The organism is Paraburkholderia sp. AV2, assembly GCF_054968425.1.
In genome coordinates, this window is the sequence record NZ_JBANLK010000001.1 from 87,922 (window position 1) to 199,824 (window position 111,903).

The 111,903-nt window shown below is 66.0% G+C and carries 116 protein-coding genes (1 of these 116 only partly in view); 72 read left to right on the forward strand and 44 right to left on the reverse strand.

What is annotated here, in order from left to right:
• Positions 1-118 precede the first annotated feature (118 nt).
• The 4 genes from V8683_RS00430 to V8683_RS00445 all read right to left on the reverse strand — a co-directional run bounded on the left by V8683_RS00430 (position 119) and on the right by V8683_RS00445 (position 2,477).
• Positions 119-400, reverse strand: a complete 282-nt coding sequence (locus V8683_RS00430) for a c-type cytochrome (RefSeq protein WP_411190457.1) — start codon at positions 398-400, stop codon at positions 119-121.
• Between the two features lie 74 nt (positions 401-474).
• On the reverse strand, positions 475-1,266 hold the full coding sequence (locus tag V8683_RS00435) for a BON domain-containing protein (RefSeq protein WP_411187596.1): 792 nt from the start codon (positions 1,264-1,266) through the stop codon (positions 475-477).
• A 25-nt stretch (positions 1,267-1,291) separates the two neighbouring features.
• Positions 1,292-1,879 carry a phosphoheptose isomerase gene (locus V8683_RS00440; RefSeq protein ID WP_027793288.1) on the reverse strand — a complete coding sequence of 196 codons (588 nt, stop codon included), beginning with the start codon at positions 1,877-1,879 and terminating at the stop codon, positions 1,292-1,294.
• Positions 1,880-1,976: 97 nt separating this feature from the next.
• On the reverse strand, positions 1,977-2,477 hold the full coding sequence (locus tag V8683_RS00445) for a YraN family protein (RefSeq protein WP_411190458.1): 501 nt from the start codon (positions 2,475-2,477) through the stop codon (positions 1,977-1,979).
• A 37-nt stretch (positions 2,478-2,514) separates the two neighbouring features.
• Between V8683_RS00445 and rsmI the strand changes: the two genes are divergently transcribed.
• Positions 2,515-3,408, forward strand: a complete 894-nt coding sequence (rsmI, locus tag V8683_RS00450) for a 16S rRNA (cytidine(1402)-2'-O)-methyltransferase (protein ID WP_411187599.1) — start codon at positions 2,515-2,517, stop codon at positions 3,406-3,408.
• Positions 3,409-3,462: 54 nt separating this feature from the next.
• Here rsmI and V8683_RS00455 read toward each other — a convergent pair whose 3' ends face one another.
• Positions 3,463-4,065 (reverse strand): septal ring lytic transglycosylase RlpA family protein, encoded by a 603-nt coding sequence (locus V8683_RS00455; RefSeq protein WP_411187601.1) that lies wholly within the window; start codon positions 4,063-4,065, stop codon positions 3,463-3,465.
• Positions 4,066-4,793: 728 nt separating this feature from the next.
• Between V8683_RS00455 and V8683_RS00460 the strand changes: the two genes are divergently transcribed.
• The 3 genes from V8683_RS00460 to V8683_RS00470 all read left to right on the forward strand — a co-directional run bounded on the left by V8683_RS00460 (position 4,794) and on the right by V8683_RS00470 (position 6,621).
• Complete coding sequence (locus V8683_RS00460; RefSeq protein WP_411187603.1) at positions 4,794-5,438, forward strand: MBL fold metallo-hydrolase; 645 nt, start codon at positions 4,794-4,796, stop codon at positions 5,436-5,438.
• Positions 5,438-6,058, forward strand: a complete 621-nt coding sequence (locus V8683_RS00465) for a 3'-5' exonuclease family protein (RefSeq protein ID WP_411190459.1) — start codon at positions 5,438-5,440, stop codon at positions 6,056-6,058. The genes V8683_RS00460 and V8683_RS00465 overlap by 1 nt, the downstream gene beginning before the upstream one ends.
• A 104-nt stretch (positions 6,059-6,162) precedes the next feature.
• A complete protein-coding gene (locus tag V8683_RS00470) occupies positions 6,163-6,621 on the forward strand; it encodes an Lrp/AsnC family transcriptional regulator (protein ID WP_027793282.1) in 459 nt (152 codons plus the stop codon).
• A gap of 39 nt (positions 6,622-6,660) precedes the next feature.
• Here the strand turns inward: V8683_RS00470 and V8683_RS00475 are convergent, their stop codons facing one another.
• The 3 genes from V8683_RS00475 to V8683_RS00485 all read right to left on the reverse strand — a co-directional run bounded on the left by V8683_RS00475 (position 6,661) and on the right by V8683_RS00485 (position 9,711).
• Positions 6,661-7,854 (reverse strand): cation diffusion facilitator family transporter, encoded by a 1,194-nt coding sequence (locus tag V8683_RS00475; protein WP_411187605.1) that lies wholly within the window; start codon positions 7,852-7,854, stop codon positions 6,661-6,663.
• Positions 7,855-8,328: 474 nt separating this feature from the next.
• Positions 8,329-8,634: an H-NS histone family protein gene (locus V8683_RS00480; protein ID WP_411187607.1), complete on the reverse strand. Its 306-nt coding sequence runs from the start codon at positions 8,632-8,634 to the stop codon at positions 8,329-8,331.
• Between the two features lie 408 nt (positions 8,635-9,042).
• Positions 9,043-9,711 (reverse strand): HugZ family pyridoxamine 5'-phosphate oxidase, encoded by a 669-nt coding sequence (locus V8683_RS00485; protein WP_411187609.1) that lies wholly within the window; start codon positions 9,709-9,711, stop codon positions 9,043-9,045.
• A 306-nt stretch (positions 9,712-10,017) separates the two neighbouring features.
• Here V8683_RS00485 and V8683_RS00490 point away from each other — a divergent pair, with 306 nt between their 5' ends.
• Positions 10,018-11,211, forward strand: coding sequence for an MFS transporter (locus V8683_RS00490; RefSeq protein WP_411190460.1), 1,194 nt, complete (start codon positions 10,018-10,020; stop codon positions 11,209-11,211).
• Between the two features lie 135 nt (positions 11,212-11,346).
• Here V8683_RS00490 and V8683_RS00495 read toward each other — a convergent pair whose 3' ends face one another.
• Positions 11,347-12,492: a branched-chain amino acid ABC transporter substrate-binding protein gene (locus V8683_RS00495; RefSeq protein WP_411187611.1), complete on the reverse strand. Its 1,146-nt coding sequence runs from the start codon at positions 12,490-12,492 to the stop codon at positions 11,347-11,349.
• 596 nt (positions 12,493-13,088) lie between these two features.
• Here V8683_RS00495 and V8683_RS00500 point away from each other — a divergent pair.
• Together V8683_RS00500 and V8683_RS00505 are read left to right on the forward strand one after the other, a co-directional pair.
• Positions 13,089-13,787, forward strand: a complete 699-nt coding sequence (locus tag V8683_RS00500) for a dienelactone hydrolase family protein (protein ID WP_411187613.1) — start codon at positions 13,089-13,091, stop codon at positions 13,785-13,787.
• Between the two features lie 139 nt (positions 13,788-13,926).
• Complete coding sequence (locus tag V8683_RS00505) at positions 13,927-15,441, forward strand: amidase (protein WP_411187615.1); 1,515 nt, start codon at positions 13,927-13,929, stop codon at positions 15,439-15,441.
• Positions 15,442-15,520: 79 nt separating this feature from the next.
• Here V8683_RS00505 and V8683_RS00510 read toward each other — a convergent pair whose 3' ends face one another.
• A complete protein-coding gene (locus V8683_RS00510; RefSeq protein ID WP_411187617.1) occupies positions 15,521-15,832 on the reverse strand; it encodes a high-potential iron-sulfur protein in 312 nt (103 codons plus the stop codon).
• 143 nt (positions 15,833-15,975) lie between these two features.
• Positions 15,976-17,082 (reverse strand): NAD(P)/FAD-dependent oxidoreductase, encoded by a 1,107-nt coding sequence (locus V8683_RS00515; protein WP_411187619.1) that lies wholly within the window; start codon positions 17,080-17,082, stop codon positions 15,976-15,978.
• A 342-nt stretch (positions 17,083-17,424) separates the two neighbouring features.
• Here V8683_RS00515 and V8683_RS00520 point away from each other — a divergent pair, with 342 nt between their 5' ends.
• The 14 genes from V8683_RS00520 to V8683_RS00585 all read left to right on the forward strand — a co-directional run bounded on the left by V8683_RS00520 (position 17,425) and on the right by V8683_RS00585 (position 32,460).
• Positions 17,425-17,928: a hypothetical protein gene (locus tag V8683_RS00520; RefSeq protein ID WP_411190461.1), complete on the forward strand. Its 504-nt coding sequence runs from the start codon at positions 17,425-17,427 to the stop codon at positions 17,926-17,928.
• A gap of 67 nt (positions 17,929-17,995) precedes the next feature.
• On the forward strand, positions 17,996-18,793 hold the full coding sequence (locus V8683_RS00525) for an endonuclease/exonuclease/phosphatase family protein (protein WP_411187621.1): 798 nt from the start codon (positions 17,996-17,998) through the stop codon (positions 18,791-18,793).
• Between the two features lie 111 nt (positions 18,794-18,904).
• Positions 18,905-19,549 (forward strand): LysE family translocator, encoded by a 645-nt coding sequence (locus V8683_RS00530; protein WP_411187623.1) that lies wholly within the window; start codon positions 18,905-18,907, stop codon positions 19,547-19,549.
• Positions 19,550-19,941: 392 nt separating this feature from the next.
• Complete coding sequence (locus tag V8683_RS00535; protein WP_411187625.1) at positions 19,942-20,712, forward strand: ferredoxin--NADP reductase; 771 nt, start codon at positions 19,942-19,944, stop codon at positions 20,710-20,712.
• Positions 20,713-21,140: 428 nt separating this feature from the next.
• Complete coding sequence (locus V8683_RS00540) at positions 21,141-22,055, forward strand: sensor histidine kinase (RefSeq protein ID WP_411187627.1); 915 nt, start codon at positions 21,141-21,143, stop codon at positions 22,053-22,055.
• On the forward strand, positions 22,052-22,708 hold the full coding sequence (gene rqpR, locus V8683_RS00545; RefSeq protein ID WP_411187629.1) for a response regulator transcription factor RqpR: 657 nt from the start codon (positions 22,052-22,054) through the stop codon (positions 22,706-22,708). Before V8683_RS00540 ends, rqpR begins: the two co-directional genes overlap by 4 nt.
• Before the next feature lie 369 nt (positions 22,709-23,077).
• Positions 23,078-24,487 (forward strand): amino acid permease, encoded by a 1,410-nt coding sequence (locus V8683_RS00550; protein ID WP_411187631.1) that lies wholly within the window; start codon positions 23,078-23,080, stop codon positions 24,485-24,487.
• A 459-nt stretch (positions 24,488-24,946) separates the two neighbouring features.
• The gene (locus V8683_RS00555) at positions 24,947-25,441 is read left to right on the forward strand and encodes a (2Fe-2S)-binding protein (protein ID WP_411187633.1); all 495 of its coding nucleotides are present in this window, start codon (positions 24,947-24,949) and stop codon (positions 25,439-25,441) included.
• A 12-nt stretch (positions 25,442-25,453) separates the two neighbouring features.
• Positions 25,454-27,853: a xanthine dehydrogenase family protein molybdopterin-binding subunit gene (locus V8683_RS00560; protein ID WP_411187635.1), complete on the forward strand. Its 2,400-nt coding sequence runs from the start codon at positions 25,454-25,456 to the stop codon at positions 27,851-27,853.
• A gap of 13 nt (positions 27,854-27,866) precedes the next feature.
• Positions 27,867-28,679, forward strand: coding sequence for an FAD binding domain-containing protein (locus V8683_RS00565; RefSeq protein WP_411187637.1), 813 nt, complete (start codon positions 27,867-27,869; stop codon positions 28,677-28,679).
• A gap of 77 nt (positions 28,680-28,756) precedes the next feature.
• Positions 28,757-29,644: an AAA family ATPase gene (locus V8683_RS00570; RefSeq protein ID WP_411187639.1), complete on the forward strand. Its 888-nt coding sequence runs from the start codon at positions 28,757-28,759 to the stop codon at positions 29,642-29,644.
• Between the two features lie 4 nt (positions 29,645-29,648).
• On the forward strand, positions 29,649-30,875 hold the full coding sequence (locus V8683_RS00575) for a vWA domain-containing protein (protein WP_411187641.1): 1,227 nt from the start codon (positions 29,649-29,651) through the stop codon (positions 30,873-30,875).
• The gene (locus tag V8683_RS00580) at positions 30,866-31,465 is read left to right on the forward strand and encodes a CoxG family protein (RefSeq protein ID WP_411187643.1); all 600 of its coding nucleotides are present in this window, start codon (positions 30,866-30,868) and stop codon (positions 31,463-31,465) included. Before V8683_RS00575 ends, V8683_RS00580 begins: the two co-directional genes overlap by 10 nt.
• Complete coding sequence (locus V8683_RS00585; RefSeq protein ID WP_411187645.1) at positions 31,438-32,460, forward strand: XdhC family protein; 1,023 nt, start codon at positions 31,438-31,440, stop codon at positions 32,458-32,460. The genes V8683_RS00580 and V8683_RS00585 overlap by 28 nt, the downstream gene beginning before the upstream one ends.
• A 100-nt stretch (positions 32,461-32,560) precedes the next feature.
• On the opposite strand, the gene V8683_RS00590 is transcribed toward V8683_RS00585, so the two are convergent.
• Positions 32,561-32,689: an MFS transporter small subunit gene (locus V8683_RS00590; RefSeq protein ID WP_411187647.1), complete on the reverse strand. Its 129-nt coding sequence runs from the start codon at positions 32,687-32,689 to the stop codon at positions 32,561-32,563.
• A 13-nt stretch (positions 32,690-32,702) separates the two neighbouring features.
• Entirely contained in the window at positions 32,703-34,097 is a 1,395-nt protein-coding gene (locus tag V8683_RS00595) for an L-lactate MFS transporter (RefSeq protein ID WP_411187649.1), read from the reverse strand.
• Positions 34,098-34,490: 393 nt separating this feature from the next.
• Here V8683_RS00595 and V8683_RS00600 point away from each other — a divergent pair, with 393 nt between their 5' ends.
• Positions 34,491-36,419: a DUF3857 domain-containing transglutaminase family protein gene (locus V8683_RS00600; protein ID WP_411187651.1), complete on the forward strand. Its 1,929-nt coding sequence runs from the start codon at positions 34,491-34,493 to the stop codon at positions 36,417-36,419.
• Positions 36,420-36,455: 36 nt separating this feature from the next.
• Here V8683_RS00600 and V8683_RS00605 read toward each other — a convergent pair whose 3' ends face one another.
• Together V8683_RS00605 and V8683_RS00610 are read right to left on the reverse strand one after the other, a co-directional pair.
• On the reverse strand, positions 36,456-37,508 hold the full coding sequence (locus V8683_RS00605; RefSeq protein WP_411187653.1) for a serine/threonine protein kinase: 1,053 nt from the start codon (positions 37,506-37,508) through the stop codon (positions 36,456-36,458).
• A gap of 106 nt (positions 37,509-37,614) precedes the next feature.
• A complete protein-coding gene (locus V8683_RS00610; protein WP_411190462.1) occupies positions 37,615-37,827 on the reverse strand; it encodes a hypothetical protein in 213 nt (70 codons plus the stop codon).
• Positions 37,828-38,217: 390 nt separating this feature from the next.
• Between V8683_RS00610 and V8683_RS00615 the strand changes: the two genes are divergently transcribed.
• Together V8683_RS00615 and V8683_RS00620 are read left to right on the forward strand one after the other, a co-directional pair.
• The gene (locus V8683_RS00615) at positions 38,218-39,468 is read left to right on the forward strand and encodes an MFS transporter (protein WP_411187655.1); all 1,251 of its coding nucleotides are present in this window, start codon (positions 38,218-38,220) and stop codon (positions 39,466-39,468) included.
• 228 nt (positions 39,469-39,696) lie between these two features.
• The gene (locus tag V8683_RS00620; RefSeq protein ID WP_027793253.1) at positions 39,697-39,882 is read left to right on the forward strand and encodes a hypothetical protein; all 186 of its coding nucleotides are present in this window, start codon (positions 39,697-39,699) and stop codon (positions 39,880-39,882) included.
• A gap of 46 nt (positions 39,883-39,928) precedes the next feature.
• Here the strand turns inward: V8683_RS00620 and V8683_RS00625 are convergent, their stop codons facing one another.
• Positions 39,929-40,915 carry a fatty acid desaturase family protein gene (locus tag V8683_RS00625; protein ID WP_411187657.1) on the reverse strand — a complete coding sequence of 329 codons (987 nt, stop codon included), beginning with the start codon at positions 40,913-40,915 and terminating at the stop codon, positions 39,929-39,931.
• Between the two features lie 142 nt (positions 40,916-41,057).
• Positions 41,058-42,101 carry an L-glyceraldehyde 3-phosphate reductase gene (mgrA, locus tag V8683_RS00630; RefSeq protein ID WP_411187659.1) on the reverse strand — a complete coding sequence of 348 codons (1,044 nt, stop codon included), beginning with the start codon at positions 42,099-42,101 and terminating at the stop codon, positions 41,058-41,060.
• A gap of 295 nt (positions 42,102-42,396) precedes the next feature.
• Between mgrA and V8683_RS00635 the strand changes: the two genes are divergently transcribed.
• Positions 42,397-42,603, forward strand: a complete 207-nt coding sequence (locus tag V8683_RS00635; RefSeq protein ID WP_027793251.1) for a DUF3185 family protein — start codon at positions 42,397-42,399, stop codon at positions 42,601-42,603.
• Positions 42,604-42,659: 56 nt separating this feature from the next.
• On the opposite strand, the gene V8683_RS00640 is transcribed toward V8683_RS00635, so the two are convergent.
• Positions 42,660-43,421 (reverse strand): phytanoyl-CoA dioxygenase family protein, encoded by a 762-nt coding sequence (locus tag V8683_RS00640; RefSeq protein ID WP_411187661.1) that lies wholly within the window; start codon positions 43,419-43,421, stop codon positions 42,660-42,662.
• Between the two features lie 456 nt (positions 43,422-43,877).
• On the opposite strand from V8683_RS00640, the gene V8683_RS00645 reads away from it, so the two are divergent.
• Positions 43,878-44,249, forward strand: a complete 372-nt coding sequence (locus tag V8683_RS00645; protein WP_411187663.1) for a hypothetical protein — start codon at positions 43,878-43,880, stop codon at positions 44,247-44,249.
• A 98-nt stretch (positions 44,250-44,347) separates the two neighbouring features.
• On the opposite strand, the gene metK is transcribed toward V8683_RS00645, so the two are convergent.
• On the reverse strand, positions 44,348-45,535 hold the full coding sequence (metK, locus tag V8683_RS00650; RefSeq protein ID WP_027793248.1) for a methionine adenosyltransferase: 1,188 nt from the start codon (positions 45,533-45,535) through the stop codon (positions 44,348-44,350).
• Between the two features lie 319 nt (positions 45,536-45,854).
• On the opposite strand from metK, the gene V8683_RS00655 reads away from it, so the two are divergent.
• The 9 genes from V8683_RS00655 (at position 45,855) to hslU (ending at position 55,383) form a co-directional block, all read left to right on the forward strand.
• On the forward strand, positions 45,855-46,742 hold the full coding sequence (locus tag V8683_RS00655; RefSeq protein ID WP_411187665.1) for a lipid A biosynthesis lauroyl acyltransferase: 888 nt from the start codon (positions 45,855-45,857) through the stop codon (positions 46,740-46,742).
• A gap of 71 nt (positions 46,743-46,813) precedes the next feature.
• Positions 46,814-47,680, forward strand: a complete 867-nt coding sequence (gene dapF / locus V8683_RS00660) for a diaminopimelate epimerase (RefSeq protein ID WP_411187667.1) — start codon at positions 46,814-46,816, stop codon at positions 47,678-47,680.
• 90 nt (positions 47,681-47,770) lie between these two features.
• Complete coding sequence (locus V8683_RS00665; RefSeq protein ID WP_411187669.1) at positions 47,771-48,454, forward strand: DUF484 family protein; 684 nt, start codon at positions 47,771-47,773, stop codon at positions 48,452-48,454.
• A 46-nt stretch (positions 48,455-48,500) separates the two neighbouring features.
• Positions 48,501-49,448, forward strand: a complete 948-nt coding sequence (gene xerC, locus V8683_RS00670; protein ID WP_411187671.1) for a tyrosine recombinase XerC — start codon at positions 48,501-48,503, stop codon at positions 49,446-49,448.
• A 72-nt stretch (positions 49,449-49,520) separates the two neighbouring features.
• The gene (locus V8683_RS00675) at positions 49,521-50,741 is read left to right on the forward strand and encodes a class I SAM-dependent rRNA methyltransferase (RefSeq protein ID WP_411187673.1); all 1,221 of its coding nucleotides are present in this window, start codon (positions 49,521-49,523) and stop codon (positions 50,739-50,741) included.
• A gap of 237 nt (positions 50,742-50,978) precedes the next feature.
• Positions 50,979-52,076, forward strand: a complete 1,098-nt coding sequence (locus V8683_RS00680) for a CobW family GTP-binding protein (protein ID WP_411190463.1) — start codon at positions 50,979-50,981, stop codon at positions 52,074-52,076.
• Positions 52,077-52,762: 686 nt separating this feature from the next.
• Positions 52,763-53,182, forward strand: coding sequence for an RNA polymerase-binding protein DksA (dksA, locus tag V8683_RS00685; protein WP_027793241.1), 420 nt, complete (start codon positions 52,763-52,765; stop codon positions 53,180-53,182).
• Between the two features lie 288 nt (positions 53,183-53,470).
• Positions 53,471-54,007, forward strand: a complete 537-nt coding sequence (hslV, locus tag V8683_RS00690; RefSeq protein ID WP_027793240.1) for an ATP-dependent protease subunit HslV — start codon at positions 53,471-53,473, stop codon at positions 54,005-54,007.
• A 26-nt stretch (positions 54,008-54,033) separates the two neighbouring features.
• A complete protein-coding gene (gene hslU / locus V8683_RS00695; RefSeq protein ID WP_411187676.1) occupies positions 54,034-55,383 on the forward strand; it encodes an ATP-dependent protease ATPase subunit HslU in 1,350 nt (449 codons plus the stop codon).
• 117 nt (positions 55,384-55,500) lie between these two features.
• On the opposite strand, the gene V8683_RS00700 is transcribed toward hslU, so the two are convergent.
• From V8683_RS00700 to V8683_RS00710, 3 genes are all read right to left on the reverse strand, one after another.
• Positions 55,501-56,043 (reverse strand): response regulator transcription factor, encoded by a 543-nt coding sequence (locus V8683_RS00700; RefSeq protein ID WP_027793238.1) that lies wholly within the window; start codon positions 56,041-56,043, stop codon positions 55,501-55,503.
• Positions 56,040-57,476 carry an ATP-binding protein gene (locus V8683_RS00705; RefSeq protein WP_411187678.1) on the reverse strand — a complete coding sequence of 479 codons (1,437 nt, stop codon included), beginning with the start codon at positions 57,474-57,476 and terminating at the stop codon, positions 56,040-56,042. The genes V8683_RS00700 and V8683_RS00705 overlap by 4 nt, the downstream gene beginning before the upstream one ends.
• Positions 57,477-57,735: 259 nt before the next feature.
• Positions 57,736-57,963 (reverse strand): cysteine-rich CWC family protein, encoded by a 228-nt coding sequence (locus tag V8683_RS00710; protein WP_411187680.1) that lies wholly within the window; start codon positions 57,961-57,963, stop codon positions 57,736-57,738.
• Between the two features lie 278 nt (positions 57,964-58,241).
• Between V8683_RS00710 and argB the strand changes: the two genes are divergently transcribed.
• From argB to V8683_RS00745, 7 genes are all read left to right on the forward strand, one after another.
• Positions 58,242-59,141 (forward strand): acetylglutamate kinase, encoded by a 900-nt coding sequence (argB, locus tag V8683_RS00715; protein ID WP_091993999.1) that lies wholly within the window; start codon positions 58,242-58,244, stop codon positions 59,139-59,141.
• 54 nt (positions 59,142-59,195) lie between these two features.
• Positions 59,196-59,945 (forward strand): pyrimidine 5'-nucleotidase, encoded by a 750-nt coding sequence (locus V8683_RS00720; RefSeq protein ID WP_411187682.1) that lies wholly within the window; start codon positions 59,196-59,198, stop codon positions 59,943-59,945.
• Positions 59,946-59,999: 54 nt separating this feature from the next.
• Positions 60,000-60,671, forward strand: coding sequence for a nucleoid occlusion factor SlmA (slmA, locus tag V8683_RS00725; RefSeq protein ID WP_411187684.1), 672 nt, complete (start codon positions 60,000-60,002; stop codon positions 60,669-60,671).
• A 400-nt stretch (positions 60,672-61,071) separates the two neighbouring features.
• Positions 61,072-62,217 carry a homoserine O-succinyltransferase MetX gene (metX, locus tag V8683_RS00730; protein ID WP_411187686.1) on the forward strand — a complete coding sequence of 382 codons (1,146 nt, stop codon included), beginning with the start codon at positions 61,072-61,074 and terminating at the stop codon, positions 62,215-62,217.
• Positions 62,214-62,822, forward strand: coding sequence for a methionine biosynthesis protein MetW (metW, locus tag V8683_RS00735; RefSeq protein ID WP_411187688.1), 609 nt, complete (start codon positions 62,214-62,216; stop codon positions 62,820-62,822). Before metX ends, metW begins: the two co-directional genes overlap by 4 nt.
• Before the next feature lie 80 nt (positions 62,823-62,902).
• Positions 62,903-64,309, forward strand: a complete 1,407-nt coding sequence (locus V8683_RS00740) for an AmpG family muropeptide MFS transporter (protein ID WP_411187690.1) — start codon at positions 62,903-62,905, stop codon at positions 64,307-64,309.
• Positions 64,306-65,421, forward strand: a complete 1,116-nt coding sequence (locus V8683_RS00745) for a M48 family metallopeptidase (RefSeq protein WP_411187692.1) — start codon at positions 64,306-64,308, stop codon at positions 65,419-65,421. Before V8683_RS00740 ends, V8683_RS00745 begins: the two co-directional genes overlap by 4 nt.
• A 45-nt stretch (positions 65,422-65,466) precedes the next feature.
• Here V8683_RS00745 and V8683_RS00750 read toward each other — a convergent pair whose 3' ends face one another.
• The 5 genes from V8683_RS00750 to gatC form a co-directional block, all read right to left on the reverse strand.
• Positions 65,467-66,249 carry an exodeoxyribonuclease III gene (locus tag V8683_RS00750; protein ID WP_411187694.1) on the reverse strand — a complete coding sequence of 261 codons (783 nt, stop codon included), beginning with the start codon at positions 66,247-66,249 and terminating at the stop codon, positions 65,467-65,469.
• Positions 66,250-66,306: 57 nt separating this feature from the next.
• Positions 66,307-67,140, reverse strand: a complete 834-nt coding sequence (locus V8683_RS00755) for a polyphosphate kinase 2 family protein (protein WP_411187696.1) — start codon at positions 67,138-67,140, stop codon at positions 66,307-66,309.
• A 144-nt stretch (positions 67,141-67,284) separates the two neighbouring features.
• The gene (gatB, locus tag V8683_RS00760) at positions 67,285-68,775 is read right to left on the reverse strand and encodes an Asp-tRNA(Asn)/Glu-tRNA(Gln) amidotransferase subunit GatB (RefSeq protein ID WP_411187698.1); all 1,491 of its coding nucleotides are present in this window, start codon (positions 68,773-68,775) and stop codon (positions 67,285-67,287) included.
• Positions 68,776-68,777: 2 nt separating this feature from the next.
• Positions 68,778-70,268 (reverse strand): Asp-tRNA(Asn)/Glu-tRNA(Gln) amidotransferase subunit GatA, encoded by a 1,491-nt coding sequence (gatA, locus tag V8683_RS00765; protein ID WP_411187700.1) that lies wholly within the window; start codon positions 70,266-70,268, stop codon positions 68,778-68,780.
• A 164-nt stretch (positions 70,269-70,432) separates the two neighbouring features.
• Entirely contained in the window at positions 70,433-70,732 is a 300-nt protein-coding gene (gene gatC / locus V8683_RS00770; RefSeq protein ID WP_027793224.1) for an Asp-tRNA(Asn)/Glu-tRNA(Gln) amidotransferase subunit GatC, read from the reverse strand.
• Positions 70,733-71,178: 446 nt separating this feature from the next.
• On the opposite strand from gatC, the gene V8683_RS00775 reads away from it, so the two are divergent.
• The 5 genes from V8683_RS00775 (at position 71,179) to rodA (ending at position 77,520) form a co-directional block, all read left to right on the forward strand.
• On the forward strand, positions 71,179-72,222 hold the full coding sequence (locus V8683_RS00775; RefSeq protein ID WP_004189550.1) for a rod shape-determining protein: 1,044 nt from the start codon (positions 71,179-71,181) through the stop codon (positions 72,220-72,222).
• A gap of 132 nt (positions 72,223-72,354) precedes the next feature.
• Positions 72,355-73,410: a rod shape-determining protein MreC gene (gene mreC / locus V8683_RS00780; protein ID WP_411187702.1), complete on the forward strand. Its 1,056-nt coding sequence runs from the start codon at positions 72,355-72,357 to the stop codon at positions 73,408-73,410.
• The gene (mreD, locus tag V8683_RS00785) at positions 73,410-73,922 is read left to right on the forward strand and encodes a rod shape-determining protein MreD (RefSeq protein ID WP_411187704.1); all 513 of its coding nucleotides are present in this window, start codon (positions 73,410-73,412) and stop codon (positions 73,920-73,922) included. Before mreC ends, mreD begins: the two co-directional genes overlap by 1 nt.
• 84 nt (positions 73,923-74,006) lie before the next feature.
• Positions 74,007-76,343 carry a penicillin-binding protein 2 gene (gene mrdA / locus V8683_RS00790; protein WP_411187706.1) on the forward strand — a complete coding sequence of 779 codons (2,337 nt, stop codon included), beginning with the start codon at positions 74,007-74,009 and terminating at the stop codon, positions 76,341-76,343.
• A gap of 10 nt (positions 76,344-76,353) precedes the next feature.
• The gene (gene rodA / locus V8683_RS00795) at positions 76,354-77,520 is read left to right on the forward strand and encodes a rod shape-determining protein RodA (RefSeq protein WP_411187708.1); all 1,167 of its coding nucleotides are present in this window, start codon (positions 76,354-76,356) and stop codon (positions 77,518-77,520) included.
• 61 nt (positions 77,521-77,581) lie between these two features.
• Here rodA and V8683_RS00800 read toward each other — a convergent pair whose 3' ends face one another.
• The 5 genes from V8683_RS00800 to queC form a co-directional block, all read right to left on the reverse strand.
• Positions 77,582-78,331, reverse strand: coding sequence for a tetratricopeptide repeat protein (locus V8683_RS00800; RefSeq protein WP_411190464.1), 750 nt, complete (start codon positions 78,329-78,331; stop codon positions 77,582-77,584).
• Positions 78,332-78,342: 11 nt separating this feature from the next.
• Complete coding sequence (locus V8683_RS00805) at positions 78,343-79,125, reverse strand: HpcH/HpaI aldolase family protein (protein WP_411187710.1); 783 nt, start codon at positions 79,123-79,125, stop codon at positions 78,343-78,345.
• A gap of 265 nt (positions 79,126-79,390) precedes the next feature.
• On the reverse strand, positions 79,391-79,834 hold the full coding sequence (gene queD / locus V8683_RS00810; protein ID WP_027793218.1) for a 6-carboxytetrahydropterin synthase QueD: 444 nt from the start codon (positions 79,832-79,834) through the stop codon (positions 79,391-79,393).
• A gap of 33 nt (positions 79,835-79,867) precedes the next feature.
• The gene (gene queE / locus V8683_RS00815; protein WP_411187712.1) at positions 79,868-80,500 is read right to left on the reverse strand and encodes a 7-carboxy-7-deazaguanine synthase; all 633 of its coding nucleotides are present in this window, start codon (positions 80,498-80,500) and stop codon (positions 79,868-79,870) included.
• Positions 80,501-80,635: 135 nt separating this feature from the next.
• On the reverse strand, positions 80,636-81,370 hold the full coding sequence (gene queC, locus V8683_RS00820; RefSeq protein WP_411187714.1) for a 7-cyano-7-deazaguanine synthase QueC: 735 nt from the start codon (positions 81,368-81,370) through the stop codon (positions 80,636-80,638).
• 515 nt (positions 81,371-81,885) lie between these two features.
• On the opposite strand from queC, the gene V8683_RS00825 reads away from it, so the two are divergent.
• From V8683_RS00825 to V8683_RS00875, 11 genes are all read left to right on the forward strand, one after another.
• Entirely contained in the window at positions 81,886-83,391 is a 1,506-nt protein-coding gene (locus tag V8683_RS00825; RefSeq protein ID WP_411187716.1) for a tyrosine-type recombinase/integrase, read from the forward strand.
• A 380-nt stretch (positions 83,392-83,771) separates the two neighbouring features.
• Positions 83,772-84,428, forward strand: coding sequence for a hypothetical protein (locus V8683_RS00830; protein ID WP_411187718.1), 657 nt, complete (start codon positions 83,772-83,774; stop codon positions 84,426-84,428).
• Between the two features lie 54 nt (positions 84,429-84,482).
• Positions 84,483-85,115: a hypothetical protein gene (locus tag V8683_RS00835; protein WP_411187720.1), complete on the forward strand. Its 633-nt coding sequence runs from the start codon at positions 84,483-84,485 to the stop codon at positions 85,113-85,115.
• Between the two features lie 872 nt (positions 85,116-85,987).
• Entirely contained in the window at positions 85,988-86,191 is a 204-nt protein-coding gene (locus V8683_RS00840; RefSeq protein ID WP_411187722.1) for a hypothetical protein, read from the forward strand.
• 123 nt (positions 86,192-86,314) lie between these two features.
• Positions 86,315-88,348: a DUF5906 domain-containing protein gene (locus V8683_RS00845; protein WP_411187724.1), complete on the forward strand. Its 2,034-nt coding sequence runs from the start codon at positions 86,315-86,317 to the stop codon at positions 88,346-88,348.
• An 89-nt stretch (positions 88,349-88,437) separates the two neighbouring features.
• Entirely contained in the window at positions 88,438-88,788 is a 351-nt protein-coding gene (locus tag V8683_RS00850) for a hypothetical protein (RefSeq protein WP_411187726.1), read from the forward strand.
• Positions 88,789-88,919: 131 nt separating this feature from the next.
• Positions 88,920-89,603 (forward strand): hypothetical protein, encoded by a 684-nt coding sequence (locus V8683_RS00855; protein ID WP_411187728.1) that lies wholly within the window; start codon positions 88,920-88,922, stop codon positions 89,601-89,603.
• A gap of 96 nt (positions 89,604-89,699) precedes the next feature.
• Entirely contained in the window at positions 89,700-90,017 is a 318-nt protein-coding gene (locus tag V8683_RS00860) for a hypothetical protein (protein WP_150562026.1), read from the forward strand.
• Positions 90,018-90,559: 542 nt separating this feature from the next.
• Positions 90,560-91,150: an antirestriction protein ArdA gene (locus V8683_RS00865; protein ID WP_411187730.1), complete on the forward strand. Its 591-nt coding sequence runs from the start codon at positions 90,560-90,562 to the stop codon at positions 91,148-91,150.
• 88 nt (positions 91,151-91,238) lie between these two features.
• Positions 91,239-91,433: a type II toxin-antitoxin system RelB family antitoxin gene (relB, locus tag V8683_RS00870; RefSeq protein ID WP_411187732.1), complete on the forward strand. Its 195-nt coding sequence runs from the start codon at positions 91,239-91,241 to the stop codon at positions 91,431-91,433.
• On the forward strand, positions 91,420-91,695 hold the full coding sequence (locus tag V8683_RS00875; RefSeq protein WP_411187734.1) for a type II toxin-antitoxin system RelE/ParE family toxin: 276 nt from the start codon (positions 91,420-91,422) through the stop codon (positions 91,693-91,695). Before relB ends, V8683_RS00875 begins: the two co-directional genes overlap by 14 nt.
• A gap of 101 nt (positions 91,696-91,796) precedes the next feature.
• Here V8683_RS00875 and V8683_RS00880 read toward each other — a convergent pair whose 3' ends face one another.
• Positions 91,797-92,153: a hypothetical protein gene (locus tag V8683_RS00880; RefSeq protein WP_411187736.1), complete on the reverse strand. Its 357-nt coding sequence runs from the start codon at positions 92,151-92,153 to the stop codon at positions 91,797-91,799.
• A 24-nt stretch (positions 92,154-92,177) separates the two neighbouring features.
• Positions 92,178-92,777 carry a ParA family protein gene (locus V8683_RS00885; RefSeq protein WP_411187738.1) on the reverse strand — a complete coding sequence of 200 codons (600 nt, stop codon included), beginning with the start codon at positions 92,775-92,777 and terminating at the stop codon, positions 92,178-92,180.
• 642 nt (positions 92,778-93,419) lie between these two features.
• Here V8683_RS00885 and V8683_RS00890 point away from each other — a divergent pair.
• The 12 genes from V8683_RS00890 to V8683_RS00945 all read left to right on the forward strand — a co-directional run bounded on the left by V8683_RS00890 (position 93,420) and on the right by V8683_RS00945 (position 103,801).
• A complete protein-coding gene (locus V8683_RS00890) occupies positions 93,420-93,839 on the forward strand; it encodes a hypothetical protein (RefSeq protein ID WP_321951571.1) in 420 nt (139 codons plus the stop codon).
• A 191-nt stretch (positions 93,840-94,030) separates the two neighbouring features.
• Complete coding sequence (locus tag V8683_RS00895) at positions 94,031-96,604, forward strand: DotA/TraY family protein (protein ID WP_411187740.1); 2,574 nt, start codon at positions 94,031-94,033, stop codon at positions 96,602-96,604.
• 325 nt (positions 96,605-96,929) lie between these two features.
• Positions 96,930-97,289, forward strand: a complete 360-nt coding sequence (locus V8683_RS00900) for a hypothetical protein (protein ID WP_321951574.1) — start codon at positions 96,930-96,932, stop codon at positions 97,287-97,289.
• An 8-nt stretch (positions 97,290-97,297) separates the two neighbouring features.
• Positions 97,298-97,555, forward strand: coding sequence for a hypothetical protein (locus V8683_RS00905; protein ID WP_321951576.1), 258 nt, complete (start codon positions 97,298-97,300; stop codon positions 97,553-97,555).
• 8 nt (positions 97,556-97,563) lie between these two features.
• Positions 97,564-97,941: a hypothetical protein gene (locus tag V8683_RS00910; protein ID WP_411187742.1), complete on the forward strand. Its 378-nt coding sequence runs from the start codon at positions 97,564-97,566 to the stop codon at positions 97,939-97,941.
• Positions 97,938-98,288 (forward strand): hypothetical protein, encoded by a 351-nt coding sequence (locus V8683_RS00915; RefSeq protein ID WP_411187744.1) that lies wholly within the window; start codon positions 97,938-97,940, stop codon positions 98,286-98,288. The genes V8683_RS00910 and V8683_RS00915 overlap by 4 nt, the downstream gene beginning before the upstream one ends.
• Positions 98,285-99,319, forward strand: a complete 1,035-nt coding sequence (locus V8683_RS00920) for a glycoside hydrolase family 3 N-terminal domain-containing protein (RefSeq protein ID WP_411187746.1) — start codon at positions 98,285-98,287, stop codon at positions 99,317-99,319. Before V8683_RS00915 ends, V8683_RS00920 begins: the two co-directional genes overlap by 4 nt.
• A 13-nt stretch (positions 99,320-99,332) precedes the next feature.
• Positions 99,333-100,622: a hypothetical protein gene (locus tag V8683_RS00925; RefSeq protein WP_411187748.1), complete on the forward strand. Its 1,290-nt coding sequence runs from the start codon at positions 99,333-99,335 to the stop codon at positions 100,620-100,622.
• Complete coding sequence (locus V8683_RS00930) at positions 100,558-102,273, forward strand: integrase repeat-containing protein (RefSeq protein ID WP_150562045.1); 1,716 nt, start codon at positions 100,558-100,560, stop codon at positions 102,271-102,273. The genes V8683_RS00925 and V8683_RS00930 overlap by 65 nt, the downstream gene beginning before the upstream one ends.
• A 333-nt stretch (positions 102,274-102,606) precedes the next feature.
• Positions 102,607-102,825 carry a hypothetical protein gene (locus V8683_RS00935; RefSeq protein ID WP_060715251.1) on the forward strand — a complete coding sequence of 73 codons (219 nt, stop codon included), beginning with the start codon at positions 102,607-102,609 and terminating at the stop codon, positions 102,823-102,825.
• A 95-nt stretch (positions 102,826-102,920) separates the two neighbouring features.
• Entirely contained in the window at positions 102,921-103,331 is a 411-nt protein-coding gene (locus V8683_RS00940) for a hypothetical protein (RefSeq protein WP_150562046.1), read from the forward strand.
• Positions 103,332-103,423: 92 nt separating this feature from the next.
• Positions 103,424-103,801 (forward strand): helix-turn-helix domain-containing protein, encoded by a 378-nt coding sequence (locus V8683_RS00945; protein WP_150562047.1) that lies wholly within the window; start codon positions 103,424-103,426, stop codon positions 103,799-103,801.
• 21 nt (positions 103,802-103,822) lie between these two features.
• Here the strand turns inward: V8683_RS00945 and V8683_RS00950 are convergent, their stop codons facing one another.
• A complete protein-coding gene (locus V8683_RS00950; RefSeq protein WP_060715248.1) occupies positions 103,823-106,615 on the reverse strand; it encodes a class I SAM-dependent DNA methyltransferase in 2,793 nt (930 codons plus the stop codon).
• Positions 106,616-106,824: 209 nt separating this feature from the next.
• Here V8683_RS00950 and V8683_RS00955 point away from each other — a divergent pair, with 209 nt between their 5' ends.
• The gene (locus V8683_RS00955; RefSeq protein WP_060715247.1) at positions 106,825-107,259 is read left to right on the forward strand and encodes a hypothetical protein; all 435 of its coding nucleotides are present in this window, start codon (positions 106,825-106,827) and stop codon (positions 107,257-107,259) included.
• Between the two features lie 164 nt (positions 107,260-107,423).
• On the opposite strand, the gene V8683_RS00960 is transcribed toward V8683_RS00955, so the two are convergent.
• Entirely contained in the window at positions 107,424-107,726 is a 303-nt protein-coding gene (locus V8683_RS00960; protein ID WP_411187752.1) for a hypothetical protein, read from the reverse strand.
• A 72-nt stretch (positions 107,727-107,798) separates the two neighbouring features.
• The gene (locus V8683_RS00965; protein ID WP_411187754.1) at positions 107,799-108,983 is read right to left on the reverse strand and encodes a hypothetical protein; all 1,185 of its coding nucleotides are present in this window, start codon (positions 108,981-108,983) and stop codon (positions 107,799-107,801) included.
• A gap of 113 nt (positions 108,984-109,096) precedes the next feature.
• Here V8683_RS00965 and V8683_RS00970 point away from each other — a divergent pair, with 113 nt between their 5' ends.
• On the forward strand, positions 109,097-109,339 hold the full coding sequence (locus V8683_RS00970) for a helix-turn-helix domain-containing protein (protein WP_411187756.1): 243 nt from the start codon (positions 109,097-109,099) through the stop codon (positions 109,337-109,339).
• Here the strand turns inward: V8683_RS00970 and V8683_RS00975 are convergent.
• From V8683_RS00975 to V8683_RS01005, 7 genes are all read right to left on the reverse strand, one after another.
• Positions 109,336-110,013 (reverse strand): hypothetical protein, encoded by a 678-nt coding sequence (locus V8683_RS00975; protein WP_411187758.1) that lies wholly within the window; start codon positions 110,011-110,013, stop codon positions 109,336-109,338. The genes V8683_RS00970 and V8683_RS00975 overlap by 4 nt on opposite strands.
• Complete coding sequence (locus V8683_RS00980) at positions 110,010-110,663, reverse strand: ankyrin repeat domain-containing protein (RefSeq protein WP_411187760.1); 654 nt, start codon at positions 110,661-110,663, stop codon at positions 110,010-110,012. The genes V8683_RS00975 and V8683_RS00980 overlap by 4 nt, the downstream gene beginning before the upstream one ends.
• Positions 110,664-110,728: 65 nt before the next feature.
• Positions 110,729-110,863, reverse strand: coding sequence for a hypothetical protein (locus V8683_RS00985; RefSeq protein ID WP_257724553.1), 135 nt, complete (start codon positions 110,861-110,863; stop codon positions 110,729-110,731).
• Positions 110,860-111,189 carry a hypothetical protein gene (locus V8683_RS00990; protein ID WP_411187762.1) on the reverse strand — a complete coding sequence of 110 codons (330 nt, stop codon included), beginning with the start codon at positions 111,187-111,189 and terminating at the stop codon, positions 110,860-110,862. Before V8683_RS00990 ends, V8683_RS00985 begins: the two co-directional genes overlap by 4 nt.
• A complete protein-coding gene (locus tag V8683_RS00995) occupies positions 111,174-111,395 on the reverse strand; it encodes a hypothetical protein (RefSeq protein ID WP_411187764.1) in 222 nt (73 codons plus the stop codon). Before V8683_RS00995 ends, V8683_RS00990 begins: the two co-directional genes overlap by 16 nt.
• Entirely contained in the window at positions 111,392-111,784 is a 393-nt protein-coding gene (locus V8683_RS01000) for a hypothetical protein (RefSeq protein ID WP_411187766.1), read from the reverse strand. Before V8683_RS01000 ends, V8683_RS00995 begins: the two co-directional genes overlap by 4 nt.
• Position 111,785: 1 nt before the next feature.
• A protein-coding gene (locus V8683_RS01005; protein ID WP_017422962.1) for a hypothetical protein crosses the window boundary here: on the reverse strand, positions 111,786-111,903 show its final stretch. 149 nt of this gene lie beyond the right edge of the window; 118 of the gene's 267 nt are visible here — the last part of the coding sequence; its start codon lies beyond the right edge, outside the window — the gene reads right to left on this strand; the stop codon is at positions 111,786-111,788.

A 111,903-nucleotide genomic window follows, 5' to 3' on the forward strand; every position in this document is an offset into this window, starting at 1 on the left:
GCAACGAAGCAACGAAGCAACGAAGCAACGAAGCAACGAAGCAACGAAGCAACGAAGCAACGATTCTAGCACAGCCAAAATCGTCGTTGGCAAGCACAAAACCTGCCCACCCTCAATATCAATTGGAAGAAGGCGCTCCAGCCAGCACCCAACCCACGACAGTATGAATATCGACGGCACTCATCCCAGGATGAGAAGGCATAGGAATCGCCCCCCAAACCCCGGCGCCACCATCCCGCACCTTCTTCTCCAGCTTGCCTTGGGCGGCAGGATCCCCCTTATACCGTGCAGCGATCTGCTGAAACGAAGGCCCAACAAGCTTGCGATCCACGGCGTGGCAGCCCATACAAGCGTTGTTACGAGCCACAGCCAGCCCATCCGGAGTCGCCCAAGCCCGCATCGGCGCCACCGCAATCACGCCAGCAAGCGCCAACCCCGCAACCAGCAAAACTCGCCGACCGCTCAAAAATCTCATCACAAAGCCTTCCCATTCCCCGGCTCAGCGGGCGACGAGCTGGTAACCGGCGCCGGCGCTTGCTGCTCGATAGGCCGCGAACTCACCGTAGCATCGGGCACGGCGCCCACCATCGGTGCCTCCACGGGATGCGCGGCCGGCGGCGGCGCACTCGCGGCCGCGACAGCGGAAGCTCCCGAACCCTGCCCCGGCTGGATGTACTGATAAACCTTCACAACCTGCTGCACGCCCATGACCTTGCTGGTCGCATCGGCAGCCACGTCCCCTTCCTGCCGCGTCACGAGCCCCAGCAGATAAACCGTGCCGCGCTCGCTCACCACCTTGAAGTCGTTTGCGGAAATATCCTTGTATGCGATCAGTTCGGCCTTCACGCGCCCTTCCAGATACGAGTCGTTAGCCCGCGAGGAGAACGAGCTCGCCGGCTGCACCGCCAGTTCGTTCACCACCGAATCGACATTCGTAATCCCCCGCGCGATGTCCCCGGCCTTCTGCTTCGAGGCGTCGTCCGGTACTTCGCCGGTCAGCAGCACGCGCTGGTTGAACACGGCCACGTTGATATGCGAAGAGTCCGGCAGCTTGTTCGAGATATCCGAAAGCGCCTTCACCTGGATCTCGCGGTCTTCCGTTTGCGAGCCCACCGTGCGCCGGTCGGTCGCCACGAGCGCCGTGCCGCCCGCCGCGCCCGCAATCGCGAGGAAGCAGCCTTGCAGGCTCGCCGAGAGTGCAGCCGCCAATCCGATCGTCAGGGTCGTTCGGGCCAGGGCGCTACTGATGCCGTATCTGCTCTTCAACGTCACTCTCCTTCGTCCTTCGGTGTCAGTCGTCGCCCAGCAGCATCGCGTCGATGCCATCGCACAGGCAGTGAATCGTTAACAGGTGCACTTCCTGGATGCGCGCGGTCCGCTCGGACGGCACGCACAAATGGATGTCGGTATCGGCCAGCGTTTCGTTCACCTTGCCGCCGCCGTTGCCCGTCAGCGCGATCACGATCATTTCGCGTTCGTGCGCTTCTTCGATCGCCGCGAGCACGTTCGCCGAGTTGCCCGAGGTCGTGATCGCGAGCAGCACGTCTCCGGGCTGGCCCAGCGCGCGCACCTGCTTCGCGAAGACCTGGTCGTACGCGTAGTCGTTGGCGACAGCGGTGAGTACCGAGGCGTCGGTGGTGAGCGCGAGGGCCGGCAGGCCCGGGCGCTCGCGTTCGAAGCGGCCGATCAGTTCGGCCGCGAAGTGCTGGGCGTCGGCGGCAGATCCGCCGTTGCCGCACGCCAGTATCTTGTTGCCGTTCGCCAGCGCGGCGAACATCGTGTCGACGGTGGCCGCAATCGGCACCGCGAGGGCTTCCATAGCAGCGAGCTTGAGCGCTGCGCTGTCGCGGAAGTGTTGTTGAATACGTTCGACGGACATCGACTCTCTAATCTGTACTGCGGGTATCGCGAGAAAACCGCTGTTCTGTCAGCGGATGCCCGCAAGTTTAGCGCACTCGCGCGCGTTCTCCGCGCATTCAACTGCCATCGGCGCGGAAGGCGTCGCGTATCCACGTCAGACGTCCGCGTTCGAATGCGATCACGTCGAAGCGGCACGGCGGCGTGGCGCCCCCAGGCTTTTGCGCATTCGCGCGCGTCGCCAGGAAGTAACGCGCGGCGCGCAATACGCGCTGCTGTTTGTGCCACCCCACGCTCGCCGCCGCGCCGCCGTAGTCGTTCCGCGTGCGTGCGCGCACTTCGACGAAAACGAGCGTGCCGTCACGATCGCGCATCACGAGGTCCAGTTCGCCGCCGCGGCAATGCACGTTGCGCGCGACAGGCACGAGCCGTTGGCTGCGCAGAAAGTCGAGCGCGCGTGCTTCGAAACGCGCGCCCGTCGCGCGCGATTGGGCGTTCGACTCGCGACACCCGGAAAAGTTGTCGACGTCCTGAACATTCGCAGCACCAGTGGCACGAGAACGAGCAGGAGAATGCCTCTGCCCTTCCCCCGCCAACGCCCGTTTCCCCGCGTGGCACAATGTCGGCCTCCTCTCTTTCGCTCGCGCGTTCCGTGTCATGACGTCTCCTTCGTCCCTTTCCGAACTCGCACAGGCCCAGCAATATCCGGCCGCCACGCTGTACGTCGTGGCGACGCCAATCGGCAATCTCGCCGACATCACCTTGCGCGCGCTGCACGTGCTCGGCCTCGTCGATCGCATCGCGGCCGAGGACACGCGCAACACGGGCCAGTTGCTCACGCGCTACGGCATGTCGAAGCCGCTCATCGCCGTGCACGAGCACAACGAGCGCGAGGCGGCCGAGCGCGTGATCGATTTTCTGCGCGCGGGCGAGCGCGTGGCCTGCGTTTCGGACGCGGGCACGCCCGGCATTTCCGACCCCGGCGCGAAGCTGGTCGACGCCGTGCGCGAGGCCGGTTTCCAGGTCGTGCCGCTGCCCGGCGCGAGCGCGCTCGCGACCGCGTTGAGCGCGGCCGGCGACTGGGTGTCGACGTTCACGTTCCTCGGTTTCCTGCCGCCGAAGCCGAAGCAGCGCGCCTCCGCGCTGCAGCCGCTCGCCGCGCATGCGCACGCGATGGTGTTCTACGAAGCGCCGCATCGCATCGTCGAAACCGTGCAGGCGCTGGCCGATGCGTTCGGTCCCGCGCGGCGCGTGCTGATCGCCCGCGAATTGACGAAGCTACACGAATCGCTCTATCGCGGCACCCTGGCCGAAGCGCCAGCGTGGCTCGCCGAGGATGCGAACCATCAGCGCGGCGAGTTCGTGCTGGTCGTGGAAGGTGCGAATGCGAGCGAGTCGTCGGAAGAGGATCACGATGCGCTGCTGCGCATGCTGCTGCAGGAAGTGCCCGTGAAGAGCGCGGCGAAAATCGCGGCCACGCTCACCGGCGCGTCGCGCAATGCGCTCTATGCGCGTGCGCTCGAGTTGAAGGAAGAAGGAGAGGGAGACTGAAATGCAGAAGGGCCGCGCATAGCGGCCCTTCCAGGTTCGACGGCAACGCCAGGATCAGCGGTCGCCGTTCGAGATCGCGGCGAGCTGTTCGGCCTGCTCGGCCTTCGCCTCCTCGCGCGGAAGTCCTTCAATGGTCACGCGAGCCGTGCCGGCGTGCTGCACGCCAAGCATCTTCGCAGCAGCATACGAGAGGTCGATCACGCGGCCACGCGCGTACGGTCCGCGGTCGTTGATCTTCACGATGACCGACTTGTGCGTCTCGGGCACGCTCACGCGCACGTAGGAGCCGAGCGGCAGCGTGCGGTGCGCCGCGGTCAGGGATCCCATGTCGAAGCGCTCGCCGCTTGCGGTGCGGCGGCCGTGGAAGGCGCGACCATACCACGAGGCGCGGCCGATCTGGTGGAACCAGGAGACGTCCGGACCATCGCCGATCGGATCGGCGTCGGCGAGCGTCTTGTCGTTGGCGGCGCTCGATGCGGGCAGCGCGGCCAGTGCGGAACCGTAGCCCTGAGGCGCGGCGAAGGCCATGTGCGCGTCCTTGGTGCTGAGCGCGGACCCGTCCGCCTGGTTCTGCGCGCCGGGCGGCATGGCGCAACCGGCCAGCACGGACACGGCGGCAAGACTCCCGAGTCTTCGTCGAGTCAGTCTGAGTTTCATAAGCTAGTCGTCACATGTCGAAGCCCCAGCGTCGTCGTTGCGCGCAACTGTAAGCTTCGGCGGCTACGGGTACGAACCAACCCCTCTCGCGAAAAAACGAGCTCGAGCCGGCACCCGGATGCGACCCCTCATGGGTCACTAACCGCTGGTTATCTTTCACGTCTGGCGCAACCTGTCCCCGGCAGCCTGACCAGACCCCACATGCCGCCATCGAACATGGACTACACGTTCAGGCGCGCCGGTAACACACGGCGCACAGGAACGGCGGCGTAGGCCCCACCCAGCGTCACGGCAGCAAGGCCGTTGCAGGCGCGTAGCGCCTGGCTGGGCAAGACGTGCGGTGCCGAACGGATCGGCACCTGATTTGCCGTCGCTTCAGTCCGCAAAAGGGGCGGTCGTCAGACGACAGCACTGCTTGACGGTGATGCATCGAGACCCTTTTCTGAGCGGGTCGCACCACCTGGTGAAAGCACGTAAAAAACGTGCGCGTTGGGCCGCATTATACCCAAAAGTAATTCCTGTCACGCACGTAACCCCCGAATTTTTATGAACTTTATACGCCGGTGTAACAAATGCGGCGGCCAAAGCCTTGTCAGACAAGGCTTGCCGCCGGATCGCAAACCGCATTCCAGCGGTCGCCGGCGGTCCTCGCTGTGCGCCGGTACAATCGGGTCTCCGATCGCGGTCTGCCGGCCAGGCCGTTCGTTCTCCGCCATCCGCCCAAGCGCATGAAGATCACGCTGATACCCGTCACCCCATTCCAGCAAAACTGTTCGCTTCTTGTCGACGAGGCGACGCAGCGCGCCGCCGTTGTCGATCCTGGCGGCGATCTGGAGCGCATCGAGGCCGAGATCGAGCGCCAGGGCGTGCAGCTCGAAAAGGTGCTGCTCACGCACGGTCACGTGGACCACTGCGCGGGCGCGAAGGCGCTGGCCGCGAAGTTCGGCGTACCGATCGAGGGGCCGCACGAGGACGAGCGCTTCTGGATCGACATGCTGCCGCAGCAAAGCGTGCGCTTCGGCTTCGGTCACGCGGAAGCCTTCGAGCCCGACCGCTGGCTCAATAACGGCGAGACAGTGCGCGTCGGCAACGAAGAGCTGGAGGTCTATCACTGCCCCGGCCACACGCCGGGCCACGTGGTGTTCTTCAGCCGGCCGCATCGCGTCGCGATTGTCGGCGACGTGCTGTTCGCGGGTTCGATCGGCCGCACCGATTTTCCGCGCGGCAATCACGCGGACCTCATCCGCTCGATCCGCGAAAAGCTCTGGCCGCTCGGCGACGATGTCACGTTCGTGCCGGGTCACGGCCCCGCGTCGACGTTCGGCGAAGAGCGCCGCTCCAATCCCTATGTAGCAGACAGCATTCCCGGATGATGAATACCCCCGCCATTGAGGAAATCTACGTCAGCACGGACGTCGAGGCCGACGGGCCGATTCCGGGCCCGCACTCGATGCTCAGTTTTGCATCGGCGGCCTATACCGCCGACAAGCGCCTCGTCGCCACCTTTTCGGCGAATCTCATGACGCTCGAGGGCGCCGCGCCGCATCCCGTGCAGGCCGCCTGGTGGGAGACGCAGCCCGAAGCGTGGGCGGCCTGCCGCAAGGATCTGCAGGATCCAGCCGAGGCGCTCGTGACTTACGTCGACTGGGTCGAGGCGCTGCCCGGCAAGCCGGTGTTCGTCGCCATGCCCGCGGGCTTCGATTTCACCTTCATGTTCTGGTACATGATGCGTTTCGCGGGGCGCTGCCCGTTCTCGTGGTCGGCGCTCGACATCAAGACGCTCGCGTTCGCGATGACGGGCCTGCCGTACCGCAAGTGCATCAAGCCGCGCTTCCCGAAGCACTGGTTCGACGACCACCCTCACACCCATGTCGCACTCGACGACGCCATCGAGCAGGGCGCCCTCTTCTGCAACATGCTGGCCGACTTGCGCGCCCAGCAGGCCGCGAGCGCGCTTGATGGGGACGCGTCAGGGCAAAATGCCGCCAGTTAGAGAACAAATCAGGCGATCTTCCTCATCAGGCGTACTTCGCATTGCGTTTCGTTTTCCTGCCCTCTAACATTCGGGAATAGCAAGACGCAAAAACGGAGGCGCAGTTGACACTCGATACGTTCTCTCAGAAGATCCTGCGCCTGCTACAGCTGGATGCGCGCCGGTCGGTGCAGGAAATCTCGGACCAGGTGGGCCTGTCCAGCACGCCGTGCTGGCGCCGCATCAAGGACATGGAACAGTCGGGCGTGATCCAGCGCTATACGGCGCTGCTCGATCGGGAAAAACTCGGTCTGCACGTCTGCGCGCTCGCGCATATCCATCTCACGCGGCACACCGAAGGCGGCGTCGAGCAATTCGAGCGCGAAATCGCCACTTGCCCCGAAGTCACCGAGTGCTACAGCACCACCGGCGAGTCGGACTACATCCTCAAGATCGTGGCGCCGGACATCAAAGCCTACGATAACTTCCTGCACGAGCGCATCTTCCGCATTCCGGCGGTGGCGCAGGTGCGCACGAGCGTCGTGCTCCGCGAAATCAAGTTCGATACGCAGTTGCCGCTCTGAGGCCCGGGGCGGCCGCCGCGCCGCCGTCAGCCTCAGCCGTCAACCGGCTGCCCGCGGCGTGCCGGCGGGCTCGCCGCGTACCGCGGCAATGGCGTCCGCGCCCACCACGTGCACCACGTCGAGCCGGCTCGCGCCGATACGCCGCTTGATCGTCTCCAGATCCATTTCCGCGAGCCGCGCGATGTCGTCGCTGGCCGCGAGTGCAACCTGCACGGCCAGCCCCGTGCTGAGGTAGTGCAGCGTCACGGCCTCCACATGCACGCCGTGCCCGGCGAACGCCTCGCGCAGGGCATCCGCCAGGGCTTCGCGCGGCAGCAGGCTCGCCACCGACCGCACGTGCATGTCGTCTTCGGGATCGACGTGGATCAACGCGTCGAGCACGCGCGCATCGGTGAGGACGCGCGCACGCGCCGACTCCGCGATGTAGTGCCCCTCGGAGACCGAAATGAAGGGCTCGACGAGGATGTGCGCATCCACCAGCGCGAGGTCGCCGGTCTTGCGGGTGCGCATTTCGTGCACGTCGCGCACGCCCGGCGTGGAAAGCAGGAGCGCGCGCAGGTCGGCGGTCGCGGCTTCGTCGAGCGCTCGGTCGGAGAGGTCTTGCAGCGCGTCCCAGCCGAACACCCAGCCCATGCGCGCCACCATGAAGCCCACGATGGCTGCCGCGATCGGATCGAGCAGCCGCCAGCCCGCCAGGCTACCGATAATGCCGATCGCCACCACGAGCGACGATGCCGCGTCCGAGCGCGCATGCCATGCGTTGGCGATGAGCATCTGCGAGCGCACGCGCTGCGCCTCGCCCAGCATGTAGCGAAAGAGCCCTTCCTTGGAGACGAGCACGAGCAGGGCCACGCCCAGCGCGCTCAGGTGAATGGGCGCAATGGCGCCGAGATCGGCGATGCGCGTTCCCGCGCGCCACAGCATGCCCATGCCGACCGTGATCAGCAGCGCGCCGAGAAAGAGCGACGCGACCGTCTCATAGCGGCTGTGGCCATAGTTGTGATCGGCGTCCGGCTTGGCGCCGCTATGCCGGTTGGCCAGCAAGACCACGAAATCGGAGACGAGATCGGCCAGCGAATGAACACCGTCGGCAACGAGAGCCTGCGAATGCGCAATCACGCCAATCGCGATCTGCAGAACCACGAGCACCGAGTTGACGGCGACACTCACGAGCGTCGTCTTGCGCGCGACTTCGTGTTTTTCCGATGCGAGCGTATCGGTTGTGGAAACCATGAGTTGGAGCTAAAGGGTGAATCAGGATTGGCCGCGATTGTAATCGCGTCAAGCCACCTTTTTCGTGACAACCCTAAAAACCTCTTTTAAATCATATACCTACAAGAACACGACGTATTCGCATTCAACCATGCTCTACATGCGGGATCGGGATAGCAAAAAGCCGCGCGTCGGAACGACAGCGCGGCTCTCTCTTTTTACAATCGGACGGCCAGGTAAGCCCGAGCGCACCTCTGATTCATCGGGATACCCAATGGGGCAGCGGTTCGCTCGTTCCTGCTCGGGCCCAATATGTCTGTCAATACAGCCAGGCGACCATGAAACCGGCTGTGAAGTCCGCTATGAAGCCGGCTATGAATCCGGTCGTAAAGCGCAACGTTAAAGCCGATTGTCAAGCTGATTGCTAACCGATGGCTAAAACGATTGTTCAGCGCGCTGTATAAGCTGCTATACAGCGCACCAGTAAGCAATGCTTTACTTCTGGATCAGAAACTTTTCGCGATCCTTGCCGGCAATCCAGCGCGGCGGCTTGCCGCGGCCCGACCACGTGCTGCCGCTGTCCGGATCCCGATATTTAGGCGCGACGCTTGCGCGCGAACGCGCAGCCTTGGCGCCCTTGCCGCTCGCGCGGCCGCCGCCGAGTTCGGCCAGGGTAATTCCGTAATCAGCCATTTTCTGCTTGATTTCTTCGAGGACCTCGGCATATTCACGTGCCTTCGCCTCTTCAATCTGCTTCTCCAGCTTTTCGCGCTGGGCGAGTAGTTCCTTGTAGGAAGACATGGGTATCCTTGTGGTTTAGACAATTACGGCTACCAGTCTCGCGCCGGTATGCCGACTGACAGATGCTTGCCCCGGAAAGTGGAGGCGAGATTAACACAGAAACCAATCCCGGTAAAAGCGCGTGACAATAAAAATAATAAAAACCTGTTTCAGTATCTTTCCATCGTCGCGACACGCGGAAGGCTTTCATCTGATGCAAATCCGTATTTTTACTAAATACCCTATTCGCCAGATTAATCCCGATACGGCAACGATCAGTTGATGAGAATTAAATGGTTGGAAACATTCTAACATTTCATCAGATGAGAGTTTTGAGCTTATATCGCCCTCGCTCATGCGATATAACTGGACGGCGTCCCAGCACCGCCTCATACCCATAAAGGCAGTTTTCCGATATCTCGAAAAAAATCAGACAGAATGCCGCTCGACGCAATCGGCTAGCACCGCATGCAAGGTTTGCAGATCGGATTGAGGCTCGTCAAAGACGAAGCGCGTGCGCGCGCCATCGACGCCAAGGTCGGCGCCATAGCGATCCACGCCCGCCAGCTCGAGCCCCGCGCGCCGCGCCGGGTGCCGTTCGAACGCTTCGATCAGCGCGGCCTCGTCCGCGGGCGAGAGCGGGTCGAGCTCGTCGAGATCCGCGCCGTCGAGCCAGCCCATCGCGCCAAAGCCGCCGATGTAGCGCAACCGCTCGATGTGCAGCGCCCAGAAAGTGAAGTCGCCGAGCGCGAGGTAGCGCTCCGCGTCCGGGTGGTAGCGCAGATAGCGGCGCGCAACCGCCTCCGCCTGATCCGGGTCCACGGAGGCGTACTGGCCCAGCAGCGTGGCGCGCGGCCCGTTCAGCATGTCGCCGTCCGGCGCGTGGGCGACCAGGAAACCCGCGCGCGGATCACCCAGCAGGTTGCGCGTGTGCTCGGCCAGCCGGCTGATGAGGATCACCGGCCGATGGAACGCATCGGGCGCGAACGGCACGATGCTCGGATACGGAAAGCCGTGCGGCTCGCGGGCATGGGTGGCGAGCGTACCGGTGGACACCTGGTGCAGCAGATGAAGCGGGGCGTGGGCGGGGATCTTCAAGGGGCGTCCTCGGGCAAGGCGGCTTCGTTCGCGTGATCGCTGTGCGCCCACGGCGTCTTGTCGAGAACGAGAAGGCGCGAAAAAACGCGCAAAAAAAGAAAGCGCGTGGAAATGCGGGACGCGTACAGATATTAGAGCACCGCGCGAGTCAGGGTTCGGCAAGACATGCGCGTGTTCGCTAGAATCATCGCTTGCTTTCAGGCAGCTTCCGTTTAGCGTCTTCTTTATGGCGCTGTTACAGCGTCTCTTTTTTCTTCCGGAACCGCCGTGTCCGACCGCACCACCGATCCCGCCCTCGGCGCGCCCATGCCGGCGCACTCGCCTGCCGCCGTGCATGCCGCCCTGCCCGAAGCAACGCGCCGGCGCGCACGCGTCGCCACCATGGCGCTCTTCTTCGTCGCGGGAATGATGTATGCCTCGTGGGGCGTGCACGTTCCCACGGTGCGCGACCGCTTTCACCTGAGCCCCGCTCTGCTCTCGTGCGCGCTCTTTGCCGTCGCGGGCGGCTCGATCGCCGCGATGACGACGATCGGCGGCTGGATCGCGCGCGTCGGCACGCGCCGCGCCTGTCTCGCCGGCGGCCTCACGATGTCGGTCTGCGGCGCCCTGATTCTCGTCGTGCCGTGGTTCTGGATGCTGCTCGCGGTGCTGGCCCTGTTCGGCGTCGGCATGGCCACGCTCGACGTCGCCATGAATGCGGAGGCCAGCGCCGTCGAGGAATCGCTCGGCCGGCCGATCATGTCGTCGCTGCACGGCATGTTCAGCCTCGGCGGCATGGCGGGCGCGGCGATCGGCGGCGCGCTGCTCGCGCGCGGCATGGCGCCCGCGCTGCATCTCGTCCTTGCCTCCGCCCTCGCGGCGCTCGTGCTGCTCGTCTCGTGCCCGGCCGTGCTGCCCCACGTGCCGCACCCCACCCACGGCGAACACGCGAGGACCGGCAACCGCTGGCGCACGCCCGCCCTGTGGGCGCTGGGCGGCATCGCCCTGATCGCGCTGATCGCCGAAGGCGCGATGTACGACTGGGCCACCGTATACATGCGCGATGTCGTGGTCGCCACGCCCGCGCTCGCGAGCGCGGCCTACGCGGCGTTCTCGGGCGGCATGGCCGCGGCGCGCTTCGCCGGCGACGCCGTGCGCGCACGCTTCGGCGCGCCGCAACTGGTGATGGCGAGCGCATCGCTCGCCTGCGCCGGGATGATCGGAGCGCTCGTGCTGCCGTTCACGGTCACTGCCCTCGTCGGCTTCACCCTCATGGGCCTCGGTCTCGCGAACATGATGCCCGTGCTGTTCGCCGCCGCCGCGCGCGTGAAGGGCATCCATGCGGCCGAGGGACTCGCGCACGTCGCGGGCATCGCCTACTTCGGGCTGCTGTTCGGGCCGGTGGTGATCGGCGGCATCACGCAGGTGACGAATCTCACCGTAGGGCTTGCCGTCGTCGCGCTGTGCGCGGCGCTGGTCGCCTTCGCCGCGCCGCGCGTACTGAAGCGCCTCGGGATCTGATCCGCGTCTGTGCCGCCGACGCCGTACGCCAAACCACACGCAAAACCGTTCGCAAAACAAAAGGCACGTGGCCCCGAAGGTCCACGTGCCTTTTCGATTACCGCTGCATGACTGCGCTGCGGCGCAGCCGCGCGATTACATCTTGACGACGTCGAGCAGCGTCTTCTTGCCGCCCTTGTAGTCGTACAGCGAGATCACGCCGTGCTGGAGGTCGCCCTTCGAGTCGAAGGTCGTCTCGCCGATCACGCCCTTGTAGTCGGTGCTCGGCATTTCGGCCAGGATCTTCGCCGGGTCGGTCGAGTTCGCGCGCTTCATCGCGTCGACGATGATGTACACGGCGTCATACGTGAACGGCGCGTAGATCTGGATCGGCTGGCCGAAACGCTTCTCGTACTTGGCTTCGAACTCCTTGCCTTGCGGCATCTTTTCGAGCGCCATGCCCGCTTCCGAACACACGATGTTGTCGGTCGCGTCGCCGGCGAGGTCGGAGAGCTTGTCGGTACAGACGCCGTCACCCGCGAGGATCTTCGCGCGCAGGCCGAGCTGCTTCGCCTGCTTCGCGAACGGGCCGCCGGTGGCATCCATGCCGCCGTACATGATCGCGTCGGGGTTCTCGCCCTTGATCTTCGTGAGAATGGCGCGGAAGTCCACGGCCTTGTCGTTGGTCGCGTCATGCGACAGGACGCTCATGCCCAGCGACTTCGCGGTCTTCTCGAACTCGTTCGCGAGACCCTGGCCGTAGGCCGTCGAGTCGTCGACGATCGCCACGCTCTTCAGCTTCATCGTCTTCGCCGCGTAGTTCGCGAGTGCCGGACCCTGCTGGGCGTCGGTCGCGACGACGCGGTAGGTCGTCTTGAAGCCTTGCTGCGTGTAGGCCGGGTTCGTGGCCGACGGCGAGATCTGCACGATGCCCGCGTCGCTATAAATCTTCGAGGCCGGGATCGACGTACCGGAGTTCAGGTGGCCCACAACGGCGACGACCTTGTCGTCGACGAGCTTCTGCGCGACCTGGGTGGCGGTACGCGGGTCGGCCGCGTCGTCCTGTGCGTCGAGCACGAGCGTGACCTTCTGGCCGCCGATCACGAGACCCTTCGCGTTGATTTCCTCGACGGCGAGACGCGCGCCGTTCTCGTTATCCTTGCCGAGGTGGGCAATGCCGCCCGTCAGCGGAGCGACGTGACCGATCTTGACCGTTTCGTCTGCGAACGATGCCGTGGCAAACGCTCCGAACATCATGACGGCAGCGCTGATCGGCAACAGCTTTTGAAGCTTGATATTCATGTAAGTCTCCAGTTTCGAACCCAAAAGCAACGTAATCGCCCTGGTGCTCCCGCGCCCCGAACGTGTCGCTCCCCTGAGCGGACGACCACGCAGGATGCATCCTTGAATGCACCTGGCCAGCATGCCGTCGGGCCCGCTCATGGCGAGCCGTACCGTCATACTTGCGCGCAAGTGTAGGCGATCAAATTAATTTCGGGGACATTTTTCAGATATTGGTGCGAGTACCAATAGGCTTTCTACAGGGATGCTTCGAGACCCTGAATAATTGAGTTCAAACCTTACACCGCAAGGGTGAGAGAAGATTTTTGCAATACTCTGGAAAGCTCTTCGGAAGCGTCGACGGGCTATTTTTGAGAATGATGGCGAAGCCGCCGAAGGGTGTTCGAAAGCGTCAACGTTTGCGCTCGCTGTCCATGTGCAAACCGCGTGCGGAGCGGGTCGATTCAATTAAGCATGCTATTAAACGTATGCGAACATATTGAATGGGAGAACCCGGCGCAGGAACGAGGCGCGCTGCAGGCTCAGGCAAGGGTGTGGCAAACTGGCCCCCCGAATTTCGCGGCAACGCGACCGACCAGGATCAGAAGGAGAGTAACGTGAGCGTTTCGACTCGTTGGATCGACATTCCCGCCGGCAACGACAGCTTCGGCGGCTATCTCGCGCGACCGAAGGGTGGCAAGGGCCCCGGCATCGTGATCATCCAGGAAATCTTTGGCGTCAACGACCATATCCGCGACGTGGTCGAGCAGTACGCGCTCGACGGCTACGTCGCCATCGCGCCGGATATCTTCTGGCGCACCCAGCCGCGCGTCGAACTCGACTACGTCGGCGCCGACCGCGACAAGGGCATCGAACTGCTGCAAAAGACCGACGTGAAGCTCGCCGTGCAGGACATCGCCGCAACGGCCGCGGCGTTGCGCGCCCTGCCCGAGTGCACGGGCAAGGTGGCGACGGTCGGCTACTGCTTCGGCGGCCGCCTGGCCTATCTCGCGGCGGCCGAAGGCTCGGTGGATGCAGCGGTCGCCTATTACGGCGGCGGCATCCAGAACGCGCTCGACCTCGCCGGCAAGGTGAAGGCGCCGATCCAGTTCCATTACGCCGAAAACGATCACGGCATTCCGCTCGACGCCGTGGGCCAGGTGCAAGCGGCCTTCGCGGGCCGCGACAACGCCGAATTCCATCTGTACCCGAACGCCGATCATGGCTTCAACTGCTCGGTGCGCGCGTCGTACAACCAGCACGCCTCCGGGCTTGCCCACGGACGCACGCTGACGTTCCTCGCCGAGCGTCTGTAAGCTGGCCTCTGCACCTTTGCCGGCCGCGCTGCCCGCTATCGCGGCGCGCTGCCGGCGTCACGGGCACGCGCCGCGGCCCGTCGCACGCCGCCCGCTGTCACCGCCGCGTCTCGTTTTTTCGAAAGCAGGAGACCCAGCCTTGCAGTCCGACTATCTGGAATACGACGCCATCGGCCTCGCCGAGCTCGTGAAGCGCAAGGAAGTGAGCGCACGCGAACTGCTCGATACCGCCATCGCGCGCGCGGAAGCCGTCAACCCCGCGATCAACGCGATCGTGCTCAAGGACTACGAGGCCGCGCGCCTGCGCACGCGCGCCATCGAGGCGAACGGCAACGGCGCCGATACGCTCGCCGACGGGCCGCTCGCAGGCGTGCCGTTTCTCGTAAAGGATCTCGGCGCGACCGTGGCCGGGCTGCGCCTGACCTACGGCAGCCGCCACTACCGGCACTACGTGCCTGCCGAAGACAGCCCGGTCGTCACGCGCATTCGCGCGGCGGGCCTCAACATTTTCGGCAAAACGAGCGCCTCGGAACTGGGCCAGATGCCCTACACCGAACCGGAACTGTTCGGTCCGTGCCGCAATCCGTGGAATCTCGACCACACGCCGGGCGGATCGAGCGGCGGCGCGGCAGCCTCGGTGGCCGCCGGCGTCGTGCCGCTCGCGCATGCCTCGGACGGCGGCGGCTCGATCCGCATTCCGGCTTCGTGCTGCGGCCTCTTCGGGTTGAAGCCGTCGCGCTCGCGCCAGGTGCCCACGAACGTAGCGCCGGCGCCGGGCGCGCTCGGCGTCGATCTGGCCGTTTCGCGCAGCGTGCGTGACAGCGCGCTGATGCTCGATCTCCTGGCGGGCGACCCCGAGCTCGCTCCCGGCGCGCCGGGCACGTTCCTCGCGGCCGCCCGCGAGCAGAACGGCTTCGCGAAGCCGCTGAACGTTGCGCTCATCACCGATCCGATGTTCGCCTTCGAGCTCTCGCCCGAAGTGCGCGCCGCCGTGGACGACGCCGCGACGCTCGTCGCTTCGCTCGGACATCGCGTGGAACCGGTGACGCTGCCGGTCGACTTCGCCGCTGCGCGCGAAGCGTTTCTGATGCTGTGGTCGGTCGTGGCGGAGCAGATGGTCCTCAAGGCCGACCAGATCACGGGCACGCGGCCGCGCCGCCAGGACTTCGAGATTGCGACGTGGGCGATGGCGCACATCGGCAGCAAGCTCGGCGAGCGCGAGCTGCCGGGCGCACTCGACGTGCAGCAGCGCATTACGACGCAGCTCGCCGACCTGATGACGCGCTACGACGTGATCCTCTGCGCGACGCTCGCCGCCGCGCCGGTGAAGATCGGCGAGCTGAAGCCGTCGCAAGCCGAGCGCCTGCAGATGCGCGCGGTCACGGCCATGCCCATGGAAGCGTTGATGAGAAAACTGCTGACGGAGGCGTCGAACAAGGCGTTCGCGTGGGCGGGAGGCACCGAGCTCTTCAACATGACGGGCCAGCCCGCGATGACGGTGCCGCTCTCGTGGAGCGCGCGCGGCTTGCCGATTGGCGTGCAGTTCGCGGCGCGCGAGGGCAATGATGCGCTGCTGGTGCGCCTTGCGGCGCAGCTCGAAGCGGCGCGTCCGTGGTTCGGGCGGCGCCCGCCGCTCCTTCAGGCGCGCAGCTAGCGCGCCGCGCGCTCAGTGACGCGTAGTGCCGCGCGCTGATGAAGCGCGGCACACAGTACCGCGGTACGATCGCGGCCGGTCAGGCCTTCTTGTTATAGGCGCTGCACCAGCCCTTGCCCGCCACCTCTTTGCCGCCGAACATCGGGCACGGCGCCCAGGCGTCGGCCGCCTTGCCCTGGTAGAACGTGCAGTTGCTGCAGTCCTGACCGGCGGCGTATTTCGCGAACTTCGCCTTGTCGACCTTGCTGGCGTCGGCCTTGTAGCCGAGCGCCTGGGCCGTGGGATCGGATTCGCTGGCCTTCGGGGCATCGGCGAATGCCTGGCGCGACAGCGCGACGGTGGCGGCAACACCCATGCTCGTGATCAGAAAGCTGCGGCGGGACGATTTCATAAGACTCACTCCACTCCAGTATGTAGGGCTAAACGCCGTTCTGACGACAGCGTCGCGCAAGCATAGCAACGAAGCACCGCGGAATTTCGTTGCAATTCCGGAGATAAGAGAGCCGTATCAATCGGGGATAAGAATCACTCCGCTCAAGCGGCTCCGGCCAGTTCGCACACGCGCTGGGCTATGGCGAGCGAAGCCGTCAGCCCCGGCGACTCGATGCCGAACAGGTTGACGAGACCGCGCACGCCGTGAGCGGCGGCGCCCTGGATCATGAAATCGGCGGCGGGCTCGCCGGGACCGGAGAGCTTGGGCCGGATGCCTGCGTAGGCCGGCTGCAGCGCGTCGTCGGGCAAGGCCGGCCAGTAGCTGCGGATCTGCGAGTAGAACGCATCGGCGCGATGCGGATCGACGTCGTAGTCGATCGAGTCGATCCATTCGACGTCCGGGCCGAAGCGCGCCTGGCCGCCCAGATCGAGTGTTAGATGGACGCCGAGCCCGGCCTCGTTCGGCATCGGATAGATGAGCCGCGAGAACGGCACGCGCCCCGACACGCTGAAGTAATTGCCGCGCGCGAGGTAAAGCGGCGGGACGTGGCGCGCGTCGAGCCCGCGAATGCGCCGCGCGAGCTTGTTGGCCGCGAGCCCCGCGCTGTTGACGACGCAAGCCGCGCGCAGCACCGTCGGCGCCTCGCCGCCCACCTTCACGACGAAGCCGTTCGCGGTCGCATCGATGGCCTCGACGGGCGACTTCAGCGCGATGACTGCGCCGTCGCGCTCGGCGTCGCCCTGCAGCGCGAGCATCAACTGGTGACTGTCCACGATGCCGGTCTGCGGCGAGTACACGGCCGCCACGCATTCGAGCGCCGGTTCGAGCGCCAGCGCCTCGGACCCGCTGATGCGCGTGAGGTCGAACACGCCGTTTTCCTTGCCGCGCGCGAGGATCGCCTCGAGTTGCGGAATCTGGTTGGGCGCCGTGGCGACCAGCAGCTTGCCGCAGCGCGCATGCGTGACGTTGCGCGAGGCGCAGTAGTCGTAAAGCATCTCGCGTCCGCGCACGCAGAGCGTGGCCTTGAGCGAGCCGCGCGGGTAGTAGAGCCCCGCGTGGATGACTTCGCTGTTGCGCGAACTCGTGCTGGTGCCGATGGCGTCGGCGGCTTCGAGCACGATGACCTCGCGTCCGCGCGCCGCGAGCGAGCGCGCAATCGCGAGCCCGACCACGCCCGCGCCGATGACTACACAGTCGATCTGATCCATGTCTGGGCGTCTGCCTCTGCGCCGACAGCCGGGATTCGGCCCGCGACGCAATCCTCTCGGTAGGGTTGATGGCGTGCGAAGCACACCGTCGCTTCAAGGAAATTGTACGCCCTGTGGCGACGCAGCAAAGATGGGACATGCGGCAAACGCGCGGCGCCGCACCGTGCGACGCCAACCGACCCTTAATTCGGCGCCGCCGAATGCTGTAAGCCCCGTCCCCACCCCGATAAACTGCAAGGGCTCGTTTTTTGCGAACCCGGTATAGGATCGGTGGTCAGACTGATCCAGTCTGTCCGTCGCGCTTCCGATGCGGCGGACGTGTAGGGAGTCATCGATATGACGTTGTGGAACCGCTGCCTCGCCGCCGCATTGCTGGCCGCCGCCTTCGGCACGGCCGCCGTGGGCGCACGGGCGCAGGACACCGGGCAACAGGCCGTCAAGTGGACGCTGCAGGTGATGCGCGACGGTCAGCAGATCGACGAATTCGACGGTACGACCACCGTAGGTCAGGCACACACCGATACGCACCATCACGCCGTCACGCACGACATCGGCTGCAAGGACCAGCCGGCCGGCAGCATCGACCTCGAGCGCACCGTGACCGTCTCGCCGCTGCGGGCGAATGCGAGCGACGCGATCCTGTCGATCGATGCGGAGGAAACCCTCGAATCCGACGACCGGCCCCAAACGGCCGAAGGCTGCAAGCTGCCGCCGCAGCCGCGCCAGGTCAACGCCAGCCATCCGGGGCTCGACGTTCCGGCGGGCCAAACGGTGACCTGGCAGATCGTGGACAAGGATCCATCGCTCGCCTACCGGATCAGCGCGAGCCTCGCGCCGCAGCCGTGAGCGGCGCGGCACCCAATAACTCGAAGAAGCACGACGAACCACCGCGAATAACCGCGAACGACCGCTGATGCGAAACCCCGAAGAACCGCTCATCGACACCGCCCACCGCAAGGACTTCGTCGCCGTGAGCTGGAACCTGCACAAGGGCCGCTCGCCGCTGGGCTTCCAGGCCTGGCAGGCCATGCGCCGCTGGGTGCAATCCACCCATGCCGACGCCTATTTCCTGCAGGAAGCCATGGCGCGACGCCTGCCGCAACCGGTGCTGACATCCACATTCGGCGCGCCGCTCGGCGATCCGCTCGAAGACGTCTGGCACTGCCAGGCCACCGAGATCGCGGACTCGCTCGAACTGCAGATCGCGCTCGGCACCAATGTGTTCAAGCCCTCGTGGCGTCACGGCAACGCCATCCTCTCGCCGCACCCGCTCGACCTGGGCGGGCGCTGGGACATCTCGGCGCACCGGTTCGAGCGCCGCGGCCTGCTGGTGGCGCGCGCGAGCGTGGCCGGAACCTCGGTCACGCTGCTGTGCGCGCACCTCGCGCTCACGCGCAGCGCACGGCTGCGCCAGATGAACTGGATCGCGCACTGGATCGCCAGGGAAGCGCCGCACGGCCCCCTCGTGCTCGCAGGTGACTTCAACGACTGGCGCAACGACTCCGTACCGCTCTTCGCGGAGCACGGCATGCAGGAGGTGGCGACGTTGCTGGGCGAGCCCGCGCGCACGTTCCCGGCGTTCTCGCCTGCGCTCGCGCTCGACAAGATGTTCGTGCGCGGCCTGCAGCCGGTCGAACTGATCCCGCCCGCGCAGGAAACCGCCTGGCTCTCCGATCACCTGCCCTACATGGCGCGGCTGCGGCTCGAATAGGCCGTCGGCGTCTCGCGCGAGAATCTCGAAGCGGCGCGCAGCAACGCGTTAAGATGGCGGGCCGCGCGCCGCGCATGGTGTTGCGCTCCTTCGAGTCGCTCAGGTCTCCTCATGCATTACGTCACCCTACTGCTCCAGATCGCCGCCGTTTATTCGCTCGCGCTCGTGAGTCCCGGCCCGAACTTTTTCATGGTCACCCAGCTTTCGCTCGCGGGACGGCGCGCGCTGGGCGTGACCTCGGCGTTCGGTGTGGGCGTCGGTTCCACCGCGTGGGCGGCGCTCGCCATGCTCGGTTTCGCCACCGTGCTCCAGCGCATCGACTGGGTCTACACCGGCGTGCGCGTCGCCGGTGCGCTCTACCTCGTCTGGTTCGGCATCAAGCTCGTGCGCTCGGGCGCGCGCCGCGACCTGGTGGCCGTGGCGCCGACGGCCGTCGAACCGCTGCCGCCCGCCGGACGCCACGAGTATTTCCGCACCTGGCGCGCCGGGCTTTTCACGTGCCTCACCAATCCGAAGAGCTGTGTCTTCTGGACCAGCATGTTCGCGGCGATGCTGCCCGCGCATCCGCCGCTGGGGTTCTACGGCGCCGTGCTGGCGACGGTGGCGGCCATGTCGTTCGGCTGGCACTGCGGCATCGCCTTCCTGTTCGCCGACGACCGCACCCAGCGCGGCTATCGCCGCGTGCGCCGCCCGATCGACGCGTTCTGCGGCGTGGCGCTGGTCGGCCTCGGCCTGAAGCTGGCCGCCGACCGCTAAGCGGGCTGGCGAAACCTGTAACGGCCCCGCCACCAGGGTCTATGCTGCGGTCCGCCAAGGCTTCCGGTATCATCTCGCAAATATTCGCGCGCGCGCCCGATTGAACCATCCGTCGACCGGACGAGCGCTGCAAGCGGCACACCGCCCGCTCTCGCGGGTTTGAGGCCTGATACCACCGGCCCATGCGCCGCCGTCATGGCCAATGCCAGCCTTGCCCGTTACGTCTGCCGTGCGGGCGCCAGCGTCCCGCCGCGCGCGGCTTTGCCGCTACAGCGCGAGGCGCGAGCCACTCCTCCCATTGGCGCCCCCCGCCCTCGCGGCGCGGTCGCGGTAAAATGGCGGACTGCGCCTCGTTTTGGTCTGGCGGCCTTTGTTTCGCACCATCAGGAACCATGAGCAAAAACACCGAAGAAACCGTTTTGAGCGTCCATCACTGGACCGACACGCTTTTCAGCTTCACCTGCACGCGCGACCCGGCCCTGCGTTTCGACAACGGCCAGTTCACGATGGTGGGCCTCGAAGTGGACGGCAAGCCGCTGATGCGCGCCTACTCGCTCGCCAGCGCCAACTACGAAGAGCACCTCGAATTCCTGAGCATCAAGGTGCCCGACGGCCCGCTCACGTCGCGCCTGCAGCACCTGAAAGTCGGCGACAAGGTTCTGATCGGCAAGAAACCCGTCGGCACGCTCGTGGCCGACAACCTGCTGCCCGGCAAGGTGCTGTGGCTGCTCTCGACCGGCACGGGTCTGGCGCCGTTCATGTCGATCATCAAGGATCCGGACATCTACGACCGCTACGACAAGATCGTCCTCACGCACACCTGCCGGTTCATCGACGAGCTCGCGTATAAGGAGTTCATCTCCGAAGAACTGCGCGAGCACGAGTACCTGGGCGAGATCGTCCGCGAAAAGCTGGTCTACTTCCCGACCGTCACGCGCGAAACCTTCGAGAACCGCGGCCGCATCACCGAGCTGATCGAAACGGGCAAGCTGTTCGAAGACCTCGACCTGCCGGCGTTCACGCCCGAGCGCGACCGCATCATGCTGTGCGGCAGCACGCACATGCTGCGCGACACCGTCGAGCTGCTCGAAAAGGCCGGCCTCACGGAAGGCAGCAACAACAAGCCGGGCCACTACGTCGTGGAAAAGGCCTTCGTCGGCTGATCCGCCGGCCCGTCCGGGCTTGACTCGAATGCCACGAAAGCCGGAGCCTCGCGCTCCGGCTTTTTTTCGCCCGTGCTGGCTGCCATGCGCTGCCGCCATGCGACGCGCCGACGGTTACATATTTCACAAAAATCAGGTAGCTTTTCTGTCAGCATTTTTCTGACAAATGCGGCCCGTGCGGGATCCCTGCGCCACCTCAAGCAGGCTCTAGATTTTTTGCGCCAAGCCTTGTCCAGCCTGAATTTTTTCTTTTTTTAAGATATTATCGCGGCGCAGCATTGGCCGTTTGCACGTCCCGATCAGGGACACAGCCAGGTTGTTACTGGATGTAAATTTCGTTACGCTGCGCCGTGCCGTTATCCGTCGCACCGGGACCCAGACTCCCGGGCATCCATGGCGCGGCAAACCGGTTCCAGAACGGGGGATGAATGGACACGTCGAATTTCGCGGCAGTGATCGCGCGTGCGCCTGATGCGTTGGCGTCAGGCGGCGATCCGTCGCCCGGCGGTCTGTCGCGCCCGTACGCGGCTCCCATGCCGCACCGGCCACGCCCCGCCGATGCAGCGCTTGCCGGCCTGAGCGAGATCGTCGGCCGGCAGGAGCAACTCGCGGCAGCCCGCACGATCCGCATCGAAGCCGACGAGGCCGCCCGCGAGCGTCTCGCCCGCGAGCTGCACGACAGCGTCGGCGCCGAGCTCGCCGCCACCCATTTCGCGCTCGCGAACGTCCACACCTGGCTGCCCGCCAATGCGCCGCCGCAGTGCGCCGAAGCGCTCGCGCTCGTCGCGCGTTCGCTCGAAACCGCCGGCGAGGCGCTGCGCCACGCGCTCGACGGGCTCGCCGCCCCGCAACTCGATGCCGGCCTCGTGCCGACGCTCGCCGAGTGGACGCGCGGCTTCGGCAAGCGCACGAACCTCGCCACGAGCTTCGTCTGCGCGGCCGACGTGCGGCTCGCGCGCCTGCCGGCCGAAGCGGCGCTCGCCGTGTTCCGCGTGGCCCAGGAGGCGCTCGCCAACGTCGCGCGGCATGCCCGCGCGACCCACGCCGACGTGCGCATCGACTGCAGCATGCGCGACCTGACACTCACCGTGAGCGACGACGGCATCGGCCTGCCGCGCAGCTCGACCGGCGTGCGGCGCGCCGGCAGCCGCCGCAGCCAGTACGGCCTGGCCGGCATGCGCGAGCGCTGCGCCGCCTTCGGCGGAACGCTGCGCACGAGCGCCCGCCATACCGGCGACGGCCAGCCCGGGACCGTCGTGCGCGCACGATTCGCCTGGGGCGCGCTCCTTGCGGCCCCAGCCTCCGATTTCGCTCCACCCCTCGTGAAAGGCGCTCTCTCATGAGCCATCGCATCCTGCTGGTCGACGACCACGCCGTCGTGCGCCAGGGCGTACGCCAGTTGCTGGTCGACCGGGGCATCGCAAGCGAAGTGATCGAGGCGCAGACCGGCGCCGAAGCCCTCGCCGCCATCGCGAAACACGCCTGCGATGTGGTGCTGCTCGACATCTCGCTGCCGGACATGAACGGCGTCGAGGTGCTCAAGCGCGCGAAACGCAAGGCGCCGCGCGTGCCGGTGCTGATGTTCTCGATGTACCGCGAGGACCAGTACGCCGTGCGCGCGCTGAAGGCCGGCGCCTCGGGCTACCTCTCGAAGACGGTGGACGCGGCGCAGATGATCGCCGCGATCCAGCAGGTAGCGAGCGGCCGCAAGTACGTGAGCCCGGCGATGGCTGAGGCGCTGGCCGATTACGTGCTCGTGGACGGCGAGCAGATGCCGCACGAAAAGCTCTCCGACCGCGAGTACCAGACGCTGTGCATGCTCGCCTCGGGCAAGCGGCTCACCGACATCGCGCGCACCCTCTCGCTTTCGGTGAAGACGGTGAGCGTGTACCGCACGCGCCTGCTCGAAAAGATGAACCTCACCAACAACGCCGAACTCACGTTCTACGTGATGAGCAACCGGCTCGTCGATCTCGCGCCGGCGGTAGGCGCGTAAGCCTCTCGCAAGGCGGACGGGCACCCTGCGGCGCTGGGGTGGCGTCTGGGTGGCGCCGGGTTGCACCTCGCGGGCACGGCAATGGCACTTAAGCGGCCTTCTCGCCATAAGCCCTTGATCTGGAAATGAGTTTTTCCGATTCCGCACGCTCGGGCAAGGATTGCGCGCGCTCGTCTTCGTTTGCGGCAGATTCGCCCGCGGCCCACGGGTTCTTCAGCCCAATTTCGCTGCTTTTTACCCCGCTTTTACCCCTTTCCTGCCCCAATCCGCCCGGTCTCGCTGTCCATATCCGCTAAAATTTCCGGTTTCACGATTTTCGGCGCGCCGGCCCCCACAGAGGCTGCGCCCAAACCAGGAGTTCCCCGCCAAATGTCCCTCTTTCGCAAGAAGAACGTCGAGCACATGCTGCAGGCGAGCGCCCAGGGCGCCGGCCTGAAGAAAGCACTCGGCGCACTGGACCTCACCTTCCTCGGCATCGGCGCGATCATCGGCACCGGCATTTTCGTCCTGACCGGCACGGGTGCCGTGCAGGCCGGCCCCGCCCTGATGGTGGCGTTCCTCATCGCCGCCGTGGCCTGCTGCTTCGCCGCCCTCGCCTATGCCGAGTTCGCCTCGACCATTCCCGTCGCCGGCTCGATCTACACGTATTCGTACGCGACGCTCGGCGAACTGGCCGCCTGGGTGATCGGCTGGGACCTCATGCTCGAGTACGGCCTCGCCACCTCGGCCGTCTCGGTGGGCTGGTCGGGCTATCTGCAATCGCTGCTCGCGGGCTTCGGGCTCAACCTGCCCGCCGCGCTTACCGCCGCGCCCGGCGCGGTGCCGGGCGTGCATACGCTCTTCAACCTGCCCGCGTTCCTCGTGATGATGGTGATCACGGCGCTCCTCTCCATCGGCGTGCGCGAATCCACCCGCATCAACAACATCATGGTCGCCATCAAGGTGACGGTCGTGCTGCTCGTGATCGCCGTCGGGGCGTTCCACGTCACGCCCGCCAACTGGCATCCGTTCATGCCCAACGGCTGGAACGGCGTGTTCGGCGCCGCCGCCGTGATGTTCTTCGCCTTCATCGGCTTCGATTCGGTCTCGTCCGCCGCCGAGGAAGTGAAGAATCCCAAGCGCGATCTGCCCGTCGGCATCATCGCCTCGCTCGCCGTGTGCGCCGTGCTCTACGTGGCCGTCGCCGCCGTCGTGACGGGCATCGTGCCGTCCGCGCAGTTCGCCAACATCGGGCACCCGGTCTCGTACGCGCTGCAGGTGGCCGGCGAAAAGTGGGTGGCCGGCTTCATCGACCTCGGCGCCGTGCTCGGCATGCTCACCGTGATCCTCGTGATGAGCTACGGCCAGACCCGCATCATCTTCGCGATGTCGCGCGACGGCCTCCTGCCCGCGGCGCTCTCGCGCGTGCATCCGCGCTACGCGACGCCCTTCCTCACCACCTGGCTCGTCGGCATCTTCTTCGGGCTGATCGGCGCGCTCGTGCCGCTCAACGTGCTTGCCGAGCTCATCAACATCGGCACGCTCGCGGCGTTCTCGATGGTCTCGATCGCCGTGCTGATCCTGCGCAAGACGCATCCGGACCTGCCGCGCGCGTTCCGCTGCCCGGGCGTGCCCGTGGTGCCCATCCTGGCCGTGGCCTCGTGCCTGTTCCTGATGATCAACCTGCAGCCGCTCACGTGGATCGCCTTCGTGGTCTGGCTCGTGATCGGCATGGTGATCTACTTCGGCTATTCGCGCCGTCATTCGCGGCTCGCGCACGAGACGCACGACTCACGCTGAGGCAGGCGGGGCAGCGCACGCTTCCCCGCTTCGCCGTTCGTCGCTCGCCGCTCGCCGTTCGCCGTTCGCCGTTCGCTGCCCGCCGCATTTCGCGGCGGCGCATCAAACGCACGAACAGGCTCGAACGGCCTGTCCCGTCCGGGACAGGCCGTTTTTCGTGCTCGCCCGGCGGTAAAAGCCCGCGCAGCGCAAACCGGCAATTTGTGCTTTACTGTCCGGGCGTCATCCCTTGGCATCACTGAAGAGCAACGCACCAGCCGGACCCTCGCCCCCACTCCTTCCGGGCCGCCCACTCCATACGGGTAGCCGCGCGCAGCACGCGCAACGGACGGCAGACAAGCAGACGGCATTTCGGGGCAACATGGTGTACGCGGGCCCAGGCCGGTCTCTATCCCATCGCTTTGCATGGGGCCGCACGAGGCGCTGAAGCGCCAGGTGCGGCCGACAAGGAGACAATCAATGGCGATCAGTATCCGCCTCACGGTCAACGGCGCACCCGTGACCGCCGAAATCGAACCCCACACGCTTCTGGTCCAGTTCCTGCGCGAGCAGCTACGTCTCACCGGCACGCACGTCGGCTGCGACACGGCGCAGTGCGGCGCCTGCACCGTCCATCTGAACGGCCGCGCGATCAAGTCGTGCAACCAGCTCGCCGTGCAATGCGACGGCATGGACGTCACCACCATCGAAGGCCTGGCGAAGAACGGCGAGCTGCATCCGATGCAGGCCGCGTTCCGCGAGTGCCATGGCCTGCAGTGCGGCTTCTGCACGCCGGGCATGGTGATGAGCGCAACGGCGCTCGCCATCGAGAACCCGGACCTCACCGAAGCCGACGTGCGCGCGGGCCTCGACGGCAATCTGTGCCGCTGTACGGGCTATCACAACATCGTGAAGGCGGTGCTCGCGGGCGCGGAAGGCATGCGCGCCGGCACGTCCGCCGCCGCTACGGTGTAAGGGGAGGCCGTCATGAACGCACCCGAACCGAACCGCCTGATCGGCGCCCCCGTCAAGCGCAAGGAAGACCAGCGCTTCCTCACCGGCGCCGGCCAGTACACCGACGACGTCGTCCTGCCCGCGCAAAGTTATGCCGTGTTCGTGCGCTCGCCGCATGCGCACGCACGCATCAAGCGCATCGACACGAGTGCCGCCAAGGCCGCGCCCGGCGTGGTGGCCGTCTTCACCGGCGCGGACCTCGCCGCCGAGAACGTGGGCGGCCTGCCGTGCGGCTGGCTGATCCACAGCATCGACGGCACGCCCATGCACGAGCCGCCGCATCCCGTGATCGCGCACGAGAAGGCGCGCCACGTGGGCGACCAGGTGGCGCTCGTGATCGCCGAATCGGTGAAGGCGGCAAAGGATGCCGCCGAGCTGGTCGAAGTCGACTACGAGGAGCTGCCCGCCGTCGTCGACACGGCCCACGCCGCCGACGCCGGCCAGGCCCTCGTGCACGACGGCGTGCCGAACAACACCTGCTACACGTGGGGCCACGGCGACAAGGCCGCCACCGACGCGGCGTTCGCCAGGGCGGCGCACGTCACGACGCTCGACATCGTGAATAACCGCCTCGTGCCGAACGCCATCGAGCCGCGCGCCGTGAACGCGAACTACTCGCTGCACGACGACAGCTACACCGTTTATGTGGCCAACCAGAACCCGCATGTCGAGCGGCTGCTCATGGCCGCGTTCGTGCTCGGGCTACCGGAAACTAAGCTGCGCATCGTGGCGCCGGACGTGGGCGGCGGCTTCGGCTCGAAGATCTTCCTCTACGCCGAGGACGTCGCGCTCACGTGGGCCGCGAAGAAGATCCGCCGTCCGGTGAAGTGGACGGCCGAGCGCAGCGAGTCGTTCGTCTCCGACGCCCACGGCCGCGACCACGTGACGAAGGCCGAGCTCGCGATGGACAAGGACGGCAAGTTCCTCGCCATGCGCGTGCACACGACCGCGAACATGGGCGCGTATCTCTCCACGTTCGCCTCCAGCGTGCCGACCATCCTCTACGCGACGCTGCTCGCGGGCCAATACACCACGCCCGCGATCTACGCCGAGGTGAAGGCCGTGTTCACGAACACCGTGCCCGTGGATGCGTATCGCGGCGCGGGCCGCCCCGAGGCGACCTACGTGGTCGAACGCCTTGTGGAAACGGCCGCGCGCGAAATGAAGCTCGATCCGGCCGAGATCCGCCGCCGCAACTTCATCACGTCGTTCCCGTACGCGACGCCCGTCGGCCTCACCTACGACACCGGCGACTACGAGGCCTGCCTCGGTCGCGCGCTCGAACTCGCCGACGTCAAGGGCTTTGCCGCCCGGCGCGACGCCTCGAAGCAGAACGGCAAGCTGCGCGGCCTTGGCTACTCGTGCTACATCGAGGCGTGCGGCCTTGCCCCGTCGAACGTCGCGGGCGCGCTAGGCGCGCGCGCCGGCCTCTTCGAAGCGGGCGAAGTGCGCGTGAATCCGACCGGCTCCGTTACCGTGTTCACAGGCTCGCACAGCCATGGCCAGGGCCACGAGACGACCTTCGCGCAGGTCGTGTCCGACCGGTTAGGCGTACCGATCGAGCAGATCGAGATCGTGCACGGCGACACGGCCCGCATTCCGTTCGGCATGGGCACGTATGGCTCGCGCTCGATCGCGGTGGGCGGCTCGGCCCTCATGAAAGCGCTCGACAAAATCGAGTCGAAGGCAAAGAAGATCGCCGCGCACATGCTCGAAGCCGGCGTGGAGGACATCGAGTTCGCGAACGGCGTCTTCCGCGTGGCGGGCACCGACCGCACGAAGGCCTTCGCGGAAATCGCGCTCTCGGCCTACGTGCCGCACAACTACCCGCTGGAAACGCTCGAACCGGGCCTCGACGAAAGCGCGTTCTACGACCCGACCAACTTCACCTATCCCTCGGGCGCGTACATCTGCGAGGTGGAAGTCGATCCCGAAACGGGCGTGACGAGCATCGAGCACTTCACCGCCGTGGACGACTTCGGCAACGTCATCAATCCGATGATCGTCGAAGGCCAGGTGCATGGCGGCCTGGGCCAGGGGATCGGCCAGGCGATGCTGGAGCAGTGCATCTACGACAACGAGACCGGCCAGTTGCTCTCGGGCTCGTATATGGACTACGCGATGCCCCATGCGTCCGACGTGCCCTCGTTCACCGTCGAAACCGCGAAGGGCACGCCGTGCACGCATAACCCGCTCGGCGTGAAAGGCTGCGGCGAGGCGGGCGCGATCGGCTCGCCGCCCGCCGTCATCAATGCGATCCTCGACGCGCTCGGTCCCCTCGGCGTGAAAGACCTGCAGATGCCGGCCACGCCGCATCGCGTGTGGTCGGCGATCCAGGCCGCCGGGGGTTCCGGCGCGGCTTCACAACCTTGAGCGGAGGCGCACCATGTATTCATTCGACTACCAGCGCGCGGACGACGCGCAAGGCGCCGTGAAGACGATCGCCGCCGACTCGGACGCCAAATACCTGGCCGGCGGCCAGAGCCTGCTCGCGGCGATGAAGCTGCGGCTCGCGCAGCCCTCCACGCTCGTGGACGTCACACGCATTCCCGACCTGAAGGCGCTCTTCGTGGACGGCAAGGTCGTGAAGGTGGGCGCAGCGGTGTGCCATGCGGACGTCGCCGAAAGCGCGCAGGTCCAGAACGCGCTGCCCGCGCTCGCGCAGCTCGCGGGCGGCATCGGCGATCGCCAGGTGCGTGCGCTCGGCACGATAGGCGGCTCGCTCGCGAACAACGACCCCGCAGCCGACTATCCGGCCGCCGTGCTCGCGCTGAACGCGACTGTCGTCACCGACCGCCGCCGCATCGCCGCCGACGACTTCTTCCTCGGCATGTACGAGACGGCGCTGGAACCCGACGAGCTGATCGTGGCCGTGGAGTTTCCCGTTCCCGAGCGGGCGGCCTACGAGAAGTTCAAGAACCCGGCCTCGCATTTCGCGCTGACCGGCGTGTTCGTCGCGCAGTTCGCCAATGGCGCGGCAGGCGGACCCGTGCGCGTGGCCGTCACGGGCGCGGCGCCTTCGGTGTTCCGTGCGGACGCGCTCGAACAGGCGCTCGCGGCGAACTTCACGCCCGCCGCCGCGCGCGCCGTGACCGTGGCCGCCGACGACCTGAACACGGACCTCCACGCCAGCGCCGCCTATCGCGCGCACCTGATTCCGGTGCTCGCGGGGCGCGCGGTGACCGAGGCCATCGGCTAGGTCCGCCATCGGGGCACGCTCGCGCGCGCAGCCTGCTGCCCGCGGGAGCGTGCCCGCTTACGCTTTTCAGGCACGCCATGCAACCGGCCTCGATCGACGACACCCAGGCGCAACTCCAGACGCGCGGCTATTTCGCGAGCCGCGAGCTGGCGACCGCCCTCTTTCTCGCGCTGCGCATGCAGCGTCCGCTGTTCCTCGAGGGCGAGCCCGGCGTGGGCAAAACGGAGCTCGCCAAGTCCGCCGCCGCGATGCTCGGCACGACGCTGCTGCGGCTGCAGTGCTACGAAGGGCTCGACACCGCGAGCGCGCTCTACGAATGGGACTATCCGCGCCAGATCATGGCGCTGCGTCTTGCGGAAGCGGCCGGCGAAAAGCCGCGCAACGACACGCTCTACCGCGACGAATTCCTGCTCAAGCGGCCGCTGCTGCAGGCGTTGCAGCCCGACCCGCAGAACCCTGCGGCGCGGCGCGTGCTGCTGATCGACGAAATCGACCGCGCGGACGAACCGTTCGAAGCCTTCCTGCTGGAGCTTCTTTCGGACTTCCAGGTATCGATCCCCGAGTACGGTACGGTGCGCGCCCACGAACCGCCGCTCGTTGTCATCACCTCGAACCGCACGCGAGAAGTGCACGACGCGCTCAAGCGCCGCTGCCTCTATCAATGGCTCGGCTATCCGGACCGCGAGCGCGAGCTGGCGATCGTGGCGGCGCGCGCGCCCGAAACCTCCGAAGCGCTGCAGCGCCGCGCGGTGGCCTTCGTGCACCGGCTGCGCACGATGGATCTCTTCAAGGCCCCGGGCATTGCGGAAACCATCGACTGGTGCCGCGCGCTGGAGGCACTCGCGGTGACCGAACTCGATCCCCAGTCGGTGCAGGACACGCTGGGCGTCCTGCTCAAGTATCAGGACGACCTCGCACAACTGGACCCGCAGCGCATCGCCGAGGCGCTCGCGGTGGCGGAATAGATCGATGGACACCACGCCTCCCATGCTCGCGCGCAACGTCGTGCACTTCGTGCGCGTGCTGCGCGGCGCGGGCTTGCCGATGTCGCCCGCCCAGGCTGCCGACGCGCTCGAAGCGCTGAGCCTGATCGATCTCGCGCGCCGCGACGACGTGCGGGCCGCGCTGGCCGCCTTGCTCACGGCGGCGCCCGACGAGCGCGAGATCTTCGACGCCGCCTTCGAGCTGTTCTGGCGCGACCCCGACTGGGAGAGCAAGCTGCGCGCCCTGCTGCTGCCGAAGGTGCAGGGCGGCCTGCCGCCGCCGCGCCGCAACAACCGTCTCGCGGAGGCGCTCGCGGCCCGCGCCGCCGCGCCGCGCGGCGCGCCCCCCGCGCGCGACGAGCACAAAGAACACGAATTGCGCGCCCACGCGAGCTTCAGCGCCGAGGAACGCCTGCGCCATCGGGACTTCGAAACGCTCACCGCCGACGAATGGAGCACGCTGCGCCACCTGATCCGCGCGCGCCGCCTGCCGCTCGCGACCGAGCGCACGCGGCGGCTCAAGGCCGCCTCGCACGGCACGCACGCCGATCTGCGCGCGAGCGCGCGCCACGCCGTGCGCGCGGGCGGCGACTGGACCGTGTGGAAATACCGCGCCCCCGTCGAGCGCAAGCCGCCGCTCGTGCTGATGCTCGATATCAGCGGATCGATGAGTGCATATTCGCGCGCGGTGCTTTACTTCTGTCACGCGTTACTGCATTCTCGCGAGCGCCTTCAGGTCTTCCTGTTCGGCACGCGCCTCACGCACGCCACGCGCGCCCTGCGCGAACGCGACCCCGACATCGCGCTCGCGCAGCTCGCCACGCAGGTGGCGGACTGGTCGGGCGGCACGCGCATTGGCGCGACGCTCGGCGAGTTCAATCGCCGCTGGGCGCGCCGTATGCTCGGCGGAAGAGCCACCGTGCTGATCGTCACCGACGGACTCGATCACGAAGCAAGCGAGACGCTCGCCGCCGAAATGGCGCGCCTGCATCGCTTCGCGCATCGCGTGGTGTGGCTCAATCCGCTCCTGCGCTACTGCGACTTCGCGCCGAAGGCGCGCGGCGTGCAGGCGATGCTGCCGCACGTGGACGCCCACTACCCGGTCCACAACCTCGATTGCCTCGAAGCGTTCGGGCGCAGTCTGAGCGAAGCGCCGTTCGCCGCGCGCATGCCGCAGCGAACGTCACCAGAAGGAGGAACACGATGGAGCTGACCGAAAGCCACTCGCTGCCGGTACCGCAGCAGCGAGCGTGGGAAGCGCTCAACGACACGGCGATACTCAAGGCCTGCATTCCGGGCTGCGAGAGCATCGAGCCCGAAGGCGAATCCGCCTACGCCGTCGCGCTGACCGCCGTCGTGGGCCCGGTGAAGGCGCGCTTCAAAGGGCGCATGGAACTGACCGATATCGACGCGCCGAGAAGCTACACGATCCAGTTCGAAGGCCAGGGCGGCGCAGCGGGCTTCGGCAAGGGCAGCGCGCAGGTGAAACTCGAGCCGGAAGGCGAGAACGCCACGACGCTCACCTACACCGCGAACGCGCAAGTGGGCGGCAAGCTCGCGCAGATCGGTTCGCGGCTCGTGGACGGCGCCGCGCGCAAGATTGCGGCAGAATTTTTCAAACGCTTCGGCGAGCAGTTGGGCGGCGGTCCGGCCGCCGCCGAGGAAAGTGAAGAACCCGAAGCGGTTCAAGCAAGAAACGAAGCAGGAAGCGAAGTGGACAGTGAAAACGCCGCCGAAGACGCATCGGACGACGACGGAAAAAAGAGGAAACGATCATGGACAGCGTGGATCTCGAGGTCCTGAAGTCCAGCGTACGCTGGCTGGAAGAAGGGCACCGCGCCCTGCTGGTGACGGTGGTGAAGACGTGGGGCTCGTCGCCGCGTCCCGAGGGCGCGATGCTCGTGGTGCGCGACGACGGGCTCGTGGTGGGCTCGGTCTCGGGCGGCTGCATCGAGGACGACCTGATCGACCGCGTACGCCGCGAAGGCATCGGCATCGACAAACCCGAAGCCGTGAAATACGGCATCACGGCCGAAGAAGCACATCGTTTCGGACTGCCATGCGGCGGCACGATCCAGCTCGTGCTGGAGCCGCTTGGCGAGGCAAGCGGCATCGGCGCGCTGCTCGCAGCCGTGGAGCGCGGCGAACTCGTAGCGCGCACGCTCGCCATGGCGAGCGGCGAGGCCTCGCTCGGCCCCGCCAGCGCGACGGACGGCGTCTATTTCGACGACGCGCAACTGCTTACCATCCACGGGCCTCGCTACCGCATGCTCGTCATCGGCGCGGGGCAGCTCTCGCGCTACCTGTGCCAGATTGCCGTCGGGCTCGACTATCAGGTGACGGTGTGCGATCCGCGCGAGGAGTACACCGACACCTGGGATGTGCCGGGCACGGCGCTCGTGCGCACCATGCCCGACGACACGGTTCTGGAGATGAAGCTGGACGAACGCTGCGCCGTGATCGCGCTCACGCACGATCCGAAGCTCGACGACCTCGCGCTGATGGAAGCGCTCAAGACACCCGCGTTCTACGTCGGCGCGCTAGGTTCGCGGCGCAACAATGCGGCACGGCGCGAGCGGCTCAAGGAGTTCGATCTGAGCGAGGCGGAGCTTGCGCGGCTGCACGGGCCGGTCGGCATTTACATCGGCAGCCGCACGCCGCCCGAAATCGCCGTGTCGATTCTCGCCGAGGTGACTGCGGCAAAGAACGGTGTCTCGCTGCCCACCATCCTCCAGGTTGAAGGCGCGAAAGCCGCGCGCGAGATCGCGGCCGGCGCCGGGTCGGCCTGTCACGTTTGAGCGTGTTTGAGCGCGCTTGAACGGTTCCAGCGGGCCCCGACTCTCGTCGGCGGCCCGCGTCGCCGCCTGACTGACGCGGCGGCGAATTGCCGTCTCCGGCCTAGCCGAACAGCTTCATCGCCTGGGTGAGCGTACTGGTCACGCCCCATGCGAGCGGCACCAGCACATAAAACCAGAAGATAGCCATCAGCAGCTTGTTCGAGGATTTCGTGGCAACGGTCGTGCTCATTGTTCGAGACTCCTTAGTTTCCGGCCGCGAGTTGCGACTCGCTCATGTGATGCTTCTCGTGCACGCGCGTGACGAGCAGATTGCAGACGAAACCGACCACCAGCAGCACCGCCATGATGTGTACGGTCATCGTGTAGGCGTCGGCCTTCGCGACGCCATGCGCCACCTGGTAGGCGCGCACGTAGTTGACGAGGACCGGCCCCGCGACGCCGGCCGCGGCCCATGCGGTCAGCAGGCGCCCATGGATGCCGCCGACGAACGCCGTGCCGAACATGTCCGCGAGATAGGCAGGCACGGTCGAAAAGCCGCCGCCGTACATCGAAAGGATCACGCAGTACGCAAGCACGAACAGCACGATGTTGCCGCTCTGCGCGAACTGCGGCACCGCGTAATAGAGCACCGCGCCCAGCACGAAGAATATGTAATAGGTGGTCTTGCGCCCCACCCAGTCCGAAGCCGAGGCCCACACGAAGCGCCCGCCCATGTTGAAGAGCGAGAGCAGGCCCACGAAGCCCGCCGCTGCGGCCGCGCTCACGGTTCCCTTGAAGCTCTCCTGGATCATCACCGAAGCCTGCCCCAGGATGCCGATGCCGGCCGTCACGTTGAGAAACAGCACGAGCCAGATCAGGTAGAACTGCGGCGTCTTGAGCGCGCGGTCGATATGGACGTGCGCACGCGAAACGAGCCTGGCCGTGGTCGCGGGCGGCGTCCAGCCTTCGGGCTTCCAGCCGGGCGGCGGCACGCGGATCGCGAGCGAGCCGATCGACATCGAGATGAAGTACGCCACGCCGAGCACGACGAAGGTCTGCGCAACGCCCATGCTCGTGTCGCTTGCGAAATGCTTCATCAGCATGACGGAGAGCGGCGCCGCGATCATCGCGCCGCCGCCGAAACCCATGATCGCGAGGCCCGTGGCCATGCCGCGGCGATCCGGAAACCAGCGGATCAGCGTCGAAACGGGCGAGACGTAGCCGAGCCCGAGCCCGATGCCGCCGATCACGCCATAGCCCAGATACAGCATCCAGATTTCGTGCAGCCACACGCCGAGCGCCGAAACGAGAAAGCCGCCGCCGAAGCAGCAGGCCGCCGTGAACATCGTGCGGCGCGGGCCGACGCGTTCGAGCCACTTGCCGCCGAACGCCGCCGACAGCCCGAGGCACACGATGGCGAGCGAGAAGATCCAGCCGAGCGTGGTGAGCGACCAGTCGTCGGGCGCCGACTGCGTGATGCCGATCACTTTCGTGAGCGGCGCATTGAATACCGAGAAGGCGTACGCCTCGCCGATGCACAGATGCACGGCAAGCGCGGCGGGCGGCACCATCCAGCGCGAAAAGCCCGGCGGCGCGATCGTGGCCTCCTTCGAAAAGAAAGGTGGGGCACCGCGCGTCGAATCCGCAACGCTGCTCATGTTGGTCTCCTGTTCTGGGGCATCTGGGTACATGCGTGTGGGTACATCAAGCTGCGCACCCCACCAGGCTGGATGTACGGTGCGCTTAAATGTCGCAGAGCGACTGCCCGGAACCTTAGTCCCCACCGCCGGCGTTGGCAATATGAGACATCTATGCATATGGGATGCCCCCAGGTCCCCGAGTCCCCGCTCGGGCCCGGCAACCAGGCCGCGAGCGCCTGTCCGCACCATTACATGATCGAAAGGAGTCCCCATTGGATGCGCCCGGAACACGACCTCCGGCATTGTGCGGGGCTCCCGCTTGACAAGCGCATCGCGTGACTTTTAAGTGGGAACGTTGCGTTCGACAGCCGTGCCCCCCACACACCCGTTGCCAACCGCACGAGCACTTCCATGCGCCTCGCTCACCTGATCGCGCTATGCCTCGCCCTTGCCGGCGCGACCGCGCACGCGACCCATGCGGCCAATGCGGCGCTGCCCGACGACGCCTCGCAGGCGCCCTATACCAACGAGTCGGAGACGCAGACCTACACCGTCAACAAGGACGGTTCGTTCATCAAGCTCGACAAGCTCACGCTGCGCGTGAACACGGAAGCGGGCGTCGAGCGCGCCGGCCAGTACTACATCTGGTTCAACCGCGAGATGGCCGACGTCGAGGTGCTGGACGCCTGGACCGAGGATGCCCAAGGGGGCCGCCACGACGTGCAGCCCGGCCAGATCCGCGATGTCCAGGAAGTGCGTTCGTTCGACGCGCCGATGTTCCAGGACGTGGAGGACAAGGTCATCGTGTTCCCGGCCGTCGAGCCCGGCGCCCGCGTGCACCTCACCTATCGCAAGACGCAGCGCACGCCGGTCGTGGCAGGCTGGTTCAGCGACTTCACGCCGCCCGACCTCGCGCCCACACACGACTTCCGCGTGATCTACGACATGCCCGCCTCGGAGCCGCTCTACGCCGACGCACGCGGCTTCACGGCGCTGCCGCCGCGAACCTCGGGCGACCGCACGCGCTACGAATTCCGCTACGACAAGGCGAATTTCGGGCGCCTCGAATATGGTTCGGTTTCCTACGTTAGCTATGGCGACCGGCTCATGGTCTCGACCTTTCCCGACTATGCGGCGTTTGCGGCGGTATATCGCGAGTCGGCGGCGGACCCGAGCGCGCGCGATCCGTCGCTCGTCGCATTTGCGAAGCACCTCACCGAACACGATGCGACACCGCGGGCGAAGGCGCAGACGCTCTACGACTGGGTGCGCCGCAATATCCGCTACGTGGCGATCAATATCGGACGCGGCGAGATCGTGCCGCACCGCGCCACGGACATCCTCGCCAACCGCTACGGCGACTGCAAGGACCATGTGGCGCTCTACGGCGCGCTGCTGGCGGCGGTGGACGTGAAGAGCGAGCCCGCATTGGTCAATAGCGGCACGGTCTACACGCTGCCCGACGTACCGGGCTTCGGCGTGATCAATCACGTCATCACGTGGCTGCCCGACCTGCAGTTGTTCGCCGATTCCACCGCGAACAACATCGAGTTCGGCTTCTTGCCCTCCACCGACATGGACCGCGTGGCGGTGCTCGCGGGCGACGGCACGCGCGTACGCACGCCCGCCACGGCTTCGACGACGCGCGAGAGCGACCTCGACATCACCGTCGCGCCCGACGGCTCCGCGCACTTCGTGTTCCGCCTGCAGGCGAACGGCTGGGCCGCCGAGCAGACGCGCAGCGTGCTGCGCCTGCAAACCCCCGCCCAGCGCGAAGAATCGCTGCAGTGGGAGTTGCACAACGCGAACCTGCGCGGCACAGCAACGATCGCGACAAGCCCGCTCGAAGCGACGAGCGGTCCTCTCGTGCTCATGCTCACGGGCCAGTTGGACGGCTTCGTCGACCCGGAGATGACCACGCCCGTCCCGGCGCTCACGAGCTTCGTGGGCGGACTCGATGCGAACCTGCGCTACTGGCTGGACGAGCCGCGCCGCACGCAGCCGTTCGTATGCCGCAACTTCGTGGCCACCGAGCGCGCGCGCATCGCGCTGCCAGCGAGCATGCGCGTGCTGGACGTGCCCACGCCGCAGCACGCCGGGGATGCCTATGTCGAATTCAGTTCGGAGTACACACTCGATCCGGCAACGAACGTGCTGCGCGTCACGCGCACGGGGCGCACGCATTTTGCGAGCGACGTCTGCACGCCCGACGAATTTGCGCAAATGCGCCCGGCGTTCGAAACGATGTCGCGCGACCTGCGCGCGCAGTGGATCATCAAGCCGGTAACGAACGCCGCCGCCGCGAGCGGGCAGCCGGTGCACGCGGCGAGCGCGCAATGAGAGGACCTGTGACGCGACAAGCGGCCGGCAGGAACCTCACACCGGCCAGAGCGGCCCTTCCTGCATCGCGCCGATCTGTTCGCGCAACTCGAGAATGCGCTCTTCCCAGTAGCGTTGTGTGTTGAACCACGGGAAGGCGGCGGGGAACGCCGGGTCGTGCCAGCGCCGCGCAAGCCATGCCGAGTAATGAAGGAGCCGCAGCGTGCGCAGCGCCTCGACCAGGTGCAGTTCGCGAGGCTCGAATTCCGCGAAGTCCTCATAGCCCGCGAGCAGGTCCGCGAGCGCGCGCGACGCACCCGCGCGATCGCCCGGCAGCAGCAGCCACAAATCCTGGATAGCGGGACCCATCCGGCTGTCGTCGAAATCGACGAAGTGCGGCCCGGCATCGGTCCACAGCACATTGCTCGGGTGGCAATCGCCGTGCAGACGCAGCGAGCGCACGTCGCCCGCGCGCTCGAACGCGGCCTCGACGCCCTCCAGCGCGAGATTCGCGGCCGCCTCCCAGGCGCCGCGCACGTCGGCGGGCACGAAGCCGTGCCCGATCAGATAGTCGCGCGGTTCGTAACCGAAGGCCTGGATGTCGAGCGTGGGCCGCGCACGGTACGGCGTGAGCGCGCCCACCGCATGAATGCGGCCGATGAAGCGGCCGAGCCATTCGAGCGTCTCGCTGCGGTCCAGATCGGGCGCGCGGCCGCCACGCCGCTCGAACAGGGCGAAACGAAAGCCCTCGAAGCCGTGCAGCGTGCGGTCCTCGAACGTGAGCGCGGGCACGGCCGGAATCTCGCGCGCAGCGAGTTCGGCAACGAAGGCATGCTCTTCGAGGATCGCCTCGTCCGACCAGCGCTCGGGACGATAGAACTTCGCGACGAGCGGCGACTCGTCCTCCACGCCCACCTGGTAGACGCGGTTCTCGTAGCTGTTGAGCGCGAGCATGCGGCCGTCCGTGCGGCGGCCGGCGGGCATCAGCACGCTATCGACGGCGTCGAGTACGCACTCGGGCGTGAGGCGCGCGTAGGGTGCGGACGGGGAAGCCGACGACGCGGGCGTGTCGTCGGGGAAAGGAGGCTGGGAAGAGGGATCGTGAGTCATACCCGCAATTGTGCCTTCTGCGGGCCGACTGGGCGAGTGACGCGATCGGCGATCGGACTGCTACCGGGCGCGTCGCGCGCCCGGCGCCTGCTTCAGCTTGCCAGTTTCAATGCACGAGTGATCCGGCCGGCAGAACGTGCTCGCCCGTGTCGATCAGGTCTTCCAGAAAAAAGGGTTCGGTGTTGAGCTGCTTCGATGCGCCGGGCTCGCCGATGTACCAGGTGACCATGGCCATATTGCCGAGAATACGCATCACGATGCCACGAGCGCCATGCGGGACGGCGATGTGGACAGTGCGGACGATAGAACCGATTTGCATGATGTTTCCCCGTTCTCCATGCCGGCTTTCCTGCGTGAAACGCCGGTCAATTTGCTGAACCAGGTCTGCGGGCACCAACGGTTGTGCTCACATCCATACCAACACCGGCGGCTTGCCATTTCGCGCGCGCCACGCGCAGCAAGCCGGACCGGTTAACGCATTGTTGCCTGTTTGGGCCTGCGCGCAAAGCGAAAAATTAGGGGGGAGAATCATCTGCCCCATGTTTGCGCCTGCGCGCCCGGGTCGCCAGATCGGCCTCTTTTCTTACAAGAGACGAACAATAGCAGACGATCAAGTCAGCTCTTCGAACCACCCGCGCTGCGGCCCCGGCGCCGCGATTCGCACAACTGGCGTATCGTTGCGCCTTCGTTATCTTTCGGAGACCTTGCCGTGACCGTTTCACCGGGCGCCGATCGCAATTTCGCGGCCCCCTCGCCGTCGACCGCACCGTATCTCGAACGAGGCTCGCGTGCCTACTGGCGCGCCTGTCTCGCGCTGCTGTTCGCGGGCTACGCGACATTCTCCCTGCTCTACTGCGTGCAGCCGCTCCTGCCCGCGTTCTCGCAGGCATTTGGTGTGAGCCCCGCCCAGAGCAGCCTCTCGCTTTCGCTCAGCACCGCCGCGCTCGCAGGCGCGATCTTTATCGCCGGCTTCGTTTCCGAAGGCTGGAGCCGGCGCGCCATGATGACCGCTTCGCTCAGCGCGTCGGCGCTGCTCACACTCGCGGCCGCGTTCGTGCCGCACTGGCACGAACTGCTGGTGCTGCGCACGCTCGAAGGCCTCGCGCTGGGCGGCGTGCCCGCGGTCGCCATGGCCTGGCTTGCCGAAGAGATGCATCCCGATGGCCTCGGCCTCGCCATGGGCCTCTATGTCGGCGGCACCGCCATTGGCGGCATGTCCGGGCGCGTCATCACGGGTGTCATCACCGATCTGTTCGGCTGGCGCGTGGCCGTGGGCGCGATCGGTGCGCTCGGCATCGCCTCGATGCTCGCGTTTCGCGCGCTGCTGCCCCCGTCACGCCACTTCGTGCCGAAAAAGGGACTCGGCTTAGCGCATCACCGCGCCGCGCTCCTCCAGCAGTTCGCGCGGCCCGGTCTGCCCGTGCTGTTCGCCATGGGCTTCGTGCTGATGGGCGGCTTCGTCACGCTCTACAACTATATCGGCTACCGGCTCATCGCCGCGCCCTACCACCTGAGCCAGTCCGCCATCAGCGCGATCTTCATCGTCTATCTGACCGGCGTGGTCGCCTCGCCCTGGTCGGGCCGCATGGCCGACACCTTCGGCCGCGGGCGTGTCCTGATCGCGAGTCTCGCGATCATGCTCGCGGGCGTCGTGCTCACGCTCTTTACGCCGCTCGCGCTGATCGCCAGCGGCATCGGCTGCCTCACGATCGGCTTCTTCGCCGGGCACGCCGTGGCCAGCAGTTGGGTCGGCCGGCTCGCGCGCGAGGCCAAGGGCCAGGCCGCGGCACTGTATTTGCTCGCCTATTACCTCGGGTCCAGCATCATGGGCTCGATTGGCGGGCACTTCTGGACGACGGGCGGCTGGCCGGGCGTCGCAGGGCTGGTTGCCGTGCTGCTGGTCGTGGGCCTGTGGGGCGCGCGGACGCTGCGCCGGCGCGAACTGGCCGGCACGGCCTGACGCCCGGCGTCGCCGCCAATCGAAAGGCATTCGTAACATGAGCGAACCGCGGCCTCATGAGGAGCGGTACGGTGAGAGCCACCGCAAAGCCCCGCCGGACGGCCGGCACGTCTTGCCGCGGCAGGCGAGACGGCGCACGCCGTAGCGGCCTCGTTTCCAACCCTCTCCTATACTCGATGAAGGCTGGTCGCCTCATCGGCGAACACAAGCCTCGGAAAGGAGACGAACATGGAAGGTTATTTCACGATCGGCGACTTCGTGATGATCATCCCGATGGCCCTCGCCGGCGCCCTCTTTCTTGGCGCGCTGCCTTGCTCCACCGAATTCCGGCACAACACGCTGCGCGTGATCGGCGCGCTGCTTGGCGCGCTCGTAGCCGTTGCCCTCGTCGAAACCCTGCCCGCGCTGATGTAGCGATACGGCGGAAGGCGTCGCTTGCGGCGCCGCCAGCCAGCGAGATTCAGTGCACGCGGTTTCCCGGCTGCAGTCCGCGCAACTGCCGCAGCGCCGCGCGGAAATACGCGGGGCGCACACCCGGATCCTCGGCACCCTCGCGCGCGAGCGCCGGCAGCGCCGTCCACGGCATCGTCGGATGCAAATGATGCTGGCGATGCAAATGATGGTTCATCAGCATCGCGCCGACCCCGCGCGGCACGCGAAAGTCGCGCGCACGCCCCGGTTCGTCGAGCGCGACGCCATAGTGCGGCAGGTTGTCGGCCATCGAAAGCCACAAACCGCGCAGCCACATCGTCACCACCAGAACGGGCCAAGCCTTGCCGTACAGCGCAAACGCAAGCGCATAGAGCGCGCATGAGCACAGCCAGTCGCGGCGCGCCTGGCTGCGCTTTCGCGCGTCGCCGGCATGGTTGGCAAAAAGCCGCTGAACCTGCGCGCCCTCGAAGCCATGCGCGCCCACCCCGCGCGCGATCAGTTCGCGCGCGCGCCGCGCCGGCAGGAATGCCACGAGCGGCACGATCAGTTCACCCAGGTAAAGTCCGCCGAACAGACGCACGTAATAGGCAAGCCGCTTGCGCCAGCGTGGTTCGGTGGCATCGTCCACGTCGGGACGGTCGAACGGCTCGCGCGTGAAACGATGATGCATCAGGTGTCCGAAGCGAACCGCATCGAACGGCATGGCGAGGCCGATCGCGAGAAGCCGCGCGAGGGCCTCGTTCGCGCGCCGATCGCGCAGCAACTGGCCGTGTATGCCCTCGTGAATCAAGCCCCAGTGGACCGGCGTGGCGAGCACGACCGGCACGAGCGTCGCGAGCAGCGCCAGCGACAGCCCGCCCGATGCGCGCACAACGAGCGGCAGCCCCGCCAGTTGCCAGGCGAGCGCGAGTCCCGCGAAAGCCAGCATCGCGGCGTTTGCGCGAATATCGGGCGGCTGCATCGCGGCCCGCGCAGGGGCGCAAGCGGCGGTTCGGTCGGCGGTCGTGGGCTCCATCGGCTCTACTCGCAGCAAGGACTGCGGCGACGTTAGCAGCGGAGCATGACAGCGAGAAGAATCGCGCCGTCCGTAATGATCTGTAATGCAGAAAAAGAAACGCCTCGCGTGCGCGAGGCGTCCAGAACCGATACGACGCGAATCAGATGTGCTGATCCGTGGACGGCTTTTCCCAAAGATTGACGCCGCCTTCCATGGCGTAGCGGTCGATCTCCGCGAGTTCCTCCGGCGAGAAATCGAGATTCTTCAGCGCGGCCACGTTCTCGCGCACCTGTTCCGCACGACTTGCGCCGATCAGCGCCGAAGTCACGCGGCCGCCGCGCAGCGTCCACGCGATGGCCATCTGCGCGAGGCTCTGGCCGCGGCGTTGGGCAATCTCGTCGAGCTTCTTCACATGCCCGATGTTCCCCGCGCTCAGGTGCTCGCCCTTGAGCGAGCCGCCGCCCGGACGGTTCACGCGCGCGTCGGCCGGCACGCCGTTCAGATACTTGTTGGTGAGCAGGCCCTGGGCGAGCGGCGTGAACGCGATGCTGCCCGCGCCGACTTCTTCGAGCGTATCGAGCAGGCCGTGCTCGATCCAGCGGTTGAGCATGTTGTACGACGGCTGATGGATCAGCAGCGGTACCTTGTATTCGGCCAGCAGCTTCGCCATCTCGCGCGTTTTCGCGGGCGAATACGACGAGATGCCGACGTAGAGCGCCTTGCCCTGCTGCACGGCCGTGGCGAGCGCGCCGGCCGTCTCTTCGAGCGGCGTTTCCACGTCGAAACGGTGCGAGTAGAAGATGTCGACGTAGTCGAGCCCCATGCGCTGCAAGCTCTGGTCGAGGCTAGCCAGCACGTACTTGCGCGAGCCGCCGCCCTGGCCGTAGGGACCGGGCCACATGTCCCAGCCGGCCTTCGACGAGATCAGCAGTTCGTCGCGGTAGGGGCGGAAGTCATCCTTGAAGATGCGGCCGAAGTTGGTCTCGGCGCTGCCGTACGGCGGGCCGTAGTTGTTGGCGAGATCGAAGTGCGTGATGCCCAGATCGAACGCGGTACGCAGGATCTCGCGCTGCGTCGAAATCGGCGTGGTGTCGCCGAAGTTGTGCCACAGGCCGAGCGACAGCGCCGGCAGCTTGAGTCCCGACTTGCCGCAAAAACGGTATTGCATCTCCGAATAGCGCTCAGAAGCAGCTTCGTAGGCCATTGATTGAATCCTTGACGAAAACGGGGAAAGTGGGCGGCCGGCAGCGTGAAGGCGGCCGCCCCGCGCGCGCAGGTGCGGCGCCGGGGCTCCGCTGCGCGCAAGACGCGACGGAGGCTGCCATGTTAGCCAATCCGCGCGCGCTCTGCAGAAGCCCAGTATGCGGGATACGGCGCGGGACGCCACGCAGAATGCGGAGCGAGAAAACAGCGCGGACGATCCGCGGCAGCGGGCCCCCATGGACGCCGCCGCGCCGCTCGCCTACACTGCGGCGTCCGTCCCACCGAAGAGGTTTTCCATGGTCAAGGCGCTTTCGTTCGCGCTGATCGCCTGCGGCGTCGTGCTGCTGTATTTCGGCGGCCAGTCGTTCCATTCGTTCGCGAACGACATGTCGCGGCTTTTCACCGGCGCCCCCACCGACCGCACGATCTGGCTGATCGCAGGCGGCGTGGTGGCGACCATCGCCGGCCTCACGGGACTCGCGACTTCGGGGCGGCGGCGCTAGCGTCCGCTTATACCCGCTTATGGCCGCTTGCGCCCCCCCTTCGGCCGGCGCTCCGCTCAGAACGGGACTTCGGGCAACGACGCCGAACGCGTGCCGGGCAGCGGCACGTTGCTCGCGCCGTGGTAGGTGAACACGAGCGAGAACTTCACCTGATCGGTCTGGTTCTGCCCCGCCGAGTGCAGCGTATTGCAGTGGAAGAAGACCACGTCGCCGGTCTGCAGCGTCGGCGACACCGCGCGGTCGATCCATGCCCGATTCTCGGGCAGGTCCGCGCGGAAGAATTTGGAGGCGTCGAAGCGCTCCGAGGTAAACGCCTCCTGGTGCGAGCCGGGCACGAACCAGAGGCCGCCGTTTTCCACCGTCTCCGGCCCTAGTGCCAGCCAGACGGAAACGAGATCGTCGCGCTCGAACGACCAGTAGCGCACGTCACGATGCCAGCCGGTAAGGCTCCCGTAGGCGGGATGCTTGGACATCATGCAGTTGTGATGCGCGCGCGACAGCACCGGCGTTTCCCCGAAATAGACCTCCATCCAGCCGGCGATCTCGGGCGACGTCGCCCATTCGCGAAAACGCGGGTGGCGCGAGTACGCGTCGAGCAGGCGCCGCACCGTATGGCCGCCCGGCGCTTCCTTCGAGGCGGGTGCGCCGGGATAGCGCAGATCGGCTTCGAATTCGAGGGGGGCGGCAGCCTCCCGCAATTGCGTCTCGCCGATGCGCTTCAGTTCCTCGCACCGCTCGGGCGAGACGAGCCCCGGCACCACCACGAAGCCGTGCTCGCGCAGCGCCTGTACCTGTTCCTTCTTTGACTGGACTGACATGGGACTTCCGTTATTCGATGTCTTTGTGTCTTTGGCGTCGGGCCGCGCGAACCACGCGCGCCGATTATCCGATTGTAAAGCGACTGAGCGTTCGGGAAAGCGCACGGCGTTGGGGCACGCGCACCGTCATGACGTCAAAGGGCGGGATCGCAGGCGCCAAACGCGCGCGAAGGCGGGGGTTTCACCGACTTCAGCAGGTCACGAAACGCGTGTAGCCTGCGCGGATGTCGTTTGATTTTGTTGATCCGAATTCGCAAGGACGGGCGGCCCGCAACCGCTGCGAGGCCCGCCAGAGAACGCAAGCCCTGTCCGCTGCCTCCCTCGCCCTACCGTGCACGTGCCGCGGGGCGTCCACCGTTTCCTGCGCCGTTTCCCGATACCGTCGCGACAGGCACGTTTGCTGCTGCAAACAAAGCGCCACGCACGGCGCTACGCGCCTCCGATTCCGTTAAGACCATGCATACCCTTTTCGATAGCCGTCGTCTCACCCATGCCGCACTGAAGGCGGCACGTCCTACGCGCCGCCATGTGATGCGCGCGCTGCGGCACCATGCCGCGCGCACGCGCGCGCTCGCCTCGCAAGTGCGCGAAGCGAAGCCCGTCGACGGCATGCGCACCTGGTTCCATTCTTTCTTTTCGGTGTTGCGCATGCGTTCGGGCAAGCGGCATTTCTCGCTGCGCACGCTGCTGTATCGGCCGAATACGCCGCTGCAGGCATTCAGCGCCGTCGGCACCTCGGCAAGCGCCAACCGCGCTCCGAGCGGCGCGCGCCGGCCGCGCCGCACGTCGGCCAGCAGCACGGGATGGTTCGCGTTCGCCATGCGCTAACGTCGGCAACCGGCCACAAAAAACCCCGCACGGGCTCGCCGCCCTGCGGGGTTTTCTTCGGGGGCGGCAAACCGTCCCCTTACAACGCTCGACGCGTCTTAAGCCAGCGCGCCCACCGGCTCGGTGCCGGCCGCTTCGGCCAGCACAAGCGCCTTGTCGGTCGCTTCCCACGAGAATTCCGGCTCTTCGCGGCCGAAGTGGCCGTAAGCCGCGGTCTTCTCGTAGACCGGGCGCAGCAGGTCGAGCATCTGGATGATGCCCTTCGGACGCAGGTCGAAGTGCTCGCGCACGAGCTTCGTGATGGTGGCGTCCGAAACCTTGCCGGTGCCGAACGTGTTGACCATCACCGAGGTCGGCTGCGCCACGCCGATCGCGTACGACACCTGGATCAGGCAGCGCGACGCGAGGCCCGCGGCCACGATGTTCTTCGCGACGTAACGGCCCGCATAGGCGGCCGAACGGTCCACCTTCGACGGATCCTTGCCCGAGAACGCGCCGCCGCCGTGCGGGGCTGCGCCGCCGTACGTGTCGACGATGATCTTGCGGCCCGTGAGGCCGCAATCGCCTTGCGGGCCACCGATCACGAAACGGCCGGTCGGGTTCACGAGGAACTTGATGTCGCCCTTGATCAGGTCGGCCGGCAGCACGGGCTTGATGACCTCTTCGATCACGGCTTCGCGCAGCGTGGGCAGGTCGATGTCCGGCGAATGCTGCGTCGAGAGCACGACCGTGTCGATCGCGAACGGCTTGCCGTCGACATAGCGGATCGTGACCTGCGACTTCGCGTCCGGGCGCAGCCAGGGCAGGCGGCCGTCGCGGCGCAGGTTCGACTGGCGCTCGACGAGGCGGTGCGACAGGTGGATCGGCAGCGGCATCAGTTCGGGCGTTTCATCGCACGCATAGCCGAACATCAGACCCTGGTCGCCGGCGCCCTGGTCGAGGTTGTTGTCGTGCGCGCGGTCCACGCCCTGGGCGATGTCCGGCGACTGCTTGTCGTAAGCGACGAGCACCGCGCAGCCGCGGTAGTCGATGCCGTAGTCGGTGTTGTCGTAGCCGATGCGCTTGATCGTGTCGCGCGCCACCTGGATGTAGTCGACGTTCGCGGTCGTGGTGATTTCACCGGCGAGCACGACGAGACCCGTGTTGCACAGCGTTTCGGCAGCAACACGCGAATACTTGTCCTGGGTGAGGATGGCGTCGAGGATCGCGTCCGAGATCTGGTCGGCGACCTTGTCCGGATGGCCCTCGGAGACGGATTCGGAGGTGAAGAAATAATCGTTTGCCACGCTTGTGACTCCTGTAGCTGGTGACGGTTGAGTTTCACGTAGCCAACTTCGGGAGGTCTGAAGCGGCGACGCTTTAGCGGATTTCCTGCCCGGCTTGCACCTGATCGTGTGTTTATCCTGAATGGATCGGCACGATCTGCTGCCAGCCGGCTTCGCCCCGCAAGTTGTCTATTAACTCGGCGAAGCCCTTATTATAGCGACTTCCTTAATTTGTCGCAGAGTGCCGCCGCGTGCAGTCCACCGCATTCGCCCCCGTTTCCGTTCCTGCTGGCCTCGCTGCCGCTGTCCACGCATCGGCGCCCGACGTGGGAGCTGCCGCATGATAGGCAAGCTCGGCTCCCATTTCGCCATCGGCCTGCTCAAGCTGTTCGCGATCCTGCCCTATGGTTTCGTCGCGCGTCTCGGCGACGGGCTCGGCTGGCTGCTTTACCAGATTCCCAGCCGCCGCAAGCGCGTGGTCCACACCAATCTCAAGCTCTGCTTTCCCGAGTGGAGCGACGAGAAGCGCGAAGAGGTGGCAGGCCAGCACTTTCGCCATGCGATCCGCAGCTACATGGAGCGCAGCGTGCAGTGGTTCGGCTCCGCGAAGAAGCTCGAAAAGCTCGTCGAGCTCGACAGCGAGATCGACCTCACCGATCCCGACCTCCCGCCCACGCTGTTCCTCGGCCTGCACTTCGTCGGCATCGAGGCGGGTTCGATGTTCCTGAATTACTCGCTGCACCGGCCCTGCGGCTCGCTCTATCAGCCGTTCTCCAACTCCGAGTTCGAGGCAGCCGCCAAGGCCGGGCGCAGCCGCTTCGGTGCGGAGATGGTGAGCCGCGCGGACAGCGCGCGCGTCGTGCTGCGCTGGCTGCGCGACCGCAAGCCCGTGATGCTCGGCGCGGACATGGACTACGGCGCGCGCAATTCGACGTTCGTGCCGTTCTTCGGCGTGCCGACCTGCACGCTGACCGCCGTGGGGCGGCTCGCGAAGGTGGGACGTGCGCAGGTGGTGCCGTTCATCGGCGAGGTGCTGCCGAACTACAAGGGCTACCGGCTCAAGGTGTTCAAGCCGTGGGACAACTATCCCACCGGCAACGACGAGGAGGATGCGCGCCGGATGAACGCGTTCCTCGAAGAGCAGATTCCGCGCATTCCCGAGCAGTACTACTGGGTGCACAAGCGATTCAAGACGCGGCCGCCGGGTGAGCCGAGCGTGTATGGTTAAGGCTGCGCACCGGGAAGTCTTCGCCACGGCCAACGCGTGGCGTATGCGCGTACCTCACTTACAATAGCGGCATGAAGCTCAAGTTCACCAAAATGCACGGCGCCGGCAACGACTTCGTCGTGCTCGACGGTTACAGCCAGCCGCTCGCGCTCACGCCCGAGCGGGTGCGCGCGCTCGCCGACCGCCATTTCGGCGTCGGCGCCGACCAGTTGCTGCTTGTCGAAAAGCCCACCATCGAGGGCGTCGATTTTCGCTATCGCATCTTCAATTGCGACGGCGGCGAGGTCGAGCACTGCGGCAATGGCGCGCGCTGCTTCGTGAAGTTCGTCCGCGATCGCAAGCTCACCGAAGCGAAACGCGTGCGCGTCCAGGTCCAGAACGGCACGATCTCGCTCGCGATGCAGGACAACGGCGAGGTCGTCGTGGACATGGGCAGCCCGGTGTTCGAGCCGGCGCGCGTGCCGTTCGACGCAAGCGGCCTGGAAGGTCGCCGCGAGGGCAACGACACGCTCTGGCCGCTCGAAGTGAACGGGCAAACCCGCTGGATTTCGGTCGTCTCGATGGGCAACCCGCATGCCGTGCAGGTGGTGGACGATGTGGAAGCCTTCCCGGTGCTCGTCGACGGCCCTGTGGTCGAGGCGCACCCGCGCTTTCCCCACAAGGTCAATGCCGGCTTCATGCAGATCGTCTCGCGCCATGAGGTGCGGCTGCGCGTCTACGAGCGCGGCGCGGGCGAAACGCTCGCCTGCGGCACGGGCGCCTGCGCGGCCGTGGCCGCCGGCATCCGCCGCGGACTGCTCGACTCGCCGGTGCTCGTGCATACGCACGGCGGCGCGCTGACCATCGCCTGGGACGGCGCACGCGACGAATCCGCCGCGCTCACGATGGCCGGGCCGGCCGCAACCGTATTCGAAGGTGAAATCGAGCTTGCCGACTGAATTGCCGACCGGGGCCGGCGTCCGGTTCACCCGCTTTACCGCTGTCATGCCGGCGCCTTGCGCGCCGTCCGTCCACAACGCGCCACCAACATGAACGATCGCGAAGTCGCCGACTACCTGATTGCCAATCCCGAGTTCTTCGTTGAGCATGCCGAACTGCTTGCCGCCATCAAGCTCGGCAACCCGCACGGCAAGGCCGCCGTGTCGCTGCAGGAGCGGCAGATGGAAATGCTGCGCGAGAAGAACAAGCATCTGGAGCGCCGCCTTTCGGAGCTGCTGCGCTACGGCCACGAGAACGACAGCATTGCAACGAAGTTCGCCCGCTGGACCCAGCGCGTGATCGCCGAGCGCGATCCGTACGCGCTGCCGCGCACGATCACCCAGAACCTGCTCGACGTGTTCGACGTGCCGCAGGCGACGCTGCGTCTCTGGGACGTGGCCGAGGCCTATACGCAAGCCGATTTCGCACGCCACACCGGCGAGGAAGTGCGGCTCTTCGCCAACAGCCTTGCCGTGCCCTACTGCGGCGCGAACTCGGGTTTCGAAGCGGCGCAATGGCTCGACGCGACCGATGGCGCGTCGGAATCGGTCGCGCTGATCGCGCTGCGCGCACCCGCGGCGGACGGCGGCAGCGAGCCCGAAGGCAGCGCGTTCGGCCTGCTGGTGATGGGCTCGCCCGATGCGCGCCGCTTTCACGACGGCATGGCGACGGACTTTCTCACGCAGATCGGCGGTCTCGCGAGCGCGGCGCTCACGCGCCTGCTGCCGCACTGAGCCTGAACGCAACCGAAGCACAACCGAAGCGAAAGACGCCGCCACCGTGAACCCGACCGATCCGATCGCCGACTACCTCGCGAGCCTCGAGCACGAGCGGCGGCTGTCGGCTCACACGCTGCGCGGCTATACGCACGAGCTCGACGAGCTCAAGAAGGTCGCGAACGGCCGGCCGCTCGAACAGGTGAGCGCGGCCGACGTGCGCGGCGCCGCGGCGCGCGCGCACGCCGGCGGGCTTTCGGCGCGTTCGATCGCGCATCGGCTTTCGGCATGGCGCGCGTTCTACCGCTGGCTCGCGGGCCGCATCGAACTCGAAGCGAACCCGGTGGCCGCCGTGCGCGCGCCCAAACGCGCGAAGACGCTGCCGAAGGCGCTTTCGGTGGACGATGCGCAGCGCCTGATGGAGACGCCCGCGCCCGCCGGCAAGACCGATGCCGGCAGCGACAGCGCCGAGTCGCTGCGCGACCGCGCGATGCTCGAACTGTTCTACTCGTCGGGGCTGCGGCTCGCCGAGCTCGTGGGGCTCGACGTGCGCTACGTGCGGCGCGACGACTACGAATCGGCGGGCTGGCTCAAGCGCGACGCCGCCGAAGTCGAAGTCCATGGCAAGGGCAACCGGCACCGCATGGTGCCGGTCGGCCGCAAGGCGCTCGACGCGCTCGACGCATGGCTCGCCGTACGCGACGCGCTCGTGAAGCACGACGACGCCCCGCTCTTTCTCTCCGTGCGCGGCAACCGCATGGCGCCCGGCGTGGTGCGCGAACGCGTGAAACGCGCGGCAATCGCGGCGGGCATTCCGGCGAACGTCCACCCGCACGTGCTGCGGCACTCGTTCGCCACCCACCTGCTGCAGTCGAGCGGCGACCTGCGCGCGGTGCAGGAGCTGCTCGGCCATGCGAGCATCGCGGCCACCCAGGTCTATACGTCGCTCGATTTCCAGCATCTCGCGAAGGTCTACGACACCGCGCATCCCCGCGCGAAGAAACGCGACTGACGCAAATTGGCGAGCTTGAACGGCGGCCCTCAACGGTCGCCGTGCGCCGCGCTTTTCCGTACCGAACTCACCATGAATATCGTCACGCTCAAACCGTCGAAAGAAAAATCCCTGCTGCGCCGCCATCCGTGGGTCTATGCGAACGCGATCGACCGCGTGGAGGGCAAGCCCGCCCTCGGGGCGACCGTCATCGTGCGCTCGCACGACGGCCGCTTCCTCGCGCGCGCCGCATACAGCCCGCACTCGCAGATCCGCGCGCGCGTCTGGAGCTTCGACGAAAACGAACCCATCGACCACGCGTTCTTCAAGCGCCGCGTGCAGCGCGCCGTCGCGCACCGCGAGGCCATGGTGAGCAATACCGGCGCCGTGCGCCTGATCTTCGGCGAGGCCGACGGCCTGCCGGGGCTGATCGTCGATCACTATGTCGAGGATCGCGCGGATGGCGCGAACGGCACCCCGGGCCGTGGCCAGCTCGTCTGCCAGTTCATGGCGGCAGGCGTGGAGGCATGGAAGGAGGCGATCGTCGGCGCGCTCGCGGCGGCCACCGGCTGCCCGAACGTCTACGAACGCTCGGACGTGTCGATCCGCGAGAAGGAAGGGCTCGAACAGATCACGGGCCGGCTCGCGGGCGACGAGCCGCCCGAAACCATCGTCACGAGCGAAAACGGCGTGCGCTATCACGTCGACGTGCGCAACGGTCACAAGACCGGCTTCTACGTCGATCAGCGCGATAACCGCGCGCTCGTGCAAACCTTCGCGCACGAACGCGAGGTGCTGAACTGCTTCTGCTACACGGGCGGCTTCTCGCTCGCGGCGCTCAAGGGCGGCGCGACGCGCGTGGTGTCGATCGACTCGTCGGGCGAGGCGCTCGCGACGGCGCAAAAGAACGTCGAGGAGAACGGTTTCGATGCGGCCCGCGCGGCCTGGCTCGACGCCGACGCCTTCAAGACGCTGCGCCGGTTGCACGAAGAAGGCGAGCGTTTCGATCTGGTGGTGCTCGATCCGCCCAAGTTCGCCGCCTCGCGCGAGCACGTGGACCGCGCCGCGCGCGCGTACAAGGACATCAACCTGACGGGCCTGAAGCTGCTGCGCCCGGGCGGCCTGCTCTTCACATACTCGTGCTCGGGCGCGATCGACGCGGAGCTGTTCCAGAAGATCGTCGCAGGCGCGGCCGCCGACGCGAAGGTCGATGCGCGCATCCTGAAGCGCCTGGGTGCCGGCGTCGATCACCCGTTGCTGACCGCCTTCCCGGAAGGCGAGTACCTGAAGGGTCTGCTGCTGCAAATCGTCTGAGCGGCCCGATGGGCGAAGGGGCATGGCCCCTGCCGGGGCTCGCCGATCCCGCCCCATATCGGGCAAAAACGACCCCGCCGGGGCGCTTCCAGCGTCCTGCCCTCAGATATGTTTCAATAGCTAGTTATGTTGTAACACTGGACGACGGCCGCCGCGCCCGCCTTTCGGGCGCGCCTTGCGGCCGGCGCCGATTTCCGATCGCACTGCACCACAGAACAGGCACCCAGCATGGCAACCATGATCCCCGTCACCATCCTGACCGGCTTCCTCGGCAGCGGCAAGACCACGCTGCTCAAGCGCATCCTGAACGAACAGCACGGCATGAAGATCGCCGTGATCGAAAACGAGTTCGGCGAAGAGAACATCGACAACGAAATCCTCGTGCAGGACAGCAACGAGCAGATCATCCAGATGAGCAACGGCTGCATCTGCTGCACGATCCGCGGCGACCTCGCGCGCGTGCTCGGCGACCTTGCGCAGCAAAAGCGCGACGGCAAGCTCGATTTCGACCGCGTCGTGATCGAGACCACCGGCCTCGCGAACCCGGGCCCGGTCGCGCAGACGTTCTTCATGGATAACGAGATCGCCGACGAATTCCTGCTCGACGCGATCATCACGCTCGTGGATGCGAAGCACGGCAACCACCAGCTCGACGAGCACGAAGTGGTGCAGCGCCAGGTCGGTTTCGCCGACCGCCTGTTCATCACGAAGGCCGACCTCGTGGACGAAAAGGAACTCGCGGATCTGCGCCATCGCGTGCTGCATATGAATCCGAAGGCGCAGGTTCGTCAGGTGAATTTCGGCGAAGCGGACATCAAGGAAGTGTTCGACCTGCGCGGCTTCAACCTGAACGCGAAGCTCGAGATCGACCCGGACTTCCTCGCGGAAGACGAGCACGATCATGCGCACACGCACGCCCACGCGCACGACGATCACGGCCATACGCACGATCACGACCACGCGGACTGCGACCACGATCACGGCCAATGCAACCACGAAGGCCACGACCACGGCCATCATCACCACGCGCATCACGACGACAAGATCAAGTCGTTCGTGTATCGCAGCGACCGCCCGTTCGATCCGAACCGGCTCGAAGACTTCCTCGGCGGCATCCTGCAGATCTATGGCGAGCGCCTGCTGCGCTACAAGGGCGTGCTGTACATGAAGGGCGTGGATCGCAAGGTGGTGTTCCAGGGCGTCCACCAGATGATGGGCAGCGACCTTGCCGCCAAGTGGCTGCCGGTCGAGAAGAAGAACAGCAAGATGGTGTTCATCGGCATCGAACTGCCGCAGGATCTCATCACCGACGGCCTCGACGCCTGCCTCGTCTGACCCTTCGCCCAGGCCTACGGCTGGCCCGCGCGCCGAGGCGCGCCCGGCCATGCCCGGCTTCCCGCCCCGCCGGCCCTACCCCGCCCGCCCCCGCCGTCTGCTACCCCACGCAATAACGTACCCGACCATCGCTTTTTCACTGACGGCGCGTTATATTTTCCGGATATCGACTGAAGCGCGCCGGTAGGGAAAAGGAAGGGATTTCCCGCTTGCGGTGCGAGTTTGCGATTCAGTTACAATACGGCCCCACTGGAATGCAGGCAGCGGCCGCCCGTTAAGCCAAACCGGCGTAAAACCGGACAAGCGAAAACGCGGACGGACAAAAGCGCGGGCAGGCAAGAGCGTACAGGCTGTGCCGACAGTGCGGAAAGTACGACGAGTACGAGCAAATGGGCAACCCACCGGAAAATCCGGTCCGGATGGTCTGGCCCCACCGGCAGAACGCGGTAGCGTGCCGCGGCGCAGCGGGCAGCCGGTATGAAACATGCCTCAGGAGCATCTGAAGACCGGTTTCCAGAGGAGTTCGGCCCCGCAGCGGCGCTTTGGGCGTCACGACAGCGCATCGTCCGTGCCCACCAGCGTTTGAGCATAAAAAGAACGGCGCGTAATACAAGGCCATTGCGGGTAACACAAAAGTGCAGGCAATATGTGCAAGTTTTGCCTCACTCATTGAAGAAGCAAGCCAGATGACGACGAAACGACTCTTGACTGAAGCCGAAATCCTGAAGATGAGCGACAAGGATTACATGAATGAGGATCAGCTCGCCTTCTTCAAGAACCGGCTCGAACAACTGCAGGCGGAAATCCTCCGCAATGCGGGCCAGACCACCGAGAACCTGCGCGAAACCGTGATCGTGCCGGACCCGGCCGACCGCGCGACCATCGAGGAAGAGCATGCGCTCGAACTGCGCACGCGCGACCGCGAGCGCAAGCTGCTGAAGAAGGTGCAGCAGTCGCTGGCGCGCATCGACTCGGGCGAGTACGGCTGGTGCGAGGAAACCGGAGAGCCGATCGGCATTCCGCGTCTGCTCGCGCGGCCCACGGCCACGCTGTCGCTCGAGGCGCAGGAGCGCCGCGAACTGCGCCAGAAGCTGTTCGGCGACTGATCGGCCCGCCGGCGCGGATAGCGCGCCGCGCACTACCGCCTTCCACGTGAAAGCGCACGGAGTCCCGTGCGCTTTTTTGTTTTCACGGGCCGGAGCGTTTTTTTGCGCCCGCTTTTCCGGGATGCCGGCCCTTGAAGTGCCCCTACCCGCCCTAAACTTGAATCGATAATGCGTCAGAGCCACGCGCCGTACCGCGTGTGCCGCGCGCTCCGTATTCCGGACGCGGCGCCCCGACCGCCGCTGCGCCCGTCCGCCCACACCCGGCATCAACGGTAAAAAGGAACCCACATGGAGCAATTTCACGGCACGACGATCGTTTCCGTGCGACGCGGCGACAAGGTCGCGCTCGGCGGCGACGGCCAGGTCACGCTCGGCAACATCGTCATGAAGGGTGGCGCGAAGAAGGTCCGGCGCATCTACGGCGGCAAGGTCATGGTCGGTTTCGCCGGCGGCACGGCCGACGCGTTCTCGCTGCTCGACCGCTTCGAAGCCAAGCTCGAAAAGCACCAGGGCAACCTCACGCGCGCCGCCGTCGAACTCGCGAAGGACTGGCGCACCGACCGCATGCTGCGCCGCCTCGAAGCGATGCTGATCGCCGCCGATGCGCAAACCACCCTCGTCATTACCGGCAACGGCGACGTGCTCGACCCCGAAGGCGGCATCTGCGCAATCGGCTCGGGCGGTTCGTACGCACAGGCCGCGGCACGCGCGCTCGTCGACAATACCGAGCTCTCGCCGCGCGAGATCGTCGAGAAGTCGCTCGAAATCGCGGGCGACATGTGCATCTACACGAACCACAACCGCGTGATCGAAACCATCGAGTAACCCCGGACAGACGCCAAGGAATCAGGATGAGCACCATGACCCCCGCCGAGATCGTCTCGGAACTCGACAAGCACATCATTGGCCAGGCGAAAGCGAAAAAGGCCGTGGCCGTCGCGCTGCGCAACCGCTGGCGCCGCCAGCAGGTGGCCGAGCCGCTGCGCCAGGAAATCACGCCGAAGAACATCCTCATGATCGGGCCGACGGGCGTCGGCAAGACCGAGATCGCGCGCCGCCTCGCGAAGCTCGCGGACGCGCCCTTCATCAAGATCGAGGCGACCAAGTTCACCGAAGTGGGCTACGTGGGCCGCGACGTCGATAGCATCGTGCGCGACCTGATCGAGATTTCGGTCAAGCAGACGCGCGAGTCGGAAATGCGCAAGGTGCGCAGCAAGGCCACCGACCAGGCCGAAGACCGCATTCTCGACATCCTGCTGCCGACCGCGCGCCCGGTGGGCTTCGGTTCGTCGTCTTCGGAATCCGGCCACAGCGATAGCGAGAATGCCACGCGCCAAACCTTCCGCAAGCGCCTGCGCGAAGGCCAGCTCGACGACAAGGAGATCGAGCTCGACGTCGAGCTGCCGCAGGTCGGCATGGACATCATGGGGCCCCCGGGCATGGAGGACATGACCGAGCAGATCCGCTCGATGTTCGCCAACCTGGGCGGCGGCAAGAAGGCGCGCCGCAAGGTGAAGGTCAAGGAAGCGCTCAAGCTCCTCACCGACGAAGAAGCCGGCAAGATGCTCAACGACGAAGAGGTCAAGCAGAAGGCCGTGCAGAACGTCGAGCAGAACGGCATCGTGTTCCTCGACGAGATCGACAAGATCGCCTCGCGCAACAACGAAGGCAGCGGCGGCGAAGTCTCGCGCCAGGGTGTGCAGCGCGACCTGCTGCCGCTCGTGGAAGGCACGACCATCAACACGAAGTATGGGATGCTCAAGACCGACCACATCCTCTTCATCGCGAGCGGTGCATTCCATCTGGCCAAGCCGAGCGACCTGATCCCCGAACTGCAGGGGCGTTTCCCGATCCGCGTGGAACTGGACTCGCTCTCTGTGAAGGACTTCGAAGCGATTCTCGTCGCTACTGACGCGAGCCTCGTCAAGCAGTACCAGGCGTTGCTCGCCACCGAAGACGTGCAGATTGAGTTCGCTGAGGACGGCATCCGGCGCCTGGCCGAAATCGCATTCGCCGTGAACGAGAAGACCGAAAACATCGGCGCGCGCCGTCTCTACACGGTGATTGAAAAGCTGCTGGAGGACGTGTCGTTCTCGGCCGGCAATCATGCGGGCGAGAGCGTGACGGTGGATGCCGCTTACGTGGACCGCGCTCTGGGCGAAGTCGCACAGGACGAAGATCTGTCGCGCTACGTGCTGTAAGTGCGTTAGGTACTTTTCGGCTCCGGACATGCGCAGCACCGCTGCGCTGCATGCAAAAGGCCCCGCATCGCGCGGGGCCCTTCTTTCATGCGGGCGCCGCTTCGCGCCGGTCGGCGCTTACTGGCGCACCGGACGCTTCGCCAGCTTGCGCTGCAGCGTGCGCCGGTGCATGTTGAGCGCGCGCGCCGTAGCCGAGATATTGCCGTTGTGCTCGGCCAGCACACGCTGGATGTGCTCCCATTCGAGCCGCGCGACGGAGAGCGGCGCCGGGTGTTCGATAGCCTCCTCCGCCTGCAGCGTACTGGAATCGCTTTGCAGTGCCGAGAGAATCATCTCGACGTTCGCGGGCTTCGCGAGGTAGTTGTCGGCGCCGTCCTTCACGGCCTGAACCGCCGTCGCAATGCTCGCGTAACCGGTCAGGATCAACATGCGCGCGTCGGGTTGCAACTGGCGCAGCGGCGCAACGAGAGAAAGGCCCGAGTCGCCACCCAGATGCAGATCCACCGTGATCTGCGCGAACTTCTGCTGGTTCGCGAAGCGGATCGCCTCGTCGGCGTTGTGCGCCTGCTGCACCTGATAACCGCGTCGCGTCAGGCCGCGCGTGAGGATGTCGGAGAACACCTCGTCGTCGTCGATCACCAGAAAATTCATGTCGCTCATGCCTGCTTCTCCGTGTTGTTAGGCGGCGCCGAGCCGGGCCGGCCGGCGCCTGCTGAACCGATGTCCGGGGCTGCCGTGTCGGCGTTGCGCGCGGCATCCCCCGCGGCGCTCTTGCCAACCTTCACCGGCACGCGCAGCACCGCGCGCGTACCGCGCGGCTTGTCTGGGCGGCCCACTGCCCCGCCTGCTCCTGTGCCGGCACTCCCGCCGTCGGATGCGGCCGGCCCCGCGCCCGCCGCGACGTCTGTCAGTTCGATCGTGCCACCGAGCCGCGTGGCGGACGAAAACGCCAGATAAAGGCCGACGCCGTGGCCGCCCTGGGTGCTCTCCACGGGCACCGTGCCGAGCGCATTGCGCAGCGAAGCCGGAATGCCCGGCCCGGCGTCGCAGACCTCGAAATCGACGTAGCCCGCGCGCGGCGCCGGACAAGCTCGCAGCGTGACATGATCTCGACTGGCGCGCGCGGCATTGTCGAGCAGAATAGTCAGGATCTGGCCGACCGCGACGCTGTCGTCGAGGCTCAGATCGGTGGGCGGTTCGCCGATCTGTTCGAACGTGACGTGGGGATGACGCAGCCGCCACTGCTCGACGAACGGACCGATCCATTCGGCCAGCGCCTGGCGGCTGACCTGCGACGACGCGCGGCTGCGCAGCCGCGCAAGCGCCGACGTGCACAGCGAGATCTGCTTGTCGAGCAGGTCGAAGTCGCTCGTATAGGGGATGAGCGCCTTGTCGCTGCGGGCCATGTCGCGCAGCTCCTCGGTGAGCATCGCGATGGTCGAGAGCGGCGTGCCGATCTCGTGCGCCACGGTCGCCGCCTGCACGCCCAGCGCAACGGCGCGCTCGTCGCGCAACAGGCGTTGCTGCGCGGCGCCGAGCGCGGCATCGCGCTGACGCAGCGCGCGCGACATGCGCGCCACGAACCACACGATCAACCCGACGCTCACCATGAAGTTCACCCACATGCCCGCACGGTAGTAGACGAACAGGTTGGCGGGGTTGTCCATGTCGAGCGCCACGTTGTCGAAGCCGAGCAGCACGTAGCACGCCACCGCGAAGGTGGCGAGCCAGCCCGTGAGATACCAGGGCAACACGGCCGCGGCGATCGCGAGCGAGGGCAGATAGAGCGAGACGAACGGATTGGTCGTGCCGCCCGAGAGAAACAGCAGCGCGGAGAGCGCGGCGAGATCCACCCAGATCTGGCCGAACAGTTCGAGATTCGACTCGGGACGATCCTGCGCAACGCGCATCCAGGTGACGCCGTTGAACGCCACTTCCATGGCGACCACGAACAGCATGGCCGGCAGCGGCAGATGCACGCCCAGAAAGAACTGCACGAATGCAATCGTGCAAAGCTGGCCGAAAATGGCGAGGCTGCGCAGCCAGAACAGATGGCGAAGATTGACGCGCGCGCTGACGGTGATGCGATGCATAGAGTCAGTTTACCGGTTCATACGAATCCGATTCATTATCCCGAAATAATCTGATGCACTGAGACTCGCCGGCCGCAATGCCGACGCTGTCGAACCTTACCGCCGAGCACGAACGATCGCGCCCGATTTCCCGCATCTTCACCAATAATCCCGCCAAATCTTTGACGCACATCAACTTTGATGGCGACGAAATCAACCCTCTGCCTGGGGAGGCTGTCGGAGGCTGTCGCCAGCGATCCAGCCGCTTCGACGGCGCGGATCAACCCGGTCTACTCACTTCGGGCACCGCGGCGGCGGCCGCCGCCGTGGCGAGACATTCGGGACACAGGCAGCGCCCGCGCGGATCCAGCTCGCTCGCAGGCAGCGCCGGAAGCATACGGCACCAGCAGTCGAACGGTTCGGTATGCCGGCCGCAATCGAACAGACGGCCGCAACGTGGACAGCGGACGTGTTTCACGTCTGCGGCAGGGGTGGCGGAAGCGGTCATGGCGGCGCGCTCCTCATGATGCCGGCCTTGGCGGTAAGGAAATAATGCCACAGCCCGCCCATGGGGTTCGGGCCACCGGTTGCCCCGCGGACCGGACAAAAAATCAGGCCGCGGATTCGCTCATGACAAGCGTATGACGCGGCCGCCGAACCCGCGTCCCGCCGTGTTGCGCGCTTGCCCGCAACCCCTGCCGAAATCCCTGTTGCGCCGCGCCAGTCCTGTACAATTCGGCCTGTTTCAACCGTTTTCGCCCCGACTCTTCGTCCATTCCCGCCGCCATGTCCGAGCCCATCGACCTCTCGCAGATCGCCCCCACCCTGAAAGCCGAAATTCTGGCTGAAGCGCTGCCCTATATCCGCCAGTATCACGGCAAGACCGTGGTCATCAAATACGGCGGCAATGCCATGACCGAGGAACGGCTCAAGCAGGGCTTCGCGCGCGACGTGATCCTGCTCAAGCTCGTGGGCATCAACCCGGTCATCGTGCACGGCGGCGGCCCGCAGATCGACACGGCGCTCAAGAAGATCGGCAAGCAGGGCACCTTCATCCAGGGCATGCGCGTGACCGACGAGGAAACGATGGAAGTCGTCGAGTGGGTGCTCGGCGGCGAGGTGCAGCAGGACATCGTCACGCTCATCAACCACTTCGGCGGGCATGCCGTGGGCCTCACGGGCAAGGACGGCGGCCTCATCCACGCGCGCAAGCTGATGATGCCGGACCGCGACAACCCGGGCCAGTACGTCGACATCGGCCAGGTGGGCGAAGTCGAGGCGATCAACCCGGCCGTGGTGAAGGCGCTCCAGGACGACGCGTTCATTCCGGTGATCTCGCCGATCGGCTTCGGCGAAGACGGTCTCTCGTACAACATCAACGCCGACCTCGTGGCGGGCAAGCTCGCGGTGGTGCTCAACGCCGAGAAGCTCGTGATGATGACCAATATCCCGGGCGTGATGGACAAGGAAGGCAATCTGCTCACGGACCTTTCGGCCCGCGAGATCGACGCGCTCTTCGAAGACGGCACGATCTCGGGCGGCATGCTGCCGAAGATCTCGTCGGCGCTCGACGCCGCCAAGAGCGGCGTGCGCTCGGTGCACATCATCGACGGCCGCATCGAGCATTCGGTGCTGCTCGAAATCCTGACCGAGCAGCCGTTCGGCACGATGATCCGCTCGCACTGAGCGGACGTCATACACGGCGGCCGGTACGCCCGGCCGCCGCGCTCCCCTCCAGCCATGACCGTCTCCCGCCCGCGCCCACGCCGGCCGCAGCGCGCCAAACGCGGCGCCCCCGTCTGGCTCTTCGACCTCGACAACACGCTGCACGGCGCCTCGCGCGCGATCTTCCCGGCTATCAACGCGGCGATGACGCAGTACATCATCGACACGCTCGGCGTGAGCCGCGACGCCGCGAACCACCTGCGCACGAGCTACACGCAGCGCTACGGCGCCGCGCTCCTCGGCCTCACGCGTCATCATCCGGTCGATCCGCACGACTTCCTGAAGGTCGTCCACACGTTCGACGACCTGCGCTCGATGGTCTACGCCGAGCGCGGCCTCGCGCGCACGCTGCGCGCGCTGCCGGGCCGCAAGTTCGTGCTGACCAACGCCCCCGAGGCCTACGCGCGCGCGGTGCTCGCGGAACTGGGCATCGAGCGCCTGTTCGAACGCGTGATCGCCATCGAGCACATGCGCACGCGCCACCGCTGGCGCGCCAAGCCCGACCGCGCCATGCTGCGCGAGACGCTGCGCCGCGCGGGCGCGACGCTGGCCGACGCCATCCTGATCGAAGATACGCACGGCCATCTGAAGCGCTACCGGGCGCTCGGCATCCGGACGGTGTGGATCACCGGCCATCTGCCCACGCGTGCGCCGGCGCTGCGCGTGTCGGGCCGCGGCCGACCCCACTATGTCGATCACCGCATTCGTTCGTTAAAATCGCTGCAAACGGGCCTGCAGTCAGGAAGACTGCGGCAGACGGGGTGACGACGCAAGCGCCGGAACGCAGCACGTCCGGGGCGAAAGACGAGGGCGACATTCATGCAGCCAACCGAAACGCGTGACGCAGTCGTAACAACCGACCCACCCGGCGTGGTTCGCCGCGCCGCCCGCCCGAAACCGGGCGAACGCCGCGTCCACATTCTCCAGACGCTCGCCTCGATGCTCGAGACGCCGCGCGGCGAAAAGATCACCACGGCTTCGCTGGCCGCGCGAATCGGCGTTTCGGAGGCCGCGCTCTATCGCCACTTCGCGAGCAAGGCCCAGATGTACGAAGGTCTGATCGATTTCATCGAGCAGACGCTCTTCGCGCTCATCAACCAGATCGTCGCGAAGGAGCCGAGCGGCGTGCTCCAGGCTCGCGCCATTGCGCTCATGCTCATCAACTTCTCCACCAAGAACGCCGGCATGACGCGCGTGCTGACCTGCGAGGCCCTCGTGGGCGAGCACGAACGGCTCGCCGAGCGCGTGAACCAGATGCTCGACCGCATCGAGGCGTCGCTGCGCCAGTGCCTGCGCGTGAGCGTCGCCGAGGCCGAGCAGGGTGAAAGCACCGCCGGCGCAGCGGCCCTGCCGAAAGGGTACGATCCGGCTGTACGCGCGAATCTGGTCGTCCGCTATGTGATCGGCTGCTGGCACCGCTACGCGCAGAGCGGCTTCACGCGCTCTCCGAGCGAGCACGCCGACGAACAGATTCGCGTCATTCTTCAGTAACACGCGCCAGGCACAGCCCGGGCCGCCGCTGTTTCGCGGGCCGCGGCCCGGGCCGGTCCCGCGCTTCGTCACCAGGAGAAGAACCGCATGAACCGTCCGCTGCCCACCGCTCCCCTGCCGCGTCTCTCCGGCCTCTCCGCCATTTGGGCTGGCTCATCGCGCGCGGCCGCGCGCCAAGGCGTCGGCCAGCCCCTCGCCGGGCGCGTTTTCCGCTATACTTTGCGTTCGTTTTGAAACACCGTCGCGCCGATTTGCTGACTCGATTGCGGGCGCGCGAACCTCTGAGCCAACGCTCGCGGGTTCATTACAAATGCGGCTAAAGAGGTCGTCAGCCGCGCCAATCCTTCGCACTCCGCGCCCCGCCGACACCGTTTAGCCGCCCGAAGACAAGGCGGAACGAATGGAATCGATCGGCGTCGTCGCTCCACAAACACTGCATTTCGACGAGCCCCTGCAACTGCAGAACGGCATGGCCTTGGCCGGTTACGACCTCGTGGTCGAAACCTACGGCACGCTCAATGCCGCGCGCAGCAACGCGGTGCTCGTCTGTCACGCGCTCAACGCGTCGCATCACGTCGCGGGCGTCCATGCGGACGACCCCAAAAACGTGGGCTGGTGGGACAACATGGTCGGGCCGGGCAAGCCGCTCGACACCAACCGCTTCTTCGTGATCGGCGTGAACAACCTGGGCTCGTGCTTCGGCTCGACCGGCCCGATGAGCGTCGACCCGGCCACCGGCCAGCCGTACGGCGCGAAGTTTCCGGTCGTCACCGTCGAAGACTGGGTGGACGCCCAGGCGCGGGTGGCCGACCGCTTCGGCATCGAGAAGTTCGCCGCCGTGATGGGCGGCAGCCTCGGCGGCATGCAGGCGCTCGCGTGGAGTCTGCGCTATCCGGACCGGCTTGGCCACTGCATCGTGATCGCCTCCACGCCCAAGCTCTCGGCGCAGAACATCGCGTTCAACGAGGTCGCGCGCTCGGCGATTCTTTCGGACCCCGACTTTCATGGCGGCGACTACTACGCGCACGGCGTGAAGCCGAAGCGCGGCCTGCGCGTGGCGCGCATGATCGGCCACATCACCTATCTCTCCGACGACGACATGGCGGAGAAATTCGGCCGCGCGCTGCGCCGCGCAGAGGGCGCCGTAGACGCCTACAACTTCAACTTCGACGTGGAGTTCGAGGTGGAGTCCTACCTGCGCTACCAGGGCGACAAGTTCGCCGACTACTTCGACGCGAACACGTATCTGCTGATCACACGCGCGCTCGACTATTTCGATCCGGCCAAGTCCTACGACGGCGACCTCACCAGGGCGCTCGCGCACACGAAGGCGAAGTACCTGGTGGCGAGTTTCTCGACCGACTGGCGCTTCGCACCCGCGCGCTCGCGCGAACTCGTGAAGGCGCTGCTCGACCACAAGCGCCAGGTGACCTACGCGGAGATCGACGCGCCGCACGGCCACGACGCATTCCTGCTCGACGACGCGCGCTATCACGGTGTCATGCGCGCTTACTACGAACGCATTGCCAGCGAGGTGGGCGCATGAACCCGAGCGCTTTCGACAGTCTTTCCGCCCGTCCCGACTTCCGCACCATCGCGCGCTGGATCGAACCGCGCTCGAAGGTGCTCGACCTGGGTTGCGGCGACGGCGCGCTGCTCTCGCTGCTCGGCGAGGAGCTCGAATGCACGGGCTACGGCATCGAGCTCAACGACGCGGGCGTGCTCGCCTCGGTGGCGAACGGCATCAACGTGATCCAGCAGAATCTGGAAGACGGCCTGCGCCTCTTCGAAGACGCGAGCTTCGATTTCGCGATCCTCTCGCAGACGCTGCAGACCATCCACCAGACCGCCGCGATCCTGCGCGAGACGGCTCGCGTGGGCAAGGAATGCATCGTGTCGTTCCCGAACTTCGGCTACTGGCCGCACCGGCTTTCGGTGCTGCGCGGGCGCATGCCGGTGTCGAAGTCGCTGCCTTACCAGTGGCACAACACGCCGAACGTGCGCGTGCTCACGGTGAAGGATTTCGAGGCGCTCGCGCCCGAAGTGGGCATCGAAATTCTCGACCGCGCAGTGCTGCATGGCGGTCAGACCGTTCGATGGGGTGTGAACTGGCGTGGTAGTCTTGCGGTCTATCGCGTGAAGAAAAAATGACGTCAGCCGGCTGAACCCAGGCAGCGGCGGCGCATTTTTAACCCGGACCCATAAAAACCGCCGCCGCCGCTGACGACGACATGCCGAATCCGCCCCACGAGGCCCCCTCCCGCATCGATCACATCGCCGCTCACGAAGACCATCCCGGCTGGCGCGCGTACCTGAACACGCACATGCTGATCTGCGTGTTCCTCGGCTTCACTTCGGGGCTGCCGCTCTTCACGCTCGTCTACCTCGTGCAGGCGTGGCTGCGCTCCGAAGGCGTGAATCTGAAAGAGATCGGCCTCTTCGCGCTGATCCAGTTCCCCTACACCTGGAAGTTCGTCTGGGCCCCGCTCATGGACCGCTACGTGCCGCGTCTGCCGGGCTGGCGTCCGGGGCGCCGGCGCGGCTGGATGCTGGTCACGCAGATTCTCGTGGCGGGCGCGATCGCGACGCTCGGCTTCGTTTCGCCGAAGGATTCGATCTGGACCGTGGCCGCGCTCACGGCGCTCGTCGCGTTCTTTGGCGCGAGCCAGGACATCGCCATCGACGCCTACCGGCGCGAGCTGCTCACGGATACCCAGCAGGGCCTCGGCAACGCCGTCCACGTGAACGCGTACAAGATCGCCGCGCTCGTGCCGGGCTCGCTTGCGCTGATCCTCTCCGACCATCTGCCGTGGAGCACGGTGTTCGCCGTCACGGCGGCGTTCATGATTCCGGGCATGATCATGTCGCTCGTGGTGAGCGAGCCCGAGGTGCACGGCGCGCCGCCGAAGAATCTGCGCGAGGCAATCGTCCAGCCGTTCGCCGAGTTCGTGCAGCGCGACGGCTGGACCGGCGCGCTCTTCGTGCTGGCGTTCATCTTTCTCTACAAGCTCGGCGATACGATGGCCACCACGCTCTCGACGTCGTTCTTCCTCGACATCGGCTACACGCGCACCGAGATCGGCGTGATCGCCAAGATGACGGCGTTCGGCGCGAGCCTCGCGGGCGGCATCATCGGCGGCGTGGCGCTCGTGAAGATCGGCATCGGGCGGGGACTGTGGATCTTCGGCCTCCTGCAGATCGTCTCGACGCTCGGCTTCGCGTGGCTCGCGCAGCTCGGGCCCGGTTCCGCGTCGCTCGCCACGATCTATGACGGCGTTCTCGCCGTGAGCCATGCCGTTGCGCAAGCGGCGTCCGCGCTCGGCATCGCGGCGCACGTCGCGCTCGACCCGCGCGCCGTGGCGCTCGCGCTCGTGTACGGCTTCGAGACTTTCGCGACGGGGCTCACGCTCGCCGCCTTCACCGCCTATATCGCCAGCACCACCGATCCGCGCTATACCGCCACGCAGTTCGCGCTCTTCACGAGCCTCGCCTCGGTGCCGCGCACGCTCGCCTCGGCGGCGAGCGGCTACGTGGTCGCGAAAATCGGCTGGTTTGATTACTTCGTCGTGTGCACGGCTTTGGCCGTACCGGGTATGCTCCTGCTCGTTCGTATCGCCCCGTGGAGAATCCGGACGTGATCCCGTCCCTGCCTGCCGTCCTCGACCGGTTCCGGACCCGACGCCGTGCGCGCCGGGGCGCGGTACGCGTGCGCGCGCTCGCAATGGCGCTTGCGGTGCTGGCGACCTGGCCCGCTCCGTGGGCGCTCGCCGAGAACGCCGCGCCCACGGTGCCGCCCGCCGCTCCGGCTACGCCTTCGGGGGCGGCCTCCGGGGCCGAGCCGTCTGTCCAGGCCCAGCCACAAGGCGGTGCGCAAGGCGCCCAGGCCGAAGGCAGCGCAAGCGCGGCGCAAGAGGCGTCGAGCGCCGCCGCGCAAAACGCGAGCCGCGAGGTTCGCCTTGGCCAGAGCGCCCTGTTTCGCAACCTGATTCCGTCGCCGGCGCTGGAGGCCCAGGCCGCCGCCGAGTACGCCGAGATCGTGCGCGGCGCCGCGCACTCGGACCGCCTCTACCCCGACACCGATCCGCGCGTGCAGCGCGTGCGCCAGTTCGTCGACCGTCTCGCACCCTATGCGCAGAAGTGGAGCGACCGGGTGAAGAACTGGAAATGGGAAGTGGCGGTGATCCGCTCGCCCGATATCCGCATGTACTGCCTGCCGGGCGGCAAGATCGTGGTGTACAGCGGCCTGCTCGACCGCGTGAAGCTCAACGACAACGAGTTTGGCATGCTGCTCGGCCACGAGATCGCGCACGCGGTGCGCGAGCATCTGCGCGAGCGCCTGGGCGAGCAGCAGTCGGCGCAGATCGAAGCCGGCACGGTGCCGCAGTTGTTCGGGCTTGCGGATCTGGGCGTATTTCCGCTCGGCATCGGCTCGCAGCTCTACGAGATGCACTACGGCAACGCCGACGAAACCGAAGCCGACGTGATCGGCAGCGACATCGCCTCCCGCGCGGGCTTCGACCCGCGCGCGGCCGTCACACTGTGGGACAAGCTGGCCCTCGCGACGAAAAGCGACCGCGACGATGGCTTCATCTACGTCCATCCGTACACGCCGGCGCGGCGCGCGGACATCATCAAGCGCCTGCCCGACATGCTGCCGCTCTACGCCAAGGCGATCGGCAAGCCGCTCGACGAACTGCCCGACTACGCGGGCATCGCCGTGCCGCAGCGGCGCAAGGTGGCGGCGCCCTGAAACGTAAGCGCCGCCTTTGCCCCGCGGTTTCCCGCGGGTCGGCGCTTACGACTTCGCCTTCCAGTCGTAGTCGATGGTGAGCGGCGCGTGGTCGCTGAACTTGATGTCCCTGAAGATCGACGTGCGCTTCGCGGTGGCCGCAATGCCGGGCGTGGCGATCTCGTAGTCGATACGCCACCCCACGTTCTTCGCGTAGGCCTGGCCGCGGTTGCTCCACCACGTGTACTGCTCGGCGCGCGAGTCGAGCGTGCGGAACACGTCCACGTAGCCCACTTCGTCGAACAGCTTCGTGAGCCATGCCCGCTCTTCGGGCAGGCAGCCGGAGTTCTTCTGGTTGCCCTTCCAGTTCTTGATGTCGATTTCCTTGTGGACGATGTTCACGTCGCCGCACACGACCACCTCGCGCCCGGCGCCTTTGAGCTCGGCCAGATGCGGCATGAACTCGTCCATGAAGCGGTATTTCGCCTCCTGGCGCTCCTCGCCGCTCGACCCCGACGGCACGTACACCGAAACGATCGAGAGCTTGCCGAAGCGCGCCTCGACATAGCGCCCTTCGGGATCGAACTCCTCGCTGCCGAAGCCGATGATCACGTCGTCGGGTTCGTGGCGCGTATAGAGGCCCGCGCCGCTGTAGCCCTTCTTCACGGCGTGCTGGAAATAGCCCTTGAAATCGTGCGGCGCGAGGAACTCGGGCGTCATGTCGTCCTGCGAGCACTTGATTTCCTGCACACACAGCACGTCGGCCTTCTGCTCTCCGAACCATTCGAAGAAGCCTTTCTTCGCCGCCGAACGGATGCCGTTGAGGTTGGCGGTAATCACACGCAGCATGTTCCGTTTCCTTATGGTTTCGGCCTGATATCGGCCAGGTCCAGGCCAGGTGTTGACCTATTCGATCGTGAGGCCCTTCAGTTCCGGCTTCGCGGGCGGATAGTCGAGCTTGAGGCTTTCCATGAGACGCAGCAGCAGTTCGGCCACCATCAGGTTGCGATGCGACTTCGAATCCGCCGGAACCACGTACCACGGCGCGTATTCAGTTGAGGTAGCCGCGAGCGCGTCGCGGTAGGCCGCCCCATACGCGTCCCAGTGCTTGCGCGCCTCGAGGTCGGAGACGTCGAACTTCCAGTGTTTGGTCGGATCGTCGATGCGCGCCTGGATACGGCTCTTCTGCTCGTCCTTCGAGATGTGCAGCAGGCACTTGATGATGGTCGTGCCCGTTTCCGCGAGCATGGCCTCGAAATCGCGAATCTGGCGAAAGCGCCGCTCGCATTCGGCTTCATCGATCTGGCCCATCACGCGCGGCACCAGCACGTCTTCGTAGTGGCTGCGGTTGAAGATGGCGAGCTCGCCCGCGGCGGGCACCTGCAGATGCACGCGCCACAGAAAGTCGCGAGAGAGCTCGATGGGCGTGGGCGCGCGAAACGCCACGATGCGCAGGCCGAGCGGATCGACCTCGTGGAACACGCCGCGTATCGTGCCGTCCTTGCCGCTCGTGTCCATGCCCTGCAGCACGAGCAGCACGCGCTGGTGACGCTGTGCGTGCAGGCGCTCCTGCTGCACGTCGATCTTCGCGCCGATCTCGGCCAGCCGGTCGCGGTCGCCTTCCTTGCTGCCCCTGGAGAACGGCTTGGCCGCCGGATCGATCGCGTCGAGCGAAAACGTCTCCGCCTTGTCGCCGAAATACGGCACGCGGTAATCGTCGAGACTCGGGGACTTCGCCATGCATGGTTCTCCTGTTCTTCTGCCGGACGTCTTATGCCAGACGCCTTGCGCGGGCGACGCCTCAAACGGCAGGGCGGCGCTGCGCGGTCCGTCGACCCGCAGCACCGCCCTGTCGAAGCCTGCCATGGATGAGCAAACGAACGCTCAGGATAGCTTTTTCTTCAGCAGCTCGTTCACCTGCTGCGGATTGGCCTTGCCCTTCGTGGCCTTCATCGCCTGGCCGATCAGCGCGTTGAACGCCTTTTCCTTGCCCGCGCGGTACTCCTCCACCGACTTCGCGTTCGCGGCCAGCACCTCGTCGATGATCGCTTCGAGCGCGCCCGTGTCCGAGATCTGCTTGAGCCCCTTCGCTTCGATGATGCGGTCGGCGGCGTCCGCGCCCTCGGCCTTCTCTTCCCACATCGCGAGGAACACTTCCTTCGCGATCTTGTTCGAGATCGTGCCGTCGGCGATGCGCTGCAGCAAGAGCGCGAACTGCTCCGCCGTGACCGGCGAGGCGTCGATCTCGAGGCCTTCGCGGTTCAGTTGCGACGAGACTTCGCCCATCAGCCAGTTCGCGGCCGACTTCGCCTGCGTTTTGTCCGGGTTGGCCCCCGTCTTCGCGACGACGGCCTCGAAATACGCCGCCATCGCCTTGCTCGACGTGAGCACGCCCGCATCGTACGGCGTCACGCCGTACTGCTCCACGAAGCGCGTCTGCATCGTCGCGGGCAGTTCGGGCATCTCGCCCTTCACGCGCTCGGCCCATGCGGCATCGATCACGAGCGGCATGAGGTCGGGGTCGGGGAAGTAGCGGTAGTCGTGCGCGTCTTCCTTGCTGCGCATCGAGCGCGTCTCGCGCTTGTCCGGATCGTAGAGACGCGTTTCCTGCACGACGGTGCCGCCGTCCTCGATCAGTTCGATCTGGCGGCGCACTTCGTACTGGATCGCCTCTTCGAGGAAACGGAACGAGTTCAGGTTCTTGATCTCGGCGCGCGTGCCGAATTCCTTCTGGCCGACCGGGCGCACGGAGACGTTCGCGTCGCAGCGGAACGAGCCTTCCTGCATGTTGCCGTCGCAGATGCCGAGCCAGACCACGAGCGTGTGCAGCGACTTCGCGTAAGCAACCGCCTCCGCCGCGCTGCGCATTTCAGGTTCTGTAACAATTTCGAGCAGCGGCGTGCCCGCGCGGTTCAGGTCGATGCCCGTCATGCCCGCGAAGTCTTCGTGCAGCGACTTGCCGGCGTCTTCTTCCAGGTGGGCGCGCGTGAGATTGATGGTCTTCTCGTACGCTTCCTTGCCCGCCTTCTCGTTGGCCGGCACCTGAATCGTGATCTGACCGCCCTGCACGACCGGAATCTCGTACTGGCTGATCTGGTAGCCCTTCGGCAAATCCGGGTAGAAGTAATTCTTGCGCGCGAAAATGCTGCGCGGCGCCACCGTCGCGCCGATCGCGAGGCCGAAGCGGATCGCGCGCTCCACGGCGCCGCGGTTCATCACCGGCAGCACGCCCGGCAGCGCGAGATCGACGGGGCAGGCCTGCGTATTAGGGGCCGCGCCGAACTGCGTCGATGCGCCCGAAAAGATTTTCGACGCGGTTGAAAGCTGCGTGTGCGTCTCCAGACCGATGACGACTTCCCATTGCGTTGTTGCCATGTTCACACCTCTGCCGGCGCCTTGCGATGCCAGTCGGTCGCGCGCTGGAAGGCGTCGGCGACCTGCAGCATGCGGGCCTCGTTGAAATAGTTGCCGACGATCTGCAGACCGACCGGCCGTTGCGCGTTCGCGCCCGCGCCGAAGCCGCACGGCACGCTCATGCCGGGCAGGCCCGCGAGGCTCGTCGAGAGGGTGTAGATGTCCGCGAGATACATCTGCAGCGGATCGTCGCCCTTCGCGCCGATGTCCCAGGCCACGCTCGGCGCGACCGGCCCCATGATGACGTCGCACTGCTTGAACGCCTCCTGGAAGTCCTGCGCGATGATGCGGCGGATCTTCTGCGCCTGCAGGTAATAGGCGTCGTAGTAGCCGTGCGAAAGCACGTACGTGCCCACCAGAATGCGGCGCTTCACCTCGGGGCCGAAGCCCTCGGCGCGCGACTTCTTGTACATGTCGAGCAGGTCGCGGTACTCGGCCGCGCGGTGGCCGTAGCGCACGCCGTCGAAGCGCGAGAGGTTCGACGAGGCTTCCGCCGGGGCGATCACGTAGTACACGGGGATCGACAACTCGGTCTTCGGCAGCGTCACCTCCACGAGCGTCGCGCCGAGCGACTCGTAGACCTTCAGCGCCGCGTCGATGGCCGCGCGCACGTCGTCGGCGAGGCCCACGCCGAAGTACTCCTTCGGCAGGCCGATGCGCAGGCCGGCGAGCGGCTTGCCGGCCGGGGCGCCGGCGCTCCACGCCTCGCCCAGATGGCGCGCGTAGTCCTCGTGATCGTGGGTGAGGCTCGTCGAGTCGCGCTCGTCGAAGCCCGCCATCGCGTTGAGCAGCAGGCCGCAGTCGGCGGCGCTCTGTGCGAACGGGCCGCCCTGGTCGAGCGACGAGGCGAACGCGATCATGCCGTAGCGCGACACGCGGCCATAGGTCGGCTTGATGCCGGTGACGCCCGAGAACGACGCGGGCTGACGGATCGAGCCGCCCGTGTCCGTGCCGGTCGCGGCGGCCGCGAGGCGCGCCGCCACGGCCGCGGCCGAGCCGCCCGACGAACCGCCCGGCACCGCCTTGCGGTCCCACGGGTTCTGCACGGCGCCGAAATGCGAGTTCTCGTTGGACGAGCCCATCGCGAATTCGTCCATGTTGGTCTTGCCGACGCACACCATGCCCGCGCGCTCAAGGCGCTCGACGACGGTCGCGTCGAACGGGCTCACGTAGTTCTCGAGCATCTTCGAGCCGGCCGTCGAACGCCAGCCGCGCGTGACGAACACGTCCTTGTGCGCGATCGGCAGGCCGAGCAGCGGGCCGTTTTCGCCGGCCGCAAGGCGCGCATCGGCGGCCTTTGCCTGCGCAAGCGTCAATTCCGGGTTGACGTCGACGAAAGCGTTCAACTCTTGATGTGCGTCAATCCGACCGAGATAGAGCTGCGCCAGCTCGACGGCGGAGCACTCCTTGGCAGCCAGCGCGGCGCGCAGTTCGGTCAAGCTTTTTTCATGCATTGCGTGGTTCCTGGAAGAACGAAGGCGGCGAATTCGGGCTTGCCGGACCGCCGTCCGGGGCGCCGGATCAGGCCGCGCCCCGCGGGAAACGGGAGCCGCCGCAGCGCCTTGTCCGGCAGGCGACAGACGGCCGGATAAGGCGGCGACAGCAATAAAACGAACGCTTACTCGATCACGCGCGGCACGAGGTACAGGCCGTCCTGCACCGCCGGCGCCGGGCGCTGGAAGGCTTCGCGGTCGACCGTCTCGGTCACGGCGTCCGCGCGCAGGCGCAGCGCCACGTCCTCGATCTGCTCGATCGGGTGCGCGAGCGGAGCGATGCCGGCCGTGTCCACGGCCTGCATCTGCTCGACGAGACCGAAAAAATCGTTCAGGCGTGCGAGCGTATTGCCGGCTTCGGCGTCGGCCAGTTCGAGGCGCGCGAGGTGCGCGATGCGCTTCACATCGTTCAGGGTCAGGGCCATGCGGTCACCGGGAAAAATGGCGGTTGCTCTGGCCGTTGCGGCAGTGCGGAAAAAACGGTGCTGCAACAGCGGTTTATCGCGACGGATCCGGCTTTCGAGGAAAGCTTCGGCCGTGTCAAAAAGTGGCTTTCGGATCGTGCAAAACAGGCAAAATTATAAGGTATCATTACGCGTTCGACCCAAACCCGGACCGCCTTGCGCCTGCCTTTCGTCACCGATCAAGGCACTTTGCGGCCTGAAGTCACACTAAGGGGCACATAAAGGCACGAGCGGAGCGCAAGCGGCGCACCCTCAGCCAGGCTGCCTCCGGTAACCATTCCCGCAGTGTCAGGTTTCCAGAAGGTTCCAAGCGGCGCGCTTCGCGCCGGCCTCACGCTGTTATTTTTTCCGCTGCCGCCCTCGCCCATTGTCGCGAAGGTCGGCCACAAGCGAGACAGGATTTTTGAATGTTCGGTTTTCTGCGTAGCTACTTCTCCAACGACCTGGCGATCGACCTCGGCACGGCCAACACGCTGATCTACATGCGCGGCAAGGGTATCGTGCTCGACGAGCCGTCGGTCGTCTCGATCCGCCAGGAAGGCGGCCCGAACGGCAAGAAGACGATTCAGGCGGTCGGCAAGGAAGCCAAGCAGATGCTCGGCAAGGTGCCGGGCAACATCGAAGCGATCCGCCCGATGAAGGACGGCGTGATCGCCGACTTCACGGTGACCGAGCAGATGATCAAGCAGTTCATCAAGACCGCTCACGAGTCGCGCATGTTCTCGCCGTCGCCGCGCATCATCATCTGCGTGCCGTGCGGCTCCACCCAGGTCGAGCGCCGCGCGATCAAGGAAGCCGCGCACGGCGCCGGCGCCTCGCAGGTCTACCTGATCGAAGAACCGATGGCCGCCGCGATCGGCGCGGGCCTGCCGGTGTCGGAAGCCACGGGCTCGATGGTCGTCGACATCGGCGGCGGCACGACGGAAGTGGGCGTGATCTCGCTCGGCGGCATCGTCTACAAGGGCTCGGTGCGCGTAGGCGGCGACAAGTTCGACGAAGCCATCGTCAACTACATCCGCCGCAACTACGGCATGCTGATCGGCGAACAGACCGCCGAAGCCATCAAGAAGGAAATCGGCTCGGCGTTCCCGGGCTCCGAAGTCAAGGAAATGGAAGTGAAGGGCCGCAACCTCTCGGAGGGCATTCCGCGCAGCTTCACGATCTCCAGCAACGAAATCCTCGAAGCACTCACCGACCCGCTGAACCAGATCGTCTCGTCGGTGAAGATCGCGCTGGAGCAAACGCCGCCGGAACTCGGCGCCGACATCGCCGAACGCGGCATGATGCTCACGGGCGGCGGCGCGCTGCTGCGCGACCTCGACCGTCTGCTCGCGGAGGAAACCGGCCTGCCGGTGCTCGTCGCCGAAGACCCGCTTACCTGCGTGGTGCGCGGGTCGGGCATGGCGCTCGAGCGCATGGACAAGCTCGGCAGCATCTTCTCGTACGAGTAAGCGCCGCGCGTACCATGCAGTCGGCGCGGCGCACCCTGTCGAGGCGGCTGAAAGGCCGCCTTGCGCCCCGCTGACAGGCGCCCGTTGAGGCGCCGCCGTTTCATCCTTTCGCACACGCCCCCGGCGCCGACCATGGAATACAGTCCGCCGCCCCTGTTCAAGCAAGGCCCTTCGGCACTCGCACGACTGATCTTTTTCGTCGTGCTGTCGCTCGCCCTGCTGTTCTCCGACGCCCGCTTCAAGACACTGGAAATCGTGCGAGGCGTGCTGGGAGCAGGCCTCTATCCGCTGCAGCGCGCGGCCCTCGTGCCGCGCGATCTGTTTATGGGCGCCGCCGACCTCGCGGTCACGAGCGCCTCGCTGCGCGCCGACAACGCGAAGCTGCATACGCGCAATCTGCAGCTCTCGCAGCAAGCCAACGAAGCCGCGTCGCTCGCCGCCGAAAACACCCACCTGCGCGCGCTGCTGCAGCTCTCGCAGCGCATCGGCGCGCAGACCACGCCCGCCGAGATCCAGTACGACACGCGCGATCCGTTCACGCAGAAGGTGGTGATCGGCGGCGGCTCGCAACAGGGCATCCAGAACGGCGCGCCGGTGGTAAGCGAGGATGGCGTGGTGGGCCAGGTGACGCGCGTGTTCCCGATGCAGTCGGAAGTCACGCTGCTCACCGACAAGGATCAGGCGGTGCCGGTGGAGATCGTCCGCACGGGCCTGCGCAGCGTGATCTACGGCACGCCGCAGGGTGCGCTGCTCGATTTGCGCTTCGTGCCGATCAGCGCGGACGTGCAGGCCGGCGACGAACTCGTGACGAGCGGCCTCGACGGCATCTATCCGCAGGGGCTGCCGGTGGCGAAGGTGCTGCGCGTGGACAAGCAGGCCGACACGGCGTTCGCGCGCGTGGTCTGCGTACCGGTCGCCGCCGTGCGCGGCGCGCGCGAGGTGCTGGTGCTGCATTACACGCCGCAGGTGCCGCCGAATCCGGTGGAAGCGGCGGAGGCTGCCGAGGCCGCTTCCGAAGCCGCGGCCAAAGACGCGAAAAAGAAGAAGCCGGCCAAGGGCGAGGACAAGAAGGCCGACGACAAGTCGAAGGCCGCCGCGGCTAAACCGGTTGTGAATGCCCCCACGAACGCACACGCAAGCGCACATACCGGTGCGCCCGCGAAGCCTCAAGCGCAGAGGGGCCACTGATGCCGCGTCCGCAATACATCCTCCAGCCGGTCAACCCGTACTTCATCGCGTTCAGCCTGGCCGCCGCGTTCCTGCTGAACCTGCTGCCGTGGGGCAAGCTGCCGGGCGTGCCCGATTTCGTCGCGCTCGTGCTGCTGTTCTGGAATATCCACCAGCCTCGCAAGGTGGGCATGGGCCTCGCGTTCTGCCTCGGCCTGCTGATGGACGTGCATAACGCGAGCCTGCTCGGCGAGCACGCGCTCGCCTACACCCTGCTCTCGTACGGCGCGATCACGATCCACCGGCGCGTGCTGTGGATGTCGATCGGCGTGCAGATGTTCGCCGTGATGCCCATGCTGGTCGGCGCGCAGTTCGTGCCGTTCGTGATCCGGCTGCTGATGGGCGCCGCGTTCCCAGGCTGGGACTATCTCGTGAGCGGTTTCGTCGCCGCCGTGCTCTGGCCCGTGACGAGCCTCCTGCTGCTGCTGCCGCAGCGCCGCCCCGTCGATCCCGACGACACGCGGCCCATCTGAGCGGCGCGCGAGCCCAGCAGGAAGACGCTTGATAACCTCTTACTTCCCCCGGTCCGCTGAACCGCATTCGCGGGCCGTCATCGCATGACCGAATTCAAGGACACCCAGCAGCAGATCTCGAAATTCCGCCTGCGCGTCGCGGCGGCGGGGCTGTTCGTGTTCGTCTGCTTCGGGCTGATCGCCTTCCGCTTCCTGTACCTGCAGGTGTGGAACCACAGCAAGTACTCGCTGCAGGCCGACGAGAACCGCATTTCGGTCGCGCCCATCGTGCCCAACCGCGGCATCATCACCGACCGCAATGGCGTCGTGCTGGCGAAGAACTACTCGGCCTATACGCTCGAAGTCACGCCCTCGAAGCTGACCGACACGCTCGACAACACGATCGACCAGCTTTCGACGGTGATCCCCATCGACCAGCGCGATCGCCGCCGCTTCAAGAAGCTGCTCGAGGATTCGAAGAACTTCGAGAGCCTGCCGATCCGCACGCGTCTCACCGACGACGAAGTCGCGCGCTTCACGGCGCAGCGCTACCGCTTCCCCGGCGTGGAAGTGCGCGCGCGGCTGTTCCGCTCCTATCCGCTCGGGCCGACAGCCGCGCACGTGATCGGCTATATCGGCCGCATTTCGCAGCGCGACCAGGAAAAGATCGACGCGATGAGCGACCAGAACGACAGCGATCAGGAGCACTACGATCCGCGTCTGGACGCCAACAACTACAAGGGCACCGACTACATCGGCAAGATCGGCGTCGAGCAGAGCTACGAAACCGAGCTGCACGGCCTCACCGGCTTCGAGGAAGTGGAAGTGACGGCGGGCGGGCGGCCGGTGCGCACGCTCTCGCGCACCCAGGCCACGCCCGGCAACAATCTCGTGCTCTCGATCGACATCGGCCTGCAGGAAGTGGCCGAGCAGGCGTTCGCGGGCAAGCGCGGCGCGCTCGTCGCAATCGAGCCCGCGACGGGCGACGTCCTCGCATTCGTTTCCGCGCCGAGCTTCGACCCGAATTCGTTCGTGGACGGCATCGACCAGCAGACCTGGGACCAGCTCAACAACTCGCCCGACCACCCGCTTCTGAACCGGCCGCTGCACGGCACGTATCCGCCGGGCTCGACCTACAAGCCGTTCATGGCGCTCGCCGCGCTCACGCTGCACAAGCGCACGCCGCAATGGGGCTTCTCGGACCCCGGCTACTACATGTTCGGCGGCCACCGCTTCAACAACGACGTGCGTAGCGGCCAGGGCTGGGTCGACATGAACCGCGCGATCATGGTGTCGAACGACACCTACTTCTTCATGCTCGCGCACGACCTGGGCGTGGACAACATCGCGAACTTCATGAAGCCGCTCGGCTTCGGCCAGATCACCGGCATCGACATCGCGGGCGAGGCGCGCGGCATCCTGCCCTCCACCGAATGGAAGCGCAAGGCCTACCGCAAGCCCGAGCAGCAGAAGTGGTACGAGGGCGAGACGATCAGCCTCGGCATCGGCCAGGGCTACAACTCGTTCACGATCCTGCAGCTCGCGCACGCCACGGCCACGCTCGCCGACAACGGCATCCTCATGAAGCCTCACCTCGTGAAGGAAATCGAAAATCCGATCACGCACGAGGAGCGCCTTACCGTGCCGCATGAAAGCGGCCGCCTGAACGTCTCGCAGGCCGACATCGACGTCGTGAAGCGCGGCATGGAAGGCGTGACGATGAACCCGTCGGGCACTGCGTACCAGATCTTCGCCAACGCGCCCTATACCTCGGCGGGCAAGACCGGCACGGCCCAGGTGTTCTCGCTGCAGGGCGGCAAGTACCAGGCGCACGCGCTCGCCGAAAATCTGCGCGACCATGCGCTCTTCATCGCCTTCGCGCCGGCCGACAAGCCGCAGATCGCCGTCGCGCTGATCGTCGAAAACGGCGGCTGGGGCGCCCAGGCCGCCGGTCCGATCGCGCGCCGCGTGCTCGACTACTATCTCGTCGACCGGCTGAAGCCCGGCGCGCTGCAAACCGAAGTGGCCGCCGCGAAGGCAGCGGCACAGAACGCCTCGTCGCCCGTGATCGGCGCGCCCGAACCGGCTTCGGACGCGCAGCCGGTCGAGGTCGCCACCGGCTTCGCGGCGTTGCCCATTCCCGGCGCGGCTTCGGCTGCCGCCGCGGCTTCTGCGGCATCCGACTCTGCGGCGCCGGCGGGCACGGCTTCAGGCACGGCTTCAAGCGCGGCGTCGGCCGCCAGCGCCTCCCCCACCGCCGCGCGCGCAGCGGTCCCGGGAACCGCCAGCGGTGCCGACGCGGCCTCCGCTACCCGCCACAACACCCCGCATCGCCCGCGCCGTCCGGCGAGCGCGCCCGATGCAACGCTCGCCGCGCCGCCGCGCGACGACGACGCCCAGCCGGCACCGCCGAAGGCCGCCACCGGCGGCATCGACGAGTAAGGAGTACGCCATGCCCTTTCTTCAGTTCGACAAGATCGACAAGCGCGCGGTACTCGACACGATCCGCAAGATGTTCATCGGCTTCGACGGGCCGCTCGCCCTCACGGTGTTCCTGCTGATGTGCGTGGGCATCGTGACGCTCTATAGCGCGACCCTCGACATGCCGGGTCGCGTCGAAGACCAGTTGCGCAACATCATGCTGACCTTCGTGCTCATGTGGGCGCTCGCGAACGTGCCGCCCACCACGCTGATGCGCTTCGCGGTGCCGGTCTATACGTTCGGAATTGCGCTATTGATAGCGGTTGCGCTCTTCGGGCTCACGCGCAAGGGCGCGAAACGCTGGATCAACGTGGGCGTCGTCATCCAGCCCTCGGAGATCCTCAAGATCGCCACGCCGCTCATGCTCGCCTGGTACTACCAGCGGCGCGAAGGCGTGATGCGCTGGTACGACTTCGTCGTCGGCTTTGTCATCCTGCTCGTGCCGGTGGGCCTGATCGCCAAGCAGCCCGATCTCGGCACCGCAGTGCTCGTGTTCGCGGCGGGCCTCTTCGTGATCTATTTCGCGGGGCTCTCGTTCAAGCTGATCGTGCCCGTGCTGGTGGCATGCGTGATCGCGGTGGCGTCGATCGCGGCGTTCCAGGACAAGATCTGCCAGCCTCAGGTGAACTGGCCGCTGATGCACGACTACCAGAAGCACCGCATCTGCACGCTGCTCGACCCCACCTCCGATCCGCTCGGCAAGGGCTTCCACACGATCCAGGCCGTGATCGCGATCGGTTCGGGCGGCCCGCTCGGCAAGGGCTGGCTCAAGGGCACGCAGTCGCACCTCGAGTTCATCCCCGAAAAGCACACCGACTTCATCTTCGCCGTGTTCTCGGAGGAATTCGGCATGACCGGCGGCCTCGTGCTGCTTACGCTCTACATGTGTCTGATCGCGCGCGGGCTCTATATCGCCGCGAACGGCGCGACGCTGTTCGGGCGATTACTGGCCGGCTCGCTGACCATGGCCTTTTTCACCTACGCGTTCGTCAACATCGGGATGGTGAGCGGCATCCTGCCCGTGGTGGGCGTGCCGCTGCCGTTCATGAGCTACGGCGGCACCGCGCTCACGACGCTCGGCGTCGCGATCGGGCTCATCATGAGCGTCGGCCGTCAGAAGCGATTGATGCAGAGCTGAGCTTCGTACAACGAGGTGCGGCGCACGCCCTGCACGCTCAGGTTCGCGCTGCGCCGCTCCCTTACTGCGGCGCCGACTTCGCCAACTCCGCGCTTAGCTGCCGGTACTTGAGCAGCGCCACCTGGTCGCCCTGCGCTGCCGCAGCCGCGTAGTACGCGCGAGCGATATTGATGTTCTTCGGCACGCCGTCGCCGCCGCGTTCGTAGAACGAGCCGGTCACGTACTGCGCCGTCATGTCGCCACCCTCGGCGGCCTTCTTGTACCAGTAGAACGCCTGACGGTTATCGCGCGCGGTGCCGCGCCCGTCGAGGTACTGGTTCGCCAGCGCCAGCTCGGCCTGGATATGCCCCTGCTTCGCCGCCTTCAGGAACCACTGGTGCGCCTCGGTGGGATTCTTCTCCACGAAGTCGCCATCGTCGTACATCTTTCCGTAGACGTACTGCGCGTGCGACATGTTCGCGTCGGCGGCCTTGCGCAACCACTTGCGGCCCTCGCCGATGTCGGTCGCACCGCCCTCGCCGTTGAGCAGCATCATCGCGTAGTCGAATTCCGCGAGCCGGTTGCCGCGAGCCGCCGCCGCGCTGAACTCGTTGCGCGCGACGGTCAGGTTGCCCGCGTTGTAATCGGCGACGCCGGAGGCGGTCTGCGGATCGGCGTCCGCGCGCGACACCTTCTGGTCTGCGGTTCCAGCCGAACTTGCCGCGGCGTTCGTCGTCGTGGTTGCACTCGTAGCCGAGCTCGCGGCCGCGAAGCACGCCGCCGCAGCCGTCGCGGCAAAACAGCCCGCCAGCGCGCGAGCAAATACCGTCATTGCCCTGCGCTTCACGATCTCGCCTCCTGCAGCGCCTGGCGCGTTGCCCGCACGAGCCAGATCACGTCGGCGGCAAGCGCGATGAAGCTGAAACCCATCTCTCGATACTGCTTCGCCTGCGCCGAGTCCATGGCGAAGATGCCCGCCGACACGCCCGCGCCGCGAGCCGCCGCGATGATGCGCACCATCGCGGCCTGCACGTCCGGATGCTTCGAGTCGCCCAGATGGCCGAGGCTCGCGGCCAGGTCGGCGGGGCCCACGAACAGGCAATCCACGCCCGGCACCGCGGCGATCTGCTCGACCTCGGCAAGCGCCGACGCCGACTCGATCTGCACGATCGTCGCGATCTGCCCGTTCGCGCCGTGCAGATAATCGCGCCGCATGCCGTAGGCGGCGGCGCGCACCACGCCCGCCACGCCGCGGCGCCCTTCGGGGGTCTGTTCGCCCGGATACTGCGTGTAGCTCACGGCACGCGCCGCTTCCTCGGCGGACCCGATGTTGGGAAACATCACCGTGCGTGCGCCCGCGTCGAGCACACGCTTGACGAGCCAGCCTTCGCTGGTCGGCAGGCGCACGACGGGCTCCGTCGGCAGATGCGCCGCCGCGATCGCGCGGAGCTGCGCGACGGTGTCGGCGCTATCGTTCGGCGCATGCTCCATGTCGATCAGCAGCCAGTCGAAACCGGCGTGCGCGAGCGCCTCCGCGGCGGTCTCGCTGCCCATCGACAGCCACAGGCCGTAAAGCGGCCCCGCTTCCTTGAGGCGTTCCTTGAGGGGATTGGTGAAGGTGCTCATCGCCGTGCTCCCGGCGAGCCCGTCCGGCCCACGCGGCGCGCGCCTCTGGGCGCCCGGCGGCGGTGTGACCGGCATGTCTCGCTCCGTTATGTAGTCTGGCTGCGCGCGTGGATGCGCGGCCTTGCCGCAAGGATCATACCGCGACAATAAATCGGACCGCCGGGCGGAAAACCCGGCCCGGGCGCCTGCGTGCGTGAAAGCGAAGGAGAAGTGCGCCCGCTTTCGGACCCGGGCAGATCCGCCAAGCGGGCGAGGCGCGTGAGCCTCAGTCGCGGACGACTTCGGCCCAGCAGTTCGGCGTTTCGTAGAGTCGCACCTTGTGCAACTGCAGATTGACCCCGTAATGGGCGTCGTAGACGTTCGCGAGAATTTCGAACGCGATGGCCGCGAGGTTCTCGACGGTCGGGATACGGTCGATCACGACCGTCTTGTGGCCCGGCATCGATTCGAGAAAGCCGCGCACCTGCGTGTCGCCTTCGTAGACGATGAACGCGTGATCCCACAGATCGACGAGATGCTGGTTCGCGAGCGCCTTCACGTCCGCGAAGTCCATCACCATGCCACGGTCGGGCGCACCTTCGGTCTCGACGGTGTCGCCCTGCAGCGTGACTTCCAGCACGTAGCGATGGCCGTGCAGGTTGCGGCACTGGCTGCGATGGTCGGGAATGCGGTGGCCCGCGTCGAATTCGAGTTTTCGGGTGATCGTCAGCACGGCGGCTCTAACGCTAAAAAGCGGGAAAATTCAGGGAATGTTCAGGTACTTGTGGGTTTGCATCGAGAGGCGCCACTGCGGATGACGCTTGCACCAGTCGATGGCGAGCTTCGTGTTCAGGTCACGCGACGGACCATCCATCGGCTGGACGAGAAAATACTCGAAATCGAGCTTCGCGTAGTCGGCGAGGCGCTGGTTGTCCTGCGGCACCACGACCTTCAGCTCGTTGCCCTTCGTGACGACGAGCGGCGCGTCGGCCTTCGGGCTCACGCAGATCCAGTCGATCGTTTCCAGGACCGGCAGCGAGCCGTTCGTTTCGATGGCGATCGTAAAGCCGGCCGCGTGCAGCGCGTCGACGAACGGCGGATCGATCTGCAGCATCGGCTCGCCGCCCGTGCACACCACGAAACGGTTGCCCTCGCCCTCGGGCCACAGCGACGCGATCTTCGCGACGAGCTCCTCGGGCGTGCGGTACTTGCCGCCGTTCTCGCCGTCGGTGCCGACGAAATCGGTATCGCAGAAGCGGCACACGGCCGAAGCGCGATCCTCTTCCCGGCCCGTCCACAGGTTGCAGCCGGCAAACCGGCAAAACACGGCCGGACGCCCGGCGTTCGCGCCCTCGCCCTGCAACGTGTAGAAAATTTCCTTTACCGAGTAAGTCATGCTGCTGCCTGATCTGGTCCTGATCGTCTGGTCCTGGTTAGCCCGGGTCGTGCCCGCACGCAAAAATTAGGCACCCGGCGGGTCTGCCGCGCGCGAGTCAGCGGTGCTCGTGCAGTGCCGCGGCCAGTCCGCGCCTCAAACCGGCGCTTCGATGACCTTCTCGCCCGCGAGAAACGCTTCGTAGCCGCGCTTGCGCAACTTGCAAGCCGGGCACTCGCCGCAGCCGAAGCCCCACTCGTGCAATTCGGCGCGCTCGCCCACGTAGCAGGTGTGCGTCTCGACGCGCACCAGTTCGACCAGTTCGTCGCCGCCCAGTTGCTGCGCGAGGCGCCACGTGTCGGCCTTGTCGAGCCACATGAGCGGCGTTTCCAGCACGAAGCGGCTGTCCATGCCGAGGTTCAGCACGACCTGCAGCGCCTTCATGGTGTCGTCGCGGCAGTCGGGGTAGCCCGAGAAGTCGGTTTCGCACATGCCGCCCACGAGGACCTTCAACCCGCGCCGGTAGGCAATCGCCGCGGCGATCTGCATGAACATCAGGTTACGGCCCGGCACGAATGTATTCGGCAGCCCGCTCGCGGCGGTTTCGATTTCGATCTCGCGCGTCATGGCGGTGTCGCTGATCGCGCCGAGCACCGAGAGGTCGATCATGTGATCGTCGCCGAGGCGCTCGCCCCACTCGGGAAAACCGTTCGCGATGGCGGCGCGAAAGCCCTCACGGCACTCCAGTTCGACGCGGTGGCGCTGGCCGTAATCGAAGCCGAGCGTCTCGACGGTATCGTAACGATCGAGCGCCCACGCGAGGCATGTGGCCGAGTCCTGGCCGCCGGAAAACAGCACGAGTGCGCCGTTTTTAGCGTCTGTTCGAGTCACCGTGAAACTCCGTATGTGAGGTTCCCGTGCGGCTTCGCGAAGGCCGCTCAACGGCACCTCCGGCTGCGCAGGACCGGCGCGTTGCCGGCAACGGCAGTATAGGCTGCGGGCCTCGCGCGGGTGATCGGCGCACGCTTATACCGCTGATCGTCGCGCTGCTGCTGGTGCACCGACGACCCAACATCGATCCAACACCCACTGAACAACGAAAAAGCCCCAGGAATCGTGCGATCTCCTGGGGCTCAAATTCTGGTGGCCTGGGGCGGAATCGAACCACCGACACGCGGATTTTCAATCCAGCCACCAACCGAAGAACTACGCCCCACAAAATCAAGAAAAACCGTTATAAATCAACACAGTATCCACGTAAATTCATTTTTATCCACCTGTCAGATTGCCTAAAAAACAAGCAATCCAACGGGGTTTTGCGGGTATTTTCGGGGTTCAAAGGGAGCCAAGAGGGAGCCAAAAACCGGGTATGATTCCCGCACACCTCGACCTCCTGGAACCCGACGATGAGCACGCCCACCGCGCCCAGCATCGACAAAATCCCGTTCAACGACAAGACGCTGCTGCAGATCGCTCGCCTGCCCTTCGAGCAACGCCCGATCGGCGTGTCACCCACCGGCACCGTGCTCACCGCACCGCCGCCCGCCGGCGCCACCGACTACTTCGTGCGCGACGCCAACATGAAAGGCTTTTCGCTGCGCATCACCGCGAAGAGCCGAGCATTTTACGCTGAACGCAAACTCGCCGGGAAACCTTGTCGTTTCCCGTGCGGTGATTTCCCCGCCACCGGGCTGAAAGCGGCGCAGGCAAAGGCCACCATCGCCCTGGCGCAGATGGCCCAAGGCATCGACCCGAACCACACCGTCAAGGACAACCGCAAGGCGACGGCGGCCCGCTACGAGCGCGACAAACTCACGTTTGGCTACGTCGTCGCACGTGACGCCGAACGTCAGAAACCCACCGACGCGTCGGGTACCGCGAAAGATCGCCGCGAGGTCGCGCAATGGGTCGGCAAAACCAAAGTCTGGAACATGCCGGTCCACGACGTGACCGTGGACGACATGAAAGCGATGATGGACCAGTTGACCACGACCATCAGCGGCACGACCGCGCTCAAATGCTGGCGCTACACGCGGGCGGCCTGGTCGCGCATGGCATCGACCGAAGAACCACCGACAAATCCGTTCGACGAATACCTCAAAACGTACCGCTTGCCGCAGGTCACGCGCCGCACCACCTCGCTCGACACCGATGGCGAGCAGGACAAGCAATGGTTGCGCGCGATCGCCGACATGCGTACGAACCCGATCGGCAAACGGCCCTGGACGCGCCGTATCATGGCCGACTACATCCTGCTGTCGCTGGCCTTCGGCGCGCGCAAGAGTGAATCCGCCACGCTCAAATGGAGCGACGTGGATTTCGAGCGCAAGTTCGTACAGTTCCGGGACACCAAAAACGGCTCATCGCACTGCTTCCCGCTCACTGATTTTTGCGCGCAACTGCTGCGTGAGTTGAAAGCGCACAACGAAACGCCCCGCGGCCGGGACGTGAAGCGCGCCAAGCGCGGCGAAACGATCGAGTACCCCGAATGGGTGTTCCCGTCGGAGCGGCGCGGCCTGCACCTCACCGAACCGCGCAACGTGCTGCTGATCGGGGACGGGAAATCGGGCCTGAAAATCCGTATGCACGACCTGCGGCGAAGTTTCGCGGGCAGCGTCGCCGAAACGGTCATGAAGGACGGAACGCAATCGTTCGGCCTGGTCAAGATCGCCATGAACCACGCGGACCAAAAGTCAGACGTGACGCAGACGTACATCGGCATCAAGCCCAAACTCAACATGCTCCGGCCGGTGTACCTCGCGCACGAGCGCCGTATTTTCGAGGCGGCTGGGATGATGAAACCGATCCAGCCGGCCGACGCCGACGCCCTGCTCGACGCGCTGAAAGCCCAGGCCGCGAACAACCCGGCCGTGCTCGACCAGTTGCGCACGCTGCTGCAAGCCGCCGGGTGAGCAAACAATAGCCTTGTAGGGCGTAGGGGCTTTCCCGTCTCGTTCCGACGTTGCCCCGCCCTTCCCCGCAAATCCCCGCGCGCTTTCCAAAAACGGGGCCATATCTATAAAAAAAGCGTTGCGAGGCAAGTACCCAGGCGGGTACATTCCATTCACCGCGACGCCACCAGCGACGCCGCGGGGCTGGCAGAGCAGCGCCAGCGCGCCGTGAGGCGCACCCACGCGACTCGGATTTGGGCGAACGCAAGCCCAGCAGCCGGCGGCCTGTGCACGGGCCGGCGGTCGTAACAGCAGCACCTCCAGTTGGTCGGGAGGCAGAAGCACCACCTTAAACCGTGGTGTCCCTTTGCCTTTCAAGAACCAACTCTCTGGAGAGTGCTATGCAATACCGTAACGCCCACGACGCCGCCCACGAAAAAGCCTGCAAGGGGCTGCTGGACGAGTGTTTTCCGCTGCCCGTCGTCTACCCGCTGATCACCAACTTCCTGCCGATCGAGGCCATCCTTTGGATCGCCCTGCCGCATCCCTTGCGCAGGGCGGTCGTCCGAGCCCTCATGCAGTTCGACGAAAGCCTGCTCGTGGCGCGCGAGGGCACGATCGCCTACGGCCTGCTGACGCTTGCAACGCCGAACCTTGACGAGGCCGAACGCCGCACCCTGTACCTGCACCGTTCCAAGCGTTGCGCCAAGAACCGCCGCGACTTGGTGGCAACGCTGGCTCGTACCGAGCACCGCGCGCAGAAGGCCATCGACCACGTCACCGCCTTATTGGCAGCGGCCGGCCAGCCCTTGACCGACGAAACCCCGGCGTACACCGGCTTTCAGTTCATGCGGGTGGCGGTTGCCATGAAAGCGCGTGACGATTTCGACGTGTTCCCGATGTTGAGCGCGATCCTGAACAGCATGGGCTTGCCCGACGACAGCATCCAAGGCGAGACGATCGACGCCAAGGCCGTGGCCTTTGGCGATCAGATCGGGATCAACTATCACGTTGACAGCCCGTCCTACGCCGCGTCGGCCGGCGCCACCTTGCACTGATACGTTTGTATGTTTGTTTGATACCACCCATCACACCATTTAGGAGTGCTACACATGAGCATCGACCACCACACCGAACAAGCCCTCAACGCGCTGGTCGCGCTGGGCCGCAAGGCCGCGATCCGTGCGCTCAAGGCCGAACGCGCGCACAACGAGGCACAAGACGACTGGCTCAACGAGTGGATCGACGAGCACGCCGACGACCCGGACGACGAAGACGAGCGCGACGACCTCTGGTTCGACGCGCAGCAGGACGACGACTACGAGCCCTTTCTCGCAAGCCTGCGCGCAGAACTCGCCGAGGACTACGACATCACGCCCGAAGCGTTGGAAAACGCGCTCGAACTGATGAACAACAGCCACGGCGCGGACATGCTGAACGAACGGCTCGACGCGACGTACCCGCCGGAGACCGTGGACGCTGCAGCCCTGCCCGCCGCCATTGAAACGGTCGCCGGACTCCACCCGGCCAAGTTGTTCACCGCCCTGCAAGCGGGCGACTTCTACAACGAGCAAGACCACGTTGACGCTGCGGACTTGGAGCACTTCGCGAACCACTACGGCATCAGCCCCGAGGCGATGGTCGCAGCGGGCCTCGTCGTGGCGGCCAACGCGCTCGGCAAGGTGATGAAGCGCCACCGCGAGCGCATCGCCGAAGGTTCGACGGCCAGCGCCGCCACGAACTGATCAAGCCACCACCTACCAGGAGCCTGCCATGACCAAAAACACCACCCGCCCCGCGTTCGCATGGTTGCCCGCCGAAGCGCGCGCCGCGCTCTGGCCGCTGGCAGAGGCCAGTGAAGCAGCCGGCATCACGTAGTAGGGGATGACCCGACGCCAGCAGGCCGGCGTCAGCGGAGTGACCAGGGCGGCGATAGCCGCCCGTTTTTGGGTTCCGCGAGCGTCAGGAGCGCCGACCGAAAGCAAAACGACAGTTTCGACACAGGTAAAAACAGGTAGTTTTTTGGCTTACCCGTGAGCGCCAAGCCTTATGGGGAAAGGGTTTGCGGGGGGCGACACAGGTAAAACAGGTAAATCCGGCGGTACCGCGCAGAAGAGCTAGAGCGTTTTCAAAAACAAAAACGGAGAGCAGCAGGGACGGTGCAGTTTTTCATTTTTAAAACGGAGTCGAGCGGTTGTGAGGTCGGTTCGACGTTTTACCTGTTTTACTTGTGTTGGAGAGCATGAAATCTGGCTAAAAGCCTTGCCCCATAAGGGTTTGAGCCGACACAGGTAAAACACAGGTAAGTCGTTGGAGCCCCGCTGGGCGGGGCTCGCCGACACGGGTAAGACACGGGTAAGCGGGCGGTGAGGCCGATCCGCCTCCGGCCCGATCGCTGGAGACGGTGGACGGCGAGCAGGACGCAGCAAGCGGTACGCGGAAAAACGTAATCAGGATGTTGACACGGAACCGTGGGGCAGTATGGTACGTAGGCAGGGGCGCAGAACGTCGCGCCCCGACCAACGTTCACCATCGGGCCTGCCGAGCGCAGGCCATGACCGAAGCCCCCGGCCTAAACCAGCCTGGGGCTTTTTTGTTTCACCACGAGGAGAAGGGCATGACCATCGAAGCCGGAAACCGCTACGACGCCGCCATTTGCGTCCGACTGACCAGCCAGGCGCGCGACGAACTGGCACGGGTGGCCGCAAGCCGCGGCATGAAGCCGATGGAGATGGTACGGGCCGCGGTCATGGACATCGTGCGCAACCCGGGCGCCTTTCCGAACATCGGCCTGCCGGTCCGCGAGAAATCCATCGCCTGAAAAAGAAAAGACCAGTGCTGGCAGGCGCTGGTCCGATGTTTGAACGCTGCACCCTCTAAAGCGCCGGTTCACGTTGTACCGTAGGTTGAACCGGCTCCGTCGTCAAGTTTCAAGGAGCCCTCTATGCCTTCGCTCGCTCGTACCCGTCCGACGTTCCTGTTGAAGCCCTGCCCGGAGGGTACGGCCACGGTGTTCGACTTCAAGGCGCACCGCGCCGCAGCCCTCGCGCCGACGCTCGACGATGGCCCCGTGCGGTTCGGCGACGACGACGAGAGCGGCATCGCGCTCGCCGACCTGCCGCACGACGACCTGCCGGAGTCGGACGTGGACGACGACACGGACGACAGCGACGGCAACGACGAGCCGACCGGCGGCGCGTTCCAGGGCCACGGCACCGTGCCGATCGAAACCGGCCGTCCCGAGGAAGAGGACCGCAAATCGCAGGTCAAGGCGTTGCGTCAGCAGCTCAAAATCCTGACCGCCGAGGCCAAGGCCGCCGCGACGAAGGCCAAGAGCGCGCTGAATGCCAAGACGAAGGCCGAGGACAAAGTGGCCGAACGCGAAGCGGTGGCGGCCACCTTGACCGGCACGGCGCAGGTCCGCGAGCAGGCGAAGATCGCCACGGCCCGCCTCGCCGTTGAGCGCGCAACGGCCGAAGCCGAGCGCCTGGCCGCCGACGCCGAGGTCGCGGAAACCGCCCGGGCCGACGCCGACGAAGCGCTGCACGCGCTCGAAACGCTCGCCGACACGCCGGACGACGTGACGCCGGAGGTGAAGTACCTGAACCACTGCATCGCCGATCGCACGTACCGCCCCGGTGGCCGGTCGCTCGACAACGCGCAGCACACCGACGACGTGTTCTACAAATACGACGGCACGTACTGGGTGCCGCAGACGGACGAGGACAACGAGCACCGCGCGGCCTCGTTCACGCTTCAACACACCGCCGATAAGGCGACCAGCCGCCTTGTGTTCAGCATGTTGACGTTCGCGCTCATGATCCTGCGCAAGGAGCACGCGAAGCCGGCACCGGGCAAGGGCAAAATCTACATCCAGTTGAAAAACGCGGTGCTCGAAATCGTCAAGTCCACCGACGGCACGGTGTCGATCCTCGCGCACAAGCCGGCGCCGCACTTCGGCACCACCGCCTGCATCCAGGCGTCGATCGACTGGAAGCGCAGCGTCGGCCCGCTCGACAGCAAGGGCTCGGGCGTCTACACCACGACGCCGCTGGGCAAGGCCAGCCTGTTCGGCGAGTTCATCCTGTCGGCGTGCCACGACGACCCGGGCATGGTGCACTACGTGGCCGAGGCGATGGGCTCGACCGTCACGGGCGACAAGACCTGGCGCAAGGCCATCCTGCTGGTCGGCCCGAAGGGCTCCGGCAAGTCCACGTTTCAATCGCTGCTCACGCGCGTGTTTCACCCGGCATGGGCCGCGGTCGAGCCGGAGAAGTGGGCCGAGAACTTCGCGATGGAGTCGATGGTCGGCAAGACCCTGTACATCGCGTCCGAAACCGAAAACTTCCCGGCCAAGGAGTTCAAAGCGGTGGTCGCGTCGGACATGATCAACGTGACGCGCAAGGGCAAGCCGTCGATCAACATGATCCCGCGTGGCCGTCTGATCATCGCGACCAACGAACCGCCGCGCTACCGCGACGATCCCAGCGGTGCGATCGCCGACCGGTTGTGCTGCATCCCCTGGGACGTGCAGGCCGAGACGAAGCCGGGCGGCATCAACACGGATCTGGTCGAGCAGATCGTGAGCAACCCGGCCGAACTGCTCCAGATGGTCGATTTCGTGATCGACGGCGCCGTGCGCCTCGTGCAGCGCGGGCGGTTCATGCCCGACGCCGAAGCACCGGCCCCGGTGCGGATGTTGAAGGCCCGCGTGATTGCGTCGAACAACCCGGTGTCGTCGTTCGTCGATGCGTTCGACGTGAAAGCCGCCGACGCCGACCAGCACACGCCCAAGTTCGAGGTGTACCCGCTGTATGTGAAGCACTGCCAGGCCACCGGCGTCAAGGAGCAATACCGGCTGAACGAGGTGCACTTCTGGCGGAACATGTACGCCTTTTTCGGCACCACGTGGCCCCGCCACCAGCGCGGCGGCATCGACTACGTGCCGCTGCTCGTGAAAGGCATCGTGCCGGTGTGAGCCGGTCGCCGAACGTCCGCCCCGGTGCCAGCCTCACGGCTGGTTTTCCGGTACCGGCGCCGGCCTGGCGCCATCACCTGGAGTCCACCATGACCGATCAAAACCTTGCCCCGTTCACCGGCGCTGACATGCGCGAGCGCTTCGTGCGGTATTTCAACGTGCGGACCGAGCCGACGGTCTGGACCGGCAAAGCGTCGATCCACGGCCTGTACGCCGACTACTGCGCGCGCTCGAACGTCGAGCCCGAGCCCGAGGCCGTGTTTTTCGCGGGCGTGGCCGCGATGCTCGACGACCCGTGGGCGTGCGACCGGCACAACGGCGTCGTGCACCTGACCGTGGACGGCCTGGAACCGCTGCGCCCGTTCGACGGCATCGGGCCGTACGAAGCACCGGCGTTCGCCGTGCTGCCGAGCGGCACACGGCCCCGGTTCGCGCGCTAAAAAATGTCATCAGAACGTTGACAAGCGTTCGAGCTGGAGTTTTATTGAGTACACCAGCGCAACGCACCGCGCCCACCGTTCGCCCCAGTTCTCGCTGGGGCGTTTTCGTTTACGGCCCCGGAGAACTCCCGATGAACCTGATCAACACCGCGTTTCCGGGCACACGCCAACTCACCACGAGGCACCCGGGCGCCGTCAAAACCTTCGGCGCGGGCTGGTGCGTCGGCGAGGAACTGTCGCACGCCATCAACTCCGCTCACACGCTGGCCGTGAACGTATCCGACCTTGACGCACCGCTGATCCATCGGCTCGACGGTCAAACGTGGGTCGCCGTGCCCAACGACGCGTGGTTCGGCCTGATCCAGGAAGCCGCTGCCGTCGTGGTCGGTGCTCCGTTGCCGATCGACGAGGCGCGCGTCGTGTTGAGCCGTCTGCTGCGGCGTGCGACGCCCGAGCGCGCGGCCCACCGCTTGTACCGTTTCCCTGCCGGCGACCTCGTGTTTTTCACCGACAACGCGACCCTGCGTGCGTTTCGCTCGAACGGCACGGCCCGTCAGGACGGGATCGACTTCGACTGGTCCGACGTGAACGCGAACGCCGGGAACGTGTACCAGACGCACGGTGCGCCGCTGACGCATCCGGTTTTTCGAGCGGTCAACGACGTGCGCGTGATCGAAGCATGCCGGCAATGCTTCTCCGCCTCATCGTTTCTTGACCCGATCCTGATTGCTGGCGAGGCCAAGGTGTTGCGCGACACGGCCGAGGCGGCGATCGAGGAGGCCCCGATCGCCGCGCCCGCACGGCGCCGGTTGTAATCGCTCCGGCGTCAACGTCCGCCCCGGTGCCCGCCTCACGTGCGGGATGAGGCGGTACCAGGCCATCCGGGCCTGTTCACCACGGAGCACACCACCATGACCACCGCCCTCGACCAATGCATCGGCTTTTCGGACACGATGAACTACGACACCACGCCGCCGGCTTCGTCGGCCCCGGTGTTCCGGTACTCGACCCAGCCCAGTCAACTCGTGCGGTTCGTGGACGACATCGTGCGCCGTTGCGCCGTCCTGCCGGACCTCGCCACGCTGCGCGCTCGCGCGGTCGAATGGCTGGCCGGCGACGAGCCCGACCTGTCGGCCGAGGCCGCGGATCTTAAGGCGAAGACGCTCGCGGCCTACGGCCACTCGTTCGCGAAGACCTACGAAGGTTTCACGCACGGCGCCCCGTTCTGATCGCCCCGGCGCACCGTTCGCCCCGTGGCGCCTGCGGCGGGTTCGGCCGTACCGGCGCCATCCCGGCGCCGGGCCAGGCTGTAACCGCCGCAGGCGCCACGGGCGTCAGCGGATCGGCCAAGGGCGGCGATAGCCGCCCCGTCTTTTCCCTGGCAGGACGAACAAAGGCCGGTCCACATCGACCGGCCTTTGCCACCAGGGCACACATGCACATCGGCGGACACCACGCCGCCGACAAGCCCAAGGTAACAGCCCCACCGAAAAACACAACATCGCGAAAGACCACATCAACGGCCCGTGCGGTTCTCCCACGACCGGCCGCGTTCGCCCCTTGTTCGTTGAAAAGCCGCCGGTATCGCCAACCGGCCGACGCATAAGCCATCCCGCCACGGGCAGGGCAAGGGTTCGCTGCGCGCCCGCCGGCACCCGGTCCTGCTGCGCAGGCTGCGGCTTTGGCGTGCCCCTGGCCCTTGTGTCGGGACGGCTTCGTTATGCGCCGGGCGATACCGACAGCAGACCTTCACCGAACAAGGAGCACCACCATGAACGCGACCGGCCAGAACCACACGAACAGCAACAGCAACCCCATCCAAGGCGGGCTCCTCCAACCGCAGGCAGGGGAAACGACCTACCACGCACAACCCTACAACCTCGACGCACGCGGGTTCTACTTCACGAGCATGGAGGACTACACCGCGAAGGCCGAGGCCAACACGGACCGCTGGGGCGCTCCGGTCGAAGAGTACGAGCTGCAGTTCATCGACGGCACGGACGCGGAGGCCGAACTGTTCGCAGCGCTGGGCATCAACCAGGCCAACCTTGAGGCGTGGTTCGACGACGTGGTGGACCTCGACGAGCGCGAGCAGGCGGCGCTGTCGTACATCGTGGGCGACCTGGGCTATTCGCTGGCCGACGCCCTCGACAAGATCGACGACGTGAACCTCTACGCCGGTTCGCTGGTGGAGGCGGCCACCGAGTTGTTCGACGAACTGTACCTGCACGACATCCCGCAGGCCGTCCGGTATTACGTGGATTACGAGGCGTTCGCAAGGGATCAACGCCTGGCCGGGGCCATGACCGAAACCGAGTTCGCCGGCACGACCTACACCGTCACGAACGCCGACGCGCTGTAAGCGTCCACCGGGGCGCACCGCGCCCCATCCACCACCGGCCGCGAACTTTTCCCAGGCGCGGCCATCAACCAGGGAGTAAACTAGCCCCATGAACGCGATCCTTTCACCCATCGAATCAGAGTTCGCCACGGCCGATGAGGCCGAAGCGTACGACCGCTGGCTTCGTGCGGAAGTCCAGGCGTCGCTCGACGATCCGGCCCCAAATGTCCCGCACGACGAGGTGATGGGCGACGTGCGGGCCATGCTGGCCGAACGCAAGGCCCGCAAGAATGCTGCCCGTTGAGTGGCGGCCCCGGGCGCGGTTCAGGTTATACAAAATCCTCGCGGACATCGCTGAACTGAACGTTTTCGCGGCCGACGACCTGGCGAACGACATCGAGCAGGCCACCTCGAACCTCCCCGCGCACCCCTACCTGTACCGCTTGGGTCGTGTCGCCGGAACCCGGGAAATCGTGGTCCATCCGAACTACATCGTGATCTACCGGGTTCAGCCCGCGCACATCGAAATCGTGAACGTCGTGCACGCCCGGCAGCAATACCCGTGATTTGATGCTTGATTTGAGCGTTTGTTTGTATGTATCAACAAACAAACGCACCAACAGAAAAGCCCCTGTTTCAGGGGCTTTTTTACGTTCACCACCGACGCTCACTTGTCGGCGTTCCCGACGTGCAGCGCTTTGCCCTCGGCCAGCAACTGATCGAGCATAGCATCGGCCAGGGCCACCAGCACGACCGTCGCCGGCCCGCTGGTGTACTTGTCCAGTTTGTCGCGCAGCGCGTGCGGGATTCGCACTTGCGTCGCCGCGGCATCGCGCCCGCCGATCGTGGCCTTGCACGTCACCACCTTGTCGCCGGTCGCCCGGTCGGCGGTGCGCAGGTTGAAGTACGGCCGCTCCGTCGGTTCGGCAGCAGGCGCAAAGGCCACACTGACTTGCGCCGCGGCGGCCATCAGGTTCTGTTCCGGCTTGCCGGCCAGGCGGGCGAGAGAGTTACGGTTTTCCATGTGAGTCTCCGAAGGTAGAAAGGGTTAGGCGGCGGCCAGATCGACCAAGGCGTGAACAACGTTCTCGAACTCGGCGCGGGCTTCTTTCAAGCCACGAATGCCGGACTTGTCCGCGCCGTAGAGCGTGAGCCCGCGGGCCACGGTCGCCTGGTAGGCCGCTTTGCGCTTTTTGATGTACGGCTTGCCTACGAAACCAGTGAGGAAGGCCACGTCGCTCGCATGGCTCGTTTCCACGCGATTCGGCAGCATCATCACGCGCTGGCCCTTGCTGCGCAGATCGGCCTCGCCGCGGATCGTGCTGGCCGCATCGAAAAACGACGGAAGCACCGGCATCAGGATCACTTGCCCTTTCAAGGTCGATCCGGCCAGGCCAGGCGCGTGGTCATACACCACCACGTCGTACGAACTCGCGCGAGCGTCCGACGCGGCCACGTCGAACGGCAGCGCATGGCCCAGTTGCCGGGCTTGCGCTTCCCACGTGCGGGCGCTTTGCTGCGCGTCCGCATCGACGAGCAGCACGCGCCGGCTCGTGTCTTCAGCAGCGAAGAACGAGGCCAGCGTCAGCGCGATCGTCGATTTCCCGCAGCCCCCTTTGGGGCTCCATACGGAACATGAAAACAACATAATCTGTACTCCTCTAGAACGAGTGGACGGATGGACGTTCGTTGGTTCGTTTGTATGTCTGTTGGTGTGTTTGTTTGATACAAACAAACTTCTCGTACAACCCGGCACCTGTCAACGGGTACGGTTCGAGTACCGTACCTAAAGCCGCGCGCCGGTGCCGGTCGGCACCGGAACGTCCTGCAAACAAACACACAAACGCACCACCACGGCCGCACCACGGCGCGGCCCTGCTGCCGGTTCCCGCGCTGATGCCTGGTCGCATCGTCCCGCCCGTTGTGCGCTCAAAGCCGCCGTTTCCCGACGCATAGCCCATCCGCTCGTCACCACCAGGGCACGCTCCGCTTTCATCGGCACCCGGTCCCTACGGGCTGCGGCTTTCTCTGAACCCTGGCAGTGCCGATTGTTCTGGCCTGTTCATGCGTCACGGCAGGCTCCGAAGCGCACAACCAACGAACGGGAGGGCAAACGATGACCAGGCACCAGCAACCGGCAGGCAGCAAAGCAACGTCGCGCGGTTCCTCGCCCCCACGGCCCACCAAAGCGCAGCACGTGAGAACTTGAGTTTTTCGTAGAACCTGATGTACTCCAGGTACCGCGTTAGTGCTAACGGCACTGCACACCGCACATTGAACGGAGAGGAACATGGCACGGATCGAGGGACGTTTGAAACTGCTGGGCGAGGGGCGCGTTGATCAATACGGCTGGACGATCCGTTCCGTTGCGGAGATCGGCGACCACGAAATCCGAAACCTTCGGGTGTCGCCGCGGCTTGGTAGTTATTTGAACGTGGGCGAGCCCGTCGCGCTCGGCGTGCAGCGCATCCTGGGCGCCACCACGGTGTACGCCGTCGCGAGCCCGGACGGGCGCGTGCGCCACGGTGCCATCGGTGGCCTGCTGTTTCTGCTGATGTTGTACGTCCTCGCGGGCCTGTTCTGCTGGCACGAAATCACGAACCACGGATCGGCGCTCTACGGTGCGGCGATCGCGGTGTTGGCCTGGATGGCCCTTGGTCCGCTCAACGCGATACGGCTGTGCGTCGCGTTCGACCCGATGAAAACCTGATCGCACACATCACCGCGTCCCATCGCAAGGCGGCCCCGGCCGCTTTTTTTGCGCCCATCGTGGGCGCTTTTTTTCGCGGCACGCCTCGTACCGGCATTGACTGAAGGGTTTTCTGGAGCGACCTTGGTGTTAGTGCTAACGGCATAGCCGTTGCGCTTTCTGCTCTTTAACAACCTGCTCGAGGCCATTCCATGCGCCGCTTTTTCAAGACCCTCGCGGGGCCGCTTGCCCTGTTCGCGTTGCTGTTCAGCGGCAACGCGCACGCAGCGGACATCTTCACGCCGCCCTCGACCGACTGGATCATGGTCCACGTCATGCCGTTGCTTGGCGCTGGCTCGGACGCATCGGCCAGCCCGTTCAGCCCGCTGTTTGAGATTTTCAACAGCGCCATGCTCTCGCTCGGCGGACTGATCGCGGCGTACGTGATGATCGCTGGTACGGCAGCCACGGCTCACGACGGCGAAATGCTGGGCAAGCAATGGTCGAGCATGTGGATGCCGGTCCGCACGATGCTGGGGCTCGCGTTCGTCCTGCCGGTGAAGGGCGGATTTTGCGTGATCCAACTGATCGTGCTTTGGCTCGCGACGAACGGCATCGGTTTGGCGGACAGCGTGTGGAGCACGTACCTGTCGAACTGGACGCAGCAAACGGCGACGTACACGAGCCCGGTGCTCGACGTGAAAGCGCGGGCACTGTTCGAGAGCCTGGTGTTGAGCAACGTGTGCTACGAGAGCGTGCGCGGCACGTACGCCAGCGAGTCGGCGGACGACCAGGCCACGGTCAACCAGTTGAACAACGGGCAGGACATTTCGTCGTCGGTCGGCGCAACGTGGTTCAGCGACCTCGACCCCAACGGTGCGGGAACGGTCGGCTACAACTTCGGGCGGACCGGTGACGGTTCGACGTACGCCGCGTGCGGCACCGTGACCGCCACACTGAAAGGCACCACGGCCAGCACGTCGAACACCAACGGCGCCGGGCTGCAGACCGCCACGGCCTGGCTCAACGCGGCCCCCGCGACGAGCGCGATCGAGTCGGCGCACGTCGATGCGCTGAAAACGATGCAGAACGCTGCAGACAACCTCGCCAAGCAGATGGTGGGTACCGCGGGCAACGGCGCGCTCGCACCGGCCACGGTCAACGCGGCGATCGACGCCGCTGTAAAAGCCTACGAGACCACGGTGAGCGCCAAGGCCAACGCGGCGTTCGCCGCCGCGATGGGCAACGGCCAACTGGCGTCCAGTCTCGGCGCAGATGGGTTCGTGGTCTCGGGAGCCGAGTACGCGGCCTTGGGTCGCATGAAATCGGACGTGAACGCGTCGGTCTCGAACGTGCCGACGGCCGTGGACGGGATGACCGCCGGCAAGGTGGGCCTGATGGGCCTTTTCGACAACCAGACCGACTCGGACGTGAAGCACGCGCAATCGCTGCTCGACGCGGCGAACACCCAGGCCGCGGCCAAGCATGGCGGCGGTGGTGGCGAGGACAAGTTCTCGAAGATCATCAACGTGTTCGCCGGCCAAGGCTTCACCGCCGTGACCGATCCGAACGAAGACCCGATGATGCGCGCGTACGACGTGGGGCAGGGGCTGATCACGACGGTGCAGAGCGCTGGCGTCGCCGCCGCGGGCGTCATGGGGCTGGCCGCCATTCCGGCCGCCGGCCAGGTTGTGGTCGCCGCATCGGCGCTGTTCGGCGGTCTGTTCACGTTCATCGCGTCGTGCCTGCTCGTCCCCGCGTTCATGCTCTGCTTCGTGTTGCCGATGATGCCGTTCTTCGCTGTGGCCCTGGCCGCCTTTGGCTGGCTCGTCATGCTGTTCGAGAGTCTGGTGGCCGCGCCGCTTTGGATGATCACGTTCCTGTCGCCGAACCACGGCACGGATGGCGTCGGCTCGCAAAAGCAAGGGCTGATGATGCTGTTGAGCCTCACCCTGCGGCCGGCCTTGATGACCTTGGGCGTGTGCGGCGCTTACATCCTCATGCAGCCGATCGGGCTGTTCGCCAACACCATGTTCGGCGTGGCTTGGGGCGCGACGGGCGGCGGCGGTGGCCTGTTTGAACTCGTGCGCATGATCGGAGGCGCGATCCTGTTCATGATGTTCCTGTTCCAGTGTGTGCGCTTCTGCCTGAAACTCATCACGAGCGTGCCCGACAACGTTCTGGACTGGATCGGTGGCGGCCACGGCGCGGTGCTGGGCGGCCACGTTGAAGAAATGGGACGCGGTGCCAACGCCGCGAGCACGGCCGGCGCGGGTGCCGCGGGCGCGGCGCTCGGATCGGCCGCCGCAGGTGCGGCAAAGGGCGCGGATGCGTTGCGCAGCAAACTGGCCGGCATGAAGCAGGCGCGCGAACGCGAGGTCGGCGGCCAATCCGAGCGGGGCGATGGCGGTACGACGATCCCGGTCCCGAAGGGCGGTACGACGCCGCCCACCGGCGGTCGCGGCGACCTGCCCGCGGAGCCCACGACGCTGAAAGACGCCAAGGCCAGCGCAGCCGCGGGCGGTGACGCGGGCAAGCCGGCGGTGCAAGCGGGCAGCGCAGGCTCCAGCAAGGCCGAGGCGCCGGCCACGGCCAGCCCCGAACGGGCAGCGTCGGGCAGTTCGCAGGACGCGGCCACCGCAAGCCGTGCGGACCTGGCGAAAAGCCTGGCCGCGAACATGGAACGCGCAGCCGCGATCCGCGAGCGCCTGGTCGAGCCCACCGAGCACGCGGCCGAGGCTGAAAAGCAGCAGGACGGCGCAGCAGGACGGCGAGAAGGACGGTAAGAAGGAGGACAGCGGCACCGCGTGAGCGGCGGTGCGATGACCAGCACAACGGGCGGCCACAAGCCGCCCGTTTTTCGTTGTCCCAGGGATTCGCGACCTGGGCCGAAGGCAGCAGCGGGGCGCGCAAGCGCACCGGGGTGTTTCGCGTGAGCGCCCGAGAAAAACCTGAAGGCAACGGCTCGACCGATCCAGCATCGCGTGCAGAAACCCCCCTAAAACAAGGGGTAAAACGTAACGGCCCGTGCCCGTTTGACACGAGCCCTCTCTAGAGAGAGGGTGGTTTGTGGCGTTAGCACTAACGCCAAAACCAACCGGAGCACACCACATGCAACGCCTCGACCACCACCTCACCGAGCGCACCGCCAACCGCGCGTACCTCATGCAAACCGCCGTGGCCCACATCGGCGCCATCGCGTTCATCGCCAACCTCACGCTTGGCGTTCTCGAAACCCTCGACGGCCATTGGTCCGGTTTGCTGGGCCGCCTGGGCGTCGCAGCGTTCACCGCGGCGGTGTGGTTCAGCGGTTCGTTCCGCGCGAACCTCATGCGTCAACGCGCAACCGAAGGCCGCCCGATCGAACTGCTGCGCCGTCCGAGCGACTGGCTCCCGTCGCCGTTCGGGTTCGTCCGTGCGGCCATCGGCGACGAGCGCGTGCAACTGCTCCCGTCGAGCAAGACGAAATGAGGTCCGCCATGCGCATCCCCAGCCTTCCCAGCATCGCCGACCTGATCAAGCACGTGCGGCTCGGCCTGTTCATCATCATGGCCTCGATCGGCGCCTGGCAAATCGCCGACGCGCTGCGCGGACCGGCCGACCAGGCGCCGGGCCACTGGATCGCCGCCGCCGTGAGCGTCGGCGTGGCCGCGCGGTTCTACCTCGCCAAACGCTCGCAGTTCAACCTCGCAGCCGACGCGATCGAGCGCCTGGCCGCTCGCAAGACCACGAAGTGAGGCCGGCCATGTTCGACATCAGCACCGCTTTTCCCGACGACCGTTTCGACCTGGCGTACTCGACCGACCGCGCCGCTCGCAATCGCCACGAGACGCGCATCGCCGCGCTGCGCGTTCGCAAGCACATCGCGCTCACCGAACAAGCCCGCAACCGCGTCCGCAGCAGGCTCACCGCTGAACCTGCCCCGGCCGACGCTCCCAGCGTGCGCAGCGCGCTGGCCGCCTGGGACGCGCACGTGGCCGGCGCCCGGGCTCACTTCGCGGCGCAAGACGAAGCGTACCGCCTCGCGCGCCTGCTGCCCGACCACGACGGCATCGAAAGTCCGTCGCCGGTGTGGCGGGCGATGCTCAACGACCTGCACGACCTCAACAGCATCGAGGCATGACCATGCGCACCGTCCGAACCACCCTCGCCATCACCATCACCACCGCGCTCGTGTGCAACCTGGCCCACGCCGACACGCTGACCATCGACCAATCAATGGCCGCACGTCATGCGCTCGACGCCGTGCAGGCCGCCGGTGCGCGCGTCAACGCCAAGCCCGACGTGCGGGCGTGGCTGCTCGACCAGGTGACCACCGCCCGCACCGCGCTCGAAACCGCCCCGCGCGGCGACGTGAAGCAACGCTTGCTCGACGTGGCGATCCGCGCCCGCGTCGCCGGTATGCTGCTCGACGCGCCTGCGCTTGTACCGGCCGCGGCCATCGTTGACAGCCTGGCGCACGGCTTATGAACCGCGTTCTCAACACGATCATCACGGCGTTGCTCGCGGCGCCCATGCTGGCCGTAGCGGCACCGCTGCCCACGGCCAGCGACCTGCGTTCGTTGTTCGTCGTCGAGAACCCGCCGCTCACGAACGAGTTCGGCGCGCTGCTGATCCGAAACCAGTTCGACGCGCGACCGATGCTCGCGTGCGACCTGCGCAAGGCCCATCCGTCCGCCCTGATCCTCACGGATCAAGAGGGCGGCATCGTGCGCGACCTGAAAAACGTGGAGGCCCCGCCCGCACCGTGGGACGTACCCCGCATGACGGCCAGCGAGTTCACGGCGCAAGTGAAGCGGGCCGGCGACGCTCTAGCGAACAGTTGCGTGGACATCGACAACGCGCCGGTGGCCGAGGTGCAGGACGCGCAGCGCAGTTACAGCAACGACCCGCAGCAGGCCGCGACGATCGCCGCGCGCTTCGCGCAGGCCATGACCGTCGCCGGCATCGCTCCGGTGTTGAAGCACTACCCGGGCAAACTCGCCTCGTGCAAGCCCGTGGCCTCGCTCCCCGGCTACCAGTTGCGCAAAGGCAGCCACGAGGTCGAAAACTGCCCCGGTTCAGCGGCGGACGTGTGGCGCATGGCCGACGCGTTCCCGGTGAACGCGGCCCCGCTCGTCATGATGAGCAACCGCGTCTACCCCGGCGTGTCGCCGGTGCCCGCGGTGCTCGATCCGGTGTACGTCCGGCGCTTGCGCGCGGCCGGCTTTCACGGCCTGGTCATGACCGACGCCTTGTGGGAAATCTCGAACCGCCCGCAGGCCGTCGTGCAGGCGTTGCAGGCCGGTGCCGACGTGATCCTGCTGCCGCAACCGCGGCAGGTCGATGAAGCGATCCCGCTGATCCTCGCCGCGTTGCAATCCGGCGCCCTCGACCCGGCGGTGATGCGCGACCGGCTCGACCGCGTGGCCGCGTTCAAGGCTGCGGCCATCGCCCGACGCACCCCGTCGCCCGACGGGCTTCTGAACCTCACGCTCGCGCCAGCAGGCGCGGCGCACTGAACCGGAGTCCACCATGAGCACGATGAACGACGAACAGTATGACCTGCACGACGAGGACGACGACGACCTGGACGACGACGAGGACCATGCGCTCGACTCGGACGTTGCGCTCGACCGTTTCACCGACCGGGCTATGCGCCACGGCCGCCGCGCGGCGACCTGGCTATTGGTCGGTGCGGTCGCCGAGGTCGCGGTGCTCGCCGGCCTCGATTGCATCGAACCGTCGCTTTCAAAATGGCTGATCCTGCCGGTGGTCGTGACCACCGTGGCCTTGATGCTCACGATCGTTGTGCTGATCGATAAGCGTTGGAACCGGCATCGCGTGAAGATGGAGAGCGTGATCGGGGAAGCGATGGGCTGGCGCAGCGACGTGCAGCAGAAACGGGAAGGCGAGGAGCGAGCGTACACGCGGCGTCACTTCGCGCGGATCGAAGAAGAGAGGCTCGACGCACTTCGCGAAGAAATGACGTGGAGCGTCGGCCCGGCCCCGCTGTACATCGACGCCGACGATCACGAAGCGATCGCGGCTTACGAGCAGCGGCGCGAGATCGGCCCCGAGTTCGGTGACCTCTTCGACTCGCTGAACGGGCCGGACGACCCGACCGACGGCGACGCGGAGTCGGACAACGTGCCCAACGTGCCCGCGGTGCAGGCGTGGGTGCAGCGCTGGGCCGGCATGAAGCCCGTCAAGAAGCCGCGGCCGGTCGCGCTCGTGAAGCGGCACACCGACGCCGAGGGCCGGCGCCTTGAACGCGAACTTTGCCGCTCGATCAACAAGCACTGGGGCGGTGCGTTCCATCGCCTGATCGCCGAAGGTGCGGACGTGAACGGTCACAACGGTAGCGGTAAGCCCTTGGGCATCGCGGTGTTGCGCGGGCGACTGGATCAAGTGTCGTGGCTTCTCACGCTTGGCGCGGACCCGAACGCGCAGTACCACGGCCGGACGATCATCGCGACGCTGATGCGGCAAGTCGAGCAGTACGCCGACGAAGGCGGTGGCGACGGCGACGACCACGAATGGCCCGAGCGGATCGAACTGCTGGCACGCTGGGGCGCGGACCCGCACCTTGAGAACAGGTGGTACGACGAAGACGATGACGACGAAGGCCCGAACGCCTGGCCGTTCATCCGGAAACGGCCGGTGCTTTACGAGGCGTTCATGAAAGGCGTGGCAGCGCGGCAGCAGGCCGACGACGACACCCGCCGCCTGCTGGCTGGCGCTCGCGAGGCCGTCGGTCTTGCCGAAGTCGCCGACGAAACCCGCGACCTGCTGCGCGCAGCACGAGGCGCAGGCCGCGCGTGACGATGCGTTGGAAAAAGCCCGGGAAACCGGGCTTTTTTGCTGGCTGGCTTTCTTGCTAAAGATGCTCCGCCTGGTAGGTACAGGGGAGGAAAATCAGCGGGAGAGCGGCATGGCAAAGCGGACGTTTCGGCCTTATGGCGATGCGAGCGCGTGGGCGCAAGAGGAAGGCATCAGGACGATGGCCCAGTGGCGGTTGCGTTCGCTGCGCAAGGAACTTCCCGCCGATCTTCCAGCGGCACCGTATCAAATCTACAAAGGCGAATGGAAGGGTTGGGGCACGTTTTTGGGCACAGGGCGACGCTACCGTGGGGCGTGGTGCTCGTACCACGAGGCGGCGGCTTGGGGACAAGCCGAGGGAATCAAAACGGGGGCGGCCTGGATGGCGCGGAAGGACTTTCCGGCCAACATCCCGGCAGACCCCTTCAAGGTCTATGGTGACGAGTTCAAGTCTAACGGCGGATGGCCCGGTTTTCTCAACACCAGCATGATCAGGGGGCGATCCATGATCGAGTTGGCGCTGGCGCACGGCCTTGGATCGGTGCTGATCCTCGACCAAACCCGCCGTGCGACGATTGACCCTGGCGATGGCGGGCGAAAAATCCAGGTTGACCTGATCGACCGGAGCCGACGGCTTGCCATTGAATACGACGGCTCCTACTGGCATCAAGAAACGCAAACGAAGGATCGGCGCCAAGTACGGCGGCTGAACAAAGCCGGCTGGACGGTGGTACGCGTTCGCGAAGCACCGCTCGGACTTCTCGATCCAACGCTTGACCTTCAGGTGGATCGACCGGAGGGCAACTACGGGCGAGTGGTCCACGCTGTTTTACGTCACCTTGCTTGCTTGATCCGCGACGGGCGATTGCTGAACGACGGCCTACTGGACAAGATCGAGCAAGCCCTTGGTAAGCCGATGGACCCGTCTGCATTTTGTGCGATCGCGACGCACAGTTGGAGGTCGTACGAGGAGGCAGCAACGTGGGCGCAAGCCGAGGGAATCAAGACCTTTGACGACTGGATAGCCCGGTGCCGACGAGGCGATCTCCCAGCCGACATTCCGGTGAAACCGGCGAGAACCTACAAGGGTGACTGGAAGGATTGGGGCACATTTCTGGGCACAGGGCGACTCTACCGTGGGACGTGGTGCTCGTACGACGAGGCCGCCGCCTGGGCTCGCGCGGAAGGTATCCAAACCGCTGAAGCATGGAAGGATCGTTCGGTGAAAGGTTGTTTGCCGAAATACGTGCCTGCGAATCCTCAAAAGATTTACAAGAGCGAGTGGAACGGCTGGGGCGCTTTCCTTGGCACAGGACGGAAGCCGAACAGGCACCCGAACGCACCACCGTTCCGATCGTACAGCGACGCCAGCGCGTGGGCGCAGCGAGAAGGCATCGCATCGCAACGCCTTTGGTATGAGCGGTGTAAAGATGCGTCGTTCCCCATCAACATTCCGAAGAAGCCTGAACCCGTTTACCGTGACGAGTGGACGAACTGGGGCAACTTTCTTGGCACAGGACGAAAACCTGGCGGTCAACCACGACTCAAGCGGCCGACCAATCTGTACGTCATCCGCCTCACCAAGCCCACGGACCGCACGCCCGTGCTGTTGCCAGCGAACGATCCCGCGTTCGTGATGCCGATGGCCGCGTAACCACACCGTCGCGACCAAGGCCGCAGGCGGATCGACGGGGCGCGCAAGCGCCTCGTTTTGTCTTGCATGGGTGCGCGCACAACCATCGCCTGCGCACAAAACCAACCCCACAAAACGGGCGCGTATCCGCGCCGGGCGACCCGCTGGCGCCAGTCACCACGGGCCACGGCCGGGCTCTTTACGGCCGCGTAACCGTCGCCGTAACAATCGGTGTTAGTGGCAAAAATATATAAGTCGTTCGGCGCTAAAAAGTATTGCATTTATCCAGCGGTACGAGAGACTGAAGGTGTAGGCAGCGCATACGCAACGCCACTCAAACCCAAGGAGACCATCATGCAAGCAACCATCGCAACCCGCACCGTGTTTCGTTTCGTCGGTCACAACGAGGTCGTGGCCGGACACGGCGAAACGCGCATCGAAGCCATCGACGACGCCCGCGCAACGCTCGGAGAACCGATGATGACCCAGGCCGACGTTGACGAGAACGGCTACGTCGTCGAGGTCGAACAACGGCAAGACCCGGACACGGGCGAATGGATCGACATGAAATAAGCCCGCCCCGCCAACGCTCCATCAGTGCCCGCCTCACGTGCGGGTCGGGGCGGTACCAGCGCCGTCCCGGTGCTGATCACTGAACGGAGTTCATCATGGCAAAGACCACCACAACCCAACCGGACCTCATGTCGATTTACGAACGGGCATCGGCCGTCGCCACCGCTCCCGGCTTTTCGTGCGCGCTGGGCGGCTGGAGCGCAAAGGCGGTTCAGATCGACGTGAGCGGCTACAGCCAGATTTACGTCGAGGACGCACCGCACGATCCGAAAAATCTGATGTTCGTGCTGGTCACGAACAACCCGGCGAGCAAGAAGTTCACGGTGTCGGAAATCACCGAAGCGCAGTTCGACCAGTTCGTGGCGATCGAGTATGACCCGCGTGCGTTCCGCGGCGAAGGCGTCGCCATCCGCCGCGCGCTCAACCTGGCCGAGGCCATCGCGCCGAACGTCCTGCGGCATCAGAGCGGCAAAAAGGAGAAAGCCGGCGGCTACCGCTTCGCGTAAGCGATTCGCCGATGCTCCCACGGGCCGGTCCGCAAAGGGCCGGTTTTTCAGTACCGGGACCAACTCAGTCCCGAAACCTGGGAGCCCAAAGCATGATCACCACGCCCACCGCCGGCCGCGTGACCGCCACACAGGCCGCCGCGCTCACGGGCCGGGGCATCGCCACCGTTTCTCTGGCCGCACGATCCGGCGACCTTCCGTTTGTGGTCGTCAACGGCGTGCGCCGGTTCGCGCCGGCCGACCTGCACGCCTGGCAGGCGGCGAAGCACGCACCGCCGACCGGCCCGCTTCTCTCGTTCTCCGATGCCTGGCGGCTGATCGGTTACGCGAACCGCTCGAGCATCACACGGGCGATCGAGGCCGGACGGCTCACCGTCGTGCTCGACGAGCACGGCCGGCCTCGCCTGAATCGTGCGGACGTTGAAGCCTTGGCCGAACAACGACGGGCGAGGAAGGCGAAGCGGGCTTGACGACGACTCACCATGATCCCGTTACGCCACGGCTTTCTTCCGCGCCCGCTTTGGCTTTTCAGCCGGCAGGAGGCTCGTCAACTTGCCATACAGACCGAACAGAAATGAAACCCGGCCGGCGTCCGACTTGTCGCCCTTGAATCCGTACGCAGCATCGACCGCGCGATCGTTGGCCGCGTGGGCCTTGCGCAGTTCAGCCGGCATCGTGCGCGGATCGTAAAGATCGGCCAGCGACGAGCCCGGGTACAGGGTACGAGCATCAAGGATCGCTTGCGCGGTCGCTTCCAGCGCCTGGCGTTGCGCGTCGGTCGGGCTGGGCCACGGGTAGTTGTTGAACACGATGTTGACGGAGTATTGGTAGTCGCTTTTCAAGCGGCCCGTCACCGTGCGAACCCATGCCATGTGCATCGTCGAATGCAGAACCGCGAAGTGGTAGAGCGTCGCGTCGGGCATCAGGCGCACTTTGTTGCTCGCCAGCGTCGGCGGGGCCAGGTATCCCAGCGGGATGAACTCGCGGCGATACGACGAGACTTCAGGGATCACCAAAAACGGCTTGTCCGGCATGAACTCGACGTGAAAGCGGGTCGGCGTTTCGGCCAACTTCTGCGTCGGAGCACTATCGCTCGCAAGACGGCTCTTGCGCACAGCCTCGACACGTTTCATGCATTCGGGCAGCGCGCGCAGTTCGTTCGGTTTCAGATCACCCAGCCACAGGCACCAACGACTCAGGTTGTTGATGAACTCGACCGAACCGTACCACCGGCGAAACAGCGGGGCGGCTTTCGGTTCAAGTTGGATGAACGCGGCCTTTTCGTCGTCGGTGAACAGGTAATGCCCACCGTCGATCGGCTTGTTCCCGATACCGATTTCCGGCACGGGGCAGATCGGCGTGCGCCGGTTCGGCAGCAGGTAGTCGGGCGCATCGACCAGGTAAGGGTTGATGCGTTTGGCCGCGATGACGTGCGCGTTCTCGGCCTTGATGTCGCCGGTGTAGTCGTAAATCGTGCAGTGCTCCGGCACGCGCAGACCAAAGCCGATGATGACGCAATGCACCTGCGCGATGCCTTTGCCTTCGTTGCTCCATTGGAACGTCCGATGCGCGAACCGGATCTGAACACCGCCTTGCAGCAACGGCCCCCACAGCACGGACACCTGCTCGCCCTGCGTGATCGAGTTGGTCGAGACGAACGCCACGTCGATCGACGGGTTTTGCTGGATGTACGCCAGCGCCTTAACGTACCAGGCGGCCACGTAGTCCAGCAGACCGCCGTTCTTGATCTTCGCAAAAATCAGGCGAGCATCTTCCCGCTGGGAATCGCTCAGGTACTTCGCACCGATGAACGGCGGATTGCCCATCACGTACGAGCATTGTGCGGGCGGCAGGATCGACGCCCAATCGACGCGCAGGGCGTTGTCCTGATGGACGTGCGGTGTGTCCACCAACGGCACCGTCGGGCGGGTGTTGCCGAAGCGGTCCGCCGACTCGAGGTTCATCTGGTGATCGGTGATCCACAGCGCGACGCGGGCGATGTGCGCCGCCGCCGCGTCGATCTCCAGGCCGTAAAACTGGTTGACCCGCACCCGGCAAAGCGTGGACACGTCCAGCAGGCCCGGGCCTTGCCCGAAATCGACGAACAACGCCGCGATCACGTCGTTTTCCAGGCGACGGAGTTCCCGGTACGCGATCACCAGGAAGTTCCCGCAGCCGCAGGCCGGATCGAAGAACGTCAACGTTGGCAACTTGTCGTACAGCGCTTGCAACCGCGGCTTGCTCTTGCGGGCCTTCTCAAACTCGGCGCGCAGGTCGTTCATGAACAACGGGTTGATCACCCGCAGGATGTTGCGCTCCGAGGTGTAGTGCGCGCCAAGTTCCCGCCGGCTGGCCTGGCGTTTTTCGTCGGGCGTGTGCGCCTCGAGCACGCCTTGGAACATCGCCCCGAAGATCGCCGGGCTGATCCCGCTCCAATCGAGTTCCGCGCACTTCACCAGCAGGTCGCGCATGGCCCGATCGAACGACGGGATGCGCGTTTGTTCGGCGAACAACGACCCGTTGACGTAGGCGAAGGCCGCGAGGTTTTCATCGAGGTTGCTCGACCGTTCCGTGTCCGGCGTGTCGAGCACGTCGAACAGCGCAAAAAGGCTTTGGCCGGTGTCCCGCCCATCCTCGCGCGTCGCCTCGACGTACCGCCGGAACATCCCGTCCTGCCCGAAAATGCCCGTGTCATCGGCGAAGAGGCAGAACAGCAGGCGCGTCAAGAACACTTCCAGGTCGCGGCCCCGGAAGTTGGCCTGCAACAACGCCTCGTGCAGCCGTGAAACAGCGTAGGCCGCTTGCCGGTTGATCGGGGATTCCTCGACGATGGCCGGCGCGGTCTCGCCGTCGATCAAAAACCGGAACCAGCCCGCGTGCTTGGGCAGGTCGGAGAGTTTGCATTCGGCCTGGGTGTCGGTCCGCAGGTCGTACAGCCTGAACCGTGCGAAGTCGGACACGATGATGTAACGCGGGCGCTCGCCTTCGGGCAGGGCCGTGAAGTAGTCGGACGCCTGGCTGAACGCGGAGTTCAGGTCTTTACCCTTGCTCTTGTGCTCGACGATCAACAGGCCCGGGATGAAACTATCAATGAACCCACGGGTACCGTCGATCTTATCGACGGCCTTCTCGTAAATGGTCGCGGACTCCGGGCGGATGCCGAAGCACTCGTAAAACCGCGCCCAAAACAACTTGGCGTCCGCGTTTTCGCGCTCCGCCTGCTTCCATTGTTTGGCGAACGCCTGAAGGCGGGTACGGATTTCCGGGAACGAGAGAGCGGACATAGGGCGCGGCGGAAAAAAGGACCAGAGATTGTATCTGGGAAAGCGCCCATTCCCGTGCGAAGCGTGGCCGTTCCGTTCGCGAGCGACAGGCCAGCGGTCCGGGCCTTCGGAACAGCAAAATCGCCCCTCGTTGACATTGCCGGCAAATGCCGGCAAACTTATCTTACAGATGCCGGCATTTGCCGGCGTTTTTCAGCCAGGACGGTCCCATGTCAACAGAGTACAAGCCCACGCTACGCTTTAACGCGCTCGAAACTCGACGCATCAACTCCGCAGCCGGCGCGGCCGGCCAGAAGCCGGCCGAATGGATGCGCAAACTGATCCTCGATCACGCCCCGCCGTTGACCATTGCTGATCCGCTGGCCGTGCGCGTGGCCGGCTTTGAAGAGCGCTTTGGTTGGAACCTGATTCATTATGCCGACGCGTTGGCGCACGCCGAGACTTTTCAGACGGACATCAGCGATATTGCGGACTACATGGAGCGCTACACGACGACACAAGACGGGGAGGTCTGGATCGACGGCGAAAAACTCCCGGGCGTGTCGGCCGGCGATGTGACCAGTGTAGAAGCGAGGGCCGTCGATCTATGTCGAGCGATCAACCTCGCGCATATACGCGCACTGCTTTCGACGGAGGGGGCGTAGGCCAGTTGAACCGTCGCGGGGCGGAGCACGGTAACCAACGTTTATGGTGCTCAACGGCTTGACCACCGCCTCGCGCTGCGCGCGACCCGTGGAAAACGGGGCTCTGGCGTGCGGCGTTCGCCGCTGGCCCCGTTTCCCACAGGCTCCGGGCCGTGGACAAACCTTCACCGGAAGCCGCGCATGTCCATTGCCGCGCCGAGCCGGTTGTACCACTCTTGCGCGCCTCGGCCCGTGTGGAAGTAGACGCGGTGCTGCGGCCGGTCGAGGTCCGTCGTGCTGATCACGATGTGCGGTTTGACCATTGCGTTCGATGTGCTCACCTCGACCGTTCGCACTTGGTCGAACGACAGCAGCCGCGGTGCGCTGAACCAGCCAGTTTTGACAAGCAACTGGCGGCTCGTCGGATCGAGTTCGAGGCGGCAGCGGCCGAGGCCTTGAGCGTGGCGGTGCGTGGGATTGAACGACATGGTGTTCTCCGTTGGTGTTGAATGCAGAAACGGCCCCTCGCGGAGCCGTTGAAAAATCAGGTCAAGCGTTCATCAGTTCAAGAAACCGTCGAGCCGTTGATACAGGGTCGATTCGAGGCTATTGGAACCGTCCGCGGTGTGCAGCAGCAGGGGCGACCCGTTAGCGTCCCTGAACGTGGCGTTGAACGCCGTATCGAAGGCCGTTTCCAGTTGCGGTGAAATCGAGCCCGCACCGCCCACGCAGGCGTTGTACTGGCCCGTGGGCATCCCGGTCGTTTGCGTGACCGGCGGGATCGTCCCCGCCGGCCACGGCTGGGCACACAGGGCCATCGCGTCGGCCTTGTAGGTCTCGACGAAGTTCTTCAGGTTCGTCAAGCCATAGCCCAAGCCGCCCGGCGCGCTGCTGGTCAAATACTGCAACGTCGCCTCGTACGCGCCGTACGCGTTCAAATCGGTGTTCGGGTTCGACGCGGCCAGCACGTCGCCGGCCTGGACGGTCGCCAGCACGCTCGTTTTCGTGCCGATGCTCTGCCCGGCGACCGTTTGCGCCGTACCCTCTTGAAACCAAATCTCACCGCCGCCGAACGGCTCCATGAGGGAGTACAACGCGGCGTGCGTGCTTTCGTGAACAACCAGCGGGGCCATCGCATCGAGCGACTTGGCGCCCGGGTAGCGAGTGTCAAAGTTCGGGCTATCCGCGCTCATCAACTGCATGACCGGGCCGGGCAGCCCGAGCACCGTCTGGCCGGTGATCGCCGTTCCGGTTTCACCGATGCCTTGACCGAGAGCCTTGTCCACGCACAGCACCACCTTGTTCTGGCCGTCGAACGCCGTGCCCGTCGCGGGCAGCGCCAGCGCCGTGCGAACGGTCGGGAGTGCCTGGTTCTCGAACTGGTCGGCCGCGAGTTCTTGCGCCTTGACGCTGGCGCCGGCCGAGAACACGATCACGTCCGGCGCGTCCACCACCGTCGTGCTCACCGTCGAGCCCGAGCAGGCCGATTGCAGCCCGCTGGTGCCGACGTACGAGTTGAACGACGGCCCGGAGTAGTTCGTTACCACGTCACCGGCGATGTCGGCCGGAGGCGTGTAAGCGGCGAGAAGCGCCTGGCCGTTGCTCGTGCTCGTCGTGGTGCCGGTGCCCGAGCCAGAACCCGAGCCGGAGCCGGACGAACCGCCGCCGCCACCACCGCCGCAGGCGGCTAGAGCGAAGGACACGGCCGCAGCAGCGGCCACCGTTTTCAGCATATTGCTCATCATGAAACCCCCGTAGTGTGCGTTGCGTTTTCCGCCAAGCCGGCCGGCGTTCGTGGCCGGATGTTACCAAAATATGCCAGAGTGGCATATTGAGGTGTTGCAGGGAGCATGTCGCCATGCTTCCGTCCGTTCATCACACCCGCTATCGCCTGGTTCAGGCGCATCTCCGGGCGCTCCGCAAGGGCGCCGGGATGACTCAGGGCGACCTCGCGGTACTGCTCAACGTCGATCAATCGTTCGTGTCGAGGCTGGAGCGAGGGGAGCGTTACGTCGATCTGCTCTTCTATCTGGACTGGTGCCGCGCGTGCGGCGTCGAACCGTCCGACGCCGTGGCGCGGTTGGTCAACAAAGGCGCCTAACCGCGCGCCTGGTCGTTCGGCGGAGGCTCAACCGGCGGCGCCGGCTCGCCCACGTCCAGACCGTCGAACGCCACCGGCCCCGGCCCCTCGTGCTCGTCGAGCAACGACGGGTTGCGCAGCGCCGCGTCGATCAACCGGCGCAACGCGCCCTCACGCCCGAGACCGTGATCGGCCGCGATCGCGTCAAAATCCGCGAAGCGGCCAGCCGGTACGTGCAGCAGGACGACGTGGTGCGACGCCGCCTCACGCTCCGCGTCGAACGCGACCAGTTCGGCGTCCGCCGTTCGGTCCAGCAGTTGGCGCACCACGTTCGCGAAGTTGTGCGCGGGCGACGGCCTCACGTCCGGCGGCATGGCCCCGTAGTACCAGTTACGCAGGAAGGCGTCCGTCGGTTCCGGTTCGTCGTGCAGGGCCGCGAGCTCCCGGTACAGCGGCAGCAGGCCGCAATCGTCGGCCAGACCGATCGACAGCACACCTTCAGCACTCCGGCTATACCGCACCGCATGGTCGGCGCCCGCGACGGTCACGAGCATCGTGAGGTCAGCGATATACGTGCTCGCCGCCCCGTCGTCGGACGCGTCGATGAACCCGAGACGCACCGACGCCTCAACCGCCTTCAGCGTGGCGGCGAACCGCAGCGCCTGGGCCGAGGCCCGTGCTTTCGTGTCGCTCATGACCGCGCCCCGCTCGCCGAGCACGATTTGAACGACGGGCGCGACGTGTCGGCGCCCAGCGACTCCAGCAGGGCCAGCACCTCGTTGCGCGTGCCGCGGGACGAGGCGCCCGGGTAAGCCTTGGACGTTTTGCCAAGGTTCAGGCGGACGGCCCGGTACGGCGTGACGACGCCCACCCGTTCGTCGAACCACCCACCGGCATCGACCGGGTGCCCGTGCTCAACGAGCCAGCGGACGGCGGCCAGGTTGCCGACCCTCGCGGCCTCGTGCAGCGGCGACGTGGTGAACGTGCCCCACGTGCGCGGCAGGTCGATCGTCGCGCCCGCGTCGAGCAGCGCCTGGGCGTTGTCGAGCGCGTGCGGCGAAACAAGTGCGTTGCCGGTGCCCGACGCCATGATCGCGAGCAGCAGCGGCGTGCTACCGCCCGCGTCCTGCGCGTTCACGTTCGCCCCGGCGGCGGCCATGCGCTTGATCGCGGGCGCCCGGCCGAACATCGCGGCGAAGTGCATCACCGTGCGCCGTTGTTGGTCGCTCGGGTCCAGCGCGTTCACGTCCTCACCGGCGGCGATCGCCGCGGTCAGTTCGTCGTCGTCCTGCCGGCGGATGGCCTCGAACAGCGGCGGCAAGGTGCGGGGAATGTCCTGGTCCATAAACGTCTCCTGAAAACAAAAAAGCCCTTGGGATCACGGGCTCGAACGTTGAGAAGGATCGCGGGTCAATCGGTCGCGTGCTCGTGCAGCACCGCGGCCCACAGCCGTTCCTGCCGGGCGTGACGCTGCCCGCGGTTCGTCTGGCGCTTCGTCTGCTTCGATCGGCTCGCTTTCTTCGGCTTCGATTTGCGGTCGTTCATGCGTCCACCTCGTCCGCCCACAGGTCGGCGTACGCTTTCGCGCACGCCAGGCGCCGCTCGCCGTGGAACGACAGGCCCAGCCATCGGTCCAGCCGTTCCTCGTCCGTTCGCCACAGGTCGCTCGACAGCAGCGACGCGGCGCACAGCGTCAGCGGCAACATCGCCCACGCGTCCAGCGGTGGCAGCACGCCGCGCAGAGCCAGCGCCGTGACGCCGGCCCCGATCAACACCGCGTCCAGGGACAGCAGGGCCATGATTGCGACGCCGCGCAGGTTCACGCCGTGCTCGCGTGCCAGCCGGCGCAGCAGGTTCAGTTTCCGGTCCATGAGTCGCTCCATTCGTCGGTGCTCTTGTGAGCGAGGATCGGCCAGACGCCCGCGCCCATCAGCACGAGCGACAGGGCCATCAAGACCATCTCCAGGAGCGCGGGCGCGTCATACACGGCCAGCGCGACGACGACGCATTGCAGCGTGATCGCAAACCAGACGGCCCACAGCGACAACTGCGAGACGGGCGGGTTCGGGTTCTTCATACAGCCTCCGAGGGTGTGATTGACCGCATTTCAACGAGGCGGGCGCGGGCGCGGACAAGACCCTGCGACGAGCGCGCCAAGCGTTGCGCGATGCGATCGGCCTGACGATGAAGAAGAAGCGAAGCGGTGATCGACGCCACGGCCAGCACGGCCTCGACGACGCAGAACACGGTGAGCGCGAGCGGACGGCAACCGGCCGGTGCCGGTGCGGCCAGCGACACGCCGATGCCCAGCACGATCACCAGCGACGCGGCCGAGGCCGACACGCTCACGCGGTACGCCGTCGCCACCCGGCGCAGCGCGGTGCGGGCTTCGGCCCGTTCGCGCTTGAACCGATCTTTGCGGGCCACGTAGCCCGAGAGGGTGACGGGGGCAGGCCGGCGGCTCATGTCAGCGGCTCCACTGGTTGCGCTTGGCCGACTCGCCGTGCAGGTCGGCGTAACGGCGCAGGAACGCCAGGCGTTCGCCAGGCGTGAGGCTTTCCATCGCGAGCAAGGCGGCGCCGATG

Bases quoted from the DNA above. Each gene is read 5' to 3' on its own strand.
- V8683_RS00430 (WP_411190457.1), bottom strand. From the start codon at position 400: ATGCGGGCTTGGGCGACTCCGGATGGGCTGGCTGTGGCTCGTAACAAC.
- V8683_RS00440 (WP_027793288.1), bottom strand. From the start codon at position 1,879: ATGTCCGTCGAACGTATTCAACAACACTTCCGCGACAGCGCAGCGCTC.
- rsmI (WP_411187599.1), top strand. From the start codon at position 2,515: ATGACGTCTCCTTCGTCCCTTTCCGAACTCGCACAGGCCCAGCAATAT.
- V8683_RS00455 (WP_411187601.1), bottom strand. From the start codon at position 4,065: ATGAAACTCAGACTGACTCGACGAAGACTCGGGAGTCTTGCCGCCGTG.
- V8683_RS00460 (WP_411187603.1), top strand. From the start codon at position 4,794: ATGAAGATCACGCTGATACCCGTCACCCCATTCCAGCAAAACTGTTCG.
- V8683_RS00465 (WP_411190459.1), top strand. From the start codon at position 5,438: ATGAATACCCCCGCCATTGAGGAAATCTACGTCAGCACGGACGTCGAG.
- V8683_RS00475 (WP_411187605.1), bottom strand. From the start codon at position 7,854: ATGGTTTCCACAACCGATACGCTCGCATCGGAAAAACACGAAGTCGCG.
- V8683_RS00480 (WP_411187607.1), bottom strand. From the start codon at position 8,634: ATGTCTTCCTACAAGGAACTACTCGCCCAGCGCGAAAAGCTGGAGAAG.
- V8683_RS00490 (WP_411190460.1), top strand. From the start codon at position 10,018: ATGCCGGCGCACTCGCCTGCCGCCGTGCATGCCGCCCTGCCCGAAGCA.
- V8683_RS00495 (WP_411187611.1), bottom strand. From the start codon at position 12,492: ATGAATATCAAGCTTCAAAAGCTGTTGCCGATCAGCGCTGCCGTCATG.
- V8683_RS00510 (WP_411187617.1), bottom strand. From the start codon at position 15,832: ATGAAATCGTCCCGCCGCAGCTTTCTGATCACGAGCATGGGTGTTGCC.
- V8683_RS00515 (WP_411187619.1), bottom strand. From the start codon at position 17,082: ATGGATCAGATCGACTGTGTAGTCATCGGCGCGGGCGTGGTCGGGCTC.
- V8683_RS00525 (WP_411187621.1), top strand. From the start codon at position 17,996: ATGCGAAACCCCGAAGAACCGCTCATCGACACCGCCCACCGCAAGGAC.
- V8683_RS00530 (WP_411187623.1), top strand. From the start codon at position 18,905: ATGCATTACGTCACCCTACTGCTCCAGATCGCCGCCGTTTATTCGCTC.
- V8683_RS00535 (WP_411187625.1), top strand. From the start codon at position 19,942: ATGAGCAAAAACACCGAAGAAACCGTTTTGAGCGTCCATCACTGGACC.
- V8683_RS00540 (WP_411187627.1), top strand. From the start codon at position 21,141: ATGGACACGTCGAATTTCGCGGCAGTGATCGCGCGTGCGCCTGATGCG.
- rqpR (WP_411187629.1), top strand. From the start codon at position 22,052: ATGAGCCATCGCATCCTGCTGGTCGACGACCACGCCGTCGTGCGCCAG.
- V8683_RS00550 (WP_411187631.1), top strand. From the start codon at position 23,078: ATGTCCCTCTTTCGCAAGAAGAACGTCGAGCACATGCTGCAGGCGAGC.
- V8683_RS00555 (WP_411187633.1), top strand. From the start codon at position 24,947: ATGGCGATCAGTATCCGCCTCACGGTCAACGGCGCACCCGTGACCGCC.
- V8683_RS00560 (WP_411187635.1), top strand. From the start codon at position 25,454: ATGAACGCACCCGAACCGAACCGCCTGATCGGCGCCCCCGTCAAGCGC.
- V8683_RS00565 (WP_411187637.1), top strand. From the start codon at position 27,867: ATGTATTCATTCGACTACCAGCGCGCGGACGACGCGCAAGGCGCCGTG.
- V8683_RS00570 (WP_411187639.1), top strand. From the start codon at position 28,757: ATGCAACCGGCCTCGATCGACGACACCCAGGCGCAACTCCAGACGCGC.
- V8683_RS00575 (WP_411187641.1), top strand. From the start codon at position 29,649: ATGGACACCACGCCTCCCATGCTCGCGCGCAACGTCGTGCACTTCGTG.
- V8683_RS00580 (WP_411187643.1), top strand. From the start codon at position 30,866: ATGGAGCTGACCGAAAGCCACTCGCTGCCGGTACCGCAGCAGCGAGCG.
- V8683_RS00585 (WP_411187645.1), top strand. From the start codon at position 31,438: ATGGACAGCGTGGATCTCGAGGTCCTGAAGTCCAGCGTACGCTGGCTG.
- V8683_RS00590 (WP_411187647.1), bottom strand. From the start codon at position 32,689: ATGAGCACGACCGTTGCCACGAAATCCTCGAACAAGCTGCTGATGGCT.
- V8683_RS00595 (WP_411187649.1), bottom strand. From the start codon at position 34,097: ATGAGCAGCGTTGCGGATTCGACGCGCGGTGCCCCACCTTTCTTTTCG.
- V8683_RS00600 (WP_411187651.1), top strand. From the start codon at position 34,491: ATGCGCCTCGCTCACCTGATCGCGCTATGCCTCGCCCTTGCCGGCGCG.
- V8683_RS00605 (WP_411187653.1), bottom strand. From the start codon at position 37,508: ATGACTCACGATCCCTCTTCCCAGCCTCCTTTCCCCGACGACACGCCC.
- V8683_RS00610 (WP_411190462.1), bottom strand. From the start codon at position 37,827: ATGCAAATCGGTTCTATCGTCCGCACTGTCCACATCGCCGTCCCGCAT.
- V8683_RS00620 (WP_027793253.1), top strand. From the start codon at position 39,697: ATGGAAGGTTATTTCACGATCGGCGACTTCGTGATGATCATCCCGATG.
- V8683_RS00625 (WP_411187657.1), bottom strand. From the start codon at position 40,915: ATGGAGCCCACGACCGCCGACCGAACCGCCGCTTGCGCCCCTGCGCGG.
- mgrA (WP_411187659.1), bottom strand. From the start codon at position 42,101: ATGGCCTACGAAGCTGCTTCTGAGCGCTATTCGGAGATGCAATACCGT.
- V8683_RS00635 (WP_027793251.1), top strand. From the start codon at position 42,397: ATGGTCAAGGCGCTTTCGTTCGCGCTGATCGCCTGCGGCGTCGTGCTG.
- V8683_RS00640 (WP_411187661.1), bottom strand. From the start codon at position 43,421: ATGTCAGTCCAGTCAAAGAAGGAACAGGTACAGGCGCTGCGCGAGCAC.
- V8683_RS00645 (WP_411187663.1), top strand. From the start codon at position 43,878: ATGCATACCCTTTTCGATAGCCGTCGTCTCACCCATGCCGCACTGAAG.
- V8683_RS00655 (WP_411187665.1), top strand. From the start codon at position 45,855: ATGATAGGCAAGCTCGGCTCCCATTTCGCCATCGGCCTGCTCAAGCTG.
- dapF (WP_411187667.1), top strand. From the start codon at position 46,814: ATGAAGCTCAAGTTCACCAAAATGCACGGCGCCGGCAACGACTTCGTC.
- V8683_RS00665 (WP_411187669.1), top strand. From the start codon at position 47,771: ATGAACGATCGCGAAGTCGCCGACTACCTGATTGCCAATCCCGAGTTC.
- V8683_RS00675 (WP_411187673.1), top strand. From the start codon at position 49,521: ATGAATATCGTCACGCTCAAACCGTCGAAAGAAAAATCCCTGCTGCGC.
- V8683_RS00680 (WP_411190463.1), top strand. From the start codon at position 50,979: ATGATCCCCGTCACCATCCTGACCGGCTTCCTCGGCAGCGGCAAGACC.
- dksA (WP_027793241.1), top strand. From the start codon at position 52,763: ATGACGACGAAACGACTCTTGACTGAAGCCGAAATCCTGAAGATGAGC.
- hslV (WP_027793240.1), top strand. From the start codon at position 53,471: ATGGAGCAATTTCACGGCACGACGATCGTTTCCGTGCGACGCGGCGAC.
- hslU (WP_411187676.1), top strand. From the start codon at position 54,034: ATGAGCACCATGACCCCCGCCGAGATCGTCTCGGAACTCGACAAGCAC.
- V8683_RS00700 (WP_027793238.1), bottom strand. From the start codon at position 56,043: ATGAGCGACATGAATTTTCTGGTGATCGACGACGACGAGGTGTTCTCC.
- V8683_RS00705 (WP_411187678.1), bottom strand. From the start codon at position 57,476: ATGCATCGCATCACCGTCAGCGCGCGCGTCAATCTTCGCCATCTGTTC.
- V8683_RS00710 (WP_411187680.1), bottom strand. From the start codon at position 57,963: ATGACCGCTTCCGCCACCCCTGCCGCAGACGTGAAACACGTCCGCTGT.
- argB (WP_091993999.1), top strand. From the start codon at position 58,242: ATGTCCGAGCCCATCGACCTCTCGCAGATCGCCCCCACCCTGAAAGCC.
- V8683_RS00720 (WP_411187682.1), top strand. From the start codon at position 59,196: ATGACCGTCTCCCGCCCGCGCCCACGCCGGCCGCAGCGCGCCAAACGC.
- slmA (WP_411187684.1), top strand. From the start codon at position 60,000: ATGCAGCCAACCGAAACGCGTGACGCAGTCGTAACAACCGACCCACCC.
- metX (WP_411187686.1), top strand. From the start codon at position 61,072: ATGGAATCGATCGGCGTCGTCGCTCCACAAACACTGCATTTCGACGAG.
- metW (WP_411187688.1), top strand. From the start codon at position 62,214: ATGAACCCGAGCGCTTTCGACAGTCTTTCCGCCCGTCCCGACTTCCGC.
- V8683_RS00740 (WP_411187690.1), top strand. From the start codon at position 62,903: ATGCCGAATCCGCCCCACGAGGCCCCCTCCCGCATCGATCACATCGCC.
- V8683_RS00750 (WP_411187694.1), bottom strand. From the start codon at position 66,249: ATGCTGCGTGTGATTACCGCCAACCTCAACGGCATCCGTTCGGCGGCG.
- V8683_RS00755 (WP_411187696.1), bottom strand. From the start codon at position 67,140: ATGGCGAAGTCCCCGAGTCTCGACGATTACCGCGTGCCGTATTTCGGC.
- gatB (WP_411187698.1), bottom strand. From the start codon at position 68,775: ATGGCAACAACGCAATGGGAAGTCGTCATCGGTCTGGAGACGCACACG.
- gatA (WP_411187700.1), bottom strand. From the start codon at position 70,268: ATGCATGAAAAAAGCTTGACCGAACTGCGCGCCGCGCTGGCTGCCAAG.
- gatC (WP_027793224.1), bottom strand. From the start codon at position 70,732: ATGGCCCTGACCCTGAACGATGTGAAGCGCATCGCGCACCTCGCGCGC.
- V8683_RS00775 (WP_004189550.1), top strand. From the start codon at position 71,179: ATGTTCGGTTTTCTGCGTAGCTACTTCTCCAACGACCTGGCGATCGAC.
- mreC (WP_411187702.1), top strand. From the start codon at position 72,355: ATGGAATACAGTCCGCCGCCCCTGTTCAAGCAAGGCCCTTCGGCACTC.
- mreD (WP_411187704.1), top strand. From the start codon at position 73,410: ATGCCGCGTCCGCAATACATCCTCCAGCCGGTCAACCCGTACTTCATC.
- mrdA (WP_411187706.1), top strand. From the start codon at position 74,007: ATGACCGAATTCAAGGACACCCAGCAGCAGATCTCGAAATTCCGCCTG.
- rodA (WP_411187708.1), top strand. From the start codon at position 76,354: ATGCCCTTTCTTCAGTTCGACAAGATCGACAAGCGCGCGGTACTCGAC.
- V8683_RS00800 (WP_411190464.1), bottom strand. From the start codon at position 78,331: ATGACGGTATTTGCTCGCGCGCTGGCGGGCTGTTTTGCCGCGACGGCT.
- V8683_RS00805 (WP_411187710.1), bottom strand. From the start codon at position 79,125: ATGAGCACCTTCACCAATCCCCTCAAGGAACGCCTCAAGGAAGCGGGG.
- queE (WP_411187712.1), bottom strand. From the start codon at position 80,500: ATGACTTACTCGGTAAAGGAAATTTTCTACACGTTGCAGGGCGAGGGC.
- V8683_RS00825 (WP_411187716.1), top strand. From the start codon at position 81,886: ATGAGCACGCCCACCGCGCCCAGCATCGACAAAATCCCGTTCAACGAC.
- V8683_RS00830 (WP_411187718.1), top strand. From the start codon at position 83,772: ATGCAATACCGTAACGCCCACGACGCCGCCCACGAAAAAGCCTGCAAG.
- V8683_RS00835 (WP_411187720.1), top strand. From the start codon at position 84,483: ATGAGCATCGACCACCACACCGAACAAGCCCTCAACGCGCTGGTCGCG.
- V8683_RS00840 (WP_411187722.1), top strand. From the start codon at position 85,988: ATGACCATCGAAGCCGGAAACCGCTACGACGCCGCCATTTGCGTCCGA.
- V8683_RS00845 (WP_411187724.1), top strand. From the start codon at position 86,315: ATGCCTTCGCTCGCTCGTACCCGTCCGACGTTCCTGTTGAAGCCCTGC.
- V8683_RS00850 (WP_411187726.1), top strand. From the start codon at position 88,438: ATGACCGATCAAAACCTTGCCCCGTTCACCGGCGCTGACATGCGCGAG.
- V8683_RS00855 (WP_411187728.1), top strand. From the start codon at position 88,920: ATGAACCTGATCAACACCGCGTTTCCGGGCACACGCCAACTCACCACG.
- V8683_RS00860 (WP_150562026.1), top strand. From the start codon at position 89,700: ATGACCACCGCCCTCGACCAATGCATCGGCTTTTCGGACACGATGAAC.
- V8683_RS00865 (WP_411187730.1), top strand. From the start codon at position 90,560: ATGAACGCGACCGGCCAGAACCACACGAACAGCAACAGCAACCCCATC.
- relB (WP_411187732.1), top strand. From the start codon at position 91,239: ATGAACGCGATCCTTTCACCCATCGAATCAGAGTTCGCCACGGCCGAT.
- V8683_RS00875 (WP_411187734.1), top strand. From the start codon at position 91,420: ATGCTGCCCGTTGAGTGGCGGCCCCGGGCGCGGTTCAGGTTATACAAA.
- V8683_RS00880 (WP_411187736.1), bottom strand. From the start codon at position 92,153: ATGGAAAACCGTAACTCTCTCGCCCGCCTGGCCGGCAAGCCGGAACAG.
- V8683_RS00885 (WP_411187738.1), bottom strand. From the start codon at position 92,777: ATGTTGTTTTCATGTTCCGTATGGAGCCCCAAAGGGGGCTGCGGGAAA.
- V8683_RS00890 (WP_321951571.1), top strand. From the start codon at position 93,420: ATGGCACGGATCGAGGGACGTTTGAAACTGCTGGGCGAGGGGCGCGTT.
- V8683_RS00895 (WP_411187740.1), top strand. From the start codon at position 94,031: ATGCGCCGCTTTTTCAAGACCCTCGCGGGGCCGCTTGCCCTGTTCGCG.
- V8683_RS00900 (WP_321951574.1), top strand. From the start codon at position 96,930: ATGCAACGCCTCGACCACCACCTCACCGAGCGCACCGCCAACCGCGCG.
- V8683_RS00905 (WP_321951576.1), top strand. From the start codon at position 97,298: ATGCGCATCCCCAGCCTTCCCAGCATCGCCGACCTGATCAAGCACGTG.
- V8683_RS00910 (WP_411187742.1), top strand. From the start codon at position 97,564: ATGTTCGACATCAGCACCGCTTTTCCCGACGACCGTTTCGACCTGGCG.
- V8683_RS00915 (WP_411187744.1), top strand. From the start codon at position 97,938: ATGACCATGCGCACCGTCCGAACCACCCTCGCCATCACCATCACCACC.
- V8683_RS00920 (WP_411187746.1), top strand. From the start codon at position 98,285: ATGAACCGCGTTCTCAACACGATCATCACGGCGTTGCTCGCGGCGCCC.
- V8683_RS00925 (WP_411187748.1), top strand. From the start codon at position 99,333: ATGAGCACGATGAACGACGAACAGTATGACCTGCACGACGAGGACGAC.
- V8683_RS00935 (WP_060715251.1), top strand. From the start codon at position 102,607: ATGCAAGCAACCATCGCAACCCGCACCGTGTTTCGTTTCGTCGGTCAC.
- V8683_RS00940 (WP_150562046.1), top strand. From the start codon at position 102,921: ATGGCAAAGACCACCACAACCCAACCGGACCTCATGTCGATTTACGAA.
- V8683_RS00945 (WP_150562047.1), top strand. From the start codon at position 103,424: ATGATCACCACGCCCACCGCCGGCCGCGTGACCGCCACACAGGCCGCC.
- V8683_RS00950 (WP_060715248.1), bottom strand. From the start codon at position 106,615: ATGTCCGCTCTCTCGTTCCCGGAAATCCGTACCCGCCTTCAGGCGTTC.
- V8683_RS00955 (WP_060715247.1), top strand. From the start codon at position 106,825: ATGTCAACAGAGTACAAGCCCACGCTACGCTTTAACGCGCTCGAAACT.
- V8683_RS00960 (WP_411187752.1), bottom strand. From the start codon at position 107,726: ATGTCGTTCAATCCCACGCACCGCCACGCTCAAGGCCTCGGCCGCTGC.
- V8683_RS00965 (WP_411187754.1), bottom strand. From the start codon at position 108,983: ATGATGAGCAATATGCTGAAAACGGTGGCCGCTGCTGCGGCCGTGTCC.
- V8683_RS00970 (WP_411187756.1), top strand. From the start codon at position 109,097: ATGCTTCCGTCCGTTCATCACACCCGCTATCGCCTGGTTCAGGCGCAT.
- V8683_RS00975 (WP_411187758.1), bottom strand. From the start codon at position 110,013: ATGAGCGACACGAAAGCACGGGCCTCGGCCCAGGCGCTGCGGTTCGCC.
- V8683_RS00980 (WP_411187760.1), bottom strand. From the start codon at position 110,663: ATGGACCAGGACATTCCCCGCACCTTGCCGCCGCTGTTCGAGGCCATC.
- V8683_RS00985 (WP_257724553.1), bottom strand. From the start codon at position 110,863: ATGAACGACCGCAAATCGAAGCCGAAGAAAGCGAGCCGATCGAAGCAG.
- V8683_RS00990 (WP_411187762.1), bottom strand. From the start codon at position 111,189: ATGGACCGGAAACTGAACCTGCTGCGCCGGCTGGCACGCGAGCACGGC.
- V8683_RS00995 (WP_411187764.1), bottom strand. From the start codon at position 111,395: ATGAAGAACCCGAACCCGCCCGTCTCGCAGTTGTCGCTGTGGGCCGTC.
- V8683_RS01000 (WP_411187766.1), bottom strand. From the start codon at position 111,784: ATGAGCCGCCGGCCTGCCCCCGTCACCCTCTCGGGCTACGTGGCCCGC.